This window comes from Kitasatospora sp. NBC_01302 (assembly GCF_035976515.1).
GTDB lineage: Bacteria > Actinomycetota > Actinomycetes > Streptomycetales > Streptomycetaceae > Kitasatospora.
This window is the reverse complement of sequence record NZ_CP108404.1, coordinates 6,907,960-7,020,666: the sequence shown is the minus strand read 5'-3', so window position 1 is coordinate 7,020,666 and position 112,707 is coordinate 6,907,960. Positions and strand designations below refer to the sequence as shown.

Here is a 112,707-nt window from a genome sequence, read left to right as displayed (position 1 = left end):
CACCGCAGTTCACCCACACCCCCGGGCAGCTCGCGGTCACCCCGGACGGTCGCGCGCTGGTGGTCACCACCAAGGCCGGCGGCCAGAGCATCGACGTCTTCCCGCTCGGCCCGGGCGGGGCGCCGTCCGCCGCCCCGGTGGTCAACGCCGAACCGGGCGCCGTGCCGTTCGGCTTCGTCTTCGACGCCCACGGCCGCCTCCAGGTCACCGAGGTCGGCCCGGGCGCGGTGGCCACCTTCGCCGTCGGCCGCGACGGACACCTCACCCCCCTCGGCCAGGCCCCCACCGGCCAGGCCGCGACCTGCTGGCTGGCCACCGCCGGCGGCCACCTCTACGCCTCCAACGCGGGCAGCGCGAGCCTGTCGGGGTTCACCGCGGGCAACCTCACGCCCCTCGGCAACACCGCCACCGACCCGGGCACCGTCGACGCCGCCGCCTCCACCGACGGGCACTACCTCTACGTGCAGACGGGTGGCAAGGGCATCGTCGACGAGTTCCGGGTGGGTGGGGACGGCGCGCTGACCCGCGTGGGGTCGGTGACGGTGCCGGGCGCGACGGGCGGCGAGGGCATCGTGGCGCTCTGACGCGGCATCTGGCGAGAAAGGGGCTGGAGAATTGTCGCCCGACCTGTTCCGGGCGAGGGCGGCGGGCGAGCTGGGCCCGGTCGTCGTGCACTACAACGACCACCTGGCCCAGCTCGCCGTCGGTGATGCCCCAGAAGCCGACCGGCCCCTCGGTGCCGATCTCCGGGAGTTGCTGGAGGGCGTCCAGGGCCGCCCGGTACTCGGGGTCGCTCCACGTGAACGCGGGCCGGCACAAGGACTCGCCCAGGTTGGAGGCCGACAGCGCGGTCCGCGTCTTCGCCCGCCACTCGGCAGGCGGGGGCACTGCGGGCCGAGGTGGCACCGGGGCACGGATCATGCGGGCGCGTGCTGCTCCCGCATGATCCGGACGTCCGGCGGCTGGTAGCGGGAGCTGTCGGCGGTCCAGTCGGCGAGCGCGTGGCGGAACCGGTCGAGGGCGAGCGCGAAGCGGCTGGTGTCCGCTGAGGTGAAGCCGCCGCTGCGCACAGCGCTGTACAGCCACCAGAAGCGCTGCTGCTCGGCGAGCAGTTGCTCGGCCACCAACTCACGGGCGGCGACTGGCTCAAGGCTCTCGGCGGCGACCAGGGCGCCCACCGGGCCGAAGGGGTCACCGGAGTCGGCGAGGTCGTTGGTCAGACAGCCGACGGTCGAGAATGCGCGCAGCAGGGACTGGAGGAGGGGGTCGTGCCAGTCGGGGGTGACGACGCGCTCGGCCAGCTCCGTCCACATCGCGGCGAGCAGCATGCCACCGTCAGGCGGACGGATCGTCAGGTACTCGCGCAGCGTGGGGGTGCGACGCGGTTGCACGAAGTCGAGCAGCTTGGTGGAGGCGGCGTGCACCCAGTCTTCGAGGTGGGTGAGGTACCGCTGCCACCAGAAGGCGGGCATCAGCGCTTGGGTGTCGGCTGCGAGGTCGGCGAGCGCGCGCAGGGTGGGGTGGCCGGCGGCTCCCGGCTGCGTGCTGCCGCATGCCACGAGCAGGAGGGAGAGCGCGAACTCGCCGACGGCTAGCCGGGATTCGTCGAGCATGTCGGTATCGAAGGCATCATCGACGATCCACGTCCAGAGGGCCCAGCGGGTGGCGAGGTCGAGCTCGACCCCGGAAGCCGTGGGCCACGCGGCCAGGCACAGGTCCACGTACCCGTGGGCGAGGTAGCCGGCGGGGTCGGGGTGGAGGGCGTAGTGGGTGAGGAAGGTGGCGGCGGAGACGTACAGGTCGGTGTGCCGGTGATCGGTGACCTCCATCAGGACACCTCCGCGCTCTGCTCGGCACAGCTGTCCACGACTGCCACCGAGCCCCGGAACTCGCCCCAGGGCGGCTGCGGCGTGCTGATCTCGCCGCCATAGCCGAGTTCACCCGAGGAGGCATCGAGCAAGTGACGACGCCGGGCCGCCTCTTGCGGGGTGCGGGGAACGCGCTTTGGGCCACTGGGACGCTTCACCGTCACAGCCACTCCTGTAGTCGCAGCATCACTGACAGCAAGAGTGTCGCCAAAGCAGAACCCCGGAACTACCACAGTTTGTGGTAGTTCCGGGGTTGCTGATCATTCCTCAGATACCGACCCAGACAGCGAGATTGGCCAGCGAGTCCGGGGCCGCCCGACGAGCTGCCACCAGTCCTGCGACCGTCTCCCGTACGACCGGGTGGTAACGGGTCTGCTGCGGCGCCGCCGCCCGGGCAGCTTGAAGATTCCGCAGCGCCGCCTCGCTCTGACCGATCCACAGCTGCGCATGCGCCACCTCGGCAAGGTGGTGGGCGCGCCGCGACGCCGGCCACGACTCCGGGATCGTGACGTCGGCTGCTGCACTCACCGCCTGCTGGTACTGAGACAGCTCGGCCATCACGCTGACCCGATGCGCCGCCACGTTGGTGGGTCCAAAGCTCAGCCAGTGAACGCGCTCTGCCGGACCGGTCAGCTGCGCGACGCGGTCGGCAGCGTCGAGGTGCCCGTCAGCACTCCCGCTGTCCCGGGCACGAGCAGCTATCACCGCAGCACCCAAGTGCAGCTGGCCGACGGCCACATCCCGTTCACGACTCGCGTCGGCCTGCTGGAGCATCCCCATGCCCACCTTCACCAAGCGCTCGCCAGTGCGGTACTGACCTGCCCGCAGGTAAGCAAGAGAGCGCAGATACTGGCGAACACCGGCGAGCACCGGATCGGAAGCACGCTCCGCGGCCCAGGCCATCCGGTCAAGGGCGACGGCGCACAGGTCCGCGAAGCCGAGCTTCGTGGTCACGTCGTACGCGGTCCGATAGGTGCTCGCCAGGACCGTCCATGCCTCGGCGCTCGGACTGGTGTGCGCGGCGGACGTCACCTCGGTGATCAGCCCGGGCAGTTCACTGGCGACATCCCGCAGGCGCGTCTCGCGGACCGCTGCGCACAGGGCCTCGGCGTGGACCACAAGCGCATTCAGCGGACGCGGCGCCACCTCAGGATCGACCCCGAGGTCGTAGACGTCGAGCGCTTCTCGGATGGGCTGGATCAGGCCATCCAGCTGGTCCTGCTGCAACTCGGAAAGGTAGGGCTGGCCGATGAGTTCGGCCACCGGAATCTGGAGTGCTCGGGCGAGCGCGGCGATCGTGGCGGGTGAGGTCGGCCGCTCTCCTTGCTCGATCTTCGTCAACATGCTGTACGAGATGTGTGCGCGCTCGGCGAGGCCTCGCTGGGTGAGGTGTCGCAGCTTTCGGTAGTGGGCGATGCGCATGCCGGTGTGTTCCGGTCCAGGCTGGGGCATACTGAACTCCGTTGCTCCGTTCCCGACTCGACATCTGGAACGGTACCCGCACTTTGCGGCGGGGAACACGCGAAGGGCCTGCACCGGCGGGCCCTTTCGCATGTCACGGCGAGGCCACCTTCAGCGCCCCCGACACGGCCCTACGCTGAACAGCACAGATCGGTGCAGCAGGAGGTCAGCGTGTCGTCGGTGTGGCGGAATCTCAGCGAACACACGGTCTACGAGAACCGCTGGCTGCGGGTCAACCTCGCCGACGTCGAACTCCCCGACGGGCGCCATCTCGACCACTACGTCCTGCGACAGCGAGCCGTTGCGCTCGCCACCACCGTCAACGAACGCGGTGAAGCGCTGCTGATCTGGCGGCACCGCTTCATCACCGACAGCTGGGGCTGGGAACTCGCGGCCGGAGTGGTCGAGGACGGCGAGCAGGTGGAGGCCGCGGCTGGCCGCGAAATGCTCGAGGAGACCGGCTGGCGGCCCGGGCCTCTCCGCCACCTGCTCACCGTGGAGCCTTCCAACGGCCTGGCCGACGGCCGGCACCACGTCTACTGGTCCGACACCGCCGAGTACGTCGGCCACCCCGAGGACGCCTTCGAGTCCGACCGCCGCGACTGGGTGCCGCTCTCCCAGGTGCCGGAGCTGGTGACGAAGGGCGAGATCCGGAGCGCCAACGCGGTGGCGGCGCTGCTCCTGCTCCACCACCTGCACCGCGCTGGGGCAACCGATCATGCCGAGGCGTGACTTCGAGGGCGATCTCCAGCGCTACCCGTTACCCAGAAGTCGGCGGTGCCGACTTCTCGTGTGACAGATCAGGGAGCTGGGCCTGCGGATCGCGCGTGGCACCGAGGATGCGCAGGAGACCACCGAGGGTGGCGGTCGCTATCGGCCCGCGAGCAGTTCGGCCGGGTGCACCGCTGCCCGGGTGCGGACGGCGTGGCGGGTCTCGGCGACGGCCAGGGCGGTGACCGCCAGCAGGAGTACCGCAGAGCCCGCCACAGTGGCGGGCGAGAGGTGCTCGCCGAGGGCGGTGACGGCGAGGGCGGTGGCGCTGACGGGCTCGATCAGGGCGATGACGGCGGCCGTGGTGGCCCGGACCACGGTGACGCCGGTGAAGTACAGCGCGTAGCCGAGGGCGGTGGGCACGGCGGCGAGGTAGAGCAGCACCAGCAGGGTGCGGCCGAGGCCGTGCGGGCTGGGCCACAGGCCCTGGGCGGCGGCGAACGGGAGCAGCAGCACGGCGCAGACCAGGAACGAGTACAGGGTCGTGGTCAGCGCGTCGGTCCGGCCGGCGCTGCGGCGGCCGTAGAGGGTGACGCAGGCGTAGCCCGCGCCCGAGAGCAGCGCCCAGGCCACGCCGCCGGGCCGCACGGCGGTGGCGCCGCTGGAGGTGCCACCGAGGATCAGCACCGCGAGCCCGGCCAGGGCGCCGAGCACCGCCGCCGTGCCGGCCGCGCCGAGCGGTTCGCGCAGCAGCAGGCGGGCGCCGAGGGCGACCAGGACGGGTGCGGCGCCGAGGGTGACCACCGTGCCGACGGCCAGGCCGGTGCCGTGCACCGCCTCGAAGTAGCCGATCTGGAAGAGGGTCAGGCCCAGACCGTTGACGGCGATGTCGCGCCGGGCGTGGGAAGCGCGAGGGCGACTGGTGGATCCACGGCGGCGGACGGCGAGCGCCACGAGCAGCAGCGCGGAGCCGCCGGCCGAGCGCCAGAAGGTGAGCGCCACCGGGCCGAGGCCGCTGTGGCCGTAGAGCAGGGTGGCGGCGGCTCCGGCGGTGCCCCAGGAGGCGGCCGAGAGCAGCAGGTAGAGCAGGCCCCGTCCGGCGGACAGGGGCCGGGACACGGGGCGAGTGGTTGTGGATGCGGACACGGAGGCTTCTCCCACCGAAGACGTGAACTGGTCGCGTGATCCCGTCTGCAGGCAGCACCGACCGGCCCAGGGGCGCACCCCTGGTCAGGGTCTTCCGTGGCCTTGCCGCCCGCCTAGGCGGCGGGAGGTGGCAGAACAGCGCTCGTCGGCATGGGTCCCACCCTACTCGCGTGCGGGAAAGCCCTGGTGACCAGGGAGTGGGGGCCTTGCGGGGGCCCGGTAGGCTGCCCCGGTGCGCCGCTGGTGCACCCCGTCCCCAGCATCGGAGGAGACCCCGTTGAGCAGCGTCCTGTCTGAGCCGCCGGTGACGGTCGTGGGCATCGGGGCGGACGGCTGGGACGGGCTCGTACCGGCCTCGCGCGAGGCGCTGGCGGCGGCCGAGGCGGTGATCGGCGGCCCCCGGCAGCTGGACCTGCTGCCCGCCGCGGTGACCGCCGAGCGCATCGCCTGGCCCTCGCCGCTGCGCCCGTCCGTGCCGGGGCTGTTCGCGGCGCAGGCGGGGCGGCGGGTGGCCGTGCTGGCCAGCGGCGACCCGATGTTCTTCGGGATCGGGCGCACGCTGAGCGAGGAGCTGGGCGCCGAGCGGCTGCGGGTGCTGCCGCACCCCTCCTCCGTCTCCTACGCCTGCGCGCGGCTCGGCTGGGCGCTGGAGGAGACCGGCACCGTCAGCCTGGTCGGGCGGGACACCGCCACCCTGGTCGGCGCGTTCTTCGACGGGCAGCGGCTGCTGGTGCTGAGCCCGAACGCGAGCACCCCGGCCACCGTGGCGGCGCTGCTGAGCGAACACGGCTTCGGGGCGAGCGAGTTGCACGTGCTGGAGCAGTTGGGCGGGCCGGGCGAGCGGATGTCGACCGGGACGGCCGAAGGCTGGGCGCAGCCGCCCGGCGACCCGCTGAACATCGTCGCCGTGCACTGCCGCGCGGACCGGGCGGACGGCGAGGAGCGCCGCCGGCCCGCCCTGGTGCCCGGCCTGGCGGACGAACTGTACGAGAGCGACGGACAGCTGACGAAGCGTCATGTCCGTGCGGCGACACTGGCGACGCTCGCCCCGGCCCCCGGCGAGCTGCTCTGGGACATCGGCGGCGGCTCGGGCAGCATCGCGATCGAATGGCTGCGCGCGCACCGCTCCTGCCAGGCCGTCAGCGTGGAGCGGGACCCGGTGCGGGCCGCCCGGATCACCCGCAACGCAGCCGCCCTCGGCGTGCCCCGGCTGCGTGTGGTGACCGGCGCCGCACCCGCGGCGCTGGACGAACTGCCCCGGCCCGACGTGGTGTTCATCGGCGGCGGACTGACCGCGCCCGGACTGCTGGCGGCCTGCTGGGCGGCGCTGGGCCCGGGCGGGCGGCTGGTCGCCAACACCGTGACGCTGGAGTCGGAGGCCCTGCTCACCGAGTGGTACCGGCGCCACGGCGGGGAGTTGCTGCGGCTCGCGGTGGCGCACGCCGTGCCGGTCGGCGGCTTCACCGGGTGGCGGCAGGCGATGCCGGTGACCCAGTGGTCGGTCCGCAAGCCCGTGGAGCCCGCAGCACGCATGGAGCCCGCAGCACGCGTGGAGCCCGTAGAACGAGTGGAGAGTGAGGCGCTGTGACCGTCTACTTCATCGGTGCCGGCCCCGGCGCCGCCGACCTGATCACCGTGCGCGGGGCCAAGACGCTGGCGAGCTGCCAGGTCTGCCTGTACGCGGGCAGCCTGGTGCCGGTCGAGCTGCTGGCGCAGTGCCCGCCCGGGGCCCGCCTGGTGGACACCGCCCGGCTGAACCTGGACGAGATCACCGCCGAGCTGCTCGCCGCGCACCGGGAGGGCCATGACGTGGCCCGGCTGCACTCCGGCGACCCGTCGGTGTTCAGCGCGGTGGCCGAGCAGATGCGCCGGCTGGACGCGGCCGGCGTGCCCTACGAGGTGGTCCCCGGCGTGCCCGCCTTCGCCGCCGCGGCGGCGGCGCTGAAGCGGGAGTTGACCGTCCCCACGGTGGGCCAGACGGTGATCCTGACCCGGATCGCCCAGCAGGCCACCCCGATGCCCGCGGGCGAGGACCTGGCCACCCTCGGGCGCAGCGGCGCGCTGCTGGTGCTGCACCTGGCGGCCCGGTACGTCGAGCGGGTGGTGGCCGAGCTGCTGCCGCACTACGGCGCCGACTGCCCGGTGGCGGTGGTGGCGATGGCCAGCCGCCCGGACGAACTGGTGCTGCGCGGCACGCTGGACTCGATCGCCGAGCAGGTGCGGGCGGCGGGGGTGCTGCGGACCGCGGTGATCATGGTCGGCCGCACGCTGAGTGCCGAGCAGTTCCCGGACAGCCACCTGTACTCGGCCCGGCGCGACCGCTCCTGCCAGCTCCCGTAGCGGGTCGGACCGTGCGACACATCCTGATCCTGGGCGGCACCACCGAGGGCCGCCGGCTCGCCGAGGAGCTGGCCGAGCTGCCCGGCCTCCGGGTGACCAGCTCGCTGGCCGGGCGGGTGAGCGCACCGCGGCTGCCACCGGGCGAGGTGCGGGTGGGCGGCTTCGGCGGGGCGACCGGGCTGGCCGACTGGCTGCGCGAGCACCGGGTGACCACCCTGGTGGACGCCACCCACCCGTTCGCCCGGGTGATCAGCCGCAACGCCGCACAGGCGGCCGCCGAGACCGGCGTCCGGCTGCTGGCGCTGCGCCGCCCCGGCTGGCAGCCGGTCCCGGGCGACCGCTGGCACCTGGTCGATTCGCTGGAGCAGGCCGCCGACGCGCTGCCGGCGCTGGGCCGGCGCGCACTGCTGACCACCGGGCGCCAGGGCCTGGCCGCCTTCGCCCGGGTCGAGGGCGTGCACCTGGTGGCCCGCTCGGTCGAGCCGCCCGACCCGCCGCTGCCCGCCGACCTGACGGTGCTGCTCAGCCGCGGACCGTTCCAACTCCAGGACGAGCGCGCGGTCTTCCGCGAGCACCGGATCGACGTGCTGGTGACCAAGGACAGCGGCGGTGCGGCCACCGCGCCCAAGCTGACGGTGGCGCGCGAGCTGGCCGTGCCGGTGGTGATCGTGCGCCGTCCCGCGCTCCCGGACGGCGTCCCGATCGTGCCTGATGTGGCGGGAGTTCTGGGCGAGTTGGGGCTGGGCTGCGATAGCGTCGGCCCGGTCGGACCCGAGTGACGGCTGGGGCGCGGCACGCGCTGGCGACTGAGGCGCGGCACGCGCTGACGGCTGGGCGGACGCTGCACGGGGAATTGCCAGTGGCAAGGGGACTCGAGAGGAGCCGGTGATGGGCCGTCGGAGCAAGGACATCGCGGTACCCGACCAGCACGGCCGCCTGGCCGTGGTGACCGGGGCGAACAGCGGGATCGGCTTCGAGACCGCGCGCCGCCTGGCCCTGGCGGGTGCGGACGTGCTGCTGGCGGTCCGCGACGGCGACAAGGGCGAGCTGGCCGCGGCGCGGATCAGGGCGGAGACGGGCAGAACGGGCACGTCCGGCGCGGCAGGCGGGCCGGGCGGCTCGGTCACGGCGGCGGCGCTGGACCTGGCGAGCCTGGACTCGGTCGCCTCCTTCGCCGACGTCCTGCTGGAGCGCGGCCGTCCGGTCGACCTGCTGGTCAACAACGCCGGCGTGATGGGCGTACCGGCCCGGCACACCACCAAGGACGGCTTCGAGCTGCAGTTCGGCACCAACCACCTGGGCCACTTCGCGCTCACCGGGCGCCTGTTGCCGCTGCTGCGCGGGGCCGCCGCGCCCCGGGTGGTCAGCGTCGGCAGCCTGACCGCCTGGACCGCCCGGATCGACCTGACGGACCTCAACAGCGAGCGCGGCTACCGCGCGATGGTGGCCTACGGCCGCTCCAAGCTGGCCGGCCTGCTCTTCGCGCAGGAGCTGGACCGGCTCAGCGCACGGGCCGGCTGGGGCCTGCGCAGCACCGCCGCGCACCCGGGCTGCTGCCGCACCAACCTGGCGTACGGCGGTCCGGTGCTCGACCGGGCGCCGGGCGGCGTCAACCTCACTGCGCTGGCGATGAGCGTGCCGGGCTTCTCCCAGGAGCCGGCCCGCGGGGCGCTGCCGCTGCTGGTGGCCGCGACCAGCCCGGGGGCGGTCGGCGGCGGGTACTACGGCCCGGACGGGCTGGGCGAGTTGACCGGTCTGCCGGCCCGCGCCCGACTGCCCCGGGGGGCGGCGGACCTCACCACGGCGGCCCGGCTGTGGCGGGCCTCGGAACAGCTGACGGGCGTCGGCTTCCCGGCCTGAGCCACGAAGTACCGGGGCACCAAAGGGCAACGCTCGCCGAAAGGCGAGGGGCACCAAAGGGCCAGGGTCGCCGAAGCCTCCCGCCGGGCGGGGGCGCTCCGGTCGGCGCCGGGCGGGCGAGGCCCACGCCGCCGGAGTCTTCCGCCTCCCCTGGCGGTGCGGCACGGCCGGGTCGGGCCGGCCCCCCGTGGCCGGCCCGGCGCCGGCGGCGCCGCTCAGGAGGAGACGATAGGCGGGCGTTCATTGGCCCGCGTACAACGTAGGGATGACGTTGCGGGTAAACCCTCGCGGTACACCGCCGGCGTCACGACGGAGCGGCGGTGGCGGCGGTCAGCGCTCCGGGTAGCGGCGCGGCGTCCAGACCACCTCGGTGCCGTCGCCCCGGCGCACCGCCCGGGTCTGCGAGGAGCCGATCAGCAGGATCGTCCGCATGTCCACCTCGGCCGGGTCGAGATCGGCCAGCCTGACGGTGCGCACCCGCTCGGTCGGACCGCCCACGTCGCGGGCCATCACCACCGGGGTCTCCGGCGCGCGGTGTTCGAGCAGGAGGTCGCGGGCCAGCCCGACCTGGGTGGTGCGGCTGTGCGAGCCGGGGTTGTAGAGCGCGAGCACCAGGTCGGCGGCGGCTGCCGCACGCAGCCGCTCGGCCACCACGGACCAGGGCTTGAGCCGGTCGGAGAGCGAGACCACCGCGTAGTCGTGGCCCAGCGGCGCGCCCGCGCGCGAGGCGGCAGCGTGCGCGGCCGTCATGCCGGGCACGATCCGCACCGGCACCTCGCGGTACGGGTCGGCGCAGGCCGCCTCCAGCACGGCGGTGGCCATCGCGAAGACGCCCGGGTCGCCGGAGGAGACCACCGCGACCCGGCGGCCGCGCCGGGCCAGGTCGAGCGCGAACTCGGCCCGCTCGGCCTCCACCTTGTTGTCCGAGCCGTGCCGGCGCTGGCCCGCCCGGACCGGGACCCGGTCCAGGTAGGTGGTGTAGCCCACCAGCTCGTCGGCGGCGGCCAGTTCACCGCGCGCCTCGGGGGTGAGCCAGAGCGGCCCGGCCGGGCCGAGGCCGACCACGACCACCGAGCCCGCACCCTGGGCGCCGAGCTCGGACGCCTCGGACGGATCCACCGCCTCCGACGACTCCACCGGCTCCGACGGCTCCACCAGCCCCGCCAGCCCCGACGACTCCGCCAGCCCCGACAGCTCCGACGGCGGCAGCCCGATCCGGCTGGGCAGCACCGCGAGCGAGAAGTACGGCACCGACTCCGGGTCCACCTCGGCCAGCGGCGCGGTGCGCTCCCCCGCCATGGTGGCGCGCTCCACGAACTGCGCCTCGGCCAGCCGCCCGGAACGCTCCAGCGCGCGGCGCACGGTCGGGAAGGTGCGGCCGAGCTTCATCACCACGGCCGAGTCGGTGGCGGCCAGCCGGGCCGTCAGCTCCTCCTCGGGGAGCGTGCCCGGCAGGATCGTCAGCACCTCCTCGGCCTCCACCAGCGGCCGGCCCAGCCGGGCGGCCGCCGCGCTGACCGAGGTCACCCCGGGCACCACCTCGGTCGGGTAGCGGTGCGCGAGCCGCTTGTGCATGTGCATGTACGAGCCGTAGAACATCGGGTCGCCCTCGGCGAGCACCACCACGGTGCGCCCGGCGTCCAGGTGCGCGGCCAGCCGCTCGGCGGCCTCGGCGTAGAACTCGTCCAACGCGCCCCGGTAGCCGCCCGGGTGGTCGGTGGTCCCGGTGGTGACCGGGTAGACCAGCGGCTCCTCCAGCTGGTCCGCGCGCAGGTGACGGGCGGCGATCGAGCGGGCGATCGAACGGCCGTGCCGGGCGCTGTGGTAGGCCACCACGTCGGCCTTGGTGATCAGCTCGACGGCCCGTACCGTCATCAGGTCCGGGTCGCCGGGACCGAGGCCGACACCATAGAGCCGTCCTGCGGTGGTCTTCTGAGAGTCCGTCATTCCACTTCGCTCGCAATCGCGTTGAGCGCGGCGGCGGCTATCGCACTGCCACCGCGACGGCCGCGCACCACCAGGTGCTCCAGACCCGAGGGGTGTTCGGCCAGCGCCTGCTTGGACTCCGCGGCGCCGATGAAGCCGACCGGCACGCCGATCACGGCGGCCGGGCGGGGCGCGCCCGCCTCGATCATCTCCAGCAGCCGGAAGAGCGAGGTGGGGGCGTTGCCGACGGCCACCACGGAGCCCGCCAGCTTGTCCCGCCACAGCTCCATCGCGGCGGCGCTGCGGGTGGTGCCGAGTTCGGCTGCCAGCGCCGGCACCGAGGGGTCGGAGAGCGTGCAGACGACCTCGTTGTCGGCCGGCAGCCGCTTGCGGGTCACCCCGCTGGCCACCATCGAGACGTCGCACAGGATCGGCGCGCCGGCCCGCAGCGCGGCCCGGGCGGAGGCGACCACATGCGGGGTCCACAGCAGGTCGGCGACCAGGTCGGTCATCCCGCAGGCGTGGATCATCCGCACCGCGACCTGGGAGACGTCGGCGGGCAGTCCCGCCAGGTCCGCCTCGGCGCGGATGGTGGCAAAGGACTCGCGGTAGATCGCCGCGCCGTCCTTCTCGTACTCGATCACGTGGTCCTCCTGGCGGCGGCGACCGCCGCCGCCATCTGTTGGGTCGTCACTTCAGTTGCACCGTCGGGCAATTGGCTGTCGGTGATGCGGTAGCCGGTCGGGCCGGTGGCCAGCACGTCCACCCAGTGGCCGACCGGGTGACCGCAGCGGCGTGCGCACCCGGACCAGTGGACGGGCAGCGCCGGGCGGGCGGCCCCGGGCGGGCCCGCGGGGGGTGGGACGGTCGGCGGCAGGTCCAGCGCCGCGGCGGCGTCGGCCCGCACGTCCGCGAGCGACTTGGCGCACCCCGGCGCGCCGGTGCAGGCGGTGGCCCGCTCCCAGGGCGAGGCCGGATCGGTGCGCAGGCCGAGCGCCGCGAGCTCCGGCAGCAGCCCGGCCCCGGCACCGGGCAGCACCACGCTGCGCCAGGGGGTGACCCGTAGCTCATCGCCGGCCGACGCCAGCGCCCGCCACTGCCGGGCGGAGGCCCGTCCGAAGCGCAGGCCCACCACCAGCCCGCCGGGTCCGGCACCGGCATCGGCACCAGCACCAGCACCAGCACCAGCACCAGCACCAGCGAACGTGCCGACCACGGGGCGAGCGCCCGTCGACTCGGGCAGCGGGCGGCGCTCCAGCCCGAGCCGGCCGGCCAGCGCCGCACCGTCCGGGTCCGCCTCGCGCACCCGCCAGGCGCCGTCCGCCAGCGCCACGAACGCCTCCGCCACCGCGAGCGCGGCGCGCGGCCCGTGCGGCACCTCGGCGCACCAGTCGGCGCGTCCCAGCCGCAGCAGCGCACCCGGCGCCGCCCCACCCTGCCGGCCGTCCTCGCCGTGCCCGCCGCCGTGGCCATCCCGGCCGTCCTCGACACCATGGCCGGCGGTGCGTGCGATCAAGGTCACATCGGCGTCGAGCGAGGCGACGTCACCACGCCCGTCGTCCAGGGCGAACAGGAACCGGCCCGACAGCTGCCGGGCCACGTCACTGGCGCAGAGCAGCGCGTCCAGCTGGTGGACCCAGTCGCGCAGCGCCGGACCGGGGCCGTCCAGGCCGGCCAGCGGAGAGGCGACGATGTTGCGGACCCGGTCGTGCGGCAGCGACGGCAGCAGGCCGACGGCACCGAGCCGGGCCGCGAGTTCCGTCCCCGCGTCGCCCGCCAGCCCGCGCAGCTGCACATTGCCGCGCGAGGTGGTCTCCAGCGCGCCGTCCCCGAGCTCCTCGGCCGCGCGCGCCAGGGCCAGCGCCTGATCCGCCGACAGCAGCCCGCCGGGCACCCGGACCCGCGCGAGCGCCCCGTCGTCCGCCTGGTGCAGTCGCAGCGCTCCCGGACAGGCGTCGTCACGCCCCCGACCAGCCCGGACGGGGGCAGGCTCGGAGGCGGCGGGTGCGGGTGACATGGGCGCGAGCATACCGATGATCCGACCGGAGGTATGCCCCGCAAAGGGCGTGATCCATCTCTCCAACCCGCCGCCGCCCTGACGGTCAGTCCGGGTCCGCCACGGCCGTCCAGGCCTCGCGCCGGGCCGCGGGGGTGGGCCGGTGAGGCGGGAGCCGTCCGCGCTCCCACGACCGCCGGCTCGCGCTGGAGCCCCTCGCGCGGCACGGCGTGCGCCATCGGCTCCGGGACCGCCGGCGTGCGCGCCCCGACGGCCACGGTTCTCCCCCTTCGGTGCTGTCGCGATGCCGGCCGGGGGCGGGCAGATAAACCGCGCGCGTCCCGGGCAGCTGCTGTGGCAGGCTCAACCCCGCACTGTGCCACGGCAGATCACCCACCCCGGAGCGTTCGATGACCACCCCCGCACGTCTCGTCACCCTGCTGGAGGAGTTCGACTTCGCCCGCGAGCGCCTCGGCGGACGGCTGGCCGGCCCGACCGTGAACAGCGGCAACGGCGTGGCCGTCCCGGTCCCGGTGATGACCGACGAGGAGTACTTCTGGGAGCCGGTGCCGAACTGCTGGTCGGTGCGGCGGCGGACGGACGGCCCCGGCCCGGGCGCGGCGCTGCTGCTCGGCACCGGTGACTGGGGCCGCGACTCCGCCCCCTCCCCGCACCCCGTCCCACCGCCGTTCACCACCATCGCCTGGCGCCTGAACCACCTCACCGAGATGCTGACCCTGCGGGCGGACCACACGGCCGGCACCCACCGCCTGACCAATGCCGACTTCCGGGCCGCCGCCGACGCCGCCACCGCGATCGCCGACTTCGGCACCGGCGCCACGGCCTGGCGGGCGGCGGTGGCCGGCGCCGACGACGCGGCGCTCGACACGGTGGGCCTGTGCAGCTACCCGCACGGCGGTGACCCGGAGGAGGCGTTCATCGACGTCGTCTGGTGGGTCAACCAGGAACTGCTGCACCACGGAGCCGAGATCGCCCTGCTCCGCGACCTGCACCGCGCCCAGCCGTGACGGGGAGCGGGGCAGGCCACCGGCGAACGGCCCGCACCGCTTCGGCCGGACAGGCCTGACGAGGGCCGCCGGCTCAGGCCGCGAAGCCGCCGTCCACTGCGATGGCCGCGCCGCTGACGTACCGCCCGCCCTCCCCCGCGAGGTGCGCCACCATCGCGGCCACCTCGGCGGGCCGGCCGAAGCGGCCCAGGGCCGTGAAGCCCTTCTGCAGATCGGCAGCCGGCCCCTCGTCCGGGTTCATGTCCGTGTCGATCGGACCAGGGTGGACCAGGTTGACGGTGATCCCGCGGGGGCCGAGCTCACGGGCCAGCGACGTGGTCAGCCCGGTCAGCGCGGTCTTGCTCATCGCGTACAGCGCACCGCCGCCGAACGCGGCCCGCTCGGCCATGCAGCTGCCGATGCTGATGATCCGTCCGCCCTCGGTGAGGTGCCGGGCCGCCGCCTGGGCGACGAGGAAGGGCGCCCGCACGTTGACGGCGAGCACCCGGTCGACGTCCGCCAGTGCCACCGCCTCGACCGGGCCCACCAGGCCGACGCCCGCGTTGTTGACCACGATGTCGAGCCGCCCGAACTCCGCCGCCGCTGCTTCCACCGCCGCCCGCACCGCCGCCGGGTCCGCACTGTCGGCCTCGACGGCCAGCGCCCGGCGTCCCAGCGCCTTGATCCGGTCGACCAGCTGCGCCGCCTGCTCCGCACCGCTGCGGTAGGTCAGCGCCACGTCGGCGCCGTCCGCGGCCAGCCGCAGCGCCACCGCCGCACCGATGCCCCGGCTGCCGCCGGTCACCAGGGCCGCCCTGCCGTCGAGCACTGCCGTCATCGTCCGCTCTCCTCTTCGTCCTTGCTGGTCACCGGAGTTCGCCGGCACCTCGATCCTGGTGCTCTGCGGGCGGACGGTCCGGCGGCATTCGGACGTCGCGTTCGGGGTCAGGCGCCGGGTGGGAGCACACCCGAGCACGCCGAAAGGCACCGCGCGGTGGGCGCGGTGCCTTCGGTGGACGGGCTCGGGCGGGATCAGCGGCGCTGGAGGAGCCAGGCCCCCTGGCCGCCGCAGCCGCCCGCGTTGTAGGTGGTGCTGCGGAAACCGGCCGGCACCGGAGAGCCGGGGCAGGTCCACAGGCCGGCCTGGGCGGTCATCTGGACCCAGGCGCCGATGCCGTTGCAGCCGGCGCGGTTGTAGTTGGTGGTCACGTAGCCCGACACGATCGGCGAACCCGCGCAGGTCCACAGGCCGCTCTTGGCCAGCTGGTGGTACCAGGCGCCGATGCCGCTGCAGCCGGAGGAGAGGTAGTTGGTGATGACGTACCCGGAGATGATCGGCGAGCCCGCGCAGGTCCAGATCCCGTTCCGCACCGGCTGCTGGTCCCACGAGCCGGCCCCGTTGCAGCCGCTGCGGTTGAAGCCGACCAGGACGTAGCCTGCCGGGATGGGCGTCCCGGCGCAGGTCCACCCGCCTGTCGCGGGCCGTGCGCCACGCTGCGCGGCGGCGGGCGCGGCAGCGGGCGCGGCGCTCGGGTGGGCGGTCACGGCGACGGGAGCGGCGCTGGCGGTGCCGACGGCGGCGGTGCCGGTGAAGAACGCCGCCAGCAGCGCGACCGCGCCCACCACCCCGGCGAGCCGGCTCCGCAGCGCGGCCGCCGATGAACCGCCCACCGACGAACCGCTCACCGACGAACGGCTCACCCATGAACGGTCAAGAAAACGGCGATACTTGCTGTTCACTTCCCACCAGTCCCATCGACAGGTCCACCGGGCGCCGCACGATGGCCGTGCGGCGCCGCATTGTGGAGATGAGGTGACCCTAGTGGGAACCGAAGCAGTCGATCATCACAGAACGGACACACCATCAACTTGGCCGGAAACCAACCCGGCTAGCCCCGGCGCAGCCTGTGCACCAGGTCGCGGTAGGTCGAGAAGGCGGCCTTCGGGGTGTAGTCGTCGTTGAGCAGCCCGAAGTGGTCGAACAGGTTGGCCGAGGCGGACTTGTCGTCGCGCAGGTCGAAGTACTCGTAGGCGGTGATGTTCAACCGGCCCCGGTCGGCGTTGATCGCGGTCAGCTCCGAGGTCAGCGCGGCGCTCTGCTGCGCCTCGGTGCGCGGCGCGAGGGTGTCCCAGCCGTTCTCCGCCACGTGGATGGCCACCCGGTCCGAGAGCCCGGCGATCGGCATCTCCTGCCGGCGCACCACGTCGATCGCGCTCACCGCCTGCGCACCCAGGTCGCCGGGCGAGGGGTGGAAGACGTCCGGGTAGAGCTCGAGGCCGACGTAGTCGATCGAGTCGCGGAACCGGTTGCCGCCCGTCGTCGCCAGCGACTGCCAGAACGCCGTCCCGGCCTGGCCGAACGCGCCCTCGTCGAAGCCGATCTGCAGCTTCTTCAGGCCAAGTCGGCGCGCCTCGTCCTTGGCCGCCTCGACCCCGGCGACCACCGCGGGCACCACCGAGGGGTCCGCGGCCGCGGCGAGGTTGACGTCGACGCCCAGCGAGATGGAGGCCGCGTGCGGCCCGGCGTTGCGCACCTCGTTGCGGACGTAGGTCTCCCAGCCCGCCAGCGGGGTGCCGTGCCCGGGGTAGCCGAGCACCAGGTCCAGCTTGCGGCCGTGGCCCAGGTAGCCGAAGTACTTGCGGGCGTCCGTGCCGTCCGTCGACGTCCCGTCGTAGCCGACGTACTCGCGGACCAGGAAACCGGGGCCGCCGTGCAATTGGTCCAGCGCCCGGATCACCTTGGCCCCGTCGTCCGGCACCGGGTCGGTCGAGCCGCCGCCCGCGTAGCCGCCGGGGTAGATCCCCAGCGCCAGCGGCCGCGGCCCGGCGGCACCCGCCGCGTCGGCCGCGGGAAGGTCCACCGCGAGCCCCGTCGCCACCAGCACCGCGGCGCAGACGGCCCCCGCCATGATCGCCTCATGAACATCATCCTTCATTCGTGTCGGAACCTGTCCGCGCGATCATGCCAGCGCGGTGTGTCAGGCCCCACCGATGTGCGCCCGCGCCCCCGCTCACCCCTCCGCGCCGCCTGACCTCGCCCGTTAGGATGACGCCGGACCGGCCGTCAGGCCGGTGCACGCCAGCGACGGCACAGGGGCCCCACCGACGGGTCCCCGGGGGAGGAAACCGGTGCGACGCCGGTGCGGTCCCGCCACTGTGACCACGAGCCACCACCGGTCGTGGGAGCCAGGAACTCCCCGCCGTCCCGCCACCTCTCCCGGTCTGGGGCCGGGGGATCCCCCACGGGGCGCGGACCCCGAGGAAGGCTGCCGTTATGCGCACCGTCATGCCCGTTTCCGCCCACCACCGCGGGAGGGCCGCCGCGTGATCCTGCTCCTGTCGACCTCCGACACCGATCTGCTCTCCGCCCGCGCCAGCACCGGCCCGGTCGGCTACCGGCTGGGCAACCCGGCCCGGCTCGGCCCCGACGACCTGCCGGCGCTGCTGGAGGGCACCGACCTGGTGGTGGTGCGCCTGCTCGGTGGCCGCCGCGCCTGGGAGGAGGGCCTGACCGCGCTACTGGCCGGCCCGCGCCCGGTGATCGTGCTCAGCGGTGAACAGGCGCCGGACGCGCAGCTGATGGAGCTCTCCACGGTGCCGGCCGGGCTGGCCGCCGAGGCGCACGCCTACCTCGCGCACGGCGGCGCCGCCAACCTGGCGGAGCTGGGCGCCTTCCTGTCCGACACCGTGCTGCTCACCGGCCACGGCTTCGCCGCGCCGGCCTCCGCGCCCGACTGGGGCCCGCTGGAGCGCACGCCCCGCCACGCCGCGCCCGCCGCCGACGGACCGACGGTGGCCGTCCTCTACTACCGCGCGCACCACATGAGCGGCAACACCGGCTTCGTGGACGCGCTGTGCGGCGCGATCGAGGAGGCGGGCGGTGTGGCCAAGCCGCTGTACTGCTCCTCGCTGCGCGGCGCACCGGCCGAGCTGCTGGCCGAACTCGGCCGGGCCGACGCGATCGTGACCACCGTGCTGGCCGCCGGCGGCACCCGGCCCGCCGACGCCTCGGCCGGCGGCGACGAGGAGGCCTGGGACGCGGGCGCGCTGGCCGCGCTCGACCGGCCGATTCTGCAGGCGCTCTGCCTGACCTGGTCGCGGGAGACCTGGGAGGGCAGCGACGACGGCCTCTCGCCGCTGGACACCGCCACCCAGGTCGCCGTGCCGGAGTTCGACGGGCGCCTGATCACCGTGCCGTTCTCCTTCAAGGAGCTGGACGAGGACGGCCTGACGGTCTACGTCGCCGACCCCGAGCGCTGCGCCCGGGTGGCCGGGATCGCGGTGCGCCACGCGCGGCTGCGCCACATCCCGGCCGCCGAGCGGCGGTTGGCACTGGTGCTGTCCGCCTACCCGACCAAGCACGCCCGGGTCGGCAACGCGGTGGGCCTGGACACCCCGGCCAGCGCGGCCCGGCTGCTGCGCCGGCTGCGCGAGGAGGGCTGGGACCTGGGCGAGGGCCTGCCCGGCATGGAGCCGACCGAGGGCGAGCACGAGGGCGACGCGCTGATCAAGGCGCTGATCGAGGCCGGCGGCTACGACCAGGACTGGCTCACCGAGGACCAGTTGGCCCGCAACCCGGTGCGCATCCCGGCCGCCGACTACCGCCGCTGGTACGCCACGCTGCCCGAAGGGCTGCGCGCCCGGGTCGAGGAGCACTGGGGCCCGGCCCCCGGCGAGCTGTACGTGGACCGCAGCCGCAACCCCGAGGGCGACATCGTGCTCGCGGGCCTGCGGGCCGGCAACCTGCTGGTGCTGGTGCAGCCGCCGCGCGGCTTCGGCGCCAACCCGGTGGCGATCTACCACGACCCCGACCTGCCGCCGAGCCACCACTACCTGGCCGCCTACCGGTGGATCGCGGCCGCCCGCAGCGACGGCGGCTTCGGCGCCGACGCCCTGGTGCACCTGGGCAAGCACGGCAACCTGGAGTGGCTGCCCGGCAAGACGGCCGCGCTGTCGGCCGACTGCGGCCCGGACGCGGCGCTCGGCGACCTGCCGCTGATCTACCCGTTCCTGGTCAACGACCCGGGCGAGGGCACCCAGGCCAAGCGCCGCGCGCACGCCACCCTGGTCGACCACCTGGTGCCGCCGATGGCCCGCGCCGACTCCTACGGCGACATCGCGCGCCTGGAGCAACTGCTGGACGAGCACGCCAACATCGCCGCGATGGACCCGGCCAAGCTGCCGGCCGTCCGCGCCCAGATCTGGACGCTGATCCAGGCGGCCCGCCTCGACCACGACCTCGGCCTGGACGAGCGGCCCGAGGACGACGGCTTCGACGACTTCCTGCTCCATGTCGACGGCTGGCTCTGCGAAGTGAAGGACGCCCAGATCCGGGACGGCCTGCACGTGCTGGGCCAGGCGCCCAGCGGCGAGGACCGGGTCAACCTGGTGCTCTCGATTCTGAGGGCCCGTCAGATCTGGGGCGGCGTCGCGGCGCTGCCCGGCCTGCGCGAGGCGCTCGGGCTGGACGAGGCGGCGCTGACGCTGGGCGCCACCGACGCCGCCGAGGCCAGGGCACGCGAGCTGGTCGAGGCGATGGAGGCGGCCGACTGGGACCCGGCGGCCGTCGAGCGGGTGGCCGAGGGACTGCCGGGCGCCGTCGCCGAGGTGCTGGCCTTCGCCGCGCACCAGGTGGTGCCGCGGCTGGCGGCCACCACCGACGAGCTGGACGCCGTGGTGCACGCCCTGAAGGGCGGTTTCGTGCCGGCCGGGCCCTCCGGGTCGCCACTGCGCGGGCTGGTCAACGTGCTGCCGACCGGGCGCAACTTCTACTCGGTGGACCCCAAGGCGGTGCCCAGCCGGCTCGCCTGGGAGACCGGGCAGGCGCTCGCCGAGTCGCTGGTCGCCCGCTACCGGGCCGACAACGACGGCGCCTGCCCGCCCTCGGTCGGGCTCTCGCTCTGGGGCACCAGCGCGATGCGCACCGCCGGTGACGACATCGCCGAGGCCTTCGCACTGCTGGGCATCCGGCCGGTCTGGGACGACGCCTCGCGCCGGGTCACCGGCCTGGAGGCGATCCCGCTGGCCGAACTCGGGCGCCCGCGCGTGGATGTGACGCTGCGCATCTCGGGCTTCTTCCGTGACGCCTTCCCGCACGTGGTCGCACTGCTGGACGACGCGGTGCGACTGGCGGCGGCCCAGCAGGAGGCCGACGAGGACAACTTCGTCCGCGCCCACGTGCAGGCCGACCTGGCCGAGCACGGGGACGAACGCCGGGCCACCGTGCGGGTGTTCGGCTCCCGCCCCGGCACCTACGGGGCCGGGCTGCTGCAGCTGATCGACAGCCGGGACTGGCGCACCGACGCCGACCTCGCCGAGGTCTACACGGTCTGGGGCGGCTACGCCTACGGCCGCGACCTGAACGGGCGGCCGGCCCGAGAGGAGATGGAGACCGCCTACAAGCGGATCACCGTCGCGGCGAAGAACACCGACACCCGAGAGCACGACATCGCCGACTCGGACGACTACTTCCAGTACCACGGCGGCATGGTGGCCACCGTGCGCGCGCTGACCGGCCGCGCACCGGCCGCCTACATCGGCGACTCGACCCGCCCGGAGACGGTGAAGACCCGCACCCTGACCGAGGAGGCGGCCCGCGTCTTCCGGGCCCGGGTGGTCAACCCGCGCTGGCTGGAGGCGATGCGGCGGCACGGCTACAAGGGCGCCTTCGAGATGGCCGCCACCGTCGACTACCTGTTCGGCTACGACGCGACCACCGGTGTGGTGGCGGACTGGATGTACGAGCGGCTCACCCAGGAGTACGTGCTCGACCCGGTCAACCGCGAGTTCCTCACCGGGGCCAACCCCTGGGCGCTGCACGGGATCAGCGAGCGGCTGCTGGAGGCGGCCGAGCGCGGACTGTGGGCGGCGCCCGACCCGGAGCTGCTGGCCGAGCTGCAGGCGGCCTTCCTGGAGGCGGAGGGCGACCTGGAGGAGGGCGGCGAGGGCTGAGCCGCCCGCTGCCGGGCGGCCGGCCGGGGACTCCTCCCGGTTCAGCCGCCCGGCAGCACCGGGATCAGCAACAGCAGCTGACTGTCCGTCAGATCGCGCACCTCGAAGTGGCCGATCTCGCCGGGCTGGTAGCCGGTGCTGCCGGAGATCCGCAGCTCCGGAGCGGTCGGCGCGGCCGGTGCGCCCGGCGTGCCGTAGCCCGCGGCCGGTACGGCCCAGCTGCTGACCGTCTGGTGCCCGCCCTGGACGGAGACGGCCACCAGCGAGCAGCTGCGCGGGCCGCTCACCCCGGCCAGCCGCAGGGTGACCGCGCTGCCCCAGCGCTGCCCGCTCACCCCGACGGTGGCGCTGATCCCGTCCGCCCCGGTGGCGGTGTGGCTGACCGCGGCGACGGCGGGCACGGGGGCCGGCGTGCCCGGGTCCAGCACGGTGGCCCCGGCGGCCACGCCGCCGAGCGTCAGGACGGCGGCCACCGCCGCCACCAGCCAGCGGCGGCGCACCCGGCTGCGGCGCCGGGCCGAGGCGGCCGCGGCCACCTCGGCGAGCACGGCGTCCAGCAGCCGCGGGCTCGGGCCGGCCACCCGCGATCCGTCCGGCCCGGCCCGGTGGATGACCGCCCCGGCCGCCCGCAGCACGGCCGGCCGGCCGGCCGACTCCGCGTCCGGCTGCGCGCCCCGGTCCGCGGCCGGCTCGGCGAGCGGCTCCGCGAAGGTCGCACCGTCCGCCCTGAACTCCGCCAGCAGCGGTCCCAGTTCGCCCAGCCGGCCGATCTCCTCGGTGCACCGCGGGCAGCCGGGCAGGTGCTCCTCGAACCGGGCCTTCTCCAACTCGCCGAGCAGGCCCAGCACATAGGCGCCGGCATCGAGGTGCCGGTCCCGCCCGTCCTGCGGGTCCCAGGGGGCCAGGGGTGCGGTCACGACGTCACTCCCCGTTCCTCCAGGGCGATCCTCAGCGAGCGCAGCGCGTAGAAGATCCGCGACTTCACCGTCCCCTCCGGGATGCCGAGGTCGGCGGCCACCTCGGCGATGCCCCGGCCCTTGAGGTAGCTCTCGACGATGACCTCCCGGTGCGCCCGGGTGAGCGCGCCGAGTGCGTCGGTGATCGCCATCATCCGCAGCGCGCGGTCGAGTTCGTCCTCGGCGGGGAGCAGCTCCAGCGCCGCCGCGGACGTCTCCGGCGGGCGGGCGGCGCTGCGCCGGTGCCCGTCGATGACGATCCGGCGGGCCACCGTGACCAGCCAGGGGCGCACCGAGCCCGCCGATACCTCCAGCCGGTCGGCGTTGCGCCAGGCCCGCACGAGCGTCTCCTGGACGACGTCCTCCGCGCGCTGCCGGTCCCCGCCGACCAGATGCAGCACGAAGCCGAAGAGCGGGCCCGCATGCTCCTGGTAGAGGGCCCGGATCAGCTCCTCGTCCGGGCCAGCGGCGCCGCCGTCCCGGGGTTCCTCGGTCACAAGCCCATCCTGGCGCACCCGTTCCTCCGGGTCGAGTAGTGGCGCTGCGCTTCCACCGGCCGCGCTCAGTAGCCGTTGCCGCCGATGGTGGTGTCACCGTTCGACGACATGTTCGGCGCGTTGGGGTGGGTGGGCGTGGCGGGCTTGGCCTCGCCACCGGTGGGGGTCACCGCCCACCAGGTCCCGCCGACGCCCTCGCCGTTGACCTGGCCGGCCTTGGTGTCCGGCGCGTAGCGGTAGAGCGGCCAGCCGTTCAGGGTCAGCTGCTTGGTGCCGTCGGCGCCGGTGACCGTGCCGATCAGCGAGGGGCTCACGCCGTTGCCGGTCAGCTGGCCCGGCGCGGCGGCGCCCGGCCACAGGGTGGCGCAGGAACCGGTGCAGGTGGCCTTGGACGGGTGCGCGCTGTCCTGGTCGAAGCGGTAGAGGGTGAAGCCGTTGCTGTCGGTGACGATCTGGCCGAGCCCGCTGACCGTGGTCACCTTGACCGCCGCATCGGCGGGCATGCCCGGGGGCGGGGTGGCCGGCGCGGTGGAGGCGGGCGCCTGGGTGGTGGGGCTGGAGGTCATGCCGGGCGAGGCGGTGCCCGTGGAGGCGACGGTCGAGCCGCAGGCGCAGGCGAAGGCGAGGACGGCGGCACCGGCGGCGGTCAGCACCCCGACGCGGCGGATGTTCGACATGGCGGTCCTCCCGGGCGCTGGGCGGCGCGACCTGCGACGGGGCGGCCGGGTGACCGCTCCACCCGGGGGTACGCAGCCCGCACGGCCGCCGTTCAACGCCCGGCCCGGCTGGACCGGGCCGCGCCGTCAGCTGCCCTCGCCGTCCCCCAGGGCGAGCAGCACGGACCGCAGGGTCTGCGCCAGCGCGGCCCGTTCGCCGCCGTCCAGGGCGGCCAGCAGTCGCTGTTCGGTGGCCAGGTGGTCGGGCAGCGCCCGGTCGATCAGCTCCCGGCCCGCCGCGGTGAGCGCGACGTGCACCACCCGTCCGTCCGTGCTGCTGGGCCGCCGGCTGACCAGTCCGCGCTCCTCCAGCCGCTCCAGGCGCTGGCTGATCGCGCCGGAGGTGACCATCGCGGAGCGCATCAGCTCGGCCGGGGTCAGCAGGTGCGGCGGATCGCTGCGGCGCAGGGTGGCCAGCACGTCGAAGGCGGCGGCGTCCAGCCCGTGCGCGGCGAAGGTGCGGCGCTGCTCGCCCTCGACCACCCGGGCCAGGCGCTTGAGCCGGCCGAGCACGGCCATCGGCGAGACGTCGAGGTCGGGGCGCTGCGCGGCCCACTGGGCGAGGATCCGGTCCACCTGGTCGCGGGGCTCGCCCCGCCGGTCGCCGCTGGGGGCGGAGGCGTCTGTCATGGAAACAGGCTAGCAATTCTCTTAGCGCTGAGATATTTTATCTTAGTGCTAAGGAATCGAGCAGGCATCATCCTGCTGACCGCGCTCGCCCCCAGCGTCTGGGGGACCACCTACTACGTGACCACCCAGTTCCTGCCGCCGAACCGCCCGCTGCTCGCCGCGGTGCTCCGCGCGCTGCCCGCCGGACTGCTGCTGGTGGCGGCCACCCGGCGGCTGCCGAAGGGCAGCTGGTGGTGGCGCTCGCTCGTGCTCGGGGCGCTCAACATCGGCGCCTTCTTCGCCCTGCTCTTCGTCGCGGCCTACCGGCTGCCCGGCGGCGTGGCCGCCACCATCGGCGCCCTGCAGCCCCTGCTGGTCGCCGCCCTCTCCAGCGGTCTGCTCGGCGAGCGGCTCTCGACCAGGACGGTCCTGACGGGGCTTGCGGGCGTGGCCGGGGTGAGCCTGCTGGTCCTGCGCGCCGACGCCGAGCTGGACGCGCTGGGCCTGCTGGCCGCCGTCGGCAGCGCGGTGGTGATGGCCACCGGTGTGGTGCTGAGCAAGCGCTGGCCCTCGCCTGCGCCGCTGGCCAGCACCGGTTGGCAACTGGTCGCAGGCGGACTGCTGCTGGTGCCACTCGCACTGCTGGTCGAAGGACCGCCGCCGGCCGGGCTCACCGCCAGGAACCTGCTCGGCTACGGCTATCTGACCCTGGTGGGCGCCGCGTTCGCCTACGCGCTCTGGTTCCGCGGCATCCGCGCGCTGGCGCCGACCCAGGTGACCTTCCTCGGCCTGCTCTCCCCGCTGGTCGCCACCCTGGTCGGCTGGCTGGCCCTCGGCCAGTCGCTGTCGCTCGTCCAACTCCTGGGCGCGCTGGTGATCCTGGCCGCCCTGGTCCTCGCCCAGGTCCGCCCCCGGCGGAAGAGGACCCGGCAGCAGGAACGACTCGCAGCAGGCGTATGACGGTCCCGGGGCCGGGGCTCGCGGCTCAGCTGGTGAGCGGCCCGATGGTCAGCGAGTGGATGCTCGCACCGGCGCAGTGCTGGGTCTCCCAGGGCAGGAAGAGCGCCGCCTTCTCGCCGGGCGGGTAGATCCGCAGGCCCTTGACGGCGGTGAGCTGGCACTGGCCGGGGTCGTAGCCGGCCATGCCGTTGGCGTCGTGCAGGGTGGCCTTCGCGGTGCCGTGCGGAGCCAGCGTCACGGTGCGGTACGCATCGCCGGTGCGGGTCGCGGGGTTGCCGGACTGCTGGCCGTCGGCGGCCACGTAGGAGACCCCCGGGAAGCCGGTCAGCGTGCAGCTGTGGCCGGAGGTGTTGGTGAAGACCAGCGTCGAGTAGTACTGGCCCGCGCCCACGCCCGGGTCGCTCTGCACCACGGTCAGTTCGGAGCTGGTGCAGGAGCCGGGGCCGGCCGGGGTGGGCGAGCCGAGCGAGGCCGTGGTGGTCCCCGAGGTGGGGGCGGCGGTGGCGCCGCCGCCGGGCGCGGAGGTGCCGGGGGCGGAGGTGGCGGGCGCCGAAGTGACGGGCGCCGAACTCCCGGGCGCGCCACCGGCACCGGTCGTCGGGGCGGTGGCACCGGGGTTGCCGGTGGCGGTGTTCCCGGCCGTCGGGTTGGCGGAGGTGCTGGACGACGAACAGCCGGCCAGGGTGAGGGTTGCCGCGGCGGCCACCAGGGTGGCGGCGGCGAGCGAGGTCCGGGCGAACCTGCGGGACATCGTGGTGCTCCTTCGCCGAGTCGGTCGGGGTCAACTGGGTTGACACGCTCACTGTGCCCGACTCGCCTGTCCGCTATCCGCGCTGATACACGCCTGTGGCAGAACCCGGGCGGCCCCGTGACGGGGCCGCCCGGAACAGCCGCCTCAGATCAGGGTCTTCCAGTAGTACCAGAACCTGTTGAGGATCAGCAGCGCGATCACGGCGTACCAGAGCACCGGAACCACCCAGTGGTACCGGTTCAACTCCCTTACCACCGGCTTCATCCGGTCACCGACCGGGATGACTCCGCTGCGCAGGTTGAAGAGTGTGGTGTACCAGAAGATCGCGATGGTCACCACCCAGACCACCATGCAGTACGGGCAGATCGCGCCGATCACGTAGAGCGTCTGGGTCATCAGCCAGGTGATCAGCACCACGCCCAGCAGCGAGGCGAACTGCAGGCCGAGCCAGAACCACGGCCGGAACCGGGCCCCCGCCAGCACGGCGGCGGCGATGGTCAGCACCACGCCGAAACCGACCAGCCCCAGCAGCGAGTTGGGGAAACCGAAGACCGCCGCCTGGTGGGTGCGCATCACCGAACCACAGCTGATGATCGGGTTGATGTTGCAACTGGGTACGTAGTTCGGGTTCTCCAGCAGCCGGATCTTGTCGATGGTGAGCACCGACGATCCGTACAGTCCCAGCGCGCCGGCGATCGCCAGCAGCCAGGTGAACGCGCGCGCGGGCCGGTACTCGGCCACGGACCCTCTCCCCTCGGCGGCGGTGGTCACTTGGTCCCTGTGCCCTGCTGGATGAGCGCGGTGTACTGGTCGGCGGTGATCGGGTTGCCGGCGTTGTCGAAGAGCGTGAGCGCCTTGCCGTCCAGCTTCATGGTCGGGGTGCCCTGGACGCCGCTGCTGTTGAAGGCGGCGGCCACCTTCTCGGCCCACGGCAGGTAGGTGCCGTCCTGGACGGCCTTGACGAAGGCGTCGGTCTTCAGGCCCGGCACCTTGGCCGCGACGTCGAGGATCGTGTTGACGCTGCCGTAGCCGTCGGTCTCCTCGCTCGGCTGGTTCGCGTAGAGCTCGTCGTGGAACTTCTTGAAGTCGTCCACGCTCTGGTTCAGCGCCGCACCGGCCGCCGCCAGCGCGGTGATCGAGCCCTTGCCGCCGAGGTTGTTGTCCAGGAAGGCGGCCATGTGGTACTGGATCTTGTACGTGCCGCTGTCGGCCAGCTGCTGCACGGTCTGACCGTCGGTGGTCTCGAACTTCTTGCAGATCGGGCAGCGGAAGTCCTCGTAGACGTCCAGGGTGTGCGCGGCGTCGGCCTTGCCGTAGGTCACCACGGTCCCGTCCGTGCCGCTGGTGTTGGCCGGCACGACCAGCGGGGCGTTGCTGCCGGAGGAGGCGGAGGTGCTGTGGCCGCCGCTGTTGACGGCGATCGCCACACCGCCGGCCAGCGCGACCACCACGGCCACGGAGGCGCCGATCACGACCCGGCGCCGGATCTTCTCGGCGCGCACCTCGCGCGCCCGCGCCTCGGCCAGCCGTTCGCGGCGCGCGGCGCTCTTCTGGTCGTAGGTCTGCTTGCCGTTCGACTTGCTGCTCATGGGTGGGTCCTGTCCGCGTCACCCGGGCACACGGCTCTCGGGAACGCTCGAAGCGGGGAGTGGGCGTCGGTGGCGCACGGACCACTGGCCGACGGCTCCCCGCGAGGCGGAGGACGGGCTCAGCAGGCGAGCGCGAAGGACGCCGGCGGTCCGCGGTGACGGGACGGCGCGAGCGGCAGGTCCTCGGCGGGCGCGTGCTCCGGGCGGGGCTCGGGCAGCGGTGACCCGGGTGCGGGTCGGGCCGGGACGGGGGCGAGCAGCAGCAGGGCGCGCAGCGCGTCCGGCGCCAGCCGGGCCAGCGCGGCGAGCAGTTCGGGCAGCCGCACCAGGGCGGCGTCCGCCAGTCGCAGGCAGAGCGCGGCGACCATGGTGACCACCACCTGCACGGTCAGCAGCACCAGTTCCAGCACGGTCGGGGCGAGCGAGAGCGCGCCCTGGCCGCCGCCCACCGAGCCGCCGCCGCAGACCATGAGGTCCAGGCCGTGGCCACCGCCCGCGTGTTGCGCGGACCTCGGTGAACCACAGGTGTCCTGGCCCAGGTTGAAGGTGGTGTTGAGCATCAGCTCGACCGGCAGCATCAGCGCGGCGATCTGGAAGAAGCCGCGATCGGCCCCGGCCAGCACCGCGGCCACCGCGAAGACCACCACCCCGGCGGCGACCACCACGCTCAGCGGCAACGGCCGCCCGGTCACCACCACCTGGCCGGCTGCGGCCAGCGGAACGGCCAGCGCGGCGAAGAGCATCGCGCGCAGCGTCCGGGTCAGGCGGCAGGTGGTCACGGTTCCGGAGTATGTCATGCGACGGTCGGCCGCGACGAGGGTGCGAACGCGACCTCGTCGTGAGAAAAACCGCAGAATTCCGCGGAACTCCTGATCGCCTCTCCCCTTCGGCACGGGGAACCCGCCCGTCCCCTTGTGCCCGAAGTCGCCGTGGCCCGGGGACGTCCGGGGACGGTCCGGGGACGGCCGGCGAATCCCCAGCGCGACTCAGGGTCGCCGTGCGAGCATGCCCCGGTGACAACGGGGATATCGCGCACACGGGGAACCGACCGGCCGTCCTGGCTCAGGTCGAGGTGGCTCCGGCCGCGCACAGTGATCATGGTGGCGGGGGCGCTGGTCTTCGCGCTGCTGCTCTACTTCGAGTTCGCGGCCGCCAAGCGCAAGGTCGATCCGGTCGGCGCGGTGCTGGGCGCCACGCCGGGCTGGGCACTGCTGGCCGTGCTCGCGACGGCGGCCAGCTACCCGGCGGCCACCCTGGGCTTCCTCGGCTTCGTGCCCGAGCGGATCGGCTTCGCCCGGGCGAGTCTGGCCCAGCTGGCCGGCTCCTTCGTGAAGCTGGTGGCGCCCGGCGGCCTGGGCGGCATGGCCCTCAACACCCGGCTGCTGCTGCGCACCGGGGTGGCGCCGGGCCCGGCGGCCTCCAGCGTGGGGGCCGGGCAGCTGGTCGGCCTGCTGCTGCACCTGCTGCAGCTCGCCTTCTTCCTCTGGCTCACCGGGTTCCACCCCGACCGGAAGTCGGACGGCAACGGCGAGCTGGTGGTGCTCGGCGGCGCGGGGGTCCTGCTGACGGCGGTCCTGGTCCTGCTGGCCGTGCCGCACTGGCGGCGCCGGGCGCTGGGGCGGCTGCGCCCGCTGACCGAGGGGTCGCTGACCCGGCTGCGCGACCTGGCCCGCCACCCGCGCCACCTGGCCGTCGGGGTGCTGGGGCAGCTGCTGGTCTCGATGACACTGGCCGGCTGCCTCTACTGCTGCGTGCGGGCGACCGGCGGCGACGCGCGGTTCGCCACCGTGGCGGTGGCCTTCCTGCTCGGCAGCGCGCTGGGCTCCACGACGCCGACCCCGGCGGGCCTCGGCGGCGTGGAGGTCGTCACCGCGACGCTGCTGACGGCCACCAGCGGGCTGGACGCCACCCGGGCGCTGGCGGCCGTGGTGCTGTTCCGGCTGATCACCGTGGTGCTGCCGGTGCTGCCGGGCTGGGCCGCCCTCGGGGTCCTGCAGCGGCGCCAGGCGCTCTGAGCCCGTCGCGGCACACCGCGTTCCGGGCGCCGGTGCCCGAGGATGGCTGACGGAACGTCACCCGTCCGCGAGGAAGTGAGTGCAGATGACCGCCGAGGCCACCGACTTTGACGTGATCGTGGTGGGCGCCGGGCCGACCGGCGAGAACCTGGCCGACCGCACCCGGGCCGCCGGGCTGAGCACCGCCCTGGTGGAGAGCGAACTGGTCGGCGGCGAGTGCTCGTACTGGGCGTGCATGCCCAGCAAGGCGCTGCTGCGCCCGCCCGCCGCGCTGAGCGCCGCCCGCGCGGTGGCCGGCTCGCGCGAGGCGGTCACCGGGCGGCTGGACGCGGCGGCCGTGCTGGCCCGCCGCGACTCCTTCGTCTCCCACTGGAAGGACGACGGCCAGGTCGCCTGGGTGGCCGGCACCGGCGCCGAGCTGGTGCGCGGCCAGGGCCGCCTGGACGGCCCGCGCCGGGTGCTGGTGCGCACCCCCGAGGGCGGCGAGCGGCTGCTCACCGCCCGGCACGCGGTGGCGCTGTGCACCGGCAGCCGCGCGATGCTGCCCGCCGACCTGCCGGGGCTGGCCGAGGCCCGGCCGTGGACCAGCCGGGAGGCCACCAGCGCCCGGGCGGTGCCCGCGCGGCTGGTGGTGGTGGGCGGCGGTGTGGTCGGCGTGGAGATGGCCGCGGCCTGGCAGGCGCTGGGCGCCCAGGTCACCCTGCTGGTGCGCGGCGGGCGGCTGCTGCCGCGGCTGGAGCCGTTCGCCGGCGAGCTGGTCGCCGCCGGGCTGCGCGCGGCGGGCGTCGACGTGCGCACCGGGGTGCAGCCGACGGCGGTGCGACGCGAGGGCGCGGTGGTCACCGTCACGCTCGACGACGGCGACTCGCTCGCCGCCGAGGAGCTGCTGCTCGCCACCGGGCGGGCCCCGCGCACCGAGGAGCTGGGCCTGGCCAGCGTCGGGCTGGTCGACGGCGGCTGGCTGACGGTGGACGACAGCTGCGCGGTGCGCGGGGTGGCCGGCGACTGGCTGTACGCGGCCGGTGACGTCAACCACCGCGCGCTCCTCACCCACCAGGGCAAGTACCAGGCGCGGATCGCGGGCGCCGCGATCGCCGCCCGCGCCCTGGGCCGCCCGCTGGAGCTCGGCGCCTGGGGCGCGCACGCGGCCACCGCCGACCTGGCCGCGGTGCCGCAGGTGGTGTTCACCGAGCCGGAGGTGGCGGCGGTGGGCCTCAGCGCCGAGCAGGCCGAGCGGGCCGGGCACCGGGTGCGGGTGGTCGACTACGAGCTGGGCCGGGTGGCCGGTGCCGCGCTGCTGGCCGACGACTACCAGGGGCGGGCCCGGATGGTGGTCGACCTGGAGCGCGAGGTGCTGCTGGGCGTCACCTTCGTCGGCCCGGGGGTGGGCGAGCTGCTGCACGCGGCGACGGTGGCGCTGGTCGGGCAGGTGCCGATCCACCGGCTCTGGCACGCGGTGCCCTCGTACCCGACGGTCGGCGAGATCTGGCTGCGGCTGCTGGAGGCCTACCGGGACGCCCCGCAGGACGCCTCGGAATAGCCGGGCGGCGGGGGTGGTTGGCGCCAGCATGACTACCGTGGAACTCACCAAGGACAACTTCGACGAGGTCGTCACCGCGGACTCCTTCGTCCTGATCGACTTCTGGGCGTCCTGGTGCGGTCCCTGCCGCAGCTTCGCCCCGGTCTACGACAAGGCCGCCGAGAGCCACCCCGACCTGGTCTTCGGCAAGGTGGACACCGAGGCGCAGGCGGAGCTGGCCGCCGCGTTCGACATCACCTCGATCCCCACGCTGGCGATCATCCGGGAGAACGTGATGATCTTCGCCCAGCCCGGCGCGCTGCCCCCGGCCGCGCTGGAGGACGTGATCCAGCAGGCCAAGAAGCTGGACATGGCCGAGGTGCACGCGAAGATCGCCGCCGAGCAGTCCTGAGGCGCGGCGGCCCGGTGCCGGCGGTGGACCGCCGGCACCGGGTGCGGGCTGTCCGGTACCGGGTGCGGGCTGTCCGGCCACCCCGACCGGAATACTTCGGCCACTCACTTTGGCCGGTCTGACTATCGACGGGCTTTGGCATGCGCGCGCATAATCGCCTGTCATGCAGGTCACACCCCGCCCACCACCCTGAGGCATCTACCCTGGTGGACGTGCTTATTCTCGTCAGGCGTCGCCACGTGGACCTGCTCCGCGTCACGAGCATGTCCTGTCGCGGCCACCGCTGACCCCGTTCTCCCACACTTCCAGGACCCCGGCACCCGGGTCGCGGCGCCATCATCCGCCGCCTCCCCGGTCCACCCGGCCACCGCCGGGACCGTCGGGCCGAACCAGCGGATGTCACCCTCATGTCGCAGCAGCACATAGCCACCCCCACCGCCGCCACCCCCGCCACCGCTCTCCCGGTGATCGACCTCTCGGCCGCCTCGGGCACCCCGGAGCAGCGGGCCGCGCTGCACGCGGACCTCCTCCACGCGGCCACCGAGGTCGGCTTCTTCCATCTGATCGGCCACGGCGTCACCGAGCAGGAGACCACCGAGCTGACCGACGCCATGCACGCCTTCTTCGCCCTCCCCGAGGCGCAGCGGCTGGCGATCAGCAACCTCAACTCCCCGCACTTCCGCGGCTACACCCGGATCGGCGACGAGCGCACCGGCGGTCGCAGCGACTGGCGCGACCAGCTCGACATCGGCAACGAGCTGCCCGTGCACCGCCCCGGTCCCGGCGAGCCGGACTACTGGTGGCTGGAGGGCCCCAACCAGTGGCCGGAGGGCCTGCCCGCGCTGCGCACCGCCACGCTCGGCTGGATCGACCGGCTGAGCGGGGTCGCGCGGCTGCTGCTGCACGAGCTGCTGACCGCGATGGGCGCCAAGGCCGAGTTCTACGACCCCGCCTTCGCCGACCGGCCGCACCTGCGCCTCAAGCTGGTCCGCTACCCCGGCAGCGCCCCCGACGGCACCGGGCAGGGTGTCGGCGCGCACAAGGACTACGGCTTCCTCACCCTGCTGCTGACCGACGGCGTCGCCGGGCTCCAGGTCGAGATGCCCGACGGCGAGTTCCTGGACGTGCCGCCGATGCCGGGCGCCTTCGTGGTCAACCTCGGCGAGCTGCTGGAGGTGGCCACCGACGGCTTCCTGAAGGCCACCAACCACCGGGTGGTCAGCCCGCCCGGCGGTCGCGAGCGCTACTCGGTGCCGTTCTTCTACAACCCGCGCCTGGACGCCCACATCGAGCCGCTCGACTTCCCGCACGCGCACCACGCCCCCGGTGCCTCGGCGGACCCGGACAACCCGCTCTACGCCGAGTTCGGCCGCAACGAGCTGAAGGGCTACCTCCGCGCCCACCCCGAGGTCGCCCGCCGCCACCACCCGACGCTCTGAGCCCCGCTCCTCGAACGGGCGCCGCCCACTGCCCTTCCGGGCAGGGCCGGCGCCCGTTCGCCGTTTCCCGGCGCTGCCGCACTGCTAGTGTCACAGCAGGACTGTCGAACCGGGAGCCCCGATGCCTGCCACTGTGCCCCTTCGTCTGACCGTGGACGAACTCGCCGCGCGGGCCGGGGTCACGGTGCGGACGGTGCGTTTCTACAGCGGGCGGGGGCTGCTGCCGCCGCCCGAACTCGGGCCGCGGCGGGTCGGGTTCTACGGGGCCGGGCACCTGGACCGGCTGGAGCTGATCGAGGAGTTGCAGCGGCAGGGGCTGACGCTCGCCGCGATCGAGCGCTACCTGGCCCAACTCCCGCCGGACATCGGCTCGCTGGACCTGGCGATCCACCGGGCCCTGGTGGCCGCGTGGACGCCGGAGAGCACCGAGGAGGCCGAGGTCGGGCAGCTCTGCCGCCGGGTGGGGCGGGAGTTGACCGAGGACGACCTGGACCGCCTGGTGGCGATGGGGGCGCTGCAACGCACCGAGCGGGTCGGGGTGTTCCGGGTCGAGCCCGGGCTGCTGCCACTGGGGGCGCGGCTGTTGGACCTGCCGATACCGCTGGAGACCATCGTGGCGACCCGGGCGGTGGTCCGCCTGCACAGCCAGGCCACCGCACGGGAGTTGCACCGCCTGTTCCGGGAGACGGTGTGGAAGCCGTTCCGGGAGAGCGAGCCGGCCGAGGCCGAGGTCGAGCGGATGCGCGAGCTGACCGGGCAGATCGAGCCGATGCTGACCCAGGCCCTGGTGACGGCCTTCCACCGTTCGCTGGCCGAGCAGTTGGCCGAGGGCCGCTGACCGCGACCCCCCGGCCCGCCCGCGAACTGGGCGGTTTCTGGTGTCAGTTCACGTAGAGGTCGGCCTCGCCCATGATCCCGGAGCCGGTGAACGGCGGGTTGAACGGCGTCCAGGTGCAGTAGAACGACGTCCACTGGTGGTTGGCGACACCCTGGTTGCCGAAGTAGGTGCACTGGTCCTGGTAGTAGTACGTGGCGTGCAGGGTGTAGCCGGGCGGGGTGACCGCCGGGGCGGCGGTCACCGCGGAGGCGGCGGTGGCGGTACCGGCGGTCGCGAGGCCGGCGCCGACGGCCAGGGCGAGGGCGGCCGCGGTGCGGATGCGTCGGGTCATGGTCATGCCGTGGAGCCTTTCGTGGGGGGAGAGAAAGGAACGGAACGGGAGCCCGGACCCGCCGAAGCGGGGGCAGCACGAGGCTATTGAACTGGTCTGGACCAGTCAATGGTTTCCGTTCATCTCAGCTCACGGTAGCCCGGCTCGCGCCACTCCCCTGACGTCACCTCAAAAAGCCCCCAGGAGACAGTCCCCCTTCGGTTGAGCCCGGTGCGCGGTCCCAGCCGTAGAGGCTACGGGACCACCTTCCGGTGGCAGGAGCCCAGTCCTGCCACCGGAGGGTGCCCCTGACTCGGTACCACCGCGGCCTGCCGGGAGTCGACCTGTTCGCGGTCGGCACCAACGGCTCGCTGGAGGAGCTGACCTGGGCCTGACGCAAGTGAGCCGCGGTAGGCTGCCGGGATGTCTGCTGGGATGTCCGTCGACGGCCGCTACCGGCTGGAACAGCGGCTCGGGCAAGGCGGGATGGGCGAGGTCTGGCGGGCCCACGACCCCGCACTCGACCGCCCGGTCGCGATCAAGTTCCTCTCCCGGCAGGTGGCCGTCGACGGCGAACTCCTGGAGCGGTTCCGCCGCGAGGCGAGGGTCACCGCGCGGTTCCAGCACCCCGGCATCACCCAGGTCTTCGAGACCGGCTCCCACAACGGGCAGCTCTACCTGGTGATGGAACTGCTCGACGGGCGCGACCTGGGCGCACTGCTCAAGGAGCAGGCGTCCCCGATGCCCGTCGAGCAGGCGGTGGACCTGGCCGCCCAGGTCGCCGACGCGCTGGCGTACGCGCACCGGAAGGACATCGTCCACCGGGACATCAAGCCCGCCAACCTCATGCTGGTCGAGGGCGGCCGGGTCAAGGTCTGCGACTTCGGAATCGCGGGGTACATCCGGGCCGACTCCGACCTCACCCGGACCGGCCGACTCATCGGAACCCCCGCCTACATGGCCCCGGAACAGTGCGAGGGGCGGCGGGTCGACGGACGGGCGGACCTCTACGCGCTGGGCTGCGTGCTCTTCGCGCTGCTCACCGGGCAGCCGCCGTTCAGCTCGCTCGGGAGCTACCCGGCGGTGCTGGTGGCCCACCTGCGGACGCCGCCACCGCTGTTGTCCGAGCGCCGGACGAGGGTGCCGGACGCGCTCCAGCGGATCGTCTCGGCGCTGCTCGCCAAGGATCCGGCGGCCCGGCCCGGGGACGCGGGGGCGGTGGCGGAGCAGCTCAGGCGGGTGGGGCGGCCGGGCGCGGGGGGTGCCGTCCTCGCGGCTCTCCCGGACCTCGCGGCTCCCCAGGTTGTCCCTGCTCCCCGGCCGATACCGCCCGCCGTCGGCGAACCGGGCCGGCCGTCGGCCCCGGCCGGCTCGGGGATCGAGCTGGAGGTGTGCCAGAACGAGTACCTGCCGCCGGAGGCCGTGACGGCCGACGCCATCGTGACGGTGCGCGGGACGGACGCGGACCCGCCGGACCCGGCGGCCGCCGCGCCGCGCTCGCTCGTCCTGCTGCTCGGGCTCTCGACCGGACTGCCGGAGGCCGACTTCCGGGCCGTCAGGCGCGCTGTCGCCGAGGCGATCGACGCCTTGGACGAGGGCGTCGCCTTCGCGGTGGTGGCCGGCTCGCAGTACGCGCGGATGCTGTACCCGGACAGCATGCGGCTGGTCCCGGCGACCGCGGCGACGAAGGCCGAGGCGCGGGCCGCGCTGGAGCGGTTGGAGCCGATGGCGGCGGCGGCCTTCGGGCGTTGGCTGCGGCTCGCCGACCGGCTGTTCGCCGCCCACGCCGACACGGTGCGCACGGCGATCCTGCTGACGGACGTGGACGCGGCGGCGGAGCGGCCGCAGGAGCTGGCCGCGGCCCTCACCGCCACGGCGGGGCGCTTCGCCTGCCACGCGCGCGGGATCGGCACCGCCTGGTCGGTGGCGCAACTCCGGTCGGTCACCGGCGCGCTGAGCGGGACGCTGGGCATCGTGGCCGAACCGGCGGCGCCGACGGACCTCCTCGCCCACGAGCTGGCGTCGATCATCGACAGCACCCGGCACGCCTTCGCGCGCAACCTCGCGCTGCGGATCAGGATGCCGGCGACCGTTCGGCTGCGGTTCCTCAAGCAGGTCGCACCGCTCCTGGAGGACCTGACCGCGCGCGGCGAGCCGGTCGGCCCGGGGACGTTCGAGTACCCGATCGACGTCCCGGGCAACGGGTCGAGCGACTACCACCTGTCCCTGGCAGTGCCGCCGGGTCGCGTCGGCGACACGATGCGGGCGGCCGAGCTGAGGGTCGTCCTGCTGCCCCCGGCGGGCGACGGGCAGACGCTCGCCCGGCAGGCGGTGCTGGTGACGCGGACGGACGATGCGTGGGCGGAGACCGGCCGGCCGGCCCGCTCCGCAGGACAGGAGGTCCGGCACACGGGACAGGAGGACCTGGCCCGCGCGATCCAGGAGGCTCTCGCGGCCCGGCGCGACGGTGGTGAGTCCCAGGCACCGCCGCGCCACTGACCTCGAACGGGCGCGGTGTCCCCCGCCGTGCGGCAGCCGGTCATGACCCCGCGTGCGACAGGTGCTCGGGCGGCACGACCGTCCCGCCGCGGTGCCTGAGGTTGACGGCCGAAGCCCGGGCCAGTGCCACGGGGTTCAGGAAGCGCAGCGGACCGATCAGGCGCGAGGCGAACAGGTACGTGTGCCGCGCCATCGCCTCGTCGCGCGCCGCCGCCGAGAACATCAACCGCTCCATCGGGTTGAACGGACGTGCCGTGGCGAAGTCGGCGGCCAGGTACTGGTGGCCGCGCAACCGGCGCCAGTGCTTGCGTGCGTAGGCCGCGAGCGCCCGGTCGAGGTCGCCCTGCCCGGTCGCGGCCGGGGCGAGGGCCGCTGCCAGCCAGTGCGCGGACTGCAGGGCCCACCCGCACCCCACACCCCACAGGGGGTCGGCGGTCAGGGCGGCATCGCCGATGAGCGCGACGCCCGGTGCGGTCGGCCTGCGGCTGTGCAGCGGGTAGTTGACCGTGCCGATGAGCTTCGAGATGCGCTCGGCGGCGTCGATGGGCGGCGCCTCGGGCAGGGCACGGACGAATGCGGAGAAGCTGCCCTCCAGGTCCTTCCGGAAGGCCGGCAGCCGCTTCTTGTCCGGCAGCACCGCGACGACCGTCACCCCGTCGTCGTTGGGGAACGCGTACGCCATGTCGGGCTCCAGGAACCAGACATGACCGATTCCGCCGGGCAGCGGGAGATCGCGGTACTGGGCGAGATACCCGAACCGCGCGTTCTCGTGCAGCCGGACAGGAACCCCGGCGTACTTCGCCACGGCCGAGTCCTTGCCATCGGCCCCGACCACCAGGCGGGCCCGGATCTCGCGCTCGCCCTGCGGTGTCGAGACGCGCACCCCCGAGGAGCGCCCGGCCTCCCGGAGCAGCCCGGTCACCTGGTGACCGAGGAGCAGATCGACGCCGGGAGTGTCCCCCGCGCGGGACCTGATCAACGGGTCGAGGGTGCTGCGCCGGACGTTGTAGGCGTACGGCAGCTCGGGGCCGCCCGGCGCCGCCCTGGGCTCTATCCATCCCCAACGGGTGTACAGGCGGGACTGGTTGCGGACGGCTCCGGCCTCCTCGAGAGCGGGTATGAGGCCGATCTCGTCCAGCACCGGGTAGGCGTTGGCCGTGATGGAGTGGGTGCAGAGCACCTTGTACGCATCGGGGTCCGAGCGGCGTTCCAGCAGCGCGACGCGGACACCGCGTCGAGCGAGCAGGATCGCCGCGGCGCTGCCGGCGAGGCTGGCCCCGCTGATGACGACGTCGTAGTCGTATCCCGCACTCTCAGGCTTGGTCATGTGCTGATCGCTCCCTTCGGGGTGGTGCCGTTCATGGGAGTGGTGCCATGCCAGTGCTGTCAGGAACATGAGCAGTTGTCAAGACTTCCGGCGCTCCCCAGGACCGCACGGCGGGCGGGCCCTCGGGCGCCGCACCGCACCGTGGCGGGATCCGCTATCCGTTCCCGCGGCGGATCTGCGGACGTTTTCGGATAGCGCGGCCGCCACGCGGCTGGTGATGCTTGGCGAGGCCCGCGTTCCGTACGGCGGGCGCCGTTCTCAGCACCAGTACCCGGGAAAACAGCCACATGCCCAGCACACGGAAGCCCTCCGGTCCCGCCCGCGCCCTCGCCCCACTCCTCGCCCCAGCCACCGGCGTGGGCACTCCCGGGTCCGCCAACTAGTCCGGGACCAGCGGCAGACGGTCACGCCGAGCGGCGGAGCGTCTGGGACGGCGCGACTCCGTAGCAGTGGCGATAGGTCTGCGCGAACCGGCCCAGGTGGGTGAAGCCCCAGCGGAGCGCGACGTCCGTCACCGTTCCGGTGCCGCGTCCGTCGGCGATCGCCTGCAGGTCGCGGTGGGCCAGATCGAGGCGGACCCGGCGCAGATGGGCGAGCGGGGTGGTCTGCAGGTGGGTGCGGAAGCCCGCGCGCAGGCTCTGCGGGCTGACCCGGGCGGCCCGTGCCATGTCGGCCACCGAGATCGGCTCGTGGGCGTGCTCGGCGCAGTAGGCCGTGGCGCGGCGCAGCGCGCTCGGCAGGATGCCGGCGCCGCGGTCGGACAGCGCATCGGCGAGCGAGTGCGGCTGGGCGTCCAGCAGGCCGTGGACCAGCAGCTGCTCGTAGTGGCCCTGGCCGAGCGGCGACCGGTCGAGCAGACCGGCCCCGGCCCAGTCCGCGAATCCGGCCAGGCCGCGCAGCCAGGCGCCGGTGGCGCCGTCACCGGCGAGCACCGACTCGAACCGGGGCGGGCCTGAGGGCACTTCACCGAGGCGGGCGGCCAGCGCCTGCTCGATCGCCTCCCGGCGGATGATCACCACCCGGGCCAGCGTGTCCGCACTCCAGGCCATCGACAGCCGCTGCCCGGGGCCGGCCATGCTCAGGGTCGAGCGGAGCTGCCTGCCGTCGATCGCGACCGAGCCGCTGCCGGCGAGCGGGACCTGAACGTAGAAGTCGGGCAGCTCGCCCGGCTCGATCGCGACCGACGCGCCGTAGCCGATCTCGTACATGGACACCGTGCCCTGGCGCAGGCAGCGGAAGCTGGCTTGAAGACCAAGCGAATTGACCGAACGATCGTTCAGAATTCTCAGCCTGTGTGTGGTGAAATGCCGGCTCACCGCCGCTTGCATCCCCGAGGCGTCCTCACCCGCGAACACCACGCCGGGCGCCCCGGCCGGTGGAGCCGCACTGGTGCCGACCAGCCCTGTCCCCACGCTCACTCCTCTGACCTGTGCTGATGACGACGACGGACGCTGCAGCCTAGCTGTCGCGTGGCACGCTGACCATCAGGATCGAGTCATGAGCCGTACCTCCGGCTCGAGTCGCCGACCGACGGCCGTCAGCAGGCGGCAGCGATCTGCCGGTGCCGTGACAGTGCGGGCTGCGACCTTGGGAGTGGTCAGCGCGCCCTGAACGCGCAAAGGCCGTCCACAACCGCCAGTGAGAACGAGGGGGAATCGAGCAATGGACCAGTCGCTCGTGGAGCGCATGCGGGAGTACCTGAACGCCGGCCTCGCCATGGACCTGGAGGCACTCGACGCCACCTACGACCCGGACTTCGAGAACATCAGGGTCGACGAGGCCGGTCAGGTGGTGACCCTGACGAAGGCCCACTTCATGGCACGCTTCCGAGCCCTGCGGGACCAGGGCCTGAGGATCGGCGAATCGATCGACGACGTACGGTTTCTGGCCACCACCGTCTACGACGACCACGGATCGATCATCATGCACAGGCACCAGGACGGCGTCCCGGGGCTCTACAACTTCGTCTGGCGCCGGAAGGACGGACGCTGGGCCACGCTCCTGCGCGAGTTCACCGTCGACAAGGACCTGACCGACCTGGTCAGGACGACGGAGAGCGCGAACCGCCTCGCCGGATGACCCGGTGCCTCCTCCGGTGGACGCGTGCCGCATCATCGGGGACGTCCGCGGGAGGAGGATCGGTTGTCCGCACCGATCAGAGCCAGCCGCGCCTGGCCGCCTGGACGCCGGCCTGGAAGCGGGTGGTGGCGCCCAGCCCGGCCAGCAGCGCGGAGACCCGGCGCACGACGGTGCGGCGGCCCAGTCCCAGCCGTCTGGCGATGGCGTCGTCGGTCGCGCCACCGGCCATCAGGGTCAGGATCTGCCGGTCCCGGGCGTCGATCCCGGGGCCGATGCCCGCCGTCGACATCGGAACGGCGAGCCGCCACAGGCCGTCGAAGACGTTGGCCAGGGCCCGGAAGAGGCTGGAGGGGCGGACCACGAGCGCGATCACACCATGGTGGTCGTCGGCGTCGAGCGTCACGACGGCCGACTCGCGGTCACCGATGGCGAGCTTCATCGGCGGATCGTCCAAGGTCCGGGCCTGCTCACCGGCCTCGATCATGCGCGCCAGATTGGGGCCGGCGATCGGGTCGTCGAACGCGGTCCCGTGGTAGATGACCCGGTAGACGACCCCGGCGGCCATCCGCTCGCGCTGCAGCGCCTCCTGGTCGGGGTAGTAGTCGGGCGTCCCGGAGTACGGCGGCATGTCGATGACCCGCACCTCGTGACGGGCGGACCGCTGGAGCTGCCGCACGGCCGCCAGGACGCGGCCGGCGCCCTCGACGACCTCCAGCGCACCGTAGTGGCCCGCATCCCTGCGGGCGAAGCGGTAGAGCCGCTCCAGCTCCGCACCGGCCCGCCGCAGCTCGGCCCGGCGTACGGCGTCGCGTTCGAGCATCGCCCCGACCACCTGCGCGGGCGGCAGGGCGTCCCAGGCCCGGGACTCCGGGTCGAGCGTCACCACGGCGTCATCGGCCGCGAGTTGCTCCAGCGCCGCCCGGACGACGGCCTCGCTCAGGCCCGCCCGCGCCGCCAACTCGCCCGCCGACGCGCGCGGCAGGCCGACGAGCGAGCGGTAGACCCGCCCGCTGTCGGAGTCGGGATCCAGCACCGTATCCACGCCGCCCCCACTTTGCCGTGTCCATGCCGAGAGTCTCGCCAACGGAAGCGTACCGCGCGCATGGCGCACATGGGCCGATGGCCCGTATGCGCCACCCGTCCGCTCTGGCACTCGGCGCTTCGGCACTGAGAGTGTCGTCATCCGAACACCCAGTGCCGAGCGGAAGAGCAGAGAGGAAGCGACACCTGTGACGTCAAACCCGGCCCCGAGCCACTCGGTGCCCCACCTGCGAGCGATAGCGGCGATCCTGATCACCTGTTGCATCGCCCTGGGGATCACGGCATCCCCGTTCTCGGCGGCCAAGGCCCACGCGGACACCGGCTGCGCCGCGCAGCTCCAGTGCCTGACGTTCACGTCCCTCAGCAACGGACGCCACCTCGACGTGCAGAACGGGACGATGGGCGCCGGCGCCTACATCGTCACCAACTCGGCGCCCGGCTACCACCAGTCCTGGCACCTGAACGTCAACCCGACGGACTCGTCCTTCAGCATCGTGAACAACGACACGGGCAACTGCATCGACCTCGCCATCCTGGTGCCGGCGCTGCGGCAGCAGGCCTGCCAGGGCCAGGCCAGCCAGAACTGGTACTTCCAGCCGGTGCCCGGGGCCACCGACGCGTTCATGATCCGCCACCAGGGCGACAACACCTGCCTCGACCTGATGCTCGGCGCCCAGTACGACGACGCCTGGACCGACCAGTACACCTGCAACGGCACGGCGAACCAGGAGTGGTCCACGGGTGCGCCCGCGGCGGCGATGAACCTGGCGGTCGACCACGGCGCCAAGCAGTGCCAGCAGGATCCGTCCAGCTGCACCTGGACCGAGAAGAGCGAGGCGGCGGCGGCTCCGCTGCCGAAGCAGTGCGTCTCGTCGGTCTGGTTCAACAACACGAGCAGCACGGTCGCACAGGTCTTCGGCGTCCAGCAGATGAGCGGCTGGTCCAACACCATCGGGGCCGACATGGGAACGCAGTTCACCGCGGGGACCCCGAACAGCGTGGGCGTGCTCCAGGGCATGATCAAGTCTGACCTGACCACCAGTCACGTATGGAACGGCTCCACCACGGTCAACAACAGCGTCACGGTGACCGTGCCGCAGCAGCAGTACGGCTGGGTGACCCTGTCGGAGCTGGCGAAGAAGGTGACCGGCACCTGGACCTTCGACGCCCGCGGCATCCCGTGGACGGCCGACGACACCATCACCGTGCCGCTCGCGGACGACCCGAGCGGCGGCGCCACGCTCTACGTCGCGAACACCAGCCCGACGTTTACTTCGTGCTCGTGACCTGCTGAGCTAGAGGAGATGGTCGGCCTTGCCCGCCTTGATGTCGAGGATGAAGGCGCGCAGGGCGGCGAGGGAGTCGGTGATGGGGTGATCCTCCTGGCCGGCCACGGCGATGTAGGCGTTGCCGGCGGAGTCGGTGCCAAGACGGAAGCAGTTGCTGCAGTCCTGGCAGAACGGGTCTTCCCAGGTGATCTCAGGCATCGGGTCTCCGATCGATGGCGTGTGGGGCAGCGCGGACGCGCTGCCCCTTCGCGCTACAGGAGATGGTCGGCCTTGCCCGCCTTGATGTCCAGGATGAGCGTTCGGAGAGCCGAGACCGAGTCGGTGATGGGGTGATCCTCCTGGCCGGCCACGGCGATGTAGCCATTGCCGGACGCGTCGACGCCAAGGCGGAAGCAGTTGTTGCCCTCACCGCAGAACGGCTCTTCCCAAGTAATGTCAGACATGGTTTCCCCTAAAGGTTCTGAGCAATTTCGTGTATGAAATCCCGTGACCGCTCGGCCGGCAGGGCCGCCAGAGCCATCCACTCCAGGTGTGCACGGTACTTGGCAAGTTGGGCTTCAGCATCCATGAACTCCGGCCCGTGCGCCGAATCCAACTGCACAGTGTCCAGCCGGGGCACAGAGCCCTCCGCGTAGAGCAGGGCATGGCCCGCTCCGGGGAACGAGCCGCACTCGACCGGCAGGACACGGAGACTGACATTCTCCCGCTCCGATTCGCTGCACAGATGCTCAAGCTGGGACTTCATCACCTGGCGCCCGCCGAACTGCATCCGCAGCGCAGACTCGTGCACATATCCCACATACGAGAGCGGATCCGGTCGCCGAAGGACACGCTGGCGCGCCATACGGAGCTCCACTCGCAACTCGACCTCCAGTCGCGACAGCGGCGGTAGCACTGAAGCGAAGATAGCCCGAGCATAGTGCTCGGTGTGCAGGAGACCTGGCACATGAACGGTCTGCACCGTCTGCAAGCGCACCGCATGCCATTCGAGCTCGGCGATGTCGAGCATGCCTGACGGCAACGTGCCCCGATACTCCTCCCACCACCCTCGGTCATGATGGTCCGCCAGCCCGACGAGCGCCTCGACATAGGCAGGGTCAGCGCAGGCGTAGTTGCTGGCCAACGTCCGCACGCGCTCAGGACTGATCACCCTGACGCCTGACTCCATGTTGGAGATCTTCGTGCGATCCAGGCCGAGTAGACCCGCCGCGTACTCAGTGCTCACGCCCGCAGCGATGCGGAGCTTTCGCAGCTCGGCGCCGAGACGCTTCTGACGCTCAGTAGGAACAGGTCGAGTCGGCATGCGGTCCTCTCAGGCTGAGTTGAGGCCAGTGTGCCCCGCTCTGCCATCTGGATCCAACTCGTTCGTGGCAATTACTGGCGATCCAGTGGCACTTTGCCACTCGTCGCGCTAGCTTCAAGTAGCACGCAAGTCACACACGGCTACAACCGGAAGTGCACCGCGCGAGCATGCCCACCATCCCTGGACCAGGCATGCCCGCGCCCAGGGAGGCAAGCCACCGGCACGGCCGATTCACCATCGCTCAACCACCGCACACCCGCGAGGAGTCAGCCATGTCTGTTATCCCGCTCCCGGCCGCCGCCACCGCGCGCACCCTCCCCACCCTCCCCTCCATCCCCGCGCACTGGCGCTTCCCGGCCGCGCTGGCGTCCGTCTCCGAGGCCCGGCGCGCGCTCGCTGCCGCGCTCCCCCCGCACACCCCTCCCCAACTCTCCTACGAGCTGCGCCTCCTGACCTCGGAACTCGTCACCAACGCGATCCGCCACGGCGCCCGCGCCGACGAGGACGAACTCGTGGAGCTCATCTACTGGATCGCCGACGGCCACCACTGGCTCGCCGTCTCCGACCCCGGCCCGAACCAGCCCGTCCTGCTCTCCCCCGGCCCCAGGACCTGCAACGGCCGCGGCCTGCTCCTCGTCGACTCGCTCAGCGACGTGTGGGCCGTCGTCCCCCGCCTCCCCCGCGGCAAGACCGTCGTCGCGGGCCTCCGCCGGCACACCGGTTCCTGACCACCGCTCACGCCGCGCCGGTGCGCTGCACAGAGTCCCGCAGCCCCGGCAGCGCGGCCGGTCCGCACAGCAGACTTACCGTCAGCACGTCTACGGCGGGCGGTATCGTCCGCGACCAGGACACCGAATGTCAGCCGATCCGCTCCGACAGCTCGACGACGATCCCCTCCGGACCGCGGACGTAGCACATCCGATAGCCCTTGTACCGCTCCAGCCCACCGACCAGATGTGCGCCGCGGGCCGCCAAGTCGGCCACGACAGCGTCGATGTCCTCGACGGCGAAGGCGACATGGCGGATGCCCGGCGTGTTCGCCGGCGCACCGCCATCGCCTCCCGGGCCTTGCGGCGCGTGGTACTTCGTCAGCTCGAGCCGCCCGTGGCCGTCCGGGGTCTGCACGATCGCGAAGTCCGCCCTGACGCCCTCGAGCCCCACGATGCGCTCCACCCAGCCGCCCTCGACCGACCCTTCGCGTTGCACCTCGAGCCCGAGCCCGACGAAGAACGCCGTCGCGGCCGGGAGGTCCTCGACGACGATGCCCACGTGGTCCATCCGCTGGATTGTCATGCCACCGAGCATAGGGTCCGGCCATCGGGCTCCACCAGCACCCCACAAGAGCCCCCGACAGCACCGGCCCCCTCCTGCAGCCCCGCCCACAGAGCACCGTGGAATCCCCAACTCCCGGACACCACCGGCCCCGTGCGACCCCTGGGCCTCGCACGCACCCTGTGCCGCGGCGAGCCGGGGCTGAGGCCGTCCGACGCCGTCCGGGAGCGTCCGGGAACGTCCGGGACGGTGCTCGACCGGTTGTTCCGCGTTCCGCCGGCTGCTGAGGTTCGGGGTGTGCCCCGGTGCCGACTCCGGGGCGGCACCGACTCATTGGAGGAGCTCCATGCGATTCACCAAGACCAGGAAGCGCGCCGCGGCTGCCGTCATCGCCGCGGTGGCGATGGCCGGGATCGGGATCGGGACCGCGTCCTCGGCCCAGGCCGCCGAGGGCACCTGGGGGTTCGGCACCGGTGGCTGTGCGGCGACGGAGATCATCCAGCTCGAGGGCGGCCACGACTACATGGCGATCGACCCGACCGCCAACCCCGGCCACTGTCTGTTCGGCATCTTCGACCGGAACAGCTGGAGCTGGATCTACGGCGCGACCACCAGCGGAGGCGAGTCGCCGTACTACTACGACGGTCCGGGCCAGAGCCTGGAGGCGTGCCTGATCGACACGAACACCAACACCTGGGCCTGCGGCCCGGTCAACTGACCGAGGTGCGGTGAGTGCGGCGGGCGCGGGCCCTCGGGTCCGCGCCCGCCGCGAGGGCAAGGCGCAAAACCCGACCATCACAGGAGGAGTACCGTGCGATTCACCACAACTGCCGGACGCGCAGCGGCCGTCGCGCTCGCAGCGGCCACGCTCGGCCTGGGCGCCACGACCGCGGCCCAGGCCGTCACGATAGGCGGCAGCACCGCCATCACCAACGGCAGTTGCACGGTGCTGGCGGAATACTTCAACGGCGACCTGGCCTTCCGTCTGGCCCTCGGCGGCGTCGGCTGCTCCTTCGGCATCGTCGACTCGACCACCGGGAGCTGGATCCAAGTACCGGCGCCCCTCGCCCCCGAGGGGTGGTACTCACGCTATGTGGGCCCGGACAGGAAGCTGTCCGGCTGCGTGTACTCGGGCATGAGCACCATCCCGGTGTGTGCCCCGATCGCCCCCAGCGCGTGACCCACTCGGCTGAGCGCGGCCCGGCCCCCGCCCGACCTCACCCCGCGTACTGGTACGCCGGATACGTCAAGTACCCCGCATCGCCGCCCTGGTAGTACGTGGCCTCGTCCACCGGCGCGATCGGGAGCCCGCCCCGCAGCCGTTCGACCAGGTCGGGGTTGGCGATGAAGGCGCGGCCGAAGCTGATGAGGTCGGCGCCCAGGGCGAGCCAGTGGTCGGCGTCGTCCCGGCCGGTCTGCTTCGGTCCGAGCGGGAACACCGGGTTCATGATGAGGGTGCCCGGCCACGCCCGGCGCAGCGCGACGAGCACCTCCTCGTCGGTGGTGGCTTCGAGGTGCACGTACGCCAGCCCCAGGGGCGCCAGTTCGGTCAGCAGCGCCGTGTAGAGCTCGCGGACCTCGGTCTCCTCGACGCCCCAGAAGGTCACGCCCGGGGAGAGCCGGATGCCGGTCCGCTCCCCGCCGACGGCCGCCACGGTGGCGGCGACGGCCTCGACGGCGAACCTGATCCGGTTGGCGATCGGGCCGCCGTAGCGGTCGGTGCGCAGGTTGGCGTTGGACGAGAGGAACTGCGAGATCAAGTAGCCGTTGGCACCGTGCAGTTCCACGCCGTCGAAGCCCGCGTCGAGGGCGCGGCGGGCGGCCGAGGCATAGGACTGCGCGTGCTCGGGCACCTCGGCGGTCTCCAGCGCGCGCGGCATCGGAGCGGGCTGGGGCCCGGTGGCGGTGAACACCTCGCCGAGAGCGGGGACGGCCGAGGGCCCGACCGGGTGCAGGCCGGTGGTGTCCGGGTGCGAGACCCGGCCGCCGTGCATGAGCTGGGCGAAGATCCGGCCGCCGTTGGCGTGGACGGCGTCGGTCACCGGGCGCCACGACTCGACCTGCTCGTCGGTGTGCAGGCCCGGCGTGCCCGGGTTGGACTGCCCGATCAGGCTCGGCTGCACGCCCTCGCTCACGATCAGCCCGGCCGTGGCCCGTTGGGCGTAGTAGCTCGCCATCGACGGCGTCGCCAGACCGCCCGCGGCGGCCCGGCTCCGGGTCATCGGGGCCATGACCGTCCGGTTGGGCAGCGTGAGGCCGCCCAACCGGTAGCTGGTGAACAAGGTCGTCATGTCAGGACTCCTTCGTGGTCCGCCCGGCCCGTGCCTCGGGCCTGACAGCTACGCTAGAACCTCACATTGACGTCAGAGGCAAGCCTCTGTGACACAGACCTCAGTGGGGAGGACTCGGTGCGGATCGGGGAACTCGCGTCGCGGGCCGGAGTCAGTGTCCGGTCCGTGCGCTACTACGAGGAGCAGGGGCTGCTCACCAGCACCCGCAGCCCGAGCGGGCAGCGGCACTACACGGACAGCGACGTCGAACGGGTCGCGTTCATCCAGCGGTTGTACGCCGCGGGCCTGTCCAGCCGGACCATCATCGAGCTACTGCCCTGCGTGGACGCGCCCAGCGAGCAGCACTCCGACCTCGCCCTGGAGCGGATGGCGGCGGAGCGCCGGCGGCTCACCGCGCACATCGCCGACGTCACGCGGACCAGGGACACGCTCGACCGGCTGATGGCCACGGCCCGGGCCCACCGGGACCGGCAGGGCGACGACCATGCCCACGACGACCACGCCCACCCGTGCGGAGCCCAGTGACCGGCGACGCCTCACCGGCCGTCTGGCGGGCCACCGGGCTCGCCTGGAGCACGGGGGCGGCGGCGCTGGAGTGGTCGACCCCCGGCGACGGCGCCCCGAAGACGAGCCCGCTCGACCTCGGCGCCGCCCTCGCCTTCACCACCGGCGCCGACCGTCGCTGCACCGGACTGCGCCGCGCGGGACGCCGCCACGCCTGCCCCACCGCCGCGCCCCTGCCCCCGGCCTCCCGCAGCGCGCAGTGTCCGGCCTGCCAGACGACCGACCGCGCCGACTCCATCGCCGCCGACACCCGCCTGCACGACCCACGCCCCTTCGCGGTCTACCTCGCGCACCACGGCAGCACCGTCAAAGTCGGCATCACCGCCGTCGAACGCGGCCAGGCCCGACTGCTCGAACAGGGCGCGCTGGCCTCCACCGTCATCTCCACCGGCAGCCTGCTCGCCGCCCGCCGGGTGGAGAACCTGCTCGGCCAGGCGCTGGGCCTGCCCGACCGGGTGAGCACCTCCCGCAAACGCGCGGCCCGCGCCCACCCCGGCACCGCCGCCGAGCGCGCCACCGCCCTGCTCGCGACTGCCGAAAGCGTCAAGTCCCTGTCCTGGCCGGAGGGGCAGACCCGCACCGACCCGCAGATCGCCGACCACACCACCACCTACGGCCTGCCCGCGGACGGCCTGCGTCCCGATGCCGCGATCCTGCCGCCCACCCCCGGCAGCGTGATCGCCGGCCGGATCACCTGCCGGATCGGCGCCGACCTCTACCTCCACACCCCCGCAGGCCTGGTGCTGCTCGACACCCGCCTGCTCGCCGGCTGGTCCCTCACCCGCGCCGAACCCGACTCCCCCCTCACCGCCCACCTCGAAGCTCTGACCGCCCCGGAAGCCCCACACTCCCCGAGCAACCAGGCCTGCCTCTTCTGAGCCACGGGGGGCACGGCACGCCGCCGCCGCCGTGGTCAGGTCGGTGCGGCCTGCCACGGCGGTGCTCCTTACGATCGGAGCTGGTTCGACGTCTCCTGGCGGACCCGCACCTGATCCGGGGTGCGGGCCGTTCACTCACCCGGCGTCGCCCCCGCCCGGCATCGGTTCGGCGAGCGCCGCGCGCCAGTCGGGGGCGGCGAAGGCGTCGGTGAAGTACTGCGTCTCGTGGACCACGTGTCCGTCGGCGAACTCCATGATGCTCACCGCGTGGCTGGGCACCCCGTCGTAGGTGATGACGCACTCGCTCACCCACAGGTCCCCGCTGCCGGTGATCCGTTGGACGGTGAAGCGCCGATCGGCCGGGTGCCCGCCGCGCTGGGCCGCGATCGTCGCGCGGCCGCGGAAGCGTTCGCCCGACTGGGGGTAGTCGAGGATCGCGTCGGCGGCGTAGACGGCGTGCTCGGCCTCGGTCTCCCCGCGGTCCGACGCTCGCCAGTGCTCCTGCAGTGCGGCCCTGGTCCGGGCATCAGGATCCATCGCCGTCGTCCTTTCGCTAGACAGTTGGAACGATCCAATGGCACTCTAGTGGCCGGAGGGCAATATCTGACGGACCGTCATGTCGCTTTCCGGTCAAGTCACGTAGGTCATGCCATCTGCACAGTCCCGGCGCCGCGCAGCTGTCGTGCGGCGCTTCGTCGAACCGTTTCGATTGGACCGGTGTGTGAAGTGAACCTCAAGTATCCTCGCCCGCAAGGTCGTTCATGGTTGGCGCCGGCCCGGAGCCGGCTCGCCGCGGCGGTGGGGGTGGTCGCACTGCTGCTGGCCGTCATCACCGGCACGGCCGCCGGTGCGGCCAGTGCGGCGCCCCTGGCGGCGCCGGCCGTCGCCGCCCCGCACGTGTCCCCCGGGTGGGTCTGTCCCGGCACGCCCATACCGGCGGGCTGGGTGATCACCCAGCGCGCGCCGGCCGCGTGCAACCAGGCCGGCGCCTGGTACATGCAGCCCGTGCAGGACGGGATCTGGACCTGCGCCACTTCGCCGATCCCGCCCGGTTACGTGATCACCATGCACAACGCCGTCGGCTGCAGCGGCATCGACTCCTGGTTCCTGCAACTGGTCCGCCCCGCCCAGTGGACCTGCGCGGGCTCGCCGATTCCCCCCGGCTACGTGAACACCGGTCACATGGACTCCGGCTGCGGCAACATCGGCTCGTGGTACATGCAAGTGGCCCACGCCGGGCTGTGGATGTGCCCCTACCAGCCCGTCCCGGCCGGCTTCCGCCAGGGCGCCCCGAACGCGAGCATGTGCAGCGGCCTCGGCGGCTGGTACCTGATCGCTGCCTGATCGGATCGGATGCGTCAGCCGGCATCCGGCATCCACTGGAAGGCGCCGCGCCTCGTGCGCGGTGCCTTCCGCCCCGGCCCGGAACAAGCCGTCGCTCCCCCGCGGACGATCACCCAGCATCCCAACCCATGGCCATGTTCGTGCACTTGACGTCGGCGGCGAACGTTCCGCGGATCCGGCGGTCCGGGATCCGGGCGGTCAGCCATGGGCAGGGCGGCGCGCGTGGTGCCTACTGCTTCCCGGTGCTGGCGTCGTACACCCTCACCCATCAGTGGACCCGCGAGCTGGCGCGGTCCGGTGGTCGGGGCGGGCCGGTGGCCGTGCAGGTGCGGCTGGACGACGAGCAGCGGGTACTGGTCGGGCGGTACGGGGACCGGGTGCGCGGGGCCCAGGAGACCGTCCGCGCGGCGGAGGCGGTGCGGCGGATCGCGGCGCTGGCGGACCCGCGCGGGTGGGAGGTGTTCGTGCCCCGGGCGATCCGGCCCCGGGAGGTGCACCGGGTGCGCGGCGTCTCGCCGGTGACGGGGTGGCGGTACGTACCGGATGCGCACGGCACACGCCCTTGCACCTGTTTCGGCTGCCGGGTGCGCGGCGGCTACGGGTCGCGGCGGCTGCTCGAACGGCTGCCGCATCCGTTGGACGGCCCGCCGCCGCCGGTCGGGGTGCTGCTCGCCAGGATCGCGGCGGCGGGCGAGCCCGGCGACCCGGCGGTGCTGCGCGAGGCGCTGCACTGGTTCGCCATGCGCCGACGTGGTCCGATCGCCCAACTGGCGTTCCTGGCAGGCCATCCCGACCCCGCGGTGCGGGAGGAGCTGGTCTGGGCGGTCGGCCGCTGGCGCACCCCCGGGGTGGCGGAGCTGCTCGCCGCCCTCGCTGGCGACCCACACCCGGACGTCCGCGAGGCCGTGGAAACGATGGCCGAGTTGACCGTGTGTTAGGCCGCCTCCCGGTCAGGCGGAACCTGGTTGACGTGGGCGTATGACGGGTTCGTAGGGTGGGGGCATGCCCGACGCGACGCCCGACACCCCCGACCGTCCCCCGACCGCCGAGCCTCCGCTGATCGGCAGCCTGCGCGCGGCCGTGGCTGCGGCGCCCCAGGACGTGCCCCTGCGGCTGCACCTCGCCGAGTTGCTGCTCGACGCCGGGTACGGCGACGCGGCGGTGACGGAGGCGGCCGTCGCGCTCAGTCACGCGCCCGGGGACGCGCAGGCGCGGGCCGTGATGGCGCGCGCCATGGGCGGCGGGCCGGCGGTCGAGCGGCCCGCGGCACCCGTCCAGCAGCCCGCGGCACCCGTCGAGCAGCCCGTAGCACCGCTCCAACCGCCCAGCCAGCGCGCCGGGTTCGACTGGGTCGCCGCCGAGCAGGAGGTCGGCGACGCCGTCCCGCCCCGGTTCGCCGTGAGCCCCGGCGCCGACACCTACGCCGCCACCGACGTCGGCCCCGGCCCCGGTCCCGGCCCCGACGCCAAGGAAGCCCCGCTCGCCGTCGACGGCGGCACCGCCACCACCACCGGCACCGCCAGCGGCACCGCCCGGGCGAGCGCCTACGACGTGGCGGCGCCCGACGCACCCGGCTCGGTGCGACTCGCCGACGTCGGCGGCATGCAGGAGGTCAAGGACCGCCTGGAGGCCGCCTTCCTCGCACCCATGCGCAACCCGGAGCTGCGTCGGCTGTACGGCAAGAGCCTGCGCGGCGGGCTGCTCCTGTACGGGCCGCCCGGTTGCGGCAAGACGTTCATCGCGCGGGCCGTCGCCGGCGAGCTCGGCGCGAACTTCGTCTCCGTGTCGATCAACGACGTGCTCGACATGTGGATCGGCAACTCCGAGCGCAACATGCACGAGGTCTTCGAGACCGCCCGCCGCAAGGCACCGTGCGTGCTCTTCCTCGACGAGCTGGACGCCCTCGGCGCCAAGCGCAGCCGCACCCAGCACAACGGCATGCGCACCACCGTCAACCAGCTGCTGACCGAGCTGGACGGCGTCGACGACGTCAACGACGGGGTGTTCGTGCTCGCCGCGACCAACGTGCCCTGGGACGTGGACGTCGCGCTGCGCCGCCCGGGCCGGCTCGACCGCACGCTGCTGGTGCTGCCGCCCGACGGCCCGGCCCGGGACGCGATCCTCCGCTACCACCTGCGCGAACGCCCCATCGAGTCGGTCGACTTGGCGAAGCTGGTCAAGGCGACCGACGGCTTCTCCGGCGCCGACCTCGCGCACGTCTGCGAGAGTGCGGCCGAGTCGGCGCTGCTCGACTCCGCCCGTACCGGGACCGTCCGCATGATCAACACCAAGGACCTGCTGGGCGCCGCGAAGGCGATCCGCCCGTCCACCGAGCCGTGGTTCGCGGCGGCCCGCAACGTGGCGATGTTCGCCAACGAGGGCGGCCTGTACGACGAGTTGCTCGCCTACCTGAAGAAGGCACGGAAGCTGTGACCGCACCGCACCCCCTCGTCGAGCAGGCAGCCGCCCTGATGGAGCTCGACCGTTTCGACGAGGCCCGCGCCCTGCTCGCCCGGCGGCTCGCCGAGGACCCGACCGACGTGCGCGGCTGGGTGCGCCTGGCCCGCTGCCACCTGTCGGTCCGGGAGTACGAGGAGGTGCTCGCCGCCACCGGTGAGGCTCTCGCCCTCGCGCCGGAGGACTTCGACGCCCACCAGGTGCGCGCGTACGCGCTGCGGCGGCTCGGCCGGCCGGACGAGTCGCTGGCCGCGGCACAGGAAGCGGTCCGGATCGACCCCCAGCGCTGGCAGGGGTTCGCGGCCCTCTCGGAGTCCCTGATCGCCTGGCAGCCGCGCTGGCCGGAGGCGTTCGACGCGGCGGCGCAGGCCGTGCGGCTCGGGCCGCAGGAGACCGGTGCGCACTACGCGCTGTGGAAGGCCGCGCTGGTGAACGGCCGTGCGGACGTGCTGCGGCAGGCGCTGCTGGAGACGCTGCGGATCGACCCGCAGAACGCCTGGGCGCTCGGCGAGCTGGCCGCACACGCGGCGAAGGACGCCGCCGGGCCGCCGCTGACCGGCGCGGGCGCCAGGCTGCCGGCCGCCGCGGACGCGTACGCCACCGCACTCGCCGCCGACCCGCAGGACGCCGGGCTGCGCAGGGGCCTGGACGCGGCGGTGTTCCGGATGCTGCGCGGCACCCGCTGGCTCGCGCTGCTCTGCGTGGTGATCGCGGCCCTCGCCGGACGGGTCTTCCCGACCGGCGACGACCCGACGGCCCTGCCGGGACCGCTCGGCACCCGGCTCTACGGGCTCGCCCTGATGGCCGCCGTCTGGGGCTTCGGCGCCTGGCGCCGTTACCGGCGGCTGCGCACCGGCGTGCGGATGAGCCTGTGGTCACTGGTCCGGCAGGTCGGCTGGGCGCGGCTGGTCGTCGCACAGTCGGCCTGGTGCACGCTCACCGCCGTGCTGGTCGTGACCGTGCCGTGGTCCCAACGGACCGTCCCGCAGGTGCTGTTCTGGGTGGCGCTGGTGCCGACCCTGCTCACCGTCTGGTTCGAACGCGCGGCGATCCGCTCCTGAGGGAGTATGACCGAGCCTCTTTCATTACCGGGTTGCTTTTTTGCCCCGGTTGCGTTTTCGTGGACCCAGCACGACGACGAGACGGACGAGACGCGGCGGAGGAGTACGGATGACCAGCGTGTTGATCGTGGGGGCCGGACCGACCGGGCTGACCCTGGCCTGCGACCTGGCGCGGCGCGGCATCGCGGTGCGGATCATCGAGAAGTCGCCCGAGCACCCGCGCAGTTCACGGGCGAAGGGGCCCAACCCCCGCAGCCTCGAGGTCCTCGCGGACCTCGGTGTCGTCGACGAGGTGCTCGCCGCCGGGACCGCCCCGCTGACCATGCGCAAGTACCGGCACGGACAGCCGGTCGCCGACGCCCAGCCGTTCCTCGGCTCCAGGCCGACCCCCGACGCCCCCTACGACCGGCCGTGGCTGCTCCCCCAGTGGCGGCTGGAGGAGATCCTGCGCGACCGGCTGGCCGACCACGGCGTGCGGGTCGAACTGGGCACCGAGCTGGTCCGGTTCACCCAGGACGCGTCCGGGGTCACCGCCGTCCTCGCCGACGGGCGGCAGATCGACGCGCGCTACCTGGTGGGCTGCGACGGCGCCCACAGCACCTCCCGCAAGCTGCTGGGCGTCCCGCTGGCCGGCCGCACGGCCGAGGAACTGGTGATGGTCTGCGGGGACGTGGAGCTGGACGGGCCGGACCGCGGCTACTGGCACCAGTGGCTCGACGAGGACGGCGGAGTGATGCTCTGCCCGATCCCCGGCACCCGGTCGGGCTGGTGGTTCCAGGCCTCGCCCGAGCGGGACGCGCAGGGCGAGCCGCTCGCACCCTCGCGGGACGGCTTCCAGCGGCTGCTCGACCGGCACGCCAGGATTCCCGGCCTCCGGCTGGCCGACGCGACCCTGCTGTCGACCTACCGGGTCAACGTGCGCATGGTCGACCGCTTCCGGGTGGGCCGGGTCCTGCTGGCCGGGGACTCCGTGCATGTCCACCCCGTCGCGGGCGGACTGGGCATGAACACCGGTATCCAGGACGCCTTCAACCTGGGCTGGAAGCTCGCCCTGGTGCTCACCGGGCAGGCGGGGCCCGGCCTGCTCGACACTTACGAGGAGGAGCGCCTGCCCATCGCCGCCTGGACGCTGGACATCACCTCGGAGCGCCTGCAGGCCACCCTGGAGGCCATCAAGGAGCCGGGCGGCGGCCTGGACTCCGTGTTCACCCCGGAGACGAACACGCTGGGGCTGGGCTACCGGTGGAGCTCGCTCGCCGTCGGCCGCGAGAAGCCGGACGCGTCGGACGGGCAGGGCGGGCAGAGCGGGCACGACGAACAGGACGCGCACGACGCCCGGCTGCAGCCCGGCGACCGCGCCCCGGACGCGCCCTGCCGGGACGCCGCGACCGGCGCCCCGGTCCGCCTCTTCGAGCTGTTCGCCGGACCGCACTTCACCCTCCTCGGCTTCGGCCCGGGCGCGGCGCGGGCCCTGCGGGAGACGGCCGCCGAGCACGGCAGCGACAGTCTGCGGGCGTACCAGGTGGCCGACGGACCGCACGGGCCGGCCGGACAGGTCCTCGACGAGCACGGGCTCGCCCGCTCGGCCTACGGGATCACCGAGGACGCGCTGGTGCTGGTCCGCCCCGACAGCCACGTCGCGCTCATCGCCCCGGCCGGCGACACCCGGGCGGCGGCGGACTACCTGGACCGGCTGAAGCGCTTGGGGGCCTGAGGACCAGCCCGGGCGTCGCCGGTCAGCCAGGCCGACCGGCAACGCCCGTGCGCTGCGGACCCGCGAGGCAGTGGTCGAGCACCAGGGCCCGGCCGATGACGATTCGTCAACTCATATGACTGGATCGATCAAAGCCACCCACACCAGCTAACGTCACGCAGTAACCTTGGCTCGCTCAGTCACCACCGCGACATCCGGTTCGCAGGACTACAGTCGTCCCAGTCCGCGGACCGTTCGGCTCCACCCCAGGTGTACCTCGTGAACGTTCATCCAGGGAGACCGCTATGTCCGACACCACCGCACAGCCGAGCTTCGACCTCCAGGACTTCGACCTGGACCTCAGCTCCCTCACCGTCACCTCGCTGCGCGACACCGCCGCGCTGCCGGAGAACGGAGCGTCCCAGGGCGCGTGTTCCTGCGAGTCCTCGTCCTCCTGCGCCATCATTCCGCCGGTGGTCTCGCGGCCTCCGGCCGCGGTCTGACCGTCCAGGGCGCACACGGTCGCTGACCGGTGCGGGTCGCACGGCTCCTCGTGCGGCCCGCACCGGGCCGCAGCACGGCCGAACCACGGCCGAACCACGGCTGCAGCACAGCCGCAGCACGGCTGCACCAGGGCCGCACCAGGGCCCGCGATGTCGACGGGACCCACCGATGCCGCATTCCGCAAGGCCCGGCGCCACCGGCGGCGATCCCGGCCGCCGCCCCACCCCGACGCCCGCTTCCGCCGCCGAGGGCTACCGCGTCCGGTCGGCACCCTATGCGCTGGCGCGGGCCAACCCGCTGTGCCAGCCCGCCCAGAGCCGTCCCGCCTCCGCGTTCCGCGCCCTGCTGGCCGAGTTGACCGATCTGGAGGCCGAAACAGCGGCGCTGCTACCGGTGTTGGGCGACGCCCTGTACGCCAGCCAGGGCGGCCACCCGCAGGCGTTCCACCGCGACACCGTCCTGCCGCTGCGCCGCGCGCTGCACAACGGGCGCGACCCGCGCGCCGAACTGCTGGGCCGGCTGGGCGACCTGCCCGAGCGGCTGCCGCAGCTCGCCCGCTGGCTGACGCTGCGCGAGCAGCGGGCCCTGCTGCTCGACGAGTTGGCCGCGTCGGCCGAGGCCGCGCTGACCGCCGAGCGCGCCGCGCTGTCGGCCCTGTGCCGCGAACCGGCGCTCCTGCGGGCGGTCGCGCTCACCAGCTCCGACCTGCTGCGGGCACTGACACGGACGGGCGCGGGCGACGCCGGGTCCGAGGGCAGGGCCCGCAAGGAGGAACCGAACGTCCTGCGCTACGCGCTGCGGGCCGGCACCAGGACCAGTCCGCTCTCCTGGTTCACGGCGGTCGGGTGGGGTCTCCTGGACACCCCCGCGACCGCAGCCGCGACCGACTGGGGCGAGGCCGACCTGCCCGCCGCGGCACCCGCCTCGGTGGTCCGGGCCAGCCGGACCCTGGTGGGCGCGCTGTGCCAGGCCCTGCTGGACGATCCGCGCCGCCGCGCCGCGCTGCCGCACCGGTTGGCCAGCTCCGCGCGGACCGTCGAGGGCCGCGCCTGCTTCTCCCGCAGCACCGTGGTGTTCGCCGGGGGCCGCTACCTGGCCAACCGGGAGGAGGAGATCGGGCTGCCGGCCGGCGGCCCGCTGGCCTCCCTCGCTTCGCTCGGCGCGGACCCGCGCCCGCTGAGGGAGTTGGCGCACCGGCTGAGCGGGACCCGGGACTTTGGTGACCGCCGCCCGGACGGGACCGCCCAGGTCACCGAGGAAGCCGAGGACACCGACGCCACCGGGGCCGTCGCGGCTGCCGCCGGCTACCTGCAACGCCTCGCCGGTGCAGGCCTGTTGGTTCCCGCCGAGCCGGTCGACCCGCAGGACCGCGACCCGCTGGCCAAGGTCGCCGGCTGGCTGCGCACCGCCCCCGAGGACACCGGGCTCGCCGACCGGGTGGACGCGATCGCGGACCGCACCCGGCGGTTCGCCACCGCCCCGGCTGACCTGCGGCCGGCCCTGCTCACCGATCTCGCCGATCGCTGGACCGACCTGCTGGCCCGCGCGGGCCGGCCGGTCCCCGAGCACAGCGCGCCGTTGAACGTCCTGTCCGAGGACGTGGTGGCCCGCCGTCCGCTGCGGCTGGGCGGCCTCCTCGACCGCGCCGACCACGAGGCGCTGGGCGAGGCGACCGCCCTGGCCGAACTCTTCGACGCGGGGCAGGTGATGCGCCGGATCGCCCGCGACCGCTTCGTGGACCGCTACGGGGCCGGCGGTGTCTGCCACCACCCGTGGGAGTTCGGCCCGGTCGTCGACGCCGCCTGGGCCGAGGCCGGCCGGCTGGCCGCACTGCCGCCCCAGGACGAGCGCGAGGGCGAACTCCCCAGCGGATACAACGAACTGGCGGCGGTGCGCCGACTGCTCATCGACCGGATGCGGCCGGCCGTCCCCGACTCCGGCACCGACCACGGCGCCGACCCGGGCGGCGCCGACACCGACGCCGTGCTGCCCGCGGACCTGCTCCAAGGGCTCGGCGAGCGGCTCCCGTCCTGGATCCTGGCCCGCCCGTCGAGCTACGCGTTCTTCCTCCAGCGGGACAGCGCCGACGGCCTGCTCTGCGTCAACCACCTGTACGCCGGCTGGGGCCGGTTCACCAGCCGCTTCCTGGACGCCATGGAGCCCGTGGCCACCGCGGAGGTCGCCCGGCAGATCCGGCACGGGCTGCCGGAGCAGGCCCGGGCCGCCCAGATCCGCCCGGTCGGCGGCTTCAACGCCAACCTGCACCCGCTGCTGGTGCCCGACGAGATCGGGCCCGACCGCCGCTGGTCCTCGCTCGCGGAGTCGGAGCTGGACCTGGTCCACGACCGGGACAGCGATCAGCTCCGGCTGCGGCTGCGGGCCACCGGCGAGCTGCTCGACGTCCTGTACGGCGGCTTCCTCGCCCCGGTGCGGCTGCCGCAGCGGATCGCCCCGCTGCTCGCGGACCACCCGCAGGGCGCGGTCCGCCTGCGGTCCCTGGTGCCCCGGTACACCCTGGCGGCTCCCGGCGGCCGGGTGCTCCGCACGCCCCGGCTGCGGCACCGTCACGTCGTACTGCGCCGGCGCCGCTGGCACCTGCCGGCCGGCGTGGTCCAGGCGCTGCGCGCCGACCTCGCCACCGGCCCCGCGCTGCCGGTGGCCGCCACGGCACGCTGGCGGACCCTGCTCGGCCTGCCCGAACAGCTCTTCCTTCGCCCCGAGCCGGCCACACCGCCGGCCCGGCCGGCCGCGGACCCGGACGGCTACCTGCGGCGGCCCAAGCCGCAGTTCGTCGACCTCGGCAACGCGCTGCACCTGCAGGTGCTGGGACGGTGGCTGTCGCGCCACTCCGGCGGCGTCGTGCTGGAGGAGGCACTGCCCGCGCCCGGCGGTCGGAGCCACCCTTTCCGGGCGGTGGAGCTCGTCCTGGAGACCTACCGCGCCGCACGGCCGGCCTGAGGACACCGTGCCGGGCCGGCGCCGGGGGCTGCTCGCCCGCCCGGCACCGGCCCGGGTCCGTGGGCCCTCGGCCCGCCGGGTCAGCTGCCCTGCGGCGCCGGGATTTCGCGGGTCAGCTGGGAGTGCCAGGGGCAGAAGGTGCTGTGCGGGAAGAGCGAGCCGCCCACCTGGTCCAGGTTGGCGTTGGCGAAGGCGATGTTCCCGTCGCACGCCTCCATCGCCATGCTGAAGAAGGTGATCGAGTTCGGGTCGAGCGTGAAGTTCCAGGGCTTGTTGTACGGGGCGGGGCTCTTCACGATCGTCCCCATCACGTGGGTCGGGTCGGTCTGCGCGCCGCTCAGGATGGACCGGGCCTCCTGGATCTTGGCCGGGTCGGTGAGCTGGATCACCATGGTGTCCGAGCTGTCGGTGAACTCGAAGTAGGCCGGCGCGGTGGCGTCCGCGGGGCGCACCGACACGGTGGGCTGCGCCGCCTGGGCGGGCTGGGCCAACGCCACCGCGAGCATCGAAACCGCCGCGAGACTACCGAACTTGGTCAGGGCACGTCGCATGTTGAGCACCTCCGGAGTCTGGCGGGCCGCGTCCACGACCCGTCCGCAACGAACCGTAATCGGACGGGCAACGGAACGGTCTCTTCTCTCCCAAGGCTGCCCCATTGGGCGACCAAAACCATGCAAAGCCTGCCCCATAGGGATGTTTGACGCATGATCAAAGCCGGGAGCCCCCGGCCCGACCTGCGAAGAGGTCGGGCCGGGGGCTCCCGGGTGCGTGGGGCGGCGCTCAGTCCTTGAACGTCCCGCCCTCGGCGACCACCCGCTCCAGCAGCGCCGGCGGCGCGAACCGCTCGCCGTAGGCGGCGGCCAACTCCTGGGCGCGGGCGGCGAATCCCGCCGGGCCGCCCGGGTAGCCGTTGATGTACTGGAGCACCCCGCCGGTCCAGGCCGGGAAGCCGATGCCCAGGATCGAGCCGACGTTGGCGTCCGCGACCGAGGTCAGCACGGACTCCTCCAGGCAGCGCACCGAGTCGAGCGCCTCGGCGAAGAGCATCCGCTCCTTGAGGTCCTCGAACGGCACCTGCACCTCGGGGCGGGTGAAGTGCTCGCGCAGGCCGGGCCACAGGCCCAGCCGGCGGCCGTCCGCGTCGTAGTCGTAGAAGCCCGCGCCGCCGCTGCGGCCGGGGCGCTCGAACTCGTCGAGCATCCGGTCCATCACCGCGTCGGCGGGGTGCGGCTGCCAGACCCCGCCCGCCTCCTCGACGGCCCGGCGGGCCTCGCCGCGGATCTTGCGCGGCAGGGTGAGGGTCAGCTCGTCCAGCAGCGAGAGCACCTTGGCGGGGTAGCCCGCCTGGGCGGCGGCCTGCTCGATGGAGGACGGGTCGACGCCCTCGCCCAGCATCGCCACGCCCTCGTTGATGAACCGGCCGATCACCCGGGAGGTGAAGAAGCCGCGCGAGTCGTTCACCACGATCGGGGTCTTGCCGATCCGGCGCACCAGGTCGAAGGCGCGGGCCACCGCCTCCTCCCCGGTCCGCTCGCCCTTGATGATCTCCACCAGCGGCATCTTGTCGACCGGCGAGAAGAAGTGCAGGCCGATGAAGTCGGCGTCCCGGTCGACGCCCTTGGCCAGCAGGCCGATCGGCAGCGTGGAGGTGTTGGTGCAGAGCAGCGCGTCGGCGTCCACCACCTCCTGGACCTCCTGGAAGACCCGCTGCTTGAGCTCGACGTTCTCGAAGACCGCCTCGATCACCGCGTCGCAGCCGGCCAGGTCGGCGGCCGTGGCGGTCGGGGTGATCCGGGCCAGCAGTTCGGCACGCTGCTCGGCGGTGCTGCGTCCGCGCGCCACGGCCTTGTCCAGCAGCCCGGCCGAGTAGGCCTTGCCGCGCTCGGCCGCCTCGATGCTGACGTCCTTGAGCAGGACCTCGAGCCCCGCCTTGGCGCAGGAGTAGGCGATGCCCGCGCCCATCATGCCAGCGCCGAGCACCGCGACCTTGCGCACCGGGCGCTCGGGCACGGAAGCCGGGCGCGAGGCACCGGAGTTGACGGCCTGCATGTCGAAGAAGAGGGCCTGGATCATGTTCTTGGCGGTCTGCCCGCCGACCAGCTCGGTGAAGTAGCGGGCCTCGATCACGAAGGCGGTGTCCACGTCCACCTGGCTGCCCTCGACCGCGGCCGCCAGGATGTTGCGCGGGGCCGGGTAGGGGGCGCCGTTCAGCTGCTTGCGCAGATTGGCCGGATAGGCGGGCAGTTGGGCCGCCAGTGCCGGGGTGGCGGGGGTGCCACCGGGGATCTTGTAGCCCTTGACGTCCCAGGGCTGCTCGGCGCTCTCGTGGGCGGCGATGAAGGCCCGCGCCTTGGCCAGCAACTCATCCTCTTCGGAGGCGAGTTCGTGCACCAGGCCGGCCTCGACCGCAGCCGCCGGGCGGTACTGGCGCCCGGTCAGCAGCCACTTGAGCAGCGCGTCGGCCAGCCCGAGCAGTCGCACCGTGCGGACCACCCCGCCGCCACCCGGCAGCAGGCCGAGCGTCACCTCGGGGAAGCCGAGCTTGCTGCCCGGCGCGGTCAGCGCGATCCGGTGGTGGCAGGCCAGCGCCAGCTCCAGGCCGCCGCCCAGCGCGCTGCCGTTGATCGCGGCGACCACCGGCCTGCCCAGGGTCTCCAGGCTCCGCAGCGCGCGCTTGAGCCGCAGCGAGCCCTCGAAGAACTCCGCGGCGCCCTCGGCGTCGACCTTCGAGAGCATCCGCAGGTCACCGCCGGCGAAGAAGGTCTTCTTGGCGGAGGTGATGATCACGCCGCGCAGGCCCTCGAAGGCCGCCAGGCGCTCCACCGCGGCCTCGAAGTCGGTGGTGAAGGCGGCGTTCATGGTGTTGACGGACTGGTTGGGATCGTCCAGGACGAGGGTGACCACGCCCTCCTGATCCTGCTCCCAGCGGATAACGGTCAGCTCGCTCATGGGAATTGTCTCCGGGATCCAGGAAGGGGGGTCAGATGCGCTCGACGATGGTGGCCACGCCCATGCCGCCACCCACGCACAGGGTGACCAGGCCGTAGCGCAGTTCGCGCCGCTCCAGCTCGTCGATCAGCGTGCCGAGCAGCATCGCGCCGGTGGCGCCCAGCGGGTGGCCGAGCGCGATGGCGCCGCCGTTGACGTTCACCTGCTCGTGCGAGAAGCCGAGTTCGCGGATGAAGCGCAGCGCGACCGCCGAGAAGGCCTCGTTGATCTCGACCAGGTCGATGTCCGCGGCGGTCAGCCCCGCCTTGGCCAGCGCCTTGCGGGTGGCCGGCGCCGGGCCGGTGAGCATGATGGTCGGCTCGGAGCCGGAGACGGCGGCCGAGACGATCCGGGCGCGCGGGCGCAGCCCGTAGCGCTCGCCGATCGCCGGCGAGCCGATGGCCACCAGCGAGGCGCCGTCCACGATGCCGGAGGAGTTGCCGGCGGTGTGCACGTGGTCGATCCGCTCCACCCAGTGGTACTTCTGCAGCGCCACCGCGTCGAAGCCGCCCGCCTCGCCGATGCCCGCGAAGGCGGGCTTGAGGCCGGCCAGCGTCTGCGCCGTGGTGCTGGGGCGCAGGTACTCGTCGCGCTCCAGCACGACCAGGCCGTTGCGGTCGCGCACCGGGACCACCGAGCGGTCGAAGAGGCCGTCCGCCTGGGCCTTGGCGGCGCGGGCCTGCGACTCGGCGGCGAAGGCGTCCACGTCGGAGCGGGTGAAGCCCTCGATGGTGGCGATCAGGTCGGCGCCGATGCCCTGCGGGACGAAGGAGGCCTCGAAGTTGGTCATCGGGTCCATCGCCCAGGCGCCGCCGTCGGAGCCCATCGGCACCCGCGACATCGACTCCACGCCGCCCGCCAGCACCAGCTCCTCCCAGCCCGAACGCACCTTGGCGGCAGCCAGGTTGACCGACTCCAGGCCGGAGGCGCAGAAGCGGTTCTCCTGGACGCCGGCCACCGTGTCCGGCAGCCCGGCGGCGATCGCGGCGATCCGGGCGATGTCGGAGCCCTGGTCGCCGATCGGGCTGACCACGCCGAGCACCACGTCGTCGATCGCCGCCGGGTCCAACTCGGGGAGCCGGGCGCGCAGTTCCCGGATCAGGCCGACCACCAGGTCGATCGGCTTGGTGCCGTGCAGGGAGCCCTTCTTGCCACGCCCGCGCGGGGTGCGGATCGCCTCGTAGACGTACGCTTCGGTACTCACGATTGCTGCTGCCTCTCAGGGGAGTCGGTTGGTCCGGCGGCCTTGGGTGAGCGGACGGTCAGGGGGCAAGGCCGGGCACGGCCCAGTCGCGGGCCACCTCGGCGGTGTCCGCGCCGGGCCGGGCCGGCGGGCGGCGCAGCTCGGCGGGGGTGGCCGAGAAGCGCGGTGCGGGGGCGGGCTGGGTCACCCCGTCCAGGGTCGGGTAGGTGCCGCGGGCCGCCAGATGGGGGTGCCGCACGGCCTGACGCATCGTCAGCACCGGTGTCACGCAAGCGTCCGTGCCCTCGAAGACGGCGGTCCACTCGGCGGTGGTGCGGCCGGCGAAGCGGGTGGCGATCAGCGCGCGCAGCTCGGGCCAGCGGGCGGTGTCGTACTGGCCGGGCGCCTCGGGGCCGAGGCCGAGCAGCCGGGCGAACTCGGCGTAGAACTGCGGCTCCAGTGCACCGACCGCGAAGTGGCCGCCGTCGCTCGCCTGGTAGACCGCGTAGCAGGGGGCGCTGCCGTCCAGCAGGTTGCCGCCGCGGCGGTCCTGCCAGCGCCCCTCGGCGAGCAACCCCCAGAAGAGCGTGGCCAGATGGGCCGTGCCGTCGACGATCGCGGCATCCACCACCTGGCCCTGACCGGTGCCGCGGGCGTGCTGCAGGGCGGCCAGCAGGCCGACCACCAGGTAGAGCGAGCCGCCCGCGTAGTCGCCGAGCAGGTTGAGCGGGACGCTGGGCGGCCCGTCGGCCGGCCCGATCATGGAGAGCACGCCGGTGAGCGCGGTGTAGTCGATGTCGTGCCCGGCGGTGGCGGCCAGCGGCCCGTGCTGCCCCCAGCCGGTCATCCGCCCGTAGACCAGCGCGGGGTTGCGGGCCAGGCACGGCTCGGGGCCGACCCCGAGCCGCTCGGCGACCCCGGGGCGGTAGCCCTCGATCAGCAGGTCGGCGTGCTCGACCAGGTCGAGCAGCAGGCCGGGCCCGTCCGGCGCCTTGAGGTCGAGCAGCACCGAGCGCTTGCTGCGGTTGGTCAGGTCGAGCGCCGGATCCCCGGTCAGCGGCGAGCCGTTCGGCCGGTCCACCCGCACCACGTCGGCGCCCAGGTCACCGAGGAGCATCGCGGCGAACGGGCCGGGGCCGATCCCGGCCAGCTCGACCACCCGCACCCCGGCCAGCGGCCCCGCGCCCCGGCCGTCGGCCTCCCGGTCACCAGTCACCCGGCCGCCTCCTCGCGAGCGTGACAGTAGAGCTGTAACACTCGGGATGGTATGCCGGTGACCCGCCAGTAACAAGAGCCGCCGGGCCGCCGTCGACCGTAGGCTCGACCGGTGATCGATGCAGCGGAACTACGCGACGCCTACGACCGACAGCTGCGCAGCGGCCTCGACGGGCCCGACACGGTGCGCGACCAGGACGGGCCGCTGATCCGGCACACCGGTGAGAGCAGCGGCTTCGTCAACGCACCGCGCGACCTGGGCCTGCGCGGAGCCGAGCTGGACGAGCTGATCCACCGCCAACTCCGGCACTTCGCCCCCCGCAGCCGCCGCCTGGAGTGGAAGGTGCGCGGGCACGACCTGCCCGCCGAGCTGCCCGAGCGCCTGCGCGCGGCCGGTTTCACCGCCCAGCCCACCACCACCGTGCTGGCCGGGCGCAGCGAGCTGCTCGCGCCCCCGCCCGGCCGGGAGCCGGCGCTGCCCGCGGGCGTGACCGTGCGCCGCCTCACCGACCCCGCCGAGGCGGACCGGATCGCGGCTCTGGAGGCGGCCGTCTGGGGCGAGTACCACCAGTCCCTCGCCGACTTCCTGCACGGCCAACTGACCGACCACCCCGAGGGGATCGCGGTCCTGGCCGCCGAGTCCGGGGGGCAGTTGATCAGCACCGGCTGGCTGGTGCTGCGCCCGGGCAGCGACTTCGCAGCGCTGCTCGGCGGGGCGACGCTGGCCGCGTGGCGCGGGCGCGGCGTCTACCAGGCGCTGGTGGCACAGCGGGCCCGGATCGCCCACGCGTGCGGCCACCGCTACCTCCAGGTGGACGCCTCCGAGCACAGCGCGCCGATCCTGCGCCGGCTGGGGCTGATCCCGATCACCACCAGCACCCGCTACGTCTGGACGCCGCCACCCCTCCCCCGCACGGGGGAGGACGGTCCCACCGGAGCCTGACGCCGCCGCGGCCGACCGCCCGTAGGGTACCGCCATGAGACGGATCGCGACGGCGCTGCTGGGCCGCCGGGCCCGGGTGCGCTGGGTGCACCTGGTGCTGGGCGGGGCGCTGCTGATGCCCTTCTGGATGCTGAGCACGCTGCTGACCGGCGGCCGGCTCGCCGAGCCCAACTGGCGCAAGGCACTGCTGCACCAGCTGGCCACCCTCGCACTCGCGCTGCCGATGGCCTGGGTGGTGGCCCTGCTGCCGGCGGTCCGGGTGCTGGTCAGCACCGCCGCCCGGGCGCTGGCCGCCACCGGGGCCGGGGAGCTGGCGACCGGCCCGGCCACCTCCTGGGCGGCCCGGCGCCGCACCGCGACCTGGTTCGGCCTGCACCTGCTGCTGGGCGGCGTGGTCAGCGGGATCTCGGTCTCGGTCCCGCCGGCCGTGCTGTTCGCTCTCCTCGCCCCGCAACAGGCCTTCGACCAGACCGGGTTGACTGCGCTGCGGCACAGCGGCCTGAACCTGGCACTGGCCGCGGCCCTGCTAGTGCTGATGCTGACCAGCAGCGCCGGCGCGGGCGCCCTGCTGGCCCGCTGGGCTCCCGCGCTGCTCGGGCCGACCCCGGCCGAGCGGCTGGTCGCGGCCGAGCGGCGCAGCGCGGTGCTGGCCCAGCGCAACCGGCTGGCCCGGGAGTTGCACGACTCGGTGGGCCATGCGCTGAGCGCGGTGTCGATCCAGGCCTCCGCCGCCGCCCGGGTGCTGCGCAGCGATCCCGACTTCGTCGCCGAGGCACTGGCCGCCATCGAGGAGGCGGCTCGCGCGGCGGTGGGCGAACTGGACACCGTGCTGGGCGTGTTGCGCGAGGAGGACGACGAACCGGCCGCCGCGCGCGGGCCGACGCTGGCCGAACTCGACCCACTGGTGCGCCAGCTCGCGCTGGCCGGTGTCCCGGTGGAGACCCACAGCGCCGCGGGTCTGGCACTGCTGCCCGAGCCGGTCTCCCGGGAGGCGTACCGGATCGTGCAGGAGGGACTGACCAACGTCCTGCGGCACGCCGGACCGGTGCCGGCCACGCTCCGGCTCGACCTGCGCGAGGGGCGGCTGGACGTGGAGCTGACCAACCCGATCGGCGCGGGGCGGCCCGGCAGGCCCGACGGCGGGCGCGGGCTGCGCGGGGTCGCCGAGCGCGCGGCGGCGCTGCACGGCGGCTGCGAGAGCGGCCGCACCGAGGACGGCGACCAGTGGCGGCTGGCCGTCTGGCTCCCGGTGGCGACGGCGTGAACCAGCGGCACACACGGCACTCAGGAAGGAACGTGACGTGAACGAGCCGGCCCCGATCCGGGTGCTGATCGCGGACGACGAGCGGCTGGTGCGGCTCGGCCTGCGGGTGGTGATCGACGCCGAGCCCGACCTGACCGTGGTCGGCGAGGCCGCCGACGGCAGCGCCGTGCTGCCGCTGGTCCGCGAGCTGAGCCCGGACGTGGTGCTGATGGACGTGCGGATGCCCGAGGTCGACGGGATCCGCGCGACCTCCCTGGTGACGGCGCTGCCCGAGCCGCCCCGGGTGCTGGTGGTGACCACCTTCGAGAGCGACGACTACGTGTACCAGGCGCTGCGCGCGGGTGCCGCCGGGTTCCTGCTCAAGCGGGCCAGGGCGGAGGAGGTGCTGCAGGCGGTCCGGCTGGTCGCGCGCGGCGACTCGCTGCTCTACCCGAGCGCGATCCGCGCCCTGGCCGCCGCGCCGCACCGGTCCGCGCCGGGCCACGGCGCGCAGGGCGGCCCACTCGCCCGGCTCACCGAGCGCGAGGGTCAGGTGCTGCGCCTGATGACCACCGGGCTGAACAACGCGGAGATCGCGGCCGAGCTGGTGCTGAGCCCCGAGACGATCAAGACGCACGTGGCGAGCGTGCTGGCCAAGCTCGGCGCACGCGACCGGACACAGGCAGTGATCATCGCCTACGAGTCGGGCTTCGTCGTACCCAAATGACCCGATATGGCTCGTGCCCCACGACTACTGCCCGGTAGAGTACGTCGACCCCCACCCGTACGACAGATCCGGTGAACGCCATGCACATCTGGACCCGACCCACGCTCTGGTGGCGCCTGGCCATCGTCCTGTCGAGCGGGTTCGGGCTGATCCTGGGCACCAGCTCGCTGGTGTACTTCACGGTCCAGAGCAACGTGCTGGTCTTCGGCTACTTCGCCGGCGCCGTCTACTGGATGACCAAGCGCGGCACGGCGGACGCGCCCGCACCCCGGCTGCGCGGCGCGGCGACGCTCTACATCATGATCACCGGCCTGGTCGCGCACATCCTGCTGAACCACGGCGCCGACCCGCTGCCCGGCCTGACCTCCGGGCCCGACCGGCTGCAGAACTGGTCCTCGTTCCTGCTGCACTACACCACCCCCGTGCTGGTGCTGCTCGACTGGCTCTGCGCCCGCCCGCGCAACGCCTCGCGCTGGCGCGACCTGCCGCTCTGGCTCTCCTTCCCGCTGACCTACGCGGGCCTGACGATGGCCCGGGCCGCGCTCTTCCCGGACTTCCCGAACAAGTACCCGTACTTCTTCTTCGACCCGAGCGGGCACGGCTACGGCTACGTCTGGGGACAGATCGCGCAGCTGACGGTGGAGTTCATCGTGCTGGCCGCCCTGGTGGTCGGCCTCGACCGGCTCGGCACCGCGGTGCGCGCCAGGCTGCGGCCCACCACGAGCACGTCCGCCGCGGCAGCGGGCCAGGCCGAGGCGCAGGCCGTCCCGGCCGGGGAGCGGATCCGGTAGGGCGCGGGTCGCTGGACGGTCTACGGCTGGAGTGCTTCGCGGGTCAGGGCGCGGAAGCTCTCCAGCGCCTCCAGCAGGCGGCGGGCTTCCGGGCGGGCTGCGGGCGGCAGGCCGGCCGTCAACTCGCCGACCAGCACCGGCTCCCGTTCGGCGAGTCGGCGCAGCAGCGGTTCCACCTGCTGCCGCGTCAGCGTGGTGCGCAGCACGTGCCCGTTGGCGGCGCACAGCAGCGCTCCGTCGGCCGGCTCGTACAGCACCCGGGCACGGGCGCGTACCGCCGTGCCGTCGTCCAGGGGCTGCGGCACCTCGGGCGGCGGGGCGGGGCACAGGCCGGACGCGCTCCAGTTGCGGAGCGAGACCGAGGCGACCCGGTCCCGCATCCGGTCGGGGTCGCCGTACTCCTGGAAGACGCGCAGGGTCTGCTCCAGCGCTTCGGGCAGCGCGCCGTCCGTCGGCGGTTCGGGCACCGACAGCGGGGCGGTGGCAGCGGGCAGCCGCACCAGGCCGGCGTCCGGATCGACCATCGCGTCCGGGGCCTTGCCCAGCAGCAGGTCGTCCACGTCGTAGACCGCGCGGTGCGCCTCGCGCGGCACGCCGACGTTGACGCTGGTCGCGGCCGTGGCGTCGAGGCTCTCACCGACGTGGTAGTAGTCCGCGGGCCAGTACAGCAGGTCGCCAGGCTCGGGCTCGGCGGTGAACGAGGCGGCCAGGTGGGGCCGGTAGTCCAGCACGGTGGTCACCGGCTCGGTCCACGGGCGCTCCCGCCAGAACCGCATCCGCTTGCGGCCTTCGAGGGCGAACAGGAAGGTCGCGAAGCGGTCCTTGTGGACGCCGACCGGGGTGTGCTCGTAGCTGCCGTGGAAGAGCGTGGTGATCGCCCCCGACAGGGGCAGCCCGGTGCGCTCCCACAGCGGCTCGAAGAACGCGCGCTCGCGCTCCCACTGCCCGGCGTGAAAGGCGTGGAAGGCGTGCACGACCAGCGCGTACCGCCGCTCCTTCGAGAAGGCCGCCAACTCGGCGTCCAGCCGCTGCCGGTAGCCGTCGAACGTGCCGTCCTCGGCGCGCGGGAACCAGTTGGCGGGCTCGGACTGCTGGAAGCGTCCGACGGCGAACTGCGCGTTCGGCGGCATCAGGTACGAGCCGGGCGGCCGGGCGGCGAGCGCGGCGGCGGCGAAGACCTCGCGCAGTTCGAAGGGCGCCGGGTGGAGGGCCTTGATCAGCACCGGGCGACGGTCCCAGTAGCGCGCGGTGAACTCGTCCCAGTCCAGGGGTCCTTGGACGATGGCCAGGTCGCTCACGGGTGCTGTCGTCATCCGTCCGTCCGCTCGTCGCCGGTCAGGTCGATCCCACGCAGCCGGTAGAGCTTGCGCAGCAACGCGGTCACGACGCCGTTGTGTTCGTCCGCGCCCACCGCCCGGCACAGCTCACCGACCGTCAGTTCGCGTCCGGGCCACAGCTGCTGGGCGATCCGCTCCCCCGCCGCCCCGCCGATCGGGAAGGCGTGCCCGTTGACGGCCCAGATCCGGCGGCCGGGCCCGTCCGGCACCCGGACGATCGCGCGCACCACCCGCAGCCGCTGCCCGGGGACGAGCGGGACGTCGGCGCGCGGCTCGGGTGCGGGTTCCAGCCCGGCCGAGGAGCACCAGGCCGCCCACCGGGTGCGCAGCGCGGCGGGCAGCTGCGCGCCCCCGACCGCCGCGCGGGTCGCCTCGCCGACGGCGATCACGGCGGGAGCCGGGGCGGCCGGCCCGTCGGCGGGTGGGGGGTAGGGCAGGCAGGGCACCGTGCCGTCGTACTCCAGGCGGTCCCGCACGTCCTCGGCCAGCAGGTTCTTGACCGCGCCGGTCGCCAGGCGCTGCGCACGCGGGACGGAGATCCGCAGCGTCGTGCAGCCGTCGAGGTGGCGTTCGCGCCAGCGGGAGCCCTCCGGCCAGTACAGCAGCTCGCCGGCGGCGGCCCGCAGGACGCGCGGCCCGCCCGCCACCTCGTGCAGTTCGACCTCCAGGACGCCGTCCAACACCCAGGTCAGCACCGCGTGTTCGGAGTCGACGGCCAGGCCCCGGACGCGGGTGCAGTCGTCCCCCTCGGTCAGCTCGGCCTCGACCGGCAGGCACGGCCAGCCCACCTGGCGCCACAGCTCGGTGAGGGTGTCGCGGACCGCCGACCACAACGGGTAGTCGGTGTGCAGGGGCTGGCGGACGCTCAGCAGGAATCCCGCGTCCGGCCCGCTGCCGGGCGGCTCGCGGCGCAGCCGGGCCCGATAGCCGGCCGGGCTCGGGTCGGCGGCATCGGGCAGGAGTCTCCCCGGCGCGCCGAGCCAGCCGAGCGGGGTGTGGAAGCGGACCTGCGGGAAGGTCCGGAACACCGTTCCGGCGCGGAAGGACTCGCAGGCGGCGACGATCGTGCGGTGGAGGTGCCCCAGGTCCGCCGGGGCGGCGGCCCGGAGCAGGGCGGGCTCCTTGCCCCAGGCGCGGGCGAGGGGTTCGGTCCAGTCGGTCGCGATCACGCCTGTACCCCTTCGTTCGCGGGTGCCGGGTACGTCTGCGCCAGCAGGGCCGCGTAGTCGGCGAGCGGGCCGAGGCCGACGGCCGCGCGGCGCTCGTCCACCCGGTCCTCGTCCTCGATCGGGCACGGCCGCAGTTCGCCGCCCGCGACCCGTTCGAACTTCGTGCCGTACAGCTGCGGTCGGCCCTCGGCTCGGCGCAGCGAGTCGGTGAGGTAGGCGGCGTCGCGCCGCAGCATGTCGCCGTCCTCGGCCGCGGCCTCGATCAGGGCCAGGCACTCGCGCCGGAACGCGAGGTCGCCGGTGTGGTGCTGGAGCAGTGCGCTCGCCACCGTGGCGGCCTCCGCACCGACCAGGCCGCGGCCGGGCCAGCCGTGCTCGGCGACCACGCCGCGCAGCCAGGCGATCCCGGCGCCGGTCAGCCGGTCGAGCTGCGCCTCCAGGTCGGTGTCGGTGAAGCCCCCGGCGGCCCAGGGGGCGCGCAGCGAGGCGTCGATCCGGCCCAGGCGCAGCAGCCGCTCGCGGATCTCGACGGCCGTGCGAGCCGGGTCGGCCGTGCCGGTCAGGGGGTCGATGCGCAGCCGCAGCTTCGCCTCGTCCCAGGCGTAGGTGATGCAGCGGGCCGCCTGCGGCCAGTCGAAGGACACCTCGCCCTCCCGCGGGCCGCGCCGGCTGAGCCGTACCCCGCGCTCGGGGTCGTGCGCATCGCTCTGTTCTGGTGTCAGATCACCGTAGACGTGTTCGACCGCGTCGCGCAGGGCGATGCCGAGCCCGGCGAGGTCCAGCTTCCCGCCCTCGCGGACGGCAGCGACCGGCGGCCAGGGTCGGTCCTCGTCCCACCCGGGGGCGTCGGTCAAGTCCGTGCGCAACGCGCGGCCGGGCGGCATCCGCATCGCCAGCAGTGGGCCGCCGTCGGCGGCGCGGAAGAAGTACGGGACGTCGCCGCGGGCGAGCTGCGCCGACTCTCCGTCGGTGAAGGGGACTTCGCCGCCGTCCGGGTAGTCGGCCGTCGGGCGGGCGATCACCCGCACCACGTGACCGGCGGCCCGCTCCCCGATGAACTCGGCGATCCGGGCGCGGTTGCGGCACATCAGCGTCCAGGCGTCGAACATGCCGCGCAGCAGTGCCGCCAGGTAGGGGCCGTATCCGGCGCGGCCCTCGGTGTCCCCGACCACTGTGCGGGTCTCGGTCCGGGTCAGGGACAGGGTCCGCCGTTCCAGCCGCAGCGAGCCGTCCGGCTGCGGGCGCCAGCAGGTCGCGGGGCCGTCCAGCTCGCACCAGCGCGCGACGTTCTCCAGGCCGGCGTGGTGGTGCGCGCAGACCGCGGGATCGGACAGCAGCCCGGTTTCGAACAGGCGGTCCAGATCGGCGAAGTACGCCTCCAGGTCGACCGGGAACGGCAGCGGCTCGCCGTCCCCCGGGCGCTGCCCGATCAGCACGTTGCCGCCGATCAGGTCGGTGATCCCGAACGCGAACGCGGCGGCGGCCAGTGACCCGGCGCGGTGCCAGTAGCGGGCCGCCGCCGCTGGTTCGAGAACGGCGCCGCGCAGGCTCAGCTCGCCGTCGGCACGCAGGACGCCCCACGTGTCCGGCGGCTCGATCCACTCCTGCCAGGAGTAGCAGGCCCGGTCCGGGCCACTGCTCGTCCAGGTCCGCATGGTCGGCAGCCGGATCGGACCGGACGCCGGGGGCAGCGCGTTGAGCAGGGCGAACACCGAGTCCTCGGTGGCCAGGAACAGGATCTCGCCGGTCGCGGGGCGTGGCTTGTACGCGAGCCTGGTGCCGTCGGCGAACTCGACGCGCAGCACCCGCTGGCCGCCGTTGTGCGTCTCCTCGCCGTTCGCCCACAGGCCGGTGACCCGGTGGCCGGGGGGCTGGTCGCGGGCCAGCCGCTCCAGGAACAGGGCCAGGAAGTCCAGGTACTGCTCGGTCCGTTGGGCGACGAAGGCGGCGGCGCGCTCGGGCGGTCCGGCCACGCAGGCCTCCAGGGCCTCGGTGAGCAGCGGCCCGAACAGGTCCGCGTTCTCCGGCCGCAGCACCTGCGGATCGAACCGCCGGGCGTCGGCGTCGACCCGCGCGGACCAGGCGTCGATCCGCCGCAGCACATCGTGCAGCGGCGCGAAGCGGGCGTCGGCCAGCGCATGCGCCAGGGCCCGCGCGTCGGACGGGCCGCCCAACAGGCGCTCGACGGCGAGCGTGCCGTCCGGCCCGGGGACGGCCACCGGCGGGAACGCCCGCCCCGCCCGGCTCTCGGCCAAGGCCTTCAGCAACCGACGTGTGGTGGAGGGGAGTTCGGGCGAACCGGTGGCGTCGCCGGGATCGCGCAGTTCCATTCGGCCCCTAGCCAGGAGATCGATGTACGGCCGCGCGGCGCGGCCGCTCGGGCCCGCGCCGCGCGGCGTCGTGGTCTGCGCTGTGCCTGGAAGCAGCGACGTTGTCAGGGGGCTGTTCCCCGGGAAGACCTCAGAAACGCCTGCTACAGAGCGCAGTAGACGTGGAAACAGGTCCCGGCACTCGGCGTGCTTTTCGGAGCATCCTGCTCCAGGTCACCGATCACGAGGTCGAACTCCTCGTCGGTGATGAGGGTGTCGCCCTGCGGAGCTTGTGCGGTGGGAGCTTCCATGGAGAGTCCTCCTGACACAGATGTGGCACCACAGGCCACCACGGCTCGGGTGACCAGGCGTCGTGCGGTTTCACTGAATATGCCTCGGTCGCGCGTACGCGACCGGAAGCCAGTGTTGCCCAGCCGAACAGCACCGTCAACAGAACTGCCACACCGGTACGCCGACTTCGGTTCGGCGTTCGCGGGTCTAGATCCGCCACTCCCGGATCCGGTCGGCCGCCGCGAAGACGTCGGCCTTGGCGTCGGCCACGTCGCGGGCCAGCTCGACCAGGGCGCCGTAGGGCGGGTCGATGCCCTCCTTGGCCGCGTGCATGTAGGCGGCGGTCGCCATGCAGGCGTAGAGGTTGTTGCGCACCGGCAGCGGGCGCAGCAGCACGATGGTGTGCATCAGCGTGGCGGCGCACCAGGCCGGGTCGGCGTCATGGCCGAGCTGGGCGGTGTTCACCCGGTGCCGGGCCACGGCGGCCTGCAGCGCGGAGTAGTCCCGCACGCTCAGGTCCTCCGGCGAGGCCTGCTCCTGGACGTCGAGGAGCCAGCGGATGTCGACGTGCAGGATCATCACGCCGCACTGCGCCGGGCGGCGGGCGTGTCCTCGGGGAAGGCGGCGTCGAACTCCTCCAGGTGTGCGTTCCAGAACGCCACCGCGTGGTTGACGAAGGTCCGCCGCTGCTGCTCGCGCACGCTGAGGTCGTGCACGTACGCCTTCACGCTCTTGCCGTCGGCCGCGGCGGCCTCACGGATCGCGGCCAGTTCGGCCTCGGTGTACTCGATGTTGAGAGCCGGCATGCCGCTCAGGGTACCTGAGCGGTACCGGCCCCGGGACCGGTCCTGAGAATTCCCCGGACTACCCTGCAACATGACCTTCGGCCCACAGCGTTAGCCAGGCATGGACCACTCACCGACGACCGATCAGGCGCCACCAGGGCCGCTCGATTTCCTGGAGTTCGCCACGGCCCGAGGCGGGCAGCTCTACCAGACCGCCTACCTGCTCACCGGCGGCGACCGGCACCTCGCCGAGGACCTGGTGCAGGAGGCGCTGAGCCGGATGTTCGTGCGCTGGAAGCGCCTGTGCCGGCTGGAGAACCCGGCCGGCTACGCGCAGACCGTGCTCGTCAACACCTTCCTGTCGATGCGCCGCCGGCGCAGCAGCACCGAGCGCACGATCTCCGAGTTCCCCGAGGTCGCCGTCACGGACGCCGACCCCACCACCCGGGTGACCCTGCTGCGTGCGCTGCAGGAGCTCTCCGCGCCGGACCGCGCGGTGGTGGTGCTGCGGTTCTGGGAGGACCGCAGCGTCGAGGAGACCGCGAGCATGCTCAGCCTGAGCTCCACCGCCGTGCGCTCGCGCAGCCACCGTGCGCTGGCCAAGCTGCGCACCCGCCTCGGCGACAGCTTCGCCGAACGGCTGCAGGCGCAGCCCCAGCGGCAGCCGCAGCAGCAGCCACAGCCGCACTGACCGGCCCTCGCCGGGTCGGATCCCGGCACGCCTCGGTCCTCTGCCCCTTCCCCGACCTCAGACCGAAAGCGCGGTTCCGCCATGCCTTTTGAAGACGATCTGGGCCTTGCCCTGCGGGAGGCCGTCGACGCCTCCCCACCCCCGCGACTGGACCTGCTGGCGACCGGCGCCGCCCAGCGCGGGCAGCGCCGCAAGCGCCGGCGCACGGTGCTCGCGAGCGTCGCGTCCGTCGCCGTGCTGGCGGGCGCGGGCGCGGTGGCGCTGAACCAGGGCCCGGCCGACGGCCCGACGGGCACCAGCGTGGCGGCCGGCCCGACCACCGCCACCCAGAGCACCACCGCCACCCCACCGCCCACCGCCACCCCGAGCCCCAGTTCCTCCCCGGGTGCCACGACCGCCGTCCCCAGCTCCCAGGTGCTGAAGCTGTTCAAGAGCAAGCTGCCTGACGGCTTCCAGACCAGCCACCCGGTGAACCTGGACCTCACGGAGCCCGAGCCCGGTGTACGGGCCGGCGTCGCCATCAGCAACGGCAGCGGCAAGGGGACCGCCTCGATCACCATCACCCGGGGGAAGTCCGGGCCGTGGCTGGCCCCCGGCTGCGGGACCACCACCACCGTCTCCCACTGCACCGACACCCCGCTGCCGGGCGGCGCCGAGCTGATGCTCTGGCTGCCGGACCGCGTCCCCAACGGCACGCAGGTCTGGAACGCCACCCTGAAGCGCTCCGACGGGATCACGCTCACGGTCGAGTCGGGCAACGTCCCGGACCAGGGCTCCGGCGACACCGACGTCTACCCCAACCCGCCGCTGCTCACCGGGGCGCAGCTGACCGCCCTGGCCGAGGACCCGGTCTGGCTCCCGGTGATGGCCTCGATCCCCGCGCCCTGAGCCGCGCGCGAACCAAGCGGCGAACCAAGCGCGACCCCGGGGCCCGTGTGCCGCCCTCCCGCACCGGGGACGGGAGGGCGGTGCGCGCCTCACATCGGGTCCACCCGGCGCAGCCCGGACTCCTCCAGCCGCAGCCACCTGGTGAGCCCGAGGCCGCGCAGGAACGGCAGGTCGTGGCTGACCACGACCAGCGCGCCCTGGTAGGACTCCAGCGCGTCGGTGAGCTGGCGCATGCTCGCCAGGTCGAGGTTGTTGCTCGGCTCGTCGAGCAGCAGCAGCTGCGGGGCCGGGTCGGCCAGCAGCAGCGCCGCCAGTGTGGCGCGGAACCGCTCGCCGCCGGAGAGGGTGCCGGCCCGCTGGTCGGCGCGCCCGCCGCGGAACAGGAACCGGGCCAGCCGGGCCCGGATCTGGTTGTCCGTGTGACCGGGGGCCAGCGCCTTGACGTTCTCCGCCACGCTGAGCGAGTCGTCCAGCAGATCGAGCCGCTGCGGCAGGTACCCGACCGGCACCGGACGGGTGATCTCGCCCTCCAGCGGTGGCAGTTCACCGGCGATGGTGCGCAGCAGGGTCGACTTGCCGGCCCCGTTGCGGCCGACCAGTGCGATCCGCTCCGGGCCGCGCAGGTCGAGCTTGACCTGGTGGCCGAAGGCGAGCCGCACGTTCTCCATGGTCAGCACGGTGCGCCCGGCCGGGACCTCGGTGCGCGGCAGGTCGATCCGGATCTCGGCGTCGTCGCGCAGCGCCTCCTCGGCGGCGGTCAGCCGCTCACGGGCGTCGGCCAGCCGCTCGGCGTGCATGCCGCGCACCCGCCCCGCGGTGACCTCGGCCTTGCGCTTGAACGCGCCGGCCAGGATCTTCGGGTCGTTGCGCTGGACGGAGAGCTTCTTGCCGTAGCTGGCGCTGCGGGCCAGGCGGATGTTGGCCTCCACCAGATCCCGCTGCTGGCGGGTGACATCGGCCTCGGCGTTGCGCACCAGCCGCTCGGCCGTCTCCTGCTCGGCCTCGCGCGCCCGCTCGTAGTCGGCGAAGTTTCCGCCGTACCAGGTGACTTCGCCCTCCCGAAGATCGGCGATCCGGTCCACGTGCTGGAGCAGCTCGCGGTCGTGGCTGACGATCACCAGCACGCCCGGCCAGCTCGCCACCGCCTCGTGGAGCCGGGCGCGGGCCACGCCGTCCAGGTTGTTGGTCGGCTCGTCGAGCAGCAGCACGTCGGGGCGGGCCAGCAGCAGCGCCGCCAGCCGCAGCAGCACGGCCTCGCCGCCGGAGAGCTCGCCGGTGCTGCGGTCCAGGTCGAGCCGGGCGAGTCCGAGCTTGTCCAGGGTGGCCCGGGCCCGCTCCTCCACGTCCCAGTCGTCGCCGAGCACGGTGAAGTGCCGCTCGTCGACGTCCCCGGACTCGATCGCGTGCAGTGCCTCGCGGCGCTCGCGCACGCCCAGCGCCTCGTCCACCCGCAGCCGGGTGTCCAGCGCGAGGTCCTGCGGCAGGTAGCCGATCTCGCCGCCCACCCGCACGCTGCCGCTGGTCGGCGTGAGCTCGCCCGCCATCAGCCGCAGCAGGGTCGACTTGCCGGCCCCGTTGAGGCCGATCAGGCCGGTGCGGCCGGGGCCGACGGCGAGGTGGAAGCGGTCCAGGACGGGCTTGCCGTCCGGCCACTCGAAGCTGAGGTCGGTGCAGAGGATCGCGGTGGTCGCTGATGCCATGGGGGCCTCCTGCGGGTTGCTCGTCAAGGGAATGGGCAACACGAGAGACACCGCGAGAGGGCTGGAAGGGCGGACGGCGGAACGACGAAGGCTCCCCACCGAGGCCGAGCACACTCCTCAACCGCGCGAGGACTCAGCGCGGGAGCGGTGTCTCATGACCTCAGTAGAGCAACGGCCTTCTCCTGTTCCGGTGAACCGACGGGCGCCGGTGGACCAACGACGACCACGCTACGACGGCCGGCGACGACCGGCAACGCATTAATTCGGGCCACCTCACCCGGCCGTCTAGGATCGTGGCCATCATGAGTGCCACTCTCGTAACCAAGGACCTCGCCGCCGGCCACGGCGACCGCACCCTGTTCGCCGGGCTCGACCTGGTCGTCTCCCCCGGCGAGGTGACCGGGCTGGTCGGCGTCAACGGGGCCGGCAAGTCGACCCTGCTGCGGCTGCTGGCCGGCCTGGACCGCCCCGAGAGCGGCTCGATCACGCTCAGCCCGCGCAGCGCCAACGTCGGCCACCTGCCGCAGGAGCCGGAGCGCCGCGCGGGCGAGAGCGTCGGCGCCTTCCTGGCCCGGCGCACCGGGGTCACCGCCGCCCAGGCCGCACTGGACGCGGCCACCGAGGGCCTGGTGGAGGGCCGCCCGGGCGCCGACGACGCCTACGCCGAGGCGCTGGACCGCTGGCTGGGCCTGGGCGGCGCCGACCTGGAGGAGCGCGCCGAGCAGGTCGCCGACTCGCTCGGTCTGCGGATCGGCCTGGAGTCGCAGATGACCTCGCTCTCCGGCGGCCAGGCGGCCCGCGCGGGCCTGGCCTCGCTGCTGCTCTCCCGCTACGACGTCTTCCTGCTCGACGAGCCGACCAACGACCTCGACCTGGACGGGCTGGACCGGCTGGAGGCCTTCGTCACCGGCCTGCGCGCCGGCACCGTGCTGATCAGCCACGACCGCGAGTTCCTGGCCCGCACGGTGACCCGGGTGCTGGAGCTGGACCTGGCCCAGCAGCAGGTCAACCTCTACGGCGGCGGCTACGACTCCTACCTGCAGGAGCGCGCCCGGGCCCGGCAGCACGCCCGCGAGGAGTACGAGGAGTACGCCGACACCAAGGCCGGCCTGGAGGCCCGCTCGCGGATGCAGAAGGGTTGGGCGGACAAGGGCGTGCGCAACGCACTGAAGAAGAGCCCGGACAGCGACAAGTTCCGCAAGGCGGCGGCCACCTCCTCCTCCGAGAAGCAGGCCGCCAAGGCCAAGCAGACGCAGCGGATGATCGAGCGCCTGGACGTGGTGGACGAGCCGCGCAAGGAGTGGGAGCTGCGGATGGAGATCGCGGTGGCCCCGCGCTCCGGCGCCGTGGTGGCGACGCTGCGCCAGGCCGCGCTGCGGCGCGGCGAGTTCGGCTTCGGCCCGGTGGACCTGCAGATCGACTGGGCGGACCGGGTGGCGATCACCGGTGCGAACGGCGCGGGCAAGTCCACCTTGCTGGCCGCCCTCCTCGGGCGGCTCGAACTCGACTCGGGCCAGGCCACGTTGGGCTCCGGCGTGGTGATCGGCGAGGTCGACCAGGCGCGCGGCCTGTTCTTCGGCACCGAGCGGCTGCTGGACGCCTTCGAGGCGGCCGTCCCCGAGCAGCCGCCGGCCGACGTCCGCACCCTGCTGGCCAAGTTCGGGCTGAAGGCGGCGCACGTGCTGCGCCCGGCCGACACCCTCTCCCCCGGCGAGCGCACCCGCGCCGCCCTCGCCCTGCTGCAGGCGCGCGGGGTCAACCTGCTGGTGCTGGACGAGCCGACCAACCACCTGGACCTGCCCGCCATCGAGCAGTTGGAGGCGGCGCTGGCCTCCTACACCGGCACCCTGCTGCTGGTCACCCACGACCGGCGGATGCTGGAGACGGTCTCGGTCAACCGCCGGCTGGTGGTGACCGACGGGAAGGTCGCGGAGGTTTAGACCACCGGCCGGGCTCCCATACAGGTCGTATGACGACCTCCTACCCGACCGTCCCCCTGCACCCGATGCACGTGCCGGCCCACGAGGCCGAGGCACGTGCCCGGGACTTCCACGACGTGATGGCCCAGCGCCGCACCGTCCGCGACTACGACCGCCGCCCGCTCCCCGAGGGGGTGCTGGACTGGGCGATCCGCACCGCCGCGACCGCGCCCAGCGGCGCGCACGTGCAGCCCTGGCGGTTCGTGGTGATCACCGACCCGGACCGCAAGCGGCGGCTGCGCGAGGCCGCGGAGGCGGAGGAGCGCGAGTTCTACGACCACCGGGCCTCGGCGGAGTGGCTGGCGGCGCTGGCGCCGATCGGCACCGACTGGCACAAGCCGTTCCTGACCGACGCGCCGGCGGTGATCGTGGTCTTCGAGGTGCACAAGGGGCCCCACTCGCCCCGGCCGTACTACACCAAGGAGTCGGTGGGGATCGCGGTCGGCCTGCTGCTGGCCACCCTGCACCAGGCCGGACTGGCCACCCTGACGCACACCCCGAGCCCGATGAAGTTCCTCAACGAGATCTGCGAACGGCCCGCCGAGGAGCGCGCCGCCTACGTGATCCCGGTCGGCTACCCCGCCGAGCGGGCGCAGGTGCCCGATCTGCACCGCAAGGAACTGGACGAGGTGGTGGTCCGGCTCTGAGCGAACGCCCTCCGGCAGCCGCTTTTTCGCTGGTCGGCGGCGCGCACGGGCTGCCATGATGCGTGTCATGAACCAGACCGCGGGTGACCCCGTAACCTCCGCCGCGCCGCCGACCGCCAGCCGCCCGCCCGAGTGGCTGGAGCTGCCCGACGGCTTCGCCCTGCGCCGCCGCACCATCGAGCACGCGCGCGAGGTCAACGCGGCGGTCACCCGCAACCTGGAGCACCTGCGGCCCTGGATGCCCTGGGCGACCGTCGCGCCGTCGCTGTCCCGCACCGAGGAGATGACCCGGCGCGGCTGGCAGCTCTGGGAGGACGGCTCGGACTTCCTCTACGTGCTGGAGCACAGCGAGCGGCCCGGCAGCGTCCTGGGCATGTTCGGCCTGCACCGGCGGGTGGGCCCCGGCGCGATCGAGATCGGCTACTGGATCGACCAGGAGCACACCGGCCGCTCGCTGGCCACCAACGGCGCCGCCGCGCTGACCGGGGCCGCGCTCGGACTCCCGGACATCGAGCGGGTGGAGATCCACTGCGACGAGGCGAACGCGGCCAGTGCCACCGTCCCGCGCAAGCTCGGCTACCGCCTCGAGCGGATCGACCAGACCCCGACCACGGCCCCGGCCGAGACCGGGCGCAAGCTGATCTGGATCCAGCAGCGGCCCGCCCGCTGAGGCTCGCCGGGTACAGGTGGGCGCCCCGGGCCGCCCACCCGCCCGCCGGGGTTCAGGCCGCCGGCACCATCCGCGCCCGGCCGATCAGCGCCGTGGTGTCCACCCCGGTGGGCAGCGTGCCGAAGGCGTTGCCGTGGTCGCCGCCCAGCCGCGAGGCGCAGAAGGCGTCCGCCACCGCCGGATCGCCGTGCCGCACCAGCAGCGCGCCCTGCAGCACCAGCGCCATCGTCTCGACCAGCCGGCGGGTGCGGTACTCGATCTCGCCCGGGTCGCCGATCTCCTTGCGCAGCCCGGCCACCGCCGCGTCCAGCCGCCGGTCGGCGCCGGCCACCGCGTCGAGTTCGGCGAAGTAGGCCTGGACCGACTGCGGGCTGCGGGCCATCGCGCGCAGCGCGTCCAGCGCGGCGACGTTGCCCGAGCCCTCCCAGATCGAGACCAGCGGCGCCTCCCGGTAGAGCCGCGGCATCCCGGACTCCTCCACGTAGCCGTTGCCGCCCAGGCACTCCAGCGCCTCGGCCGCGTGCGCCGGACCGCGCTTGCAGACCCAGTACTTGGTGACCGCCAGCGCCAGGCGCTTGAAGTGCGCCTCGCCCTCGTCGCCCGCCGACGCCCGGTCGGTGGCCTCGGCCAGCCGCAGCGCCACCGTGGTGGCCGCCTCCGACTCCAGCGCCAGATCGGCCAGCACGTTGCGCATCAGCGGCTGGTCGATCAGCTCGGCGCCGAACGCCCGCCGGTGGGCGGCGTGCTGCACCGCCCGCTGCACGCCCAGCCGCATCCCGGCGGCGGCGCCGAGCGTGCAGTCCAGCCGGGTCATGTTGACCATCTCGATGATGGTCCGCACCCCGCGGCCCTCCTCGCCGACCAGCCAGCCCACCGCCTCCTCGTACTCCAGCTCGGCGGAGGCGTTGGAGCGGTTGCCCAGCTTGTCCTTGAGCCGCTGGATCCGCAGCGCGTTGCGGGTGCCGTCCGGCAGCACCCGCGGCAGCACGAAGCAGCTGAGGCCGCCCGGCGCCTGGGCGAGCGTCAGGAACACGTCCGACATCGGCGCCGAGGTGAACCACTTGTGGCCGGTCAGGTGGTAGGTGCCGTCGCCGGCCGGCAGTGCGACGGTGGTGTTGGCCCGCACGTCCGAGCCGCCCTGCTTCTCGGTCATCGACATGCCGGCGATCAGCCCGCGCTTGCCGGACGGCTCGCGCAGCCCGAAGTCGTAGACGTTGGCGGCGAGCAACGGCTCCAGCCACTCGGCCAGTTCGGGGGTGGCGCGCAGCGCGGGGACGGCGGCGTAGGTCATCGAGACCGGGCAGCCGTGGCCGGCCTCCACCTGGCTCCACAGGTAGAACTTGGCGGCGCGGGCGGTGTGCGCGCCCGGACGCGGGTCGCGCCAGGGGGCGGCGTGCAGGCCGTGTTCGACCGCGACGGTCATCAGCTGGTGCCAGGCCGGGTGGAACTCGACCTCGTCGATCCGGTGTCCGTAGCGGTCGTGGGTGCGCAGCACCGGCTCGTGCTCGTTGGCCAGGCGGCCCCACTCGGCGGCCTGCTCGGTGCCGGCCAGCGTGCCCAGTTCGCGCAGCTCGGGCTCGGCCCAGCCGGCACCGGCCCGGTGCAGGGCGGCGAGCAGCGCGGGGTCCTCGGCGAGGTTGTGGCCGTAGGGCGGCGGAACCTGGTTGGTGACCTCGTGGGTGTGCGGCACGGCCTGCTCCCTACTCGCGAGTAAGTTGGACAGCACCAGAGTAGGGGTTCCGCCCCTGCGCGTCGCCTGTCCGTCGGGGGCGGCGATTACGATCACCGGATGACACCCAGCACCGATCTCAGCAGCCCGCCCGAGGACCGCTTTCCCGCGCTGTTCGCGCCCCAGCGCTGGGAGTGGGGCGGCATCGACGCGCGGTTCGCGATGGCGCAGCCACCGGACGAGCTGATCACCAACATTCACCTGATCGGGTTCACCGGCGAGTCGGTGGTGCTCTGCCGCGACAGCCGCGGCCACTGGTTCCTGCCCGGCGGCACCCGGGAGCCGGCCGAGTCCGTCGAGGCCTGCCTGGCCCGCGAGTTGCGCGAGGAGGCCGGCGCCCGGGTGCTCGGCGAGCCGCTCTGGGTCGGCGCCCACGAGGCCGTGACGGACCGCGCCGCGCCCTACCGCCCGTGGCAGCCGCACCCGCGCAAGTTCTGGCTCTGGGGCTGGGCCGAGGTGACGGTGGACGGCGCGCCGACCAACCCCGCGGACGGCGAGCTGGTGGAGGAGGTGCGCGCCGTGCCGGTGGCCGAGGCGGTGGCGCTGCTGTCCGGCGAGGGCGAGCCCTGGCGGGGCGAACTGGTGGCGCTGGCCGCCGAGCTGCGGGCCGCCGCCCGCCGCTGACCGCAACGGGCGTGGGACGTCGACCGGATCGACCTCCCACGCCCGCCGCCGCGCCCGCGCGGACCGCTACGTGCCCAGCCCCGCCCGCCGCAGCGCGTCCGCCATCGCGCTGTTGGCCACGGGCGCGGAGCCGCCGCGCTGCTCGCCGCCGCGCCGGTCCTGCCGCGGCGGACGCTGCCCGCGCTCGCGCTGGCCCTCGCCCCGCTGGGCAGGACGCTGACCCTCGCCGCCCTGGCCGCGGGCCGGCCGCGCCGCCTCGTCGTCCAACCGCAGGGTCAGCCCGATCCGCTTGCGCTGCACGTCCACCGAGACGACCTTGCAGCGCACCACGTCACCCGACTTGACCACCTCGCGCGGGTCCTTGACGAACCTGGTGGAGAGCGCCGAGACGTGCACCAGGCCGTCCTGGTGCACGCCGACGTCCACGAACGCGCCGAAGGCCGCCACGTTGGTGACCACGCCCTCCAGCACCATGCCCACCTCCAGGTCGCCGATCTTGTCGACGCCCTCCCGGAAGGTGGCGGTGCGGAAGGCCGGCCTGGGGTCGCGCCCGGGCTTGTCCAGCTCGCCCAGGATGTCGGTGACGGTCGGGATGCCGAAGGTCTCGTCCGCGAAGTCGCCGGGGCGCAGCGCCCGCAGCGCGGCGCCGTTGCCGACCAGGTCCGCCAGCGTGCCGCCGGTGGCCGCCAGGATCCGGCGCACCACCGGGTAGGCCTCGGGGTGCACCGCGGAGGCGTCCAGCGGGTCGTCACCGCCGGGGATCCGCAGGAAGCCCGCGCACTGCTCGAAGGCCTTGGGGCCCAGCCGAGCCACGTCCTTGAGCGCCTTGCGGGTGCGGAAGGGGCCGTTGGCGTCGCGGTGCGCCACGATGTTCTCGGCCAGCGTGCCGGTCACCCCGGAGACCCGGGTGAGCAGCGGCGCGGAGGCGGTGTTGACGTCCACGCCCACCGCGTTCACGCAGTCCTCGACCACCGCGTCCAGCGAGCGGGAGAGCTTCACCTCGCTCAGGTCGTGCTGGTACTGGCCGACCCCGATCGACTTCGGGTCGATCTTCACCAGCTCGGCCAGCGGGTCCTGGAGCCGGCGGGCGATCGAGACCGCGCCGCGGATCGAGACGTTGAGGTCCGGCAGCTCCTGCGAGGCGAAGGCCGAGGCGGAGTAGACCGAGGCGCCGGCCTCGGAGACCATCGCCTTGGTCAGCTTCAGCTCCGGGTGCCGCTTGATCAGGTCCTCGGCGAGCTTGTCGGTCTCCCGCGAGGCGGTGCCGTTGCCGATCGCGATCAGGTCCACCCGGTGCTCGGCGGCGATCCTGGCCAGGGTGGCGATCGAGGCGTCCCACTTGTTGGCCGGCTGGTGCGGGTAGATCGTGTCGTGCGCGACCACCTTGCCGGTGTCGTCCACCACGGCGACCTTGACGCCGGTGCGGAAGCCCGGGTCCAGACCCATGGTGGCCCGGGTGCCGGCCGGCGCGGCCAGCAGCAGGTCCCGCAGGTTGGCGGCGAACACCTTGACCGCCTCGTCCTCGGCCTCCTGGCGCAGCCGGGTGCGCAGGTCCAGGCCGAGCCGGACCAGGATCCGGGTGCGCCAGGCCCAGCGGACGGTGTCGCCGAGCCACTTGTCGGCCGGGCGGCCGTGGTCGGCCACGCCGAACCGGGCGGCGATCCGCTGCTCGTAGTCGCTGGCGCCGGGCAGGTCGCCCTCCTCGTCGCCGTCGAAGGGCGACAGGTCGAGGTCGAGCACCTCCTCCTTCTCACCGCGCAGCATCGCCAGGATCCGGTGCGAGGGCAGCTTGGTGAACGGCTCGGCGAAGTCGAAGTAGTCGGCGAACTTGGCGCCGTCCTGCTCCTTGCCGGCCCGCACGGTGGCCACCAGCCGGCCGCGGCCCCACATCCGCTCGCGCAGCGAGCCGATCAGGTCGGCGTCCTCGGCGAAGCGCTCCACCAGGATCGAGCGGGCGCCGTCCAGCGCGGCGGGCGCATCCGCCACCTGCTCGTTCAGGAACGCCCCGGCCGCCGCGGCCGGATCGAGCGAGGGGTCGGCGAGCAGCTGGTCGGCCAGCGGCTCCAGGCCCGCCTCGCGGGCGATCTGCGCCTTGGTGCGCCGCTTGGGCTTGTAGGGCAGGTAGATGTCCTCCAGGCGGGCCTTGGAGTCGGCGGCCAGGATCTGCGCGCGCAGCGCGTCGTCCAGCTTGCCCTGCGCCTCGATCGACTCCAGCACCGCGGACCGGCGCTCCTCCAGCTCGCGCAGGTAGCGCAGCCGCTCCTCCAGCGTGCGCAGCTGGGCGTCGTCGAGCTCGCCGGTGACCTCCTTGCGGTACCGGGCGATGAACGGCACGGTCGAGCCGCCGTCGAGCAGCTCGACGGCCGCCCTCACCTGCCCTTCGCGGACCCCGAGTTCCTCGGCGATCCGCCGCCCGACGGCCTGTTCGGCCGCCGCTGCTGCCTGTGCTGCCTGCTCGGCTGGCGTGGTCACGAAGCCGGTCACCTTCTCATGAGTTGCCTTGCGGGTACGCCCCGCATTCTGTCAGCTGCGCAGCTCGGGAAAGTGTTCGTCACGCCACTCCTGCGGCAGTTCGCCGGCTCCCTCCTCCCGGGCCCGCAGCTCCACCCGGCGGATCTTGCCGGAGATGGTCTTCGGCAGCTCGAAGAACTCCAGCCGGCGCACCCGCAGATAGGGCGCCAGGTGCTCGCACGCGTAGGCCAGGATCGACAGCGCCGTGGCGCGGTCCGGCGCCCAGCCGGGGGCCAGCGCCACGTAGGCCTTGGGCACCGCGAGCCGGGTGGCGTCGGGCGCGGGCACCACGGCCGCCTCGGCCACCGCCGGGTGCTCGATCAGCACGCTCTCCAGCTCGAACGGCGAGACCTTGTAGTCGGAGGCCTTGAAGACGTCGTCGGTGCGGCCGATGTAGCTGAGGTAGCCGTCCGCGTCCCGGCTCGCCACGTCGCCGGTGTGGTAGTAACCGCCCGCCGTCACGGCGGCGTTGCGCTCGGGGTCGGCCAGGTAGCCGGTCATCAGGTTGACCGGGCGCCGCGCCAGGTCCAGGCAGATCTCGCCCTCCTCGGCCGGCTTGCCGCTGACCGGGTCGACGAGCACCACCGGCACCCCCGGCAGCGGGCGGCCCATCGAACCGGGCTTGACCGGCAGCCCGGGCGTGTTGCCGACCAGCAGGGTGGTCTCGGTCTGCCCGAAGCCGTCCCGGATGGTCAGCTCCCAGCGCCGCTCGATCTGCGCGATCACCTCGGGGTTGAGCGGTTCGCCGGCCGCGATCAGCTCGCGCAGCGCCGGCGGGCGCTCGCCCAGCTCGGCCTGGATGAGCATCCGCCAGACCGTCGGCGGGGCGCAGAAGGTGGTGACCTCGGCCCGGCGCAGCTGCTCCAGCAGGCGGGGGGCGTCGAACCGGGTGTAGTTGTGCACGAAGATCGTCGCCTCCGCGATCCACGGCGCGAAGAAGCAGCTCCAGGCGTGCTTGGCCCAGCCCGGCGAGCTGATGTTCAGGTGCACGTCGCCCGGGCGCAGACCGGCCCAGGCCATCGTGGTGAGGTGGCCGACCGGGTAGGAGACCTGGGTGTGCTCGACCATCTTGGGCAGGCTGGTGGTGCCGGAGGTGAAGTAGACCAGCAGCGGGTCGTCGGGCGCGGTGGTGGCGGTGAACGGCGCGGGGTCGGCGAGCCGGTAGCCGGCCTCGAAGGGCGCCCAGCCGTCGGCGGCGCCGCCCACCACGATCCGGGTGTAGCCGGTGCCGGTGAACTTCGCCGTGTCGCCCGCGTTGGCCACCACGTGCCGGGCGCCGCCGCGCCCGATCCGGTCGGCCAGGTCGGCCGCGCCCAGCGCGGTGGTGGTCGGCATGATCACCGCGCCGAGCTTCATCACCGCGAGCATCGCCTCCCACAGCTCGACCTGGTTGCCGAGCATCAGCAGCACCCGGTCGCCCGCCGCCACGCCGAGCCCGGCCAGGTGGTGGGCGAGCTGGTCGGAGCGGTGCGCCAGCTCCGCGAAGCTGTACTTCGCCTCCGTGCCGTCCTCCTGGACGATCCACAGCGCGGTGCGCTCGTTGCCCCGGGCGATCGCGTCGAACCAGTCGACGGCCCAGTTGAAGCGGCCCTCGATCACGGGCCAGGCGAAGTCCTCCTGACGCAGCAGCACGTCACGGGCCGCGCGGTAGCGTTCGGTGGCGGTGGGGCTGGTCACGGCATCTCCTCGCAGGACGGCTGCGGCCGATCATAGGGCCACGTCAGGTTCCCGTCCTGGCGTGTATACGTCGCCCCCGCGGGCTGTCCCGCCCCCCGGCCCCGCACCCACCATCTGGACATGAGACTCACCCCTCACAAGCGGCTGCGGCGCGTCCTCGCCACCTCCGGAGCCGTCCTCCTGCTCGGCCTGGTCCCCGCCCTGGCCGAGGCCCCCGGCGCCCTCGCCGCGCCGCACCCGACCCGTCCCGGCAGCTACTCCGCCGCCGCGCCCACCCTGCACGCCGCCCCGGCCCGGCACCGCCCCGGCACCGACCAGGTCTCCTACAACGGCGGCCCGGTCCAGCACAGCCCGGTGGTCTACCTGGACTTCTGGGGCAGCCAGTGGGACAGCGACGGCAACGGCGTCCAGCCGTACATGACCAGCCTGTTCAACGGGCTTGGTACCAGCCAGGACCACTGGTCCACCATCACCGCGCAGTACCCCGACTCCTCCGGCAGCGGTCCCGCCTTCACCGGCCCGGTCCTCGGCGGCAGCTGGGTGGACGACGCCTCCCCCGCCCCCGCCTCCTCCCAGCAGCAGGACATCGCCGCCGAGGCCGACAGCGCCGCCGCGCACTTCGGCGTGGCCGGCGACCCGGACGCACAGATCGTGGTGATGAGCCCGAGCGGGACCTCCCCCGACGGCTGGCCGGCCTCCGGCTTCTGCGCCTGGCACGACTACACCGGCAGCGTCTCCTACACCAACATGCCCTACCAGCTGGACGCCCCGGCCGGCAGCCGCTGCCCGAACAACCTGCTCGGCGACAGGCTGTCCGCCTTCAGCATCGTCGAGGGCCACGAGTACGCCGAGTCGATCACCGACCCGCAGCCGTCCAGCGGTTGGCTGGACCCCTCCGGCGAGGAGATCGGCGACCTGTGCGAGAGCAACTTCCAGAACGTCACGCTGCCCACCGGCACCTTCCCGATGCAGCCGCTGTGGAGCAACAACGGCGGCGGCTGCGTGATCAGCGGCTGACCCGGGCGGCCCTCGGAGCTCACCCCTGGTAGGGCGCCAGCTCGGCCTGCTTCGGCGGCCGTCCGTCACCCGACGAGCGGCCGGTCAACCGCCGCCCCAGCCACGGCAGCACGTGGATCCGCAGCCAGCGCAGGTCGCCGCGGATCCGGGCGGCGCGGCCGGCGGGCGCGGCGGGCGGCAGCGCGGCGCGCCAGTCGAAGGCCGCCGGGCGGCCGAGCGCCTGGCGGACCGCCTCGGCGACCCGGCGGTGCCCCTCCGCCGACAGGTGCAGGCGGTCCTCCGCCCACAGCCGCCGGTCGTCGAAGCAGGGCGCGGTGAACAGGTCGACCACCGCGACCCGCGGGTGGGCACCCAACTCCTGCACGAAGTGGCGCAGTTGCCGGATGGCGGGGAGCAGCCGGGCGCTGCCCGCCATCCGCCGGGTCGGGTCGGTGCTGGTGAAGAGCACCACCGTGGCGCCGGTGGCCAGCAGCTTCTCGGCCGCCTCCCCCAGCTGCGCCCGCACCGCCTCGATCTCGCAGCCCGGTCGCAGCACGTCGTTGAGGCCGCCGGCCAGGGTGACCAGCTCGGGCCCGGCCGCGACGGCCGGCGCCAGCTGCTCGGCGCCGATCTGGCCGATCAGCTTGCCACGCACGGCCAGGTTCGCGTACCGGAACTGCACGGGCGCGACCTCCGCCGCCAGCGAAGCCGCGAGCCGGTCGGCCCACCCCCGGTAGTGGCCGTCGGGGCGCAGCTCGTCGCACATCCCCTCGGTGAACGAGTCACCGACGGCGACGTAGCTGCTGAAGCGGGTGAAGGCGGGTTCCTGGTCCATGGCGCTCCCGATGCTACCGGGGCCTGTCCGGCGGATGTTGTCGCGCGCCCGGCAGGATCCGCCGGACAGGCCCCAGCGGTTTGCGTCAGGCGGCAGGCGGCGTCCAGACGTAGCGCAGGTCCGGCTCGCGCTCCTCGTTGCGGCTGCCGTCGGTGCGCTCGGCCTCGACGAACCCGTGCCGCTGGTAGAACCGCTGGGCCGGGCCGTTGACCTGGAAGGTCCACAGCGCCAGGCCCGCCGGACGCAGGCTCTTGGCCAGCTCGACCAGGCGGTCGCCCAGGCCCTTGCCGCGCCAGTGCGGCGCCAGGTAGAGCTGCTCCAGCGAGCCGTCCTCCAGCACCAGCAGCCCGGCCAGCTCGCCCTCGGGCGTCTGCGCCACCCAGGTCTCCAGCTGCGGCACCACCACGTGGCGGAACCAGCCGTGCACCTCCTCGGGGCTGTGCGCGAGCCGCACGGTGGGCAGGGCCGCGGCGAAGGAGGAGAGGTAGAGCGCTGCCGCGGCGTCGGCGTCCGGCTCGGTGGCGCGGCGCAGTTCGAGGTCGTTGATCGTCACAACCCGCAACGATGGACGCCGAACTCCCTGCTCGGCAACCGGTTTTCCGGCGTCGCCCGGGCGGCCCCGGGCCCCGGTGCTCAGGCGCTGGTGACCCAGTGCCCGCGCACCGCGTCCGTCGGCCGCTGCTCGCCCAGCGCCGGCAGGCCCCAGCTGCCCAGCGCGTCGACCACCTGGCGCAGCTGCCGGCCGCGCTCGGTCAGCTCGTACACCGTCGCGTTGGCCGGCCGCTCCAGCTTGCGCCGGGCCACCAGGCCCTCGCCCTCCAGCTGCTTGAGGCGGGCGGCCAGGATGTCCGTGCTGACCCCGGGCAGGTCGGCGTGCAGGTCGGTGTACCGGCGCGGGCCGCCGAGGAGTTCACGGACGATCAGGAGGCTCCAGCGCTCCCCCACCGCGTCCAGGGCCCGGGCGACAGCGCAGTACTGGTCGTAGCTTCGGCGTGACATGGCATCAGCATAGCCAATAGGTTGGACTTTCCAAGTGCTTACTTGGTAGAACAAAGCGACCACGTTGGCGGCCCACGCCGGGAGGCACCAGATGGAGTTTCGGCAGTCCAGCAAGCTCGCGGGAGTGTGCTACGAGATCCGCGGCCCGGTGGTCGACCAGGCGAACGCGCTGGAGGAGGCCGGGCACAGCGTGCTGCGCCTGAACACCGGCAACCCGGCCCCCTTCGGCTTCGAGGCGCCCGAGGAGATCCTGCAGGACATCATCCGCAACCTCCCCAACGCGCACGGCTACAGCGACTCGCGCGGCATCCTGCCGGCCCGCCGCGCCGTGGTGCAGTACTACCAGCAGCGCGGCGTCACCGGCGTCGGCGTGAACGACGTCTTCCTCGGCAACGGCGCCTCCGAGCTGATCCAGATGGCCGTGACGGCACTGGTGGACGACGGCGACGAGGTGCTCGTGCCGGCCCCGGACTTCCCGCTGTGGACCGCGGTGGTGCGCCTGGCCGGCGGCAAGGCGGTGCACTACCTGTGCGACGAGGAGGCCGAGTGGTACCCGGACCTCGACGACATCGCCGCCAAGATCACCACGCGGACCAAGGCGATCGTGGTGATCAACCCCAACAACCCCACCGGCGCGGTCTACCCCAAGGAGCTGCTGGAGGGGATCCTGGACCTGGCCCGCCGGCACGGCCTGATGGTGCTGGCCGACGAGATCTACGACAAGATCCTCTACGACGGCGTCGAGCACCACTGCCTGGCCGCGCTCGCCGACGACGTGCTCACCCTCACCTTCAACGGCCTCTCCAAGGCCTACCGGGTGGCCGGCTTCCGCAGCGGCTGGCTGGTGGTCTCCGGACCCAAGCCGCACGCGAAGGACTACCTGGAGGGGCTCACCATGCTGGCCGGCATGCGGCTGTGCCCCAACGTACCGGCCCAGTACGCGGTGCAGGCCGCGCTCGGCGGGCACCAGTCGATCCACGACCTCACGCTGCCGAACGGCCGGCTGACCGAGCAGCGCGACGTCACCTGGCGCGCGCTCAACGAGCTGCCCGGGGTCAGCTGCGTCAAGCCCAAGGGCGCGCTCTACGCCTTCGCCAAGCTGGACCCGGCGGTGCACAGGATCAAGGACGACGAGCGCTTCGTGCTCGACCTGCTGCTCCGCGAGAAGATCCACATCGTCCAGGGCACCGGCTTCAACTGGCCGCGCCCCGACCACTTCCGCTTCGTCACGCTGCCCCGGGCGGACGACCTGGAGACGGCGATCAGCCGGATCGGGCGCTTCCTGACCACCTACCGGCAGTAGTCCACGCCGCCCGCCGGCAGGCCGCGCCTTCGTCGCTCGAACTTCACTCGAAAGATCAAGGTGCGGCCGATTTCGCACGCCTCCCCGCACTGCCATACGCGTCTTTCGGACCGTCGAACCACTCCAGAGACTGGGTGCGAGCCCAGACTTGACGATGATCGACGGTCCGAATTCCTGGTAGGGGGATCCCATGGCGAAACCGTTCACGCTGCCCGAGTTCTATCTGCCGCACCCGGCCACCCTCAACCCGCACCTGGAGGGCGCCCGGGAGCACACCCGGGCCTGGGCACGCGAGATGGGCATGCTGGAGGGGTCCGGCATCTGGGAGCCGAAGGACCTGGAGGACCACGACTACGGCCTGCTCTGCGCCTACACCCACCCGGACTGCGACAGCGCCGCGCTCGACCTGGTCACCGACTGGTACGTCTGGGTCTTCTTCTTCGACGACCACTTCCTGGAGACCTTCAAGCGCTCGCTCGACCGCTCCGGCGGCCAGGCCTACCTGGACCGGCTGCCCGCCTTCATGCCGATGGACCTGAGCGAGGGGTTCCCCGAGCCGACCAATCCGGTCGAGGCGGGCCTGGCCGACCTGTGGGCGCGCACCGTGCCGCACATGTCGCTCGACTGGCGGGCCCGGTTCCGGGAGAGCACCGAGCACCTGCTGAACGAGTCGATCTGGGAGCTCTCCAACATCAACGAGGGCCGGGTCGCCAACCCGGTCGAGTACATCGAGATGCGCCGCAAGGTCGGCGGCGCCCCCTGGTCGGCCGGCCTGGTCGAGTTCGCGGCACAGGCCGAGGTGCCCGCCCGGGTGGCCGGCAGCCGCCCGCTACGGGTGCTGCGCGACACCTTCTCCGACGGCGTGCACCTGCGCAACGACCTCTTCTCCTACCAGCGCGAGGTCCAGGACGAGGGCGAGCTGAGCAACGGCATCCTGGTGCTGGAGCGCTTCCTCGACTACACCACCCAGCAGGCCGCCGAGGCGGTCAACGAGATCCTGACCAGCCGGCTGCACCAGTTCGAGAACACCGCGCTGACCGAACTTCCCTCACTCTTCGCCGAGTTCGCACTCCATCCGGACGAGGTGGCGAAGGTCGCCCGCTACGTCAAGGGCCTGCAGGACTGGCAGGCCGGCGGCCACGAGTGGCACATGCGCTCCAGCCGCTACATGAACGACCGGTCCGGCGCCGACGCCCCCGGCGGCACGTTCTCCGCCGTCCCGGTGGGCCTGGGCACCTCCGCCGCCTCCTTTCGCCGGTACGTCGACCTGCCCGGCGCGCTGCGGCAGTTCAGCCACGTGCCGTACCAGCAGGTCGGCCCGACCCCGCTGCCCGAGTTCCCGATGCCCTTCCCGCTGCGGATCAACCCACACCTGGCGGCGGCCCGGGAGCACAACTACGCCTGGTGCCGGGAGATGCGCTACACCGAGCCGACCCCCGGCCTGTCGGACTCCGGCGGCTGGACGGAACGCTCGATGCGCAACGCCGACGTCACCCTCTGCGGGGCCGGCATCGCGCCGGACATCCCGCAGAACGCGCTCGAACTCAACTCCGACTGGCTGGCCTGGGGCACCTACGCGGACGACTGGTTCCCGATGGCCTTCGCCTACCCGCCCAGCCCGCTGGGCGCCAAGGCCTGCGCCGACGGACTCAAGCCGTACATGCCGCTGGACTCGCCCGACCGGGGCCCGCTGCCCACCACCGCCCTGCAGCACGGCCTGGCCGACCTCTGGCAGCGCACCGCCACCCCGCTCACCACCGCGCAGCGGCAGATCCTGCGCGGCAGCATCGAGGAGATGCTGGACTCCTGGGTCTGGGAGATCGGCAACATGGCGCAGCACCGGGTCCCCGACCCGGTGGACTACATCGAGATGCGCCGCCTCACCTTCGGCAGCCAACTGACCAGCAACCTGGCCCGGTTCGGCGCCGAGGAGGCGGTGCCGGCGGAGGTCTGGCGCTCCGGCACGGTCAAGGCGCTGGTGAACTCGGCCTCCGACTACGCCTGCCTGATGAACGACGTCTTCTCCTACCAGAAGGAGGTCCAGTTCGAGGGCGAGGTGCACAACGGCGTCCTGGTGGTGCAGAACTTCTTCGGCTGCGACCGGGACCAGGCGCTGGGCATCGTCCACGACCTGATGTCCTCCCGGCTGGACCAGTTCCAGCACGTCGCGGCGAACGAACTGCCGATCCTCTACGAGGACTTCAAGCTCGACGCGGCAGGCCGCCAGGCGCTGGAGGACTACGCGCAGGGGCTGCGGAACTGGCTCTCCGGGATCCTCAACTGGCACACCCATGTCGGGCGCTACCGCGAGGAGGAGCTGGAGTACCAGCCGGACGCCTACGTCCGGCGGATGACCGCCCAGCCGCCGGCCACCGCACCTGCCGCACCGGCCCCTGCCACAGCTGCCCCTGCCGCACCTGTCGCACCCGCCGCCGCGGGACCCGCCGGATTCACCCCGCCCACCGCCGCCGGCCTCGGCACCTCCGCCGCCCGGATCGCGCGCGAGCTCGCGACGGCCCTCAGCCACTGACCGGGCCCGTGGCCGCTGCCTTCCCCGAGGCAGCGGCCATCGCGCACCCCCGTGCCCCGTAGGCTGACCGGCATGACCGTGCTGCGCTCCGCCGCCCTCTTCGTGCTGGCCGCCCTGGCCGAGATCGGAGGCTGCTGGCTGATCTGGCAGAGCGTGCGGGAGTCACGCCCCTGGTGGCTGGCGGGCCTGGGCATCGTGGCGCTCGGCGGCTACGGGTTCGTCGCCGCCTTCCAGCCGGACAGCCAGTTCGGCCGGGTGCTGGCCGCCTACGGCGGGGTCTTCGTGGCCGGATCGCTGGCCTGGGGCGTCGTGGTGGACGGCTTCCGCCCCACCCGCTACGACGTGCTCGGCGCCCTCATCTGCCTGGTCGGCGTGGGCGTGATCATGTACGGCCCGCGCCGCTGACGCCCCGCCGCCGATCGCCTCAGAGCTCCAGCAGCTGCGCCACCGCCGCCGCCAGGCTCGCCGCGGTGGTCGCCGGGTCGCCCAGCGCTGCGCCCACCATGGCGCCGTCGCGCAGCAGGATCAGCACGTCCGCCCGCCGCTCGGGCCCGCTCAGGCCGGCCTCGCGGAGCAGGCGGACGATCAGCCCGCGCAGCCAGGCACGGTGGTCGGCGATCGCCAGCGAGACCGGGTGCTGCGGATCGGGGTACTCGGCGGCGGCGTTGATGAACGGGCAGCCGCGGAAGCCCGGGCCGCACATCTCCTGGCCCAGCCGCTCCAGCAGGATTCCGAGCAGCTGGGCGGCCGTCAGTCCGCTGCCGAGCCCGGCCGCCACCTCCGCCCGGATACCCGCGTCCCAGCCCTGGATGTACTCCCGGACCAGCTCCTCCTTGCCGGGGAAGTGCCGGTAGAAGGTCGCCCGGGTCACCTCGGCCTCGGTGACGATCCGGTCCACGCCGACCGTGTGGATCCCCTCGGTGTAGAACAGCCGGGTCGCGGTGTCGAGGACCCGTTGGCGGGCGGCGGAAGGTGTACTCACACCACTGACCGTACTACTATCAGCGAGGAAGAACGAACGTTCTGTCCGCCCTTCGCGAGCGCTAAGGACCCACCATGGCCAAGTCCCCCGAGGTCGGCACCCCCGCCCCCGACTTCACCCTGCCCGGCCTGCTCCTCACCGAAGGCTCCGCCGAACGCCGCGACTACCGCCTCGCCGAGGCCCAGGGCAGCCCGCTGGTGCTGGTCTTCTACCCCGGCGACGACACCGCGGTCTGCACCAAGCAGCTCTGCTCGTACACCTCCGACCTGGACCGCTTCAAGGGCCTGGGCGCCACCGTCTGGGGCATCAGCCCGCAGGACGTGGACAGCCACGAGGCCTTCGCCCGCAAGCACCGCCTCGGCTTCCCGCTGCTCGCCGACACCGACCGCGCGGTGGCCAAGGCGTTCGGCATCGCGGTGCCGGGCCTGGGCCTGCGCCGCTCGGTCTTCATCCTGGACGCCGACGGCACGGTGCGCTGGAAGCACGTCGCGCTGGCCGGTCTGACCTTCCAGCACAGCGACACCCTCACCGCGCAGCTCGCCGCGCTGTGAGGGTGTCGCCCCGGTGCGGTGGCGGTCAGTGACCCCGGGCCACCCACTCCTCCAGGTGCGGAGCCTCCTCGCCGATCGTGGTGGTCGGCCCGTGGCCGGTGTGCACCACGGTCTGCGGGGGCAGCACCAGCAGCCGCTCCTGGATCGAGCGGATGATGGTCGGGAAGTCGGAGAACGAGCGCCCGGTCGCCCCGGGGCCGCCCTGGAAGAGCGTGTCCCCGGTGAACACCGCGTCCAGCGCGGGCACGTACACGCTCACCCCGCCGGGGGTGTGGCCGGGCGTGTGCCGGATGTGCAGGTAGAGCCCGCCCACGGTGATCCGCTGACCGTCCCGCAGCTCCTCGTCCGGGTGGTCGCCCGGGTGGGCCTGCTTCCACAGCGGCAGGTCGTCGGGGTGCAGCAGGATCGGCGCACCGGTCAGCTCCGCCAGCTCGGGCGCGGCGTTCACGTGGTCGTTGTGCGCGTGGGTGCAGATGATCGCCACCACCCGCCGGTCGCCGACCGCCGCCGCGATCGCCGGGGCGTCGTGCGCGGGGTCGATCACCACGGCGTCGCGGTCGTTGGCGATGATCCAGACGTTGTTCTCCACCTCCCAGCTGCCACCGTCCAGGTCGAAGGTGCCGGCCGTGACGAGGTGCTCGATCTCGGGCTCGGGGGGCAGCAACTGCATCAGAACACCACCACCGAGCGGAGCACGTCGCCGTCGCGCATGGTGGCGAACGCCTGCTCGACCTCGTCCAGCGTGATCGTCTCGGTGACGAACGCGTCCAGGTCGAGCCGGCCCTGCAGGTAGAGGTCGATCAGCATCGGGAAGTCCCGCGAGGGCAGGCAGTCCCCGTACCAGGACGACTTGAGCGCGCCGCCGCGCCCGAAGACGTCCAGCAGCGGCAGCTCCAGCTTCATCTCCGGCGTCGGCACGCCGACCAGCACCACGGTGCCGGCCAGGTCCCGGGCGTAGAAGGCCTGCCGGTAGGTCTCCGGTCGGCCCACCGCCTCGACCACGACGTCCGCGCCGTGACCGCCGGTCAGCGCGCGCACCGCCTCCACCACGTCGGTGCCGTCGGAGGCGTTCACCGTGTGGGTGGCCCCCAGGCCCTTGGCGCGCTCCAGCTTGCGCGGGTCCAGGTCCACCGCGATGATCTTCGCCGCGCCGGCCAGCTTGGCCCCCAGCACGGCGGCGTTGCCGACCCCGCCGCAGCCGATCACCGCGACGCTGTCGCCGCGGGTCACCCCGCCGGTGTTGATCGCCGCGCCCAGCCCGGCCATCACGCCGCAGCCCAGCAGCCCGGCCGCGGCGGGCGAGGCCGCCGGGTCGACCTTGGTGCACTGCCCGGCCGCCACCAGCGTCTTCTCCGCGAAGGCGCCGATCCCGAGCGCGGGGCTCAGCTCGGTGCCGTCCAGCAGCGTCATCTTCTGCTCGGCGTTGTGGGTGGCGAAGCAGTACTGCGGCCGGCCGCGCCGACAGGCCCGGCACTGACCGCAGACGGCACGCCAGTTGAGGATCACGAAGTCGCCCGGCGCCACCTCGGTGACCCCGGCGCCGACGCTCTCCACCACACCGGCGGCCTCGTGGCCGAGCAGGAACGGGAACTCGTCGTTGATCCCGCCCTCCCGGTAGTGCAGGTCGGTGTGGCAGACGCCGCACGCCTGGACCTTGACCACCGCCTCGCCAGGTCCAGGGTCGGGCACGACAATCGTCGCCACCTCCACCGGTTCGCCCTTGCCCCGGGCGATGACGCCCCTGACCTGCTGTGACATCCGGCCTGCCCCTTTCGTGACTGCCCCGAGAAAGCCGAACGGCCCCTCGGGAGATCATTCTCTCCCGAGGGGCCGCCCGCGACGCCCGTTCCGTCAGCCGGCGTCGCTCGGAACGCCGGTGCCTCGGCGTCCCGCACGGGCAGTTGGCTGGTGAAATCCGTGCCCGGTGGACGCGTCAGCGGTCGCCCGCGCTCCAGCCCCAGCCGCCGCCCTGGCCGTCGTCGTCCGAGTCGCTGTCCCAGCCCTCGCCGACCGTGCGCACGATGGTGTAGTGGTCGATCTGCTGGCCGGTCTCGGTCAGCGCGGTGACCTTCATCGAGGACTTCTGCCCCAGGTGCGCCGGGGTGACGTCGACCTTGATGAAGGAGTAGCCCAGGTAGCGCACCCGCGACCACTCGACGGTCTCGGCGACCTTCTGCCGGCCCTTGGCGTTGTAGAAGCTCTGGACCTCGTCGACCCGGTTCTCGTGGCCCTCGTAGGTCTGCGGCGCGCCGAAGCTGTAGAGGCTGCGGCCCGCGGCGCCGGCGGTCACGTAGACCACGCCGTCCTTCTCGGGCTCCAGGGTGGCGCCGCTCGGGACCGCCTTGGAGACCTTGTTGCCGAGGATCGCGTCGGTGCGCTCGTACACGTGGTTGTGGCCGTTGATCACCAGGTCGACCCGGTACTTCTCGAACAGCGGCACCCAGGCCTCGCGGACCCCGCCCTCGGAGGCGTGCGAGGTGGTGGTGGAGAAGGCGCAGTGGTGGAAGAAGACCACGACGAAGTCGATCGTCTCGTCGTTGCGGAAGTCCTTGAGCTGGCGCTCCAGCCACTTGGTCTGCCGGCCGGCGGTCAGGCCGAGGTTGGCCGGGATCTCGTAGGACACGTCGTTGGCGTCCAGCGAGATGACACCGACATTGCTGTACCGGAAGGCGTACACGCCGGGGGCCTTGCGCGGGTCCGGGCCGTTGTCCGGCAGGAACCAGCGGGCGTCCTCGCCGCCGTAGCCGTTGTGCGAGTACCAGGCCTCCATGTCGTGGTTGCCATAGGCGACCATCCACGGGATCTTGGCGGCCACGGCCTCGGTCTGCACCAGGAAGGCGTCCCAGGTCTTGGCGTTGAAGTCGGCCTTGTCGGCGTCCAGGCCCTGGCCGTCCGGGTCGGCGTAGCAGATGTCACCGGCGTGCAGGTGGAACTTGGGGTTCTGCGCCAGGATCACGTTGTCGTTGTTGACCGCGTGGGCGCTCACGCCCTGGTCGCCGAAGGCGGTGAAGGTGAACGGCTCGTAGACCTTGCCCCAGCGGTCGTCGCGCGAGGCGGCGGTGCGGAAGGTGCCGAGCGAGGAGATCGCCTGCTGGCCGGCAGGGTCGAAGCCCTTGTGGCCGACCGCGTAGTAGTACGTGGTGTCGGGGTCCAGGTCCTCCAGGGCCACGTGCACGTAGTACTGGTCCAGCGGGCTCTGACCGGGCACCAGCGCCGGGGTGTGCAGCGAGCGGATCTCCGCGTCGATCTTCTCGCTCAGCTCCCAGGGGGTCCGGCCGTAGCGCACGAAGGGCTTCTTGACCGGGAGCGGGACCTGCCAGGAGATCCGGAACTGGGTGTCCGGCTCGGCGCCGAACTGCAGGTGCCGGCCCACCGGGATCACCTTCGAGCCGTCCACGGCCGAGGCCGCGTCACCGACCAGCGTCGGCGTGCTCTTCGGCGCGGCGTACGCGTTGCCGGAGCCCAGCACGCCACCCACGGCGAGCGCCCCGACCGCCACCGCGCTGCCCCGCAGCACCCGGCGGCGGGAGAGCTTGCCCCGCAGGTACTCGTGCTGCTCGGCCATGCTCATCCGGGCGGCAAGCTGCTGCGGCACACCCATGTTCGGAATATCCATCTCCATGCGGGGGACTTTGCCAGCCGTTGAGGTACACCGCTCGGACGCTCGATGAACAGCTACCGACGAGTCGGTGGCCTGCGTGTCACTGACTTGTGATCAATCCGTTTGCCAAGAGGGTCCGCCAGTAGGGGGACCCTCTAAGCCGTCGCTTCGGCCGCCGCGCGGCCCGCCGTGCGGCCGGAGAAGAGGCAGCCGCCGAGGAAGGTGCCCTCCAGCGAGCGGTAGCCGTGCATCCCGCCGCCGCCGAAGCCGGCCACCTCGCCGGCCGCGTAGACGCCCTCCAGCACCGAGCCGTCGGCGCGCAGCACCCGGGCGGACAGGTCGGTTTCGAGGCCGCCGAGCGACTTGCGGGTGAGCACGTGCAGCCGCACCGCGATCAGCGGGCCGGCCTTGGGGTCGAGCAGCCGGTGCGGGGCGGCGGTGCGCACCAGCTTGTCGCCGAGGTAGCGGCGGGCGCCGTGGATCGCGCCGACCTGGAGGTCCTTGCCGAACGGGTTGGCGATCTCGCGGTCGCGCGCCTCGATCTCGCGGCGCAGCGCGGCCTCCTCGATCAGCTCCTCGCCCGCTCCGGAGGAGTCGACCAGCCGGTTCATCCCGCGCACCAGGTCGCCGAGCCGCTCGGCGACCACGAAGTCCGCCCCGTACTTCTTGAACGCCTCCACCGGCCCGGGCGCGCCGGGCAGCGCGCGGCCGAGCACCTTGCGGGGGCTACGGCCCGTCAGGTCCGGGTTCTGCTCGGAGCCGGAGAGCGCGAACTCCTTCTCGATGATCTTCTGGGTGAGCACGAACCAGGTGTGGTCGTACCCGGTGCGCCGGATGTACTCGAGCGTGCCCAGGGTGTCGAAGCCGGGGAAGAGCGGCACCGGCAGCCGGTTGCCGCGGGCGTCCAGCCAGAGCGAGGAGGGCCCGGGCAGGATCCGGATGCCGTGCCGGGCCCAGACCGGGTTCCAGTTCTCGATGCCCTCGGTGTAGTGCCACATCCGGTCGCCGTTGACCAGGTGTCCGCCGGCCGCGCCGGCCACCTGCTGCATCAGCCCGTCGACGTGCGCGGGCACGCCGCTGAGCAGGCGTGCGGGCGGGGTGCCGAGCCGGGCCGGCCAGGCCTTGCGGACCAGTTCGTGGTTGCCGCCGATGCCGCCCGAGGCGATCACCACCGCCTGCGCGCGCAGCTCGAAGGCGCCGGCCACCGCGCGGGAGCTGGCCACCCCGCGCGCCACGCCGCTGGGCACCAGCACCTCGCCGCGCACCGTGTCGGTGACGCCCGCGGTGCTCGCCAGTCCGGTCACCCGGTGCCGGAAGAGCGGGCGCACCAGCCCCTTGGCGACGGCGGCCCGCACCCGGCGGGCGAACGGCTCGACCAGGCCGGGGCCGGTGCCCCAGGTGATGTGGAAGCGCGGCACCGAGTTGCCGGGGCCGCTGGCCAGCAGCCCGCCGCGCTCCGCCCAGCCGACCACCGGGAAGAACCGCACCCCCTGCGCGTGCAGCCAGGCGCGCTTCTCGCCCGCGGCGAAGTCCAGGTAGGCCTTGGCCCACTGGCGCGGCCAGTTGTCCTCGGGCCGGTCGAAGCCGGCCGTGCCGAGCCAGTCCTGCCAGGCCAGTTCGTAGGAGTCGCGGATCCGCAGCCGGCGCTGCTCGGGCGAGTCGACCAGGAACAGGCCGCCGAAGGACCAGTGCGCCTGGCCGCCGAGGGAGGCGGCCGGCTCCTGGTCGAGCAGGATCACCGTGCGCCCCGCGTCGGCGAGTTCGGCGGTGGCGGCCAGGCCCGCCAGGCCGGCTCCGATCACGATGACGTCGGCGTCCAGTGCCATGGGGTTCTCCTTCGCGCAGCCCGTTTCCCGATCCTCGTGCCTGCGCTTCGCCCCCGTCAACGGCCACGTCGGCGGCCACTCTGACGGTCCCTCGGCCGCCGACGGACCGCTGAATGCACCGGTATGTCCGCTACTGTCGGTTTCGGCACCACGCCTAGCCGCCCCCGGGAGGACCGCATGCGACACCCCGACGCGTACCCGTACCGGATCACCCGCGAGGACCTGCGGATCCCGATGGCCGACGGCGTCGAGCTGTACGCCCGCCTCTGGCGCCCCGTCACCGAGGAGCCGGTGCCCGCGCTGCTGGAGTACCTGCCCTACCGGCTGACCGACTGGACCGCCCCGCGCGACGCCGAGCGCCACCCCTGGTACGCCGGCCACGGCTACGCGAGCGTGCGGGTGGACATCCGCGGCCACGGCAACTCGGGCGGCCTGCCCGGCGGGGAGCACGACGCCCAGGAGCTGGCCGACGGCGTCGCGGTGGTCGAGTGGCTGGCCGCACGGCCCTGGTGCACCGGTCGCGTCGGCGTGTTCGGGATCGGCTGGGGCGGCACCGGCGCACTGCAGCTGGCCGCGCTGGCCCCCGAACCGCTGCGCGCCGTGGTCGCCGTCTGCGCCACCGACGACCGCTACGACAACGACGCGCGCTACCTCGGCGGTTCGGTGCTCGGCGCGGACCTGCACGCCCGGTCGGCCGGCCTGCTCGCACTCGCCGCCCGCCCGCCGGACCCCCGCTACGTCGGCGATCAGTGGCGGCGGCTCTGGCTGGCCCGGCTGGCCGCGCTGGAACCGCACAGCCACGCCTGGCTGAGCCACCAGACCCGCGACGACTACTGGCGCCACGGCAGCGTCGGCGAACGGTACGGGGCGATCGGGGCCGCGGTGCTGGCCGTGGGCGGCTGGGCCGATCCGCACCGGGACACCGTGCTGCGCCTGGTCGAGCACCTGCGGGGGCCGGTGCGCGGGCTGATCGGCCCCTGGCCGCACCAGTACCCCGACCGCGGTCTGCCGCCGGGCCCGGCGATCGGGTTCCTCCAGGAGACGCTGCGCTGGTGGGACCAGTGGCTGAAGGACCAGGAGACCGGGATCATGGCCGAGCCCCGGCTGCGCAGCTGGATGCCCGAGCCGGCGCCGCCCGGCGCCACCGGGGACCTTGCCGGGCGCTGGATCGGCGAGGACCAGTGGCCCTCCGACGACGTGCGGGAGATCCACTACGGCCTGGCGGACACGCTGCGCACCGCGGGCACCCCCGAGGGCGAGCGCTTCGTGCCGGTCCACTCGCCGCAGCACACCGGGACCGACGCCGGGCGCTACCGCCCGGTCGGCGCCGCCGCCGACCTGCCGCCCGACCAGCGCGCGGAGGACGGCCGCTCGGTCTGCTTCGACACCTCGCCGCTGGCCGAGCGGCTGGAGATCCTCGGCCGCCCCACGCTCCAGCTGCGGCTGCGCTGCCCGGCGGCCCGCGGGCAGGTGGTGGCCCGGCTCTGCGACGTGGCCCCGGACGGCTCGGCCAGGCTGGTCACCCGCGGCGTGCTCAACCTCGCCACCCGGCAGGGGCGCGAGCAGGCGGTGCTCTGGGAGCCGGGCGCGGTGGCCGAGGTGGCCCTCGAACTCTCCGGCATCGCGCACGCCTTTGCGCCCGGGCACCGGATCCGGCTCGCGCTCTCCTCCGCGTACTGGCCGTGGGTCTGGCCGCAGCCCGGGGCCGCCGGGTTCGAGGTCGACCCGGGCCACAGCGCGCTGATGCTGCCGGTGCGCCACCTGGCCGCCGACGTGGGGCGGGCGCCGATCGCCTTCGCCGAGCCCGAGCAGGCCGCCGGGCCGGAGGTGCGGCACACCACCGCGAGCGACCCGCGGCCCGAGCGGCTGGTGGTGCAGGACGTGGCGGCGGGCGAGTGGCGCCTGGAGGTGGACCCCAGCCACCAGGGCTCGCGCTCCTACCCCGACGGCCTGATCTGCACCGAGCAGGCGCTGGAGACCTACCGGATCCGCGAGGACGACCCGCTCTCCGCCGCCGCCCGGGCCGCCTGGACGATCCGCCTGGAGCGGCCCGAGGACGGCTGGGACGTGACCGTGCAGACCCGCTCGGAGATCGGCTGCGACGCCGAGGCGTTCACGGCGCGCAGCCACCTGACCGCCTGGGAGGGCGGCGCGGTGGTCTTCGAGCGGGACTGGGAGCAGCGGATCCCGCGCACGGCGGGGTGAGCGGGATCGGTGGGATCAGCAGGGTGGGCGCGGCGGTGCGGCCTACGGCATCGGGTAGGAGCCGGGCGGCACCGTGGAGGTGCTGGCGTTGCCGCCGACCACCGGCTGCAGGGTGATCTTGACGGTGGAGTACGTGGTGCTGGTGGTGGTGAAGTCGGTGCTGTCGTCGAACTTGGTGTAGTCGCAGTTCTCGGTGAACTTCTTGCTGGCGTCGTCCCAGTCGAAGCCGCCGGCGAAGTACATGTCGTACGTGCCGTCCTCGATGCCGGTCAGCTTCGCGCTCTGGCCCTTGACCACGTAGAAGGAGTAGGCCGACTGGCCGCCCTTGACCAGGGTCAGCACGGCGTCCACCGTGCCGCCGCTGTTGTCCACGGTCAGCTCGCCGGCCCCGTCGTTCGCCCCCTGGCGCACCAACGCGCCGTTGCTCAGGGCGCGTTGCTGCTGCTGCGGGGTCTGCGGCACGTTGAAGGTGGTGGTGTAGCCGCCCTGCGCCAGGGTCTGCAGCGCGGTGGGCACGTCCTTGAGGCCCTGCGCCGCGCCGGTCTCGGCGAGCGCGGAGGAGGTGGCGCAGACCTTGTCGTCGCCGATGTCGGTCTGCACCGCGCCGAGGTTGGTGGCCAGCGTGTCCAGCGCCACCGACAGCTGGCGGTTGGCGTCGGAGACGCTGGGGGGCGGGTTGGCGCCCGACAGCGACTGCGAGGCGGTGCTCGCGGCCTGCTGGGCGGTGGCCAGGTCGCCGTTCAGGTCGTCCACGCTGCCGGCCTGGGTCAGCTTCGCGAGCGCGTCGTTGACCGGGCCGATGGCGCCGCTCAGCGTGATGCCGTACGGGACGGTGTAGGGAGTGGGGCTGCTGGGCGCCATGGTGCCGATCGAATCGGCCCCACCGTCGCCGTTCGCGCTGCTGCTCGCATGGGTCGAGCTGCAGGCGGTGACCAGGAGCAGTGCACCGGTGAGGACCGCGGCGTGGCGCAGCGGCCGACGGACGAGACTCCGCTCAGCGGTGCTGGTGGTGCGTGCTGAACCGTGCAAGGTGAAGCCCCCCAAATGGCCCTGGCGTGCGGGTGCGCCGCACAGCGTCTCAAAACCGGACTGACCGGGTCAATGCCGCTGGCCGCGGCGGTGCGCGGTGGCCCCGACCGGTGCCGGAGGGGCCCGGCCGAGGGGGCCGCCGACGGCCGCGCGTATCGTCCCATAGGATCGCCGGGTGCTCGCGCTGACCGGACTCCCCCTGCAGATCATCGCCTCGCTGCTGGCTGTGGCGGCCTTCGTCGTGACCATCTGGCTCTGGCCCAGGCTCGGCGGCAAGGGCGTCAGGGCGGTGCTCGGGCGGCTCGGCGCCTTCCTCGGCACCCAGGCGCTGGTGCTGGTCGCGATGGCGCTGGTGGCCAACTCCTACTTCGGCTTCTACACCACCTGGACCGACCTGCTCGGCACCGCCGGGGGTCCCGGCACGGTGGTGGACCACAAGCCGAGCAACGGACTCTCGGTGACCGGCGAGCAGAAGTTCTACTCCTCGCAGGGCTCGGCCGAGGACCGCTCCGGGGTGATCCAGCACGTCGAGCTGACCGGCGCCCGCTCGGGGCTGACCAACCAGGCCTACGTCTACCTGCCGCCGCAGTACTTCCAGCCGGCCTACGCCGACAAGAAGTTCCCGATGGCGCTGATCCTCTCCGGCTACCCCGGCTCGGCCGAGAAGCTGATCTCGCTGATGCAGTACCCGGCCAGCACCCTGAAGGCGATCAACGCCAAGGAGCTGCCGCCCACCGTGCTGGTGATGATGCGGCCCTCGCCGATCGCCAACCGGGACACCGAGTGCATGGACGTGCCGAACGGCCCGCAGGTGGAGACCTTCTTCACCGACGACCTGCCCAAGGCGCTGGCCACCGGCTACCGGATCGCCCCGCAGGCCGGTGCGCACGCCGCGATGGGCGACTCCACCGGCGGCTACTGCGCGCTGAAGTTCGCGCTGCGCAAGCCGGACGCCTACGGTGCGGCGATCGCGCTCTCCGCCGACTACAACGTGAGCAACGACCCGACCACCGGTGACCTGTTCGGCGGCAGCGAGCAGCTCAAGCGGGAGAACGACCTGCTCTGGCGGCTGCAGAACGCCCCCGCGGTGCCGGTCTCGCTGCTGCTGGCCACCAGCCCGAACGAGGACAACTACCGGGCCACCCAGCAGATGGTGGCCGCCTTCAAGGCGCCCACCAAGCTCTCCACCATCACGCTGAACAGCGGCGGCCACAACTTCCACACCTGGGGCCGCGAGATCCCGCCGGCGCTGGCCTGGCTCGGCCGGCAGTGGGCGCAGCTGCCCTCCTCGACCGCCACCCCGAGCACCCCGAACGCCGCCCCAGGCACCCCGCGCACTGCCCCGAGCACCCCGGCCAGCGCCTGACGGCACGGCAGCACCGGCCCGGGTCAGCCGGCCGCCGGCAGCTCCAGGAACTCCGCGAAGAACGCCAGCAGCTCCGCCAGTTGGGCCGACCGGGCCGGCCGGCCGCCGCGGGCCCCCGCACCGCGGCCCGGTCCGGCCGCCCGGCGCAGCAGCACCGGGCGCCCCGAACTGCTCGCCTGCTGCAGGGCGGCGCACATCTTGCGGGCGTGCAGCGCGTCCACCCGCTCGTCCGCCTCGAAGGCCGTCAGCAGCACGGCGGGGTAGGCCGTGCCGGGGCGCACGTGGTGGTACGGCGAGTAGCCGAGCAGCCAGTCCAGCTCCCTGGGCTCCTCGCGGGAGCCGAACTCCTCCGTCCAGTAGGGGCCGTGGCCGCTCAGCTGATAGCGGGCCATGTCCAGCAGCGCCGCCGAGAGGGCCACCGCGCCGAACAGCTCGGGCCGCTGGGTCAGCGCCGCGCCCACCAGCAGACCGCCGCCCGCGCCCCGGCCCAGCGCACCCAGCCGCCCGGGGGCGCAGCGACCGGTGTCCAGCAGGTACTGCGCGGCCGCGCTGAAGTCGTCGATGCCCTGCTGCTTCTGCTCGCGCATCCCCGCGCGGCGCCAGTCGGCGCCCTCCTCGCCGCCACCGCGCACACCGGCCACCGCGAACTGCCCGCCGCGCTCCGCCCAGGCCAGCGCCGCCGCGTGGTAGCCGGCCAACTGCGCTGCACCGAAGGCACCGTGGGCCTGGAGGATGGTGGGCAGCGGCCCGGCGGGGGCGGCGGCCGGGCGGGTCAGCAGCAGCCGCACCGGTGACCCGTCGGCGGCGGGGTAGCCGAGCTCGGTCACCAGGACCTCGGGGGCACCCGGCCCCGAGCGCCCGCCCGCGCGCCAGAGCGTGCGGCGGCCGGCAGCGGCGTCGTAGCGGTGCACGCCCTGCGGGGTACGCGGGTCGGCGTAGCCGAACCAGGCCCCCCGGCCGTCCGCGGCGCGGGTCAACCCGGCCACCACGCCCGGCCCTGGCAGCTCGACCGCTCCCAACGCCGCACCGCTGTCGAGCCGGTGACGGGTGAGCAGGGAGCGGCTGCCGCTCGACCGCAGCACGAGCAGCTCGGGCGCCGGGAGCCCGGCGCCGTCGAGCACCGCGAAGGAGTCCAGCCGGGTGTGCTCGTCCCCGGCCAGCAGGGTCCGCACCGGCGCACCGGGGGCCGCGGCGAGCAGCCGTCCGTGCGGTGCCCGGTCCCGGTCGAGCAGGTAGAGCGTGCCGTCGGCAGCCGGCCAGGGCAGGCCCGCGCCCCAGTCCTCGATCAGTTGCTCGCGCAACTGCGGTCGCTCCAGCGGGCCCTGGCGCAGGTCGGCGACCCAGAGCCGGTGGCCGGCGCCCCGGCCACCGGTGGCGGTCACCACCAGCGTCCGGCCCGGCGCACCGGTGGTGGCGTCCAGTCGAGTGCCCGCCGGCAGTCCGGCGCCGAAGACCTCCTGGTCCACCGGCCGCCCGAGCCGGTGCAGGTGGAGCAGTTCGCCGCCGTCCTCGGTGCCGCGGCTGTAGTAGAAGGCGTCGGCGTCGGCCGTCCAGGCGACGGTGCCGTACCGGCAGCCGTCGATCGGCGCGTCCACCAGCCGCCCGGTGGCCACCTCCAGGATCCGCAGCGTGTACCGCGTCGAGCCCGCGCCGGCGCCCTGGGAGCGGGCTCCCTGGTAGGCGACCAGCCGCCCGGTGGGATCCGGCGACCAGCCGCCGAGCACACCGCGCCCGCCCGGGTCGACCAGCACCCGGCGCCCGCCCGCCTCCTCGACCACCAGCACGGGCTGCCCGCCGTCCGGCGCGCGCACGGTGCAGAAGACGCGGCCCCCGGCGAAGCGCGGCACACCGGGCTGCTCGAAGGCGGTCAGCCGCTCCAGCGCACTCCGGAACGCCCCGATCCCCGGCCAGCCGCGGGCGACGCGGCGGAACAGGTCGTCCTGCGCGGCCGACCAGCGCCGGGTGTCGGGGTGCGCGGCGTCCTCCAGCAGGCGGTAGGGATCGGCGACCGCACGCTCCCCCAGCCGCTCGACCGTCTCCCCGCGCGGCGCGACGGGGTACACCAGGGGCGGCGGATCCCCGGACGGGAGCGGATCGGACGAGGAACGCACACTTCCCCCAGCAGGGTTGGTGGACGGCAGGACGACCCCGCCGCGCCGCCCTCACCCCGTGCAGAAGCCGGCTGACCGCGCGCCATCATAGGCACGCGGTCAGCACGGGCGTCAATGAGGATGCTTGACGAATCGTCAGCTCTCGTTGGCGGGCGGGTTGGTGGCGCAGTGCGTACCCGCCGCCGGCATGGTGCCGTCGATCAGGAACGCGTCCACGTCCGACTTGATGCAGCTGCTCTTGTCGTACCCGGTGTGTCCGTCGCCGTCCCGGGTGAGCAGGGTGGCGTCGGCCAGGCTGCTCGCCAGGTGCTGCGCCCAGGCGTAGGGGGTGGCGTCGTCACCGGTGGAGCCGACCACCAGGATCGGGGCGCTGCCGGTGGCCTTGAGCACCTGCGGCGGCGTGGAGCCGTGCACCGGCCAGTCGGCGCAGTCCATCGCCGCCCGCACGTCGTCGGCGTTCATGTGGTTGGTCAGGTAGGGCGCCTTGGTGTGCAACTGCTGCAGGGCCTGCTGGATCTGGTCGTCGGTGGGCGGCGTGGAGCCGTCGTCCGCGCAGTTGATCGCCTGGTTGGCGTCGGCCTGGTTGCTGTAGTGCCCCTGCTGGTCCCGGCTGTTGTAGTCGTCGGCGAACTCGATCAGCGCATCGGGGCTGTGGGCCTTCATGGCGTTGCTCAGCCCGATCCGCAGGTACCCCCAGGACTTGGCGTCCCCGTAGAGCATGTCCATGGTGCCGGTCCAGCCCAGCGCCTGGGTGAGCGTGCGGCCGCTGGTGGCCGAGGTCAACGGGTGCGCCTCCAGGCCGTCCAGGAAGTCGGCGGCCTTCTTCGCGGCGGTGGAGGCGTCGCTGCCGAGCGGGCAGTCGGACTGCTTCACGCAGTCGGCGGCGAAGTGCTCGAAGACGCTCTCGAAGCCGACCATCTGGGCGATGCTGCTGTCCAGGTTGCTGACGCTCGGGTCCATCGCGCCGTCCAGCACCAGCCGCCCCGTGCGGTCGGGGAACTGGTTGGCGTAGAAGGTGCCGAGGTAGGTGCCGTAGGAGAAGCCCAGGTAGTTGAGCTTCTGGTCGCCCACCGCCCCGCGCAGCACGTCCAGGTCGCGGGCCGCGTTGACGGTGCCGACGAACGGCAGCAGCTTGCCGGACCTGGCCTCGCAGGCGGCCCCGAGGTCCTTGACGCTGGTCGGCCCGGCGTGGTTCTGGGCGTCGAGCCGGTCGCGGGCGGAGTCGTCCAGGCAGTGCACGGCGGTGGACTTGCCGACGCCGCGCGGGTCGAAGCCGATCAGGTCGTAGCGGTTGTTCAGGTTGCCGAACGAGCTGGTGGCCGCGTTGGTGAGCAGGTCGAGCCCGGAGCCGCCGGGGCCGCCCGGGTTGAGGAAGAGCGAGCCGAGCCGCTGGTCCTGGTGGATCGCCGGCTTGCGCATCAGCGCCAGGTCGATGGTGTCCGCACCCGGGTTGGCGTAGTCCAGCGGGACGTGCGCGGTGCCGCACTGGAAGGCCGACAGGTCGACGTCCTTCTGCGCCGGGTCGGCCGGGCAGCTGCTCCAGGCGATCTGCTGCCCGTAGAACGGCTTGAGCGCCGGGTCGGCGTCACCCGTCGGCGTCGGCGTGGGGCTGGCGGAGGGCGGCGGCGGGGCGCTGGCCGAGGCGGCGGTGCTGGGAGCGGCCGGGGCGGCGGAGGACGACGTGCCCTTCGCGACCGGCGAGTTGCCGGACCCGCCGCAGCCGGCGAGCACGGTGGCTGCCAGTACGGCGGGCAGGATGCGGCGCGACAGACGCGCCCAGGTGGTGTTCACCGCAGAGAAATATCATCTTCTGATCGCACAAGCACCCCGATAGCTGCAGCTCAGCCCTCGGTCAGCCCTCGGTCATCCGTCGGATCAGCCGCCGATCGCCGACATCGGCCGTTCGGGCCGGCGGAAGTCGGCGGAGTTGATCTCGTGGCCGGGTCCCTTGCGCCCGATGGCACCCCGCCAGGCCCGCTCGATCTCCGCGTCCCCGGCCCCACCGCGCAGCAGCGCCCGCAGATCGGACTCCTCGGTCGCGAAGAGGCAGTTGCGCAGCTGGCCGTCGGCGGTCAGCCGGACCCGGTCGCAGGTGCCGCAGAACGGCCGGGTGACCGAGGCGATCACCCCGACCACGGTGTCCGTCCCGGCGATCCGCCACTCCTCGGCCGGCGGGGTGCCGCGCCCGGCGGCCAGCGGCTCGCGCGGCACCGGGACCAGCTCCCAGCGGCCACCGAGCACCTGCAGCAGCTCGTCCGCGGTGATCATCGCCGACCGGTCCCAGGCGCCCTGGGCGTCCAGCGGCATCGACTCGATGAAGCGGATCCGGTAGCCGTGCCCGGCGGCGAACTCGACCAGGTCGAGCAGCTCGTCGTCGTTGACCCCGCGCACCGGGACGGTGTTGATCTTGACCGGCGCAAGGCCCGCCTCCCGCGCGGCGGCCAGCCCCGCGAAGACGTCCGCGATCCGGTCGCGCCGGGTGATCTCCGTGTAGCGCTCGCGCCGCAGCGTGTCCAGGCTGACGTTGACCCGCCGCAGCCCGGCGGCCCGCAACTCCCCCGCCGTCCTGGCCAGTCCGATCCCGTTGGTGGTCAGCGACAGCTCGACACCGAGCCCGGTCAGGCGGGCCACCAGCCCCGGCAGCCCGCGCCGCAGCAGCGGCTCGCCGCCGGTCAGCCGCACCGAGGCGATCCCCAGCCGCTCGACCCCCACCCGCACCAGACGGACGATCTCCTCGTCCGTCAGCACCTCGGCGCGCGGCAGCCAGGCGAGGCCCTCGGCCGGCATGCAGTAGGTGCAGCGCAGGTTGCAGCGGTCGGTCAGGGAGACCCGCAGATCGGTGTGGACCCGGCCGAAGCGATCGAGCAGCGGGGCAGGTGCGGTGTGCATAACGGCCAGTAGAAGCGGGCGGGCGGCAAAGATCCAGGGGTGCATTGCCCGGCTTCCCGCCAAGGTCACCGCCCCTGCCTTGTGCGATCACACAGGACCGCGGCGGCCCGCCGACCGCCATCCTGGTGCCATGACTCCGGCCGCCGCCCCCGCCCCGCCCCCGGTTCCGACCCCGCCCGTCGCCGCCCTGGTGCTGGCCGCGGGCGGCGGGCGGCGGCTCGGCGGACGGCCCAAGGCCCTGCTGCCGTTCCGCGGCCGGCCGCTGGTCGAACACGCCGTGCGCGTGGTGCGCGAGGGCGGCTGCGACCCCGTCCTGGTGGTGCTCGGCGCCGCCCGCGCGCGGGTGCCGGTCGAGGCGGAGCTGAGCGGCTGCACCCTGGTCACCAACCCCGACTGGGCCGAGGGCATGGGCGGCTCGCTGCGCGCGGGCCTGGCCGCCGTGCCGCCGGGCTGCTCGGGCGTGCTGGTCTTCCTGGTCGACACCCCCGGCGTCACCCCCGCCGCCGTCGCCCGGCTGCTCGCCGCCCACCGGTCCGGCGCCGCCCTGGCCGCCGCCGGCTACGCGGGCCGCCGCGGCCACCCGGTGCTGATCGGCGCCGCCCACCTCGCCGAGGCCGCCGCCGGAGCCCGGGGCGACGCCGGCGCCCGCGAGCTGCTGAACCGCCGCCGGGCCGAACTCCGCCTGGTCGAGTGCGGCGACATCGCCGTCCCCGACGATCTGGACACCCCCGCCGATCTGGCCCGCTGGTCGGCCGGATAGCGCCACGACGGCCCAGAACCTGGGCCGTTGATCCTGTTCACCCTGAAAAATCCCTGATCATTAGGGGCAATCGCTGCCACCGCAGGGCTGGATCGGGAAGCATGGGCGACGGGGAGCACCGGAAGCGACCCCGCCCACTCGACCCGAACGGACGGTGTGCCTTGTCCGGACTTCCGCTGCCCGACGACTTCACCGGCCGCGACCCGCGGGAGGGCGGTGGGCCGCACGGTGGCCACGGTCCGTACCCGGGCGACGAGCCGTACGCCGCCGCCGAGTTGCCCGAGGCGGCCACCACGCCGCCCAGCGCGCGGGCGATCCGCTGCCCGGCCTGCCGCCGCGAGCACGTCTACGAGCCGCCGACGCTGCCCTGCCCGTGCGGAGCGGCGCTCAAGGTGCCGCTGCTGCGCGGCGGGGTGCCGGTGCAGGTGCGGTTCCGCTCCTGGGAGGACTCCTGGCTGAGCATGCGCTGCCCGAACTGCGGACGCTCCGACCAGTGGCCGCAGCCGGAGTTCACCTGCAACTGCGGCGCCACCGTGCGCCTGCCGGTGGACCGCGCGCCGCGCCCCGGCGCGAGCGGCCCGCAGGGCTCGCGCCCGCTCGGGGTGCGCCCGCAGGTGCCCGCGCCCGGCGCGTGGCAGGGCGACGGCGCGCTCTACGCCGACCACCCCGGCTCCCTGGGAGCGCCGGGCGGCTCGCGCCGGATACCGCACGCCGACTCGCACCCCGGGCCCGGCGCACCGGCCGTGCCGCCCTCGGTGCCGCAGGGCGGGCGCTGGCAGAACCGGCCGCCGTTCCGCCCGCAGCCCATCCGCACCGGGCAGGACGCGGTGCTGGCCGCCGCCCGCTACCTGGAGTGGCTCGGCTTCGGCGAGCTGGAACTGACCGAGGGCCAGGAGCGGGAGTCGGTCACCCTGCTCGGCGACCGCCTGGTGGCCCAGGTGGACAGCTGGCCCGAGCAGGCCGACATGCGCGCGGTGGAGTGCCTGTGGCTGCAGACCCTGCACGCCGAGGAGATGGCCGCCGCGATGTTCACCACCGCCGGCTACTCGCACCAGGCCACCGTGCGCGGCGAGCAGTTGCTGGTGGCGCTCTTCCTGCTGGACGACGGCGGTGTCCCGCAGCCGGTGAACGGCGCGGCCGAGGCGCTGCTGGAGACGGGCTGGACCTCCTGACCCACCCTTCCCGCCTGCCCCGTGGGGCCCGGACGGGCGCACGGGGACACCGAAATACGTCACGCTCGTGATCTGGTGCACAAGCTCCCTCGCGTGTTGAATTGCGGTGCTCCAGGGCCCTGGCCGTCTGGGGGCACCGCATGGCCGTGGGGCACCGCACACAAGGAGGTGGCGTTGTCGGAGCACGGAACGGCCCCGCTGAGCGGGGGGACACGTGGCCGGCCGGCGGATGCCGACCACAGTGGCGGGCCACCACGTCTGGCCGGTCCACCGGGGGTGCCGCCGCACGGCGGCGGGCTCCATCCGGGCAAGGACGGCCACCTCGACGAGATCACCAGCGGCACCGTGTGGCGGCTGCGATCGCGCGCCTGCTGGCAGGAGGCGGCCGAGCTGCTCGGCCAGGGCGCCGAGCGGGACCCGCGGACCGCCCTGGTCCGTGCCGAACTGCTGATCGAGCAGTGCCTGTTCACCGCCGACCACTGGGAGGAGGCGGAGTCCGCGTTACGGCTGGCCGAGGCCGGGGTGACCAGCACCGAGCAGCGCGCGGCGGCCGCCTGCGCGCGCGGCTTCCTGGCCTACCTGGGCAGCGTGCTCGGTCCGCGCGACCGGCTGGACGAGGCCCAGGCCGCGCTCGGCCGAACCTCGGCGCTGCTGCCCGCGGGCGCACCGGGCCGCCCGCTGCTGGACTTCCGGCGCGGGCTGGTCGCCGAGAACCTGCTGCGCGACCACACGGCCGCCTGGATCGCCTACCGCCGGGCCCACGACGGGGCGTTGGCCGGCGGGGACTCCCTGCTGGCCTCCTCCACCTGGCGCCACCTGGCCGCGCTCGCGCTGGCCGGCGGCGACCGGGTCAGGGCCCGGGAGGGGTTCACCGCCTCACTGCGGCTGCGCGAGGAGCTGGGCTTCATGGTGGGGGTGGCGCCGGCACTCGCGGCGCTGGCCGAGGTCGCCGAGCCGGCCGAGGCGCAGCGGCTGCGGGCGGAGGCCGGGCGCCTGGTGCAGTCGCTGGGGGGCGTGC

At 73.6% G+C, this 112,707-nt stretch carries 103 protein-coding genes, 1 pseudogene and 1 riboswitch (2 of these 105 cut by a window edge); of the genes and pseudogenes, 49 read left to right on the top strand and 55 right to left on the bottom strand.

Translation table 11 applies throughout. From position 1 onward, the window contains the following. Nucleotides 1-584, top strand: the 3' portion of a protein-coding gene (locus OG294_RS30855; protein WP_327069831.1) for a lactonase family protein. It extends 547 nt beyond the left edge of the window; 584 of the gene's 1,131 nt are visible here — the last part of the coding sequence; its start codon lies beyond the left edge, outside the window; it ends in the stop codon at nt 582-584. Nucleotides 585-698: 114 nt separating this feature from the next. Here the strand turns inward: OG294_RS30855 and OG294_RS30850 are convergent. From OG294_RS30850 to OG294_RS30835, 4 genes and pseudogenes are all read right to left on the bottom strand, one after another. Then, nucleotides 699-789 (bottom strand): annotated as a pseudogene (locus OG294_RS30850) (alpha/beta hydrolase); the annotation flags it as partial. 128 nt (nt 790-917) lie between these two features. Continuing rightward, entirely contained in the window at nt 918-1,829 is a 912-nt protein-coding gene (locus tag OG294_RS30845) for a terpene synthase family protein (RefSeq protein ID WP_327069830.1), read from the bottom strand. Next, nucleotides 1,829-1,960 carry a hypothetical protein gene (locus tag OG294_RS30840; protein ID WP_327069829.1) on the bottom strand — a complete coding sequence of 44 codons (132 nt, stop codon included), beginning with the start codon at nt 1,958-1,960 and terminating at the stop codon, nt 1,829-1,831. Before OG294_RS30840 ends, OG294_RS30845 begins: the two co-directional genes overlap by 1 nt. A gap of 175 nt (nt 1,961-2,135) precedes the next feature. Continuing rightward, nucleotides 2,136-3,320, bottom strand: coding sequence for a helix-turn-helix domain-containing protein (locus tag OG294_RS30835; RefSeq protein ID WP_327069828.1), 1,185 nt, complete (start codon nt 3,318-3,320; stop codon nt 2,136-2,138). 180 nt (nt 3,321-3,500) lie between these two features. Here OG294_RS30835 and OG294_RS30830 point away from each other — a divergent pair, with 180 nt between their 5' ends. Next, nucleotides 3,501-4,061 (top strand): NUDIX hydrolase, encoded by a 561-nt coding sequence (locus OG294_RS30830; protein WP_327069827.1) that lies wholly within the window; start codon nt 3,501-3,503, stop codon nt 4,059-4,061. A gap of 138 nt (nt 4,062-4,199) precedes the next feature. Here the strand turns inward: OG294_RS30830 and OG294_RS30825 are convergent, their stop codons facing one another. Continuing rightward, nucleotides 4,200-5,159 carry a DMT family transporter gene (locus OG294_RS30825; RefSeq protein WP_327069826.1) on the bottom strand — a complete coding sequence of 320 codons (960 nt, stop codon included), beginning with the start codon at nt 5,157-5,159 and terminating at the stop codon, nt 4,200-4,202. 304 nt (nt 5,160-5,463) lie between these two features. On the opposite strand from OG294_RS30825, the gene cbiE reads away from it, so the two are divergent. The 4 genes from cbiE (at nt 5,464) to OG294_RS30805 (ending at nt 9,386) form a co-directional block, all read left to right on the top strand. Continuing rightward, nucleotides 5,464-6,774 carry a precorrin-6y C5,15-methyltransferase (decarboxylating) subunit CbiE gene (gene cbiE / locus OG294_RS30820; RefSeq protein WP_327069825.1) on the top strand — a complete coding sequence of 437 codons (1,311 nt, stop codon included), beginning with the start codon at nt 5,464-5,466 and terminating at the stop codon, nt 6,772-6,774. Next, a complete protein-coding gene (gene cobM, locus OG294_RS30815) occupies nt 6,771-7,526 on the top strand; it encodes a precorrin-4 C(11)-methyltransferase (RefSeq protein ID WP_327069824.1) in 756 nt (251 codons plus the stop codon). The genes cbiE and cobM overlap by 4 nt, the downstream gene beginning before the upstream one ends. 11 nt (nt 7,527-7,537) lie before the next feature. Next, nucleotides 7,538-8,305, top strand: coding sequence for a cobalt-precorrin-6A reductase (locus OG294_RS30810; protein ID WP_327069823.1), 768 nt, complete (start codon nt 7,538-7,540; stop codon nt 8,303-8,305). Between the two features lie 109 nt (nt 8,306-8,414). Continuing rightward, on the top strand, nt 8,415-9,386 hold the full coding sequence (locus tag OG294_RS30805) for an SDR family oxidoreductase (RefSeq protein ID WP_327069822.1): 972 nt from the start codon (nt 8,415-8,417) through the stop codon (nt 9,384-9,386). 330 nt (nt 9,387-9,716) lie between these two features. On the opposite strand, the gene OG294_RS30800 is transcribed toward OG294_RS30805, so the two are convergent. The 3 genes from OG294_RS30800 to OG294_RS30790 are packed head-to-tail and all read right to left on the bottom strand — an operon-like array spanning nt 9,717 to nt 13,329. Then, nucleotides 9,717-11,333, bottom strand: coding sequence for a precorrin-2 C(20)-methyltransferase (locus OG294_RS30800; RefSeq protein WP_327069821.1), 1,617 nt, complete (start codon nt 11,331-11,333; stop codon nt 9,717-9,719). After that, nucleotides 11,330-11,956: a precorrin-8X methylmutase gene (locus OG294_RS30795; RefSeq protein WP_327069820.1), complete on the bottom strand. Its 627-nt coding sequence runs from the start codon at nt 11,954-11,956 to the stop codon at nt 11,330-11,332. Before OG294_RS30795 ends, OG294_RS30800 begins: the two co-directional genes overlap by 4 nt. Beyond that, on the bottom strand, nt 11,953-13,329 hold the full coding sequence (locus OG294_RS30790) for a hypothetical protein (RefSeq protein WP_327069819.1): 1,377 nt from the start codon (nt 13,327-13,329) through the stop codon (nt 11,953-11,955). The genes OG294_RS30795 and OG294_RS30790 overlap by 4 nt, the downstream gene beginning before the upstream one ends. Nucleotides 13,330-13,718: 389 nt before the next feature. Here OG294_RS30790 and OG294_RS30785 point away from each other — a divergent pair, with 389 nt between their 5' ends. Continuing rightward, nucleotides 13,719-14,336 (top strand): DinB family protein, encoded by a 618-nt coding sequence (locus OG294_RS30785; RefSeq protein WP_327069818.1) that lies wholly within the window; start codon nt 13,719-13,721, stop codon nt 14,334-14,336. A 73-nt stretch (nt 14,337-14,409) separates the two neighbouring features. Here OG294_RS30785 and OG294_RS30780 read toward each other — a convergent pair whose 3' ends face one another. The 3 genes from OG294_RS30780 to OG294_RS30770 form a co-directional block, all read right to left on the bottom strand. Next, nucleotides 14,410-15,153, bottom strand: coding sequence for an SDR family NAD(P)-dependent oxidoreductase (locus tag OG294_RS30780; protein WP_327069817.1), 744 nt, complete (start codon nt 15,151-15,153; stop codon nt 14,410-14,412). Nucleotides 15,154-15,347: 194 nt separating this feature from the next. Beyond that, nucleotides 15,348-16,016, bottom strand: a complete 669-nt coding sequence (locus OG294_RS30775) for a hypothetical protein (RefSeq protein WP_327069816.1) — start codon at nt 16,014-16,016, stop codon at nt 15,348-15,350. 188 nt (nt 16,017-16,204) lie between these two features. After that, nucleotides 16,205-17,251 (bottom strand): hypothetical protein, encoded by a 1,047-nt coding sequence (locus OG294_RS30770; protein WP_327069815.1) that lies wholly within the window; start codon nt 17,249-17,251, stop codon nt 16,205-16,207. A gap of 183 nt (nt 17,252-17,434) precedes the next feature. Continuing rightward, nucleotides 17,435-17,511: riboswitch (cobalamin riboswitch) on the top strand. Nucleotides 17,512-17,639: 128 nt separating this feature from the next. Here OG294_RS30770 and cobN point away from each other — a divergent pair. Then, a complete protein-coding gene (gene cobN / locus OG294_RS30765; protein ID WP_327069814.1) occupies nt 17,640-21,266 on the top strand; it encodes a cobaltochelatase subunit CobN in 3,627 nt (1,208 codons plus the stop codon). A gap of 41 nt (nt 21,267-21,307) precedes the next feature. Here the strand turns inward: cobN and OG294_RS30760 are convergent, their stop codons facing one another. From OG294_RS30760 to OG294_RS30745, 4 genes are all read right to left on the bottom strand, one after another. Then, on the bottom strand, nt 21,308-22,183 hold the full coding sequence (locus OG294_RS30760) for a zf-HC2 domain-containing protein (protein ID WP_327069813.1): 876 nt from the start codon (nt 22,181-22,183) through the stop codon (nt 21,308-21,310). Further along, nucleotides 22,180-22,737: a sigma-70 family RNA polymerase sigma factor gene (locus OG294_RS30755; protein ID WP_442789249.1), complete on the bottom strand. Its 558-nt coding sequence runs from the start codon at nt 22,735-22,737 to the stop codon at nt 22,180-22,182. The genes OG294_RS30760 and OG294_RS30755 overlap by 4 nt, the downstream gene beginning before the upstream one ends. Nucleotides 22,738-22,784: 47 nt before the next feature. Further along, on the bottom strand, nt 22,785-23,396 hold the full coding sequence (locus OG294_RS30750; RefSeq protein WP_327069811.1) for a hypothetical protein: 612 nt from the start codon (nt 23,394-23,396) through the stop codon (nt 22,785-22,787). Nucleotides 23,397-23,522: 126 nt separating this feature from the next. Then, entirely contained in the window at nt 23,523-24,065 is a 543-nt protein-coding gene (locus OG294_RS30745) for a MarR family winged helix-turn-helix transcriptional regulator (protein ID WP_327069810.1), read from the bottom strand. Nucleotides 24,066-24,110: 45 nt separating this feature from the next. Here OG294_RS30745 and OG294_RS30740 point away from each other — a divergent pair, with 45 nt between their 5' ends. Further along, nucleotides 24,111-25,004, top strand: coding sequence for an EamA family transporter (locus OG294_RS30740; protein ID WP_327069809.1), 894 nt, complete (start codon nt 24,111-24,113; stop codon nt 25,002-25,004). A 25-nt stretch (nt 25,005-25,029) separates the two neighbouring features. On the opposite strand, the gene OG294_RS30735 is transcribed toward OG294_RS30740, so the two are convergent. The 4 genes from OG294_RS30735 to OG294_RS30720 form a co-directional block, all read right to left on the bottom strand. Further along, the gene (locus OG294_RS30735; protein ID WP_327069808.1) at nt 25,030-25,755 is read right to left on the bottom strand and encodes a DUF4232 domain-containing protein; all 726 of its coding nucleotides are present in this window, start codon (nt 25,753-25,755) and stop codon (nt 25,030-25,032) included. A 144-nt stretch (nt 25,756-25,899) separates the two neighbouring features. Beyond that, nucleotides 25,900-26,496, bottom strand: a complete 597-nt coding sequence (locus tag OG294_RS30730; RefSeq protein ID WP_327069807.1) for a vitamin K epoxide reductase family protein — start codon at nt 26,494-26,496, stop codon at nt 25,900-25,902. Between the two features lie 26 nt (nt 26,497-26,522). Next, nucleotides 26,523-27,344 carry a DsbA family protein gene (locus tag OG294_RS30725; RefSeq protein ID WP_327069806.1) on the bottom strand — a complete coding sequence of 274 codons (822 nt, stop codon included), beginning with the start codon at nt 27,342-27,344 and terminating at the stop codon, nt 26,523-26,525. Nucleotides 27,345-27,463: 119 nt separating this feature from the next. Then, entirely contained in the window at nt 27,464-28,123 is a 660-nt protein-coding gene (locus OG294_RS30720) for a hypothetical protein (protein ID WP_327069805.1), read from the bottom strand. 321 nt (nt 28,124-28,444) lie between these two features. Between OG294_RS30720 and OG294_RS30715 the strand changes: the two genes are divergently transcribed. From OG294_RS30715 to OG294_RS30695, 5 genes are all read left to right on the top strand, one after another. Further along, complete coding sequence (locus tag OG294_RS30715) at nt 28,445-29,359, top strand: lysylphosphatidylglycerol synthase transmembrane domain-containing protein (protein WP_327069804.1); 915 nt, start codon at nt 28,445-28,447, stop codon at nt 29,357-29,359. Nucleotides 29,360-29,444: 85 nt separating this feature from the next. After that, entirely contained in the window at nt 29,445-30,899 is a 1,455-nt protein-coding gene (locus OG294_RS30710) for a dihydrolipoyl dehydrogenase family protein (protein WP_327069803.1), read from the top strand. Nucleotides 30,900-30,927: 28 nt separating this feature from the next. Further along, the gene (locus OG294_RS30705; RefSeq protein WP_327069802.1) at nt 30,928-31,290 is read left to right on the top strand and encodes a thioredoxin family protein; all 363 of its coding nucleotides are present in this window, start codon (nt 30,928-30,930) and stop codon (nt 31,288-31,290) included. Nucleotides 31,291-31,697: 407 nt separating this feature from the next. Then, complete coding sequence (locus OG294_RS30700) at nt 31,698-32,729, top strand: isopenicillin N synthase family dioxygenase (RefSeq protein WP_327069801.1); 1,032 nt, start codon at nt 31,698-31,700, stop codon at nt 32,727-32,729. Nucleotides 32,730-32,850: 121 nt separating this feature from the next. Then, nucleotides 32,851-33,567, top strand: a complete 717-nt coding sequence (locus OG294_RS30695; RefSeq protein WP_327069800.1) for a MerR family transcriptional regulator — start codon at nt 32,851-32,853, stop codon at nt 33,565-33,567. Nucleotides 33,568-33,610: 43 nt separating this feature from the next. Here the strand turns inward: OG294_RS30695 and OG294_RS30690 are convergent, their stop codons facing one another. Then, entirely contained in the window at nt 33,611-33,904 is a 294-nt protein-coding gene (locus OG294_RS30690; RefSeq protein ID WP_327069799.1) for a hypothetical protein, read from the bottom strand. Nucleotides 33,905-34,300: 396 nt separating this feature from the next. Here OG294_RS30690 and OG294_RS30685 point away from each other — a divergent pair, with 396 nt between their 5' ends. Continuing rightward, the gene (locus OG294_RS30685; protein ID WP_327069798.1) at nt 34,301-36,376 is read left to right on the top strand and encodes a serine/threonine-protein kinase; all 2,076 of its coding nucleotides are present in this window, start codon (nt 34,301-34,303) and stop codon (nt 36,374-36,376) included. 40 nt (nt 36,377-36,416) lie between these two features. Here the strand turns inward: OG294_RS30685 and OG294_RS30680 are convergent, their stop codons facing one another. Continuing rightward, nucleotides 36,417-37,703: an NAD(P)/FAD-dependent oxidoreductase gene (locus OG294_RS30680; protein WP_327069797.1), complete on the bottom strand. Its 1,287-nt coding sequence runs from the start codon at nt 37,701-37,703 to the stop codon at nt 36,417-36,419. A gap of 404 nt (nt 37,704-38,107) precedes the next feature. After that, nucleotides 38,108-39,031: an AraC family transcriptional regulator gene (locus tag OG294_RS30675; protein ID WP_327071730.1), complete on the bottom strand. Its 924-nt coding sequence runs from the start codon at nt 39,029-39,031 to the stop codon at nt 38,108-38,110. 334 nt (nt 39,032-39,365) lie between these two features. Here OG294_RS30675 and OG294_RS30670 point away from each other — a divergent pair, with 334 nt between their 5' ends. Beyond that, nucleotides 39,366-39,782, top strand: a complete 417-nt coding sequence (locus OG294_RS30670) for a nuclear transport factor 2 family protein (RefSeq protein WP_327069796.1) — start codon at nt 39,366-39,368, stop codon at nt 39,780-39,782. Nucleotides 39,783-39,858: 76 nt separating this feature from the next. Here OG294_RS30670 and OG294_RS30665 read toward each other — a convergent pair whose 3' ends face one another. Further along, complete coding sequence (locus OG294_RS30665; RefSeq protein ID WP_327069795.1) at nt 39,859-40,824, bottom strand: hypothetical protein; 966 nt, start codon at nt 40,822-40,824, stop codon at nt 39,859-39,861. A gap of 187 nt (nt 40,825-41,011) precedes the next feature. Here OG294_RS30665 and OG294_RS30660 point away from each other — a divergent pair, with 187 nt between their 5' ends. Then, entirely contained in the window at nt 41,012-42,109 is a 1,098-nt protein-coding gene (locus OG294_RS30660) for an RICIN domain-containing protein (protein WP_327069794.1), read from the top strand. 9 nt (nt 42,110-42,118) lie between these two features. Here OG294_RS30660 and OG294_RS30655 read toward each other — a convergent pair whose 3' ends face one another. Genes OG294_RS30655 through OG294_RS30645 form a run of 3 tightly spaced genes read right to left on the bottom strand, consistent with a single transcriptional unit; the run spans nt 42,119 to nt 43,415 of the window. After that, nucleotides 42,119-42,310 carry a hypothetical protein gene (locus tag OG294_RS30655; protein WP_327069793.1) on the bottom strand — a complete coding sequence of 64 codons (192 nt, stop codon included), beginning with the start codon at nt 42,308-42,310 and terminating at the stop codon, nt 42,119-42,121. A 53-nt stretch (nt 42,311-42,363) separates the two neighbouring features. Then, nucleotides 42,364-42,555, bottom strand: a complete 192-nt coding sequence (locus OG294_RS30650; protein ID WP_327069792.1) for a hypothetical protein — start codon at nt 42,553-42,555, stop codon at nt 42,364-42,366. Between the two features lie 8 nt (nt 42,556-42,563). Continuing rightward, a complete protein-coding gene (locus OG294_RS30645) occupies nt 42,564-43,415 on the bottom strand; it encodes a helix-turn-helix domain-containing protein (protein WP_327069791.1) in 852 nt (283 codons plus the stop codon). A 272-nt stretch (nt 43,416-43,687) separates the two neighbouring features. Between OG294_RS30645 and OG294_RS30640 the strand changes: the two genes are divergently transcribed. After that, nucleotides 43,688-44,143: an ATP-binding protein gene (locus tag OG294_RS30640; protein ID WP_327069790.1), complete on the top strand. Its 456-nt coding sequence runs from the start codon at nt 43,688-43,690 to the stop codon at nt 44,141-44,143. Nucleotides 44,144-44,273: 130 nt separating this feature from the next. Here OG294_RS30640 and OG294_RS30635 read toward each other — a convergent pair whose 3' ends face one another. Then, a complete protein-coding gene (locus tag OG294_RS30635) occupies nt 44,274-44,708 on the bottom strand; it encodes a VOC family protein (protein ID WP_327069789.1) in 435 nt (144 codons plus the stop codon). A gap of 325 nt (nt 44,709-45,033) precedes the next feature. Here OG294_RS30635 and OG294_RS30630 point away from each other — a divergent pair, with 325 nt between their 5' ends. After that, nucleotides 45,034-45,405, top strand: coding sequence for a hypothetical protein (locus tag OG294_RS30630; RefSeq protein WP_327069788.1), 372 nt, complete (start codon nt 45,034-45,036; stop codon nt 45,403-45,405). A 93-nt stretch (nt 45,406-45,498) separates the two neighbouring features. Then, on the top strand, nt 45,499-45,867 hold the full coding sequence (locus OG294_RS30625) for a hypothetical protein (RefSeq protein WP_327069787.1): 369 nt from the start codon (nt 45,499-45,501) through the stop codon (nt 45,865-45,867). A gap of 37 nt (nt 45,868-45,904) precedes the next feature. Here OG294_RS30625 and OG294_RS30620 read toward each other — a convergent pair whose 3' ends face one another. Further along, nucleotides 45,905-46,978, bottom strand: a complete 1,074-nt coding sequence (locus OG294_RS30620) for an alkene reductase (RefSeq protein WP_327069786.1) — start codon at nt 46,976-46,978, stop codon at nt 45,905-45,907. Between the two features lie 117 nt (nt 46,979-47,095). On the opposite strand from OG294_RS30620, the gene OG294_RS30615 reads away from it, so the two are divergent. Both OG294_RS30615 and OG294_RS30610 read left to right on the top strand, forming a co-directional pair. Then, nucleotides 47,096-47,503, top strand: a complete 408-nt coding sequence (locus OG294_RS30615) for a MerR family transcriptional regulator (RefSeq protein WP_327069785.1) — start codon at nt 47,096-47,098, stop codon at nt 47,501-47,503. Then, nucleotides 47,500-48,420 carry a DUF2797 domain-containing protein gene (locus tag OG294_RS30610; protein ID WP_327069784.1) on the top strand — a complete coding sequence of 307 codons (921 nt, stop codon included), beginning with the start codon at nt 47,500-47,502 and terminating at the stop codon, nt 48,418-48,420. Before OG294_RS30615 ends, OG294_RS30610 begins: the two co-directional genes overlap by 4 nt. A 135-nt stretch (nt 48,421-48,555) precedes the next feature. On the opposite strand, the gene OG294_RS30605 is transcribed toward OG294_RS30610, so the two are convergent. After that, nucleotides 48,556-48,957: a nuclear transport factor 2 family protein gene (locus tag OG294_RS30605; RefSeq protein WP_327069783.1), complete on the bottom strand. Its 402-nt coding sequence runs from the start codon at nt 48,955-48,957 to the stop codon at nt 48,556-48,558. A 228-nt stretch (nt 48,958-49,185) separates the two neighbouring features. Here OG294_RS30605 and OG294_RS30600 point away from each other — a divergent pair, with 228 nt between their 5' ends. From OG294_RS30600 to OG294_RS30570, 7 genes are all read left to right on the top strand, one after another. Then, entirely contained in the window at nt 49,186-49,764 is a 579-nt protein-coding gene (locus tag OG294_RS30600) for a hypothetical protein (protein WP_327069782.1), read from the top strand. Nucleotides 49,765-49,892: 128 nt separating this feature from the next. Next, entirely contained in the window at nt 49,893-50,702 is an 810-nt protein-coding gene (locus tag OG294_RS30595) for a HEAT repeat domain-containing protein (protein WP_327069781.1), read from the top strand. 64 nt (nt 50,703-50,766) lie between these two features. Next, a complete protein-coding gene (locus OG294_RS30590; RefSeq protein WP_327069780.1) occupies nt 50,767-52,197 on the top strand; it encodes an AAA family ATPase in 1,431 nt (476 codons plus the stop codon). Beyond that, nucleotides 52,194-53,282 carry a tetratricopeptide repeat protein gene (locus OG294_RS30585; RefSeq protein WP_327069779.1) on the top strand — a complete coding sequence of 363 codons (1,089 nt, stop codon included), beginning with the start codon at nt 52,194-52,196 and terminating at the stop codon, nt 53,280-53,282. Before OG294_RS30590 ends, OG294_RS30585 begins: the two co-directional genes overlap by 4 nt. Nucleotides 53,283-53,391: 109 nt before the next feature. Then, the gene (locus tag OG294_RS30580; RefSeq protein WP_327069778.1) at nt 53,392-54,996 is read left to right on the top strand and encodes an FAD-dependent monooxygenase; all 1,605 of its coding nucleotides are present in this window, start codon (nt 53,392-53,394) and stop codon (nt 54,994-54,996) included. Between the two features lie 284 nt (nt 54,997-55,280). Continuing rightward, on the top strand, nt 55,281-55,478 hold the full coding sequence (locus OG294_RS30575) for a thiazolylpeptide-type bacteriocin (RefSeq protein ID WP_327069777.1): 198 nt from the start codon (nt 55,281-55,283) through the stop codon (nt 55,476-55,478). A 169-nt stretch (nt 55,479-55,647) separates the two neighbouring features. Further along, nucleotides 55,648-58,437, top strand: coding sequence for a lantibiotic dehydratase (locus OG294_RS30570; RefSeq protein WP_327069776.1), 2,790 nt, complete (start codon nt 55,648-55,650; stop codon nt 58,435-58,437). A gap of 80 nt (nt 58,438-58,517) precedes the next feature. Here the strand turns inward: OG294_RS30570 and OG294_RS30565 are convergent, their stop codons facing one another. The 4 genes from OG294_RS30565 to OG294_RS30550 form a co-directional block, all read right to left on the bottom strand. Further along, nucleotides 58,518-58,988: a BP74-related protein gene (locus OG294_RS30565; protein WP_327069775.1), complete on the bottom strand. Its 471-nt coding sequence runs from the start codon at nt 58,986-58,988 to the stop codon at nt 58,518-58,520. A 229-nt stretch (nt 58,989-59,217) separates the two neighbouring features. After that, the gene (locus tag OG294_RS30560) at nt 59,218-61,386 is read right to left on the bottom strand and encodes a 3-hydroxyacyl-CoA dehydrogenase NAD-binding domain-containing protein (RefSeq protein WP_327069774.1); all 2,169 of its coding nucleotides are present in this window, start codon (nt 61,384-61,386) and stop codon (nt 59,218-59,220) included. 31 nt (nt 61,387-61,417) lie between these two features. After that, nucleotides 61,418-62,629, bottom strand: a complete 1,212-nt coding sequence (locus OG294_RS30555) for an acetyl-CoA C-acetyltransferase (RefSeq protein ID WP_327069773.1) — start codon at nt 62,627-62,629, stop codon at nt 61,418-61,420. A gap of 58 nt (nt 62,630-62,687) precedes the next feature. Then, nucleotides 62,688-63,824 carry a CaiB/BaiF CoA transferase family protein gene (locus OG294_RS30550; RefSeq protein WP_327069772.1) on the bottom strand — a complete coding sequence of 379 codons (1,137 nt, stop codon included), beginning with the start codon at nt 63,822-63,824 and terminating at the stop codon, nt 62,688-62,690. Between the two features lie 111 nt (nt 63,825-63,935). Here OG294_RS30550 and OG294_RS30545 point away from each other — a divergent pair, with 111 nt between their 5' ends. The 4 genes from OG294_RS30545 to OG294_RS30530 all read left to right on the top strand — a co-directional run bounded on the left by OG294_RS30545 (nt 63,936) and on the right by OG294_RS30530 (nt 67,527). Then, complete coding sequence (locus OG294_RS30545) at nt 63,936-64,766, top strand: GNAT family N-acetyltransferase (RefSeq protein ID WP_327069771.1); 831 nt, start codon at nt 63,936-63,938, stop codon at nt 64,764-64,766. Between the two features lie 34 nt (nt 64,767-64,800). Next, complete coding sequence (locus OG294_RS30540; RefSeq protein ID WP_327069770.1) at nt 64,801-66,030, top strand: sensor histidine kinase; 1,230 nt, start codon at nt 64,801-64,803, stop codon at nt 66,028-66,030. Nucleotides 66,031-66,067: 37 nt separating this feature from the next. Then, on the top strand, nt 66,068-66,736 hold the full coding sequence (locus OG294_RS30535; protein ID WP_327069769.1) for a response regulator transcription factor: 669 nt from the start codon (nt 66,068-66,070) through the stop codon (nt 66,734-66,736). A gap of 80 nt (nt 66,737-66,816) precedes the next feature. Then, nucleotides 66,817-67,527 (top strand): Pr6Pr family membrane protein, encoded by a 711-nt coding sequence (locus tag OG294_RS30530; RefSeq protein WP_327071729.1) that lies wholly within the window; start codon nt 66,817-66,819, stop codon nt 67,525-67,527. A gap of 20 nt (nt 67,528-67,547) precedes the next feature. On the opposite strand, the gene OG294_RS30525 is transcribed toward OG294_RS30530, so the two are convergent. The 6 genes from OG294_RS30525 to OG294_RS30500 all read right to left on the bottom strand — a co-directional run bounded on the left by OG294_RS30525 (nt 67,548) and on the right by OG294_RS30500 (nt 73,439). Next, nucleotides 67,548-68,840, bottom strand: coding sequence for a JmjC domain-containing protein (locus OG294_RS30525; protein WP_327069768.1), 1,293 nt, complete (start codon nt 68,838-68,840; stop codon nt 67,548-67,550). Further along, nucleotides 68,837-70,033, bottom strand: a complete 1,197-nt coding sequence (locus OG294_RS30520; RefSeq protein WP_327069767.1) for a hypothetical protein — start codon at nt 70,031-70,033, stop codon at nt 68,837-68,839. Before OG294_RS30520 ends, OG294_RS30525 begins: the two co-directional genes overlap by 4 nt. Continuing rightward, entirely contained in the window at nt 70,030-72,363 is a 2,334-nt protein-coding gene (locus OG294_RS30515; RefSeq protein ID WP_327069766.1) for a DUF4135 domain-containing protein, read from the bottom strand. The genes OG294_RS30520 and OG294_RS30515 overlap by 4 nt, the downstream gene beginning before the upstream one ends. A gap of 143 nt (nt 72,364-72,506) precedes the next feature. Then, nucleotides 72,507-72,653 (bottom strand): hypothetical protein, encoded by a 147-nt coding sequence (locus tag OG294_RS30510; protein WP_327069765.1) that lies wholly within the window; start codon nt 72,651-72,653, stop codon nt 72,507-72,509. Nucleotides 72,654-72,840: 187 nt separating this feature from the next. Then, the gene (locus OG294_RS30505; protein WP_327069764.1) at nt 72,841-73,212 is read right to left on the bottom strand and encodes a toxin Doc; all 372 of its coding nucleotides are present in this window, start codon (nt 73,210-73,212) and stop codon (nt 72,841-72,843) included. Beyond that, nucleotides 73,212-73,439 carry a hypothetical protein gene (locus OG294_RS30500; RefSeq protein WP_327069763.1) on the bottom strand — a complete coding sequence of 76 codons (228 nt, stop codon included), beginning with the start codon at nt 73,437-73,439 and terminating at the stop codon, nt 73,212-73,214. Before OG294_RS30500 ends, OG294_RS30505 begins: the two co-directional genes overlap by 1 nt. Before the next feature lie 100 nt (nt 73,440-73,539). Between OG294_RS30500 and OG294_RS30495 the strand changes: the two genes are divergently transcribed. Both OG294_RS30495 and OG294_RS30490 read left to right on the top strand, forming a co-directional pair. Continuing rightward, nucleotides 73,540-74,109 (top strand): SigE family RNA polymerase sigma factor, encoded by a 570-nt coding sequence (locus OG294_RS30495; RefSeq protein ID WP_327069762.1) that lies wholly within the window; start codon nt 73,540-73,542, stop codon nt 74,107-74,109. A gap of 81 nt (nt 74,110-74,190) precedes the next feature. Continuing rightward, nucleotides 74,191-74,997 (top strand): hypothetical protein, encoded by an 807-nt coding sequence (locus OG294_RS30490; RefSeq protein ID WP_327069761.1) that lies wholly within the window; start codon nt 74,191-74,193, stop codon nt 74,995-74,997. An 89-nt stretch (nt 74,998-75,086) separates the two neighbouring features. Here OG294_RS30490 and OG294_RS30485 read toward each other — a convergent pair whose 3' ends face one another. Continuing rightward, nucleotides 75,087-76,697: an ABC-F family ATP-binding cassette domain-containing protein gene (locus OG294_RS30485; protein WP_327069760.1), complete on the bottom strand. Its 1,611-nt coding sequence runs from the start codon at nt 76,695-76,697 to the stop codon at nt 75,087-75,089. Nucleotides 76,698-76,999: 302 nt separating this feature from the next. Between OG294_RS30485 and OG294_RS30480 the strand changes: the two genes are divergently transcribed. The 3 genes from OG294_RS30480 (at nt 77,000) to OG294_RS30470 (ending at nt 79,993) form a co-directional block, all read left to right on the top strand. Beyond that, on the top strand, nt 77,000-78,637 hold the full coding sequence (locus OG294_RS30480; protein WP_327069759.1) for an ABC-F family ATP-binding cassette domain-containing protein: 1,638 nt from the start codon (nt 77,000-77,002) through the stop codon (nt 78,635-78,637). A gap of 29 nt (nt 78,638-78,666) precedes the next feature. Continuing rightward, nucleotides 78,667-79,323 carry a nitroreductase family protein gene (locus tag OG294_RS30475; RefSeq protein WP_327069758.1) on the top strand — a complete coding sequence of 219 codons (657 nt, stop codon included), beginning with the start codon at nt 78,667-78,669 and terminating at the stop codon, nt 79,321-79,323. 67 nt (nt 79,324-79,390) lie between these two features. Beyond that, nucleotides 79,391-79,993: a GNAT family N-acetyltransferase gene (locus OG294_RS30470; protein WP_327069757.1), complete on the top strand. Its 603-nt coding sequence runs from the start codon at nt 79,391-79,393 to the stop codon at nt 79,991-79,993. A gap of 52 nt (nt 79,994-80,045) precedes the next feature. Here OG294_RS30470 and OG294_RS30465 read toward each other — a convergent pair whose 3' ends face one another. After that, entirely contained in the window at nt 80,046-81,683 is a 1,638-nt protein-coding gene (locus OG294_RS30465) for an isovaleryl-CoA dehydrogenase (protein WP_327069756.1), read from the bottom strand. Nucleotides 81,684-81,782: 99 nt separating this feature from the next. Here OG294_RS30465 and OG294_RS30460 point away from each other — a divergent pair, with 99 nt between their 5' ends. Continuing rightward, nucleotides 81,783-82,346 carry an NUDIX hydrolase gene (locus tag OG294_RS30460; protein ID WP_327069755.1) on the top strand — a complete coding sequence of 188 codons (564 nt, stop codon included), beginning with the start codon at nt 81,783-81,785 and terminating at the stop codon, nt 82,344-82,346. A gap of 66 nt (nt 82,347-82,412) precedes the next feature. Here OG294_RS30460 and OG294_RS30455 read toward each other — a convergent pair whose 3' ends face one another. Together OG294_RS30455 and OG294_RS30450 are read right to left on the bottom strand one after the other, a co-directional pair. Beyond that, nucleotides 82,413-84,818 (bottom strand): Tex family protein, encoded by a 2,406-nt coding sequence (locus OG294_RS30455; protein WP_442789248.1) that lies wholly within the window; start codon nt 84,816-84,818, stop codon nt 82,413-82,415. Between the two features lie 51 nt (nt 84,819-84,869). Next, nucleotides 84,870-86,534 carry an AMP-binding protein gene (locus OG294_RS30450; RefSeq protein ID WP_327069754.1) on the bottom strand — a complete coding sequence of 555 codons (1,665 nt, stop codon included), beginning with the start codon at nt 86,532-86,534 and terminating at the stop codon, nt 84,870-84,872. Between the two features lie 120 nt (nt 86,535-86,654). Between OG294_RS30450 and OG294_RS30445 the strand changes: the two genes are divergently transcribed. Then, on the top strand, nt 86,655-87,551 hold the full coding sequence (locus OG294_RS30445; protein WP_327069753.1) for a hypothetical protein: 897 nt from the start codon (nt 86,655-86,657) through the stop codon (nt 87,549-87,551). 19 nt (nt 87,552-87,570) lie between these two features. Here OG294_RS30445 and OG294_RS30440 read toward each other — a convergent pair whose 3' ends face one another. The 3 genes from OG294_RS30440 to OG294_RS30430 form a co-directional block, all read right to left on the bottom strand. Continuing rightward, the gene (locus OG294_RS30440) at nt 87,571-88,365 is read right to left on the bottom strand and encodes an SGNH/GDSL hydrolase family protein (protein WP_327069752.1); all 795 of its coding nucleotides are present in this window, start codon (nt 88,363-88,365) and stop codon (nt 87,571-87,573) included. Between the two features lie 85 nt (nt 88,366-88,450). Beyond that, a complete protein-coding gene (locus OG294_RS30435; RefSeq protein WP_327069751.1) occupies nt 88,451-88,918 on the bottom strand; it encodes a GNAT family N-acetyltransferase in 468 nt (155 codons plus the stop codon). A gap of 80 nt (nt 88,919-88,998) precedes the next feature. Continuing rightward, entirely contained in the window at nt 88,999-89,364 is a 366-nt protein-coding gene (locus OG294_RS30430; protein WP_327069750.1) for a winged helix-turn-helix transcriptional regulator, read from the bottom strand. Between the two features lie 91 nt (nt 89,365-89,455). Between OG294_RS30430 and OG294_RS30425 the strand changes: the two genes are divergently transcribed. The 3 genes from OG294_RS30425 to OG294_RS30415 all read left to right on the top strand — a co-directional run bounded on the left by OG294_RS30425 (nt 89,456) and on the right by OG294_RS30415 (nt 93,602). Then, entirely contained in the window at nt 89,456-90,667 is a 1,212-nt protein-coding gene (locus OG294_RS30425) for a pyridoxal phosphate-dependent aminotransferase (protein WP_327069749.1), read from the top strand. Nucleotides 90,668-90,857: 190 nt separating this feature from the next. Then, nucleotides 90,858-93,197: a terpene synthase family protein gene (locus OG294_RS30420; RefSeq protein WP_327069748.1), complete on the top strand. Its 2,340-nt coding sequence runs from the start codon at nt 90,858-90,860 to the stop codon at nt 93,195-93,197. Between the two features lie 72 nt (nt 93,198-93,269). Beyond that, nucleotides 93,270-93,602 (top strand): YnfA family protein, encoded by a 333-nt coding sequence (locus OG294_RS30415; protein ID WP_327069747.1) that lies wholly within the window; start codon nt 93,270-93,272, stop codon nt 93,600-93,602. A gap of 19 nt (nt 93,603-93,621) precedes the next feature. On the opposite strand, the gene OG294_RS30410 is transcribed toward OG294_RS30415, so the two are convergent. Then, nucleotides 93,622-94,179 (bottom strand): TetR/AcrR family transcriptional regulator, encoded by a 558-nt coding sequence (locus OG294_RS30410; protein WP_327069746.1) that lies wholly within the window; start codon nt 94,177-94,179, stop codon nt 93,622-93,624. Nucleotides 94,180-94,253: 74 nt separating this feature from the next. Here OG294_RS30410 and OG294_RS30405 point away from each other — a divergent pair, with 74 nt between their 5' ends. Next, complete coding sequence (locus OG294_RS30405) at nt 94,254-94,730, top strand: peroxiredoxin (protein WP_327069745.1); 477 nt, start codon at nt 94,254-94,256, stop codon at nt 94,728-94,730. A gap of 25 nt (nt 94,731-94,755) precedes the next feature. On the opposite strand, the gene OG294_RS30400 is transcribed toward OG294_RS30405, so the two are convergent. From OG294_RS30400 to OG294_RS30385, 4 genes are all read right to left on the bottom strand, one after another. Then, a complete protein-coding gene (locus OG294_RS30400; protein WP_327069744.1) occupies nt 94,756-95,400 on the bottom strand; it encodes an MBL fold metallo-hydrolase in 645 nt (214 codons plus the stop codon). Continuing rightward, complete coding sequence (locus OG294_RS30395) at nt 95,400-96,488, bottom strand: S-(hydroxymethyl)mycothiol dehydrogenase (protein WP_327069743.1); 1,089 nt, start codon at nt 96,486-96,488, stop codon at nt 95,400-95,402. Before OG294_RS30395 ends, OG294_RS30400 begins: the two co-directional genes overlap by 1 nt. 175 nt (nt 96,489-96,663) lie before the next feature. Next, nucleotides 96,664-98,331: a purple acid phosphatase family protein gene (locus tag OG294_RS30390; protein ID WP_327071727.1), complete on the bottom strand. Its 1,668-nt coding sequence runs from the start codon at nt 98,329-98,331 to the stop codon at nt 96,664-96,666. Between the two features lie 155 nt (nt 98,332-98,486). Then, nucleotides 98,487-100,157 carry an FAD-binding dehydrogenase gene (locus OG294_RS30385; protein WP_327069742.1) on the bottom strand — a complete coding sequence of 557 codons (1,671 nt, stop codon included), beginning with the start codon at nt 100,155-100,157 and terminating at the stop codon, nt 98,487-98,489. Between the two features lie 177 nt (nt 100,158-100,334). On the opposite strand from OG294_RS30385, the gene OG294_RS30380 reads away from it, so the two are divergent. Next, nucleotides 100,335-102,362 (top strand): CocE/NonD family hydrolase, encoded by a 2,028-nt coding sequence (locus OG294_RS30380; protein ID WP_327069741.1) that lies wholly within the window; start codon nt 100,335-100,337, stop codon nt 102,360-102,362. Between the two features lie 42 nt (nt 102,363-102,404). Here the strand turns inward: OG294_RS30380 and OG294_RS30375 are convergent, their stop codons facing one another. Continuing rightward, a complete protein-coding gene (locus OG294_RS30375) occupies nt 102,405-103,391 on the bottom strand; it encodes a hypothetical protein (RefSeq protein ID WP_327069740.1) in 987 nt (328 codons plus the stop codon). A 175-nt stretch (nt 103,392-103,566) separates the two neighbouring features. Here OG294_RS30375 and OG294_RS30370 point away from each other — a divergent pair, with 175 nt between their 5' ends. After that, nucleotides 103,567-104,757, top strand: a complete 1,191-nt coding sequence (locus OG294_RS30370; RefSeq protein WP_327069739.1) for an alpha/beta hydrolase — start codon at nt 103,567-103,569, stop codon at nt 104,755-104,757. Nucleotides 104,758-104,780: 23 nt separating this feature from the next. Here the strand turns inward: OG294_RS30370 and OG294_RS30365 are convergent, their stop codons facing one another. From OG294_RS30365 to moaA, 3 genes are all read right to left on the bottom strand, one after another. Then, nucleotides 104,781-106,820, bottom strand: a complete 2,040-nt coding sequence (locus tag OG294_RS30365) for a prolyl oligopeptidase family serine peptidase (protein ID WP_327069738.1) — start codon at nt 106,818-106,820, stop codon at nt 104,781-104,783. Nucleotides 106,821-107,003: 183 nt separating this feature from the next. Continuing rightward, nucleotides 107,004-108,659: an alpha/beta hydrolase gene (locus OG294_RS30360; protein ID WP_327069737.1), complete on the bottom strand. Its 1,656-nt coding sequence runs from the start codon at nt 108,657-108,659 to the stop codon at nt 107,004-107,006. An 84-nt stretch (nt 108,660-108,743) separates the two neighbouring features. After that, a complete protein-coding gene (gene moaA / locus OG294_RS30355; protein WP_327069736.1) occupies nt 108,744-109,757 on the bottom strand; it encodes a GTP 3',8-cyclase MoaA in 1,014 nt (337 codons plus the stop codon). 130 nt (nt 109,758-109,887) lie between these two features. Between moaA and OG294_RS30350 the strand changes: the two genes are divergently transcribed. From OG294_RS30350 to OG294_RS30340, 3 genes are all read left to right on the top strand, one after another. After that, nucleotides 109,888-110,517: a nucleotidyltransferase family protein gene (locus OG294_RS30350; RefSeq protein ID WP_327069735.1), complete on the top strand. Its 630-nt coding sequence runs from the start codon at nt 109,888-109,890 to the stop codon at nt 110,515-110,517. A gap of 161 nt (nt 110,518-110,678) precedes the next feature. Then, entirely contained in the window at nt 110,679-111,689 is a 1,011-nt protein-coding gene (locus OG294_RS30345; RefSeq protein ID WP_327069734.1) for a hypothetical protein, read from the top strand. Nucleotides 111,690-111,857: 168 nt separating this feature from the next. Then, a protein-coding gene (locus OG294_RS30340; RefSeq protein ID WP_442789247.1) for a hypothetical protein crosses the window boundary here: on the top strand, nt 111,858-112,707 show its 5' portion. Its footprint extends 233 nt past the window's final position; the window shows 850 of its 1,083 coding nt (coding positions 1-850); its start codon is at nt 111,858-111,860; the stop codon falls past the right edge of the window.

What these genes read in the sequence shown, in the direction of transcription:
- OG294_RS30845 (WP_327069830.1), bottom strand. Translation starts at nt 1,829, where the DNA reads ATGGAGGTCACCGATCACCGGCACACCGACCTGTACGTCTCCGCCGCC.
- OG294_RS30835 (WP_327069828.1), bottom strand. Translation starts at nt 3,320, where the DNA reads ATGCCCCAGCCTGGACCGGAACACACCGGCATGCGCATCGCCCACTAC.
- OG294_RS30805 (WP_327069822.1), top strand. Translation starts at nt 8,415, where the DNA reads ATGGGCCGTCGGAGCAAGGACATCGCGGTACCCGACCAGCACGGCCGC.
- OG294_RS30800 (WP_327069821.1), bottom strand. Translation starts at nt 11,333, where the DNA reads ATGACGGACTCTCAGAAGACCACCGCAGGACGGCTCTATGGTGTCGGC.
- OG294_RS30790 (WP_327069819.1), bottom strand. Translation starts at nt 13,329, where the DNA reads ATGTCACCCGCACCCGCCGCCTCCGAGCCTGCCCCCGTCCGGGCTGGT.
- OG294_RS30785 (WP_327069818.1), top strand. Translation starts at nt 13,719, where the DNA reads ATGACCACCCCCGCACGTCTCGTCACCCTGCTGGAGGAGTTCGACTTC.
- OG294_RS30780 (WP_327069817.1), bottom strand. Translation starts at nt 15,153, where the DNA reads ATGACGGCAGTGCTCGACGGCAGGGCGGCCCTGGTGACCGGCGGCAGC.
- OG294_RS30770 (WP_327069815.1), bottom strand. Translation starts at nt 17,251, where the DNA reads ATGAAGGATGATGTTCATGAGGCGATCATGGCGGGGGCCGTCTGCGCC.
- OG294_RS30750 (WP_327069811.1), bottom strand. Translation starts at nt 23,396, where the DNA reads ATGTCGAACATCCGCCGCGTCGGGGTGCTGACCGCCGCCGGTGCCGCC.
- OG294_RS30745 (WP_327069810.1), bottom strand. Translation starts at nt 24,065, where the DNA reads ATGACAGACGCCTCCGCCCCCAGCGGCGACCGGCGGGGCGAGCCCCGC.
- OG294_RS30735 (WP_327069808.1), bottom strand. Translation starts at nt 25,755, where the DNA reads ATGTCCCGCAGGTTCGCCCGGACCTCGCTCGCCGCCGCCACCCTGGTG.
- OG294_RS30725 (WP_327069806.1), bottom strand. Translation starts at nt 27,344, where the DNA reads ATGAGCAGCAAGTCGAACGGCAAGCAGACCTACGACCAGAAGAGCGCC.
- OG294_RS30710 (WP_327069803.1), top strand. Translation starts at nt 29,445, where the DNA reads ATGACCGCCGAGGCCACCGACTTTGACGTGATCGTGGTGGGCGCCGGG.
- OG294_RS30705 (WP_327069802.1), top strand. Translation starts at nt 30,928, where the DNA reads ATGACTACCGTGGAACTCACCAAGGACAACTTCGACGAGGTCGTCACC.
- OG294_RS30700 (WP_327069801.1), top strand. Translation starts at nt 31,698, where the DNA reads ATGTCGCAGCAGCACATAGCCACCCCCACCGCCGCCACCCCCGCCACC.
- OG294_RS30695 (WP_327069800.1), top strand. Translation starts at nt 32,851, where the DNA reads ATGCCTGCCACTGTGCCCCTTCGTCTGACCGTGGACGAACTCGCCGCG.
- OG294_RS30690 (WP_327069799.1), bottom strand. Translation starts at nt 33,904, where the DNA reads ATGACCATGACCCGACGCATCCGCACCGCGGCCGCCCTCGCCCTGGCC.
- OG294_RS30685 (WP_327069798.1), top strand. Translation starts at nt 34,301, where the DNA reads ATGTCTGCTGGGATGTCCGTCGACGGCCGCTACCGGCTGGAACAGCGG.
- OG294_RS30680 (WP_327069797.1), bottom strand. Translation starts at nt 37,703, where the DNA reads ATGACCAAGCCTGAGAGTGCGGGATACGACTACGACGTCGTCATCAGC.
- OG294_RS30675 (WP_327071730.1), bottom strand. Translation starts at nt 39,031, where the DNA reads ATGCAAGCGGCGGTGAGCCGGCATTTCACCACACACAGGCTGAGAATT.
- OG294_RS30670 (WP_327069796.1), top strand. Translation starts at nt 39,366, where the DNA reads ATGGACCAGTCGCTCGTGGAGCGCATGCGGGAGTACCTGAACGCCGGC.
- OG294_RS30655 (WP_327069793.1), bottom strand. Translation starts at nt 42,310, where the DNA reads ATGCCTGAGATCACCTGGGAAGACCCGTTCTGCCAGGACTGCAGCAAC.
- OG294_RS30650 (WP_327069792.1), bottom strand. Translation starts at nt 42,555, where the DNA reads ATGTCTGACATTACTTGGGAAGAGCCGTTCTGCGGTGAGGGCAACAAC.
- OG294_RS30645 (WP_327069791.1), bottom strand. Translation starts at nt 43,415, where the DNA reads ATGCCGACTCGACCTGTTCCTACTGAGCGTCAGAAGCGTCTCGGCGCC.
- OG294_RS30640 (WP_327069790.1), top strand. Translation starts at nt 43,688, where the DNA reads ATGTCTGTTATCCCGCTCCCGGCCGCCGCCACCGCGCGCACCCTCCCC.
- OG294_RS30635 (WP_327069789.1), bottom strand. Translation starts at nt 44,708, where the DNA reads ATGACAATCCAGCGGATGGACCACGTGGGCATCGTCGTCGAGGACCTC.
- OG294_RS30630 (WP_327069788.1), top strand. Translation starts at nt 45,034, where the DNA reads ATGCGATTCACCAAGACCAGGAAGCGCGCCGCGGCTGCCGTCATCGCC.
- OG294_RS30620 (WP_327069786.1), bottom strand. Translation starts at nt 46,978, where the DNA reads ATGACGACCTTGTTCACCAGCTACCGGTTGGGCGGCCTCACGCTGCCC.
- OG294_RS30605 (WP_327069783.1), bottom strand. Translation starts at nt 48,957, where the DNA reads ATGGATCCTGATGCCCGGACCAGGGCCGCACTGCAGGAGCACTGGCGA.
- OG294_RS30595 (WP_327069781.1), top strand. Translation starts at nt 49,893, where the DNA reads ATGGCCATGTTCGTGCACTTGACGTCGGCGGCGAACGTTCCGCGGATC.
- OG294_RS30590 (WP_327069780.1), top strand. Translation starts at nt 50,767, where the DNA reads ATGCCCGACGCGACGCCCGACACCCCCGACCGTCCCCCGACCGCCGAG.
- OG294_RS30580 (WP_327069778.1), top strand. Translation starts at nt 53,392, where the DNA reads ATGACCAGCGTGTTGATCGTGGGGGCCGGACCGACCGGGCTGACCCTG.
- OG294_RS30575 (WP_327069777.1), top strand. Translation starts at nt 55,281, where the DNA reads ATGTCCGACACCACCGCACAGCCGAGCTTCGACCTCCAGGACTTCGAC.
- OG294_RS30570 (WP_327069776.1), top strand. Translation starts at nt 55,648, where the DNA reads ATGCCGCATTCCGCAAGGCCCGGCGCCACCGGCGGCGATCCCGGCCGC.
- OG294_RS30565 (WP_327069775.1), bottom strand. Translation starts at nt 58,988, where the DNA reads ATGCGACGTGCCCTGACCAAGTTCGGTAGTCTCGCGGCGGTTTCGATG.
- OG294_RS30560 (WP_327069774.1), bottom strand. Translation starts at nt 61,386, where the DNA reads ATGAGCGAGCTGACCGTTATCCGCTGGGAGCAGGATCAGGAGGGCGTG.
- OG294_RS30540 (WP_327069770.1), top strand. Translation starts at nt 64,801, where the DNA reads ATGAGACGGATCGCGACGGCGCTGCTGGGCCGCCGGGCCCGGGTGCGC.
- OG294_RS30530 (WP_327071729.1), top strand. Translation starts at nt 66,817, where the DNA reads ATGCACATCTGGACCCGACCCACGCTCTGGTGGCGCCTGGCCATCGTC.
- OG294_RS30525 (WP_327069768.1), bottom strand. Translation starts at nt 68,840, where the DNA reads ATGACGACAGCACCCGTGAGCGACCTGGCCATCGTCCAAGGACCCCTG.
- OG294_RS30515 (WP_327069766.1), bottom strand. Translation starts at nt 72,363, where the DNA reads ATGGAACTGCGCGATCCCGGCGACGCCACCGGTTCGCCCGAACTCCCC.
- OG294_RS30510 (WP_327069765.1), bottom strand. Translation starts at nt 72,653, where the DNA reads ATGGAAGCTCCCACCGCACAAGCTCCGCAGGGCGACACCCTCATCACC.
- OG294_RS30505 (WP_327069764.1), bottom strand. Translation starts at nt 73,212, where the DNA reads ATGATCCTGCACGTCGACATCCGCTGGCTCCTCGACGTCCAGGAGCAG.
- OG294_RS30500 (WP_327069763.1), bottom strand. Translation starts at nt 73,439, where the DNA reads ATGCCGGCTCTCAACATCGAGTACACCGAGGCCGAACTGGCCGCGATC.
- OG294_RS30495 (WP_327069762.1), top strand. Translation starts at nt 73,540, where the DNA reads ATGGACCACTCACCGACGACCGATCAGGCGCCACCAGGGCCGCTCGAT.
- OG294_RS30490 (WP_327069761.1), top strand. Translation starts at nt 74,191, where the DNA reads ATGCCTTTTGAAGACGATCTGGGCCTTGCCCTGCGGGAGGCCGTCGAC.
- OG294_RS30485 (WP_327069760.1), bottom strand. Translation starts at nt 76,697, where the DNA reads ATGGCATCAGCGACCACCGCGATCCTCTGCACCGACCTCAGCTTCGAG.
- OG294_RS30480 (WP_327069759.1), top strand. Translation starts at nt 77,000, where the DNA reads ATGAGTGCCACTCTCGTAACCAAGGACCTCGCCGCCGGCCACGGCGAC.
- OG294_RS30475 (WP_327069758.1), top strand. Translation starts at nt 78,667, where the DNA reads ATGACGACCTCCTACCCGACCGTCCCCCTGCACCCGATGCACGTGCCG.
- OG294_RS30470 (WP_327069757.1), top strand. Translation starts at nt 79,391, where the DNA reads ATGAACCAGACCGCGGGTGACCCCGTAACCTCCGCCGCGCCGCCGACC.
- OG294_RS30460 (WP_327069755.1), top strand. Translation starts at nt 81,783, where the DNA reads ATGACACCCAGCACCGATCTCAGCAGCCCGCCCGAGGACCGCTTTCCC.
- OG294_RS30445 (WP_327069753.1), top strand. Translation starts at nt 86,655, where the DNA reads ATGAGACTCACCCCTCACAAGCGGCTGCGGCGCGTCCTCGCCACCTCC.
- OG294_RS30440 (WP_327069752.1), bottom strand. Translation starts at nt 88,365, where the DNA reads ATGGACCAGGAACCCGCCTTCACCCGCTTCAGCAGCTACGTCGCCGTC.
- OG294_RS30430 (WP_327069750.1), bottom strand. Translation starts at nt 89,364, where the DNA reads ATGTCACGCCGAAGCTACGACCAGTACTGCGCTGTCGCCCGGGCCCTG.
- OG294_RS30425 (WP_327069749.1), top strand. Translation starts at nt 89,456, where the DNA reads ATGGAGTTTCGGCAGTCCAGCAAGCTCGCGGGAGTGTGCTACGAGATC.
- OG294_RS30420 (WP_327069748.1), top strand. Translation starts at nt 90,858, where the DNA reads ATGGCGAAACCGTTCACGCTGCCCGAGTTCTATCTGCCGCACCCGGCC.
- OG294_RS30415 (WP_327069747.1), top strand. Translation starts at nt 93,270, where the DNA reads ATGACCGTGCTGCGCTCCGCCGCCCTCTTCGTGCTGGCCGCCCTGGCC.
- OG294_RS30405 (WP_327069745.1), top strand. Translation starts at nt 94,254, where the DNA reads ATGGCCAAGTCCCCCGAGGTCGGCACCCCCGCCCCCGACTTCACCCTG.
- OG294_RS30400 (WP_327069744.1), bottom strand. Translation starts at nt 95,400, where the DNA reads ATGCAGTTGCTGCCCCCCGAGCCCGAGATCGAGCACCTCGTCACGGCC.
- OG294_RS30395 (WP_327069743.1), bottom strand. Translation starts at nt 96,488, where the DNA reads ATGTCACAGCAGGTCAGGGGCGTCATCGCCCGGGGCAAGGGCGAACCG.
- OG294_RS30390 (WP_327071727.1), bottom strand. Translation starts at nt 98,331, where the DNA reads ATGGGTGTGCCGCAGCAGCTTGCCGCCCGGATGAGCATGGCCGAGCAG.
- OG294_RS30385 (WP_327069742.1), bottom strand. Translation starts at nt 100,157, where the DNA reads ATGGCACTGGACGCCGACGTCATCGTGATCGGAGCCGGCCTGGCGGGC.
- OG294_RS30380 (WP_327069741.1), top strand. Translation starts at nt 100,335, where the DNA reads ATGCGACACCCCGACGCGTACCCGTACCGGATCACCCGCGAGGACCTG.
- moaA (WP_327069736.1), bottom strand. Translation starts at nt 109,757, where the DNA reads ATGCACACCGCACCTGCCCCGCTGCTCGATCGCTTCGGCCGGGTCCAC.
- OG294_RS30350 (WP_327069735.1), top strand. Translation starts at nt 109,888, where the DNA reads ATGACTCCGGCCGCCGCCCCCGCCCCGCCCCCGGTTCCGACCCCGCCC.